The organism is Acinetobacter sp. WCHAc060025 (genome assembly GCF_004209355.1).
Classification (GTDB): Bacteria; Pseudomonadota; Gammaproteobacteria; order Pseudomonadales; family Moraxellaceae; genus Acinetobacter; species Acinetobacter wuhouensis.
Genome location: NZ_SGSX01000007.1, coordinates 57,672 through 173,014 on the forward strand (window position 1 = coordinate 57,672; position 115,343 = coordinate 173,014).

General features: G+C 38.6%; 114 protein-coding genes and 1 riboswitch (2 of these 115 cut by a window edge). Of the genes, 52 read left to right on the top strand and 62 right to left on the bottom strand.

Annotation, left to right across the window (positions count from 1 at the left end; translation table 11 throughout):
* Together EXE09_RS07445 and EXE09_RS07450 are read right to left on the bottom strand one after the other, a co-directional pair.
* On the bottom strand, positions 1 to 91 hold the beginning of the coding sequence (locus tag EXE09_RS07445; RefSeq protein ID WP_130116855.1) for a pirin family protein. It extends 857 nt beyond the left edge of the window; the window shows 91 of its 948 coding nt (coding positions 1-91); it begins with the start codon at positions 89 to 91; its stop codon lies beyond the left edge, outside the window.
* A gap of 229 nt (positions 92 to 320) precedes the next feature.
* Positions 321 to 932, bottom strand: a complete 612-nt coding sequence (locus EXE09_RS07450) for a TetR/AcrR family transcriptional regulator (RefSeq protein ID WP_228257184.1) — start codon at positions 930 to 932, stop codon at positions 321 to 323.
* A gap of 95 nt (positions 933 to 1,027) precedes the next feature.
* On the opposite strand from EXE09_RS07450, the gene EXE09_RS07455 reads away from it, so the two are divergent.
* Both EXE09_RS07455 and EXE09_RS07460 read left to right on the top strand, forming a co-directional pair.
* Positions 1,028 to 2,494, top strand: coding sequence for a carotenoid oxygenase family protein (locus tag EXE09_RS07455; protein ID WP_130116857.1), 1,467 nt, complete (start codon positions 1,028 to 1,030; stop codon positions 2,492 to 2,494).
* Positions 2,495 to 2,508: 14 nt separating this feature from the next.
* Complete coding sequence (locus EXE09_RS07460) at positions 2,509 to 2,991, top strand: GFA family protein (protein ID WP_130116858.1); 483 nt, start codon at positions 2,509 to 2,511, stop codon at positions 2,989 to 2,991.
* Positions 2,992 to 3,219: 228 nt separating this feature from the next.
* Here EXE09_RS07460 and EXE09_RS07465 read toward each other — a convergent pair whose 3' ends face one another.
* The 14 genes from EXE09_RS07465 to EXE09_RS07530 all read right to left on the bottom strand — a co-directional run bounded on the left by EXE09_RS07465 (position 3,220) and on the right by EXE09_RS07530 (position 18,823).
* Positions 3,220 to 3,498 carry a DUF2798 domain-containing protein gene (locus EXE09_RS07465; RefSeq protein ID WP_130116859.1) on the bottom strand — a complete coding sequence of 93 codons (279 nt, stop codon included), beginning with the start codon at positions 3,496 to 3,498 and terminating at the stop codon, positions 3,220 to 3,222.
* A complete protein-coding gene (locus tag EXE09_RS07470) occupies positions 3,488 to 3,805 on the bottom strand; it encodes a DUF3861 domain-containing protein (RefSeq protein WP_130116860.1) in 318 nt (105 codons plus the stop codon). The genes EXE09_RS07465 and EXE09_RS07470 overlap by 11 nt, the downstream gene beginning before the upstream one ends.
* A gap of 18 nt (positions 3,806 to 3,823) precedes the next feature.
* Positions 3,824 to 4,219 carry a transcriptional repressor gene (locus EXE09_RS07475; protein WP_130116861.1) on the bottom strand — a complete coding sequence of 132 codons (396 nt, stop codon included), beginning with the start codon at positions 4,217 to 4,219 and terminating at the stop codon, positions 3,824 to 3,826.
* Between the two features lie 40 nt (positions 4,220 to 4,259).
* A complete protein-coding gene (locus EXE09_RS07480; protein ID WP_130116862.1) occupies positions 4,260 to 4,793 on the bottom strand; it encodes a PadR family transcriptional regulator in 534 nt (177 codons plus the stop codon).
* 202 nt (positions 4,794 to 4,995) lie between these two features.
* Positions 4,996 to 6,699, bottom strand: coding sequence for a single-stranded-DNA-specific exonuclease RecJ (recJ, locus tag EXE09_RS07485; protein ID WP_130116863.1), 1,704 nt, complete (start codon positions 6,697 to 6,699; stop codon positions 4,996 to 4,998).
* Between the two features lie 25 nt (positions 6,700 to 6,724).
* Entirely contained in the window at positions 6,725 to 7,381 is a 657-nt protein-coding gene (gene pdxH, locus EXE09_RS07490) for a pyridoxamine 5'-phosphate oxidase (RefSeq protein WP_087552598.1), read from the bottom strand.
* Between the two features lie 139 nt (positions 7,382 to 7,520).
* On the bottom strand, positions 7,521 to 8,852 hold the full coding sequence (gene glmM / locus EXE09_RS07495; RefSeq protein WP_130116864.1) for a phosphoglucosamine mutase: 1,332 nt from the start codon (positions 8,850 to 8,852) through the stop codon (positions 7,521 to 7,523).
* 172 nt (positions 8,853 to 9,024) lie between these two features.
* Positions 9,025 to 10,491, bottom strand: coding sequence for an IMP dehydrogenase (gene guaB, locus EXE09_RS07500; protein WP_130116865.1), 1,467 nt, complete (start codon positions 10,489 to 10,491; stop codon positions 9,025 to 9,027).
* A 253-nt stretch (positions 10,492 to 10,744) separates the two neighbouring features.
* A complete protein-coding gene (locus tag EXE09_RS07505) occupies positions 10,745 to 11,110 on the bottom strand; it encodes a YkgJ family cysteine cluster protein (protein ID WP_130116866.1) in 366 nt (121 codons plus the stop codon).
* A gap of 138 nt (positions 11,111 to 11,248) precedes the next feature.
* Entirely contained in the window at positions 11,249 to 12,046 is a 798-nt protein-coding gene (locus EXE09_RS07510) for an MBL fold metallo-hydrolase (protein WP_068972999.1), read from the bottom strand.
* Between the two features lie 188 nt (positions 12,047 to 12,234).
* On the bottom strand, positions 12,235 to 12,813 hold the full coding sequence (locus EXE09_RS07515; protein WP_068973000.1) for a TMEM165/GDT1 family protein: 579 nt from the start codon (positions 12,811 to 12,813) through the stop codon (positions 12,235 to 12,237).
* Positions 12,814 to 12,949: 136 nt separating this feature from the next.
* Positions 12,950 to 13,058, bottom strand: a riboswitch (yybP-ykoY riboswitch).
* Between the two features lie 119 nt (positions 13,059 to 13,177).
* Positions 13,178 to 15,145, bottom strand: a complete 1,968-nt coding sequence (locus EXE09_RS07520) for a 2-oxo acid dehydrogenase subunit E2 (RefSeq protein WP_130116867.1) — start codon at positions 15,143 to 15,145, stop codon at positions 13,178 to 13,180.
* Positions 15,146 to 15,147: 2 nt separating this feature from the next.
* Positions 15,148 to 17,856 (bottom strand): pyruvate dehydrogenase (acetyl-transferring), homodimeric type, encoded by a 2,709-nt coding sequence (gene aceE / locus EXE09_RS07525; RefSeq protein ID WP_087552601.1) that lies wholly within the window; start codon positions 17,854 to 17,856, stop codon positions 15,148 to 15,150.
* A gap of 283 nt (positions 17,857 to 18,139) precedes the next feature.
* A complete protein-coding gene (locus EXE09_RS07530) occupies positions 18,140 to 18,823 on the bottom strand; it encodes a M23 family metallopeptidase (RefSeq protein ID WP_130112829.1) in 684 nt (227 codons plus the stop codon).
* Between the two features lie 104 nt (positions 18,824 to 18,927).
* Here EXE09_RS07530 and EXE09_RS07535 point away from each other — a divergent pair, with 104 nt between their 5' ends.
* Positions 18,928 to 19,377 carry a DUF721 domain-containing protein gene (locus EXE09_RS07535; protein ID WP_068973004.1) on the top strand — a complete coding sequence of 150 codons (450 nt, stop codon included), beginning with the start codon at positions 18,928 to 18,930 and terminating at the stop codon, positions 19,375 to 19,377.
* 97 nt (positions 19,378 to 19,474) lie between these two features.
* On the opposite strand, the gene lpxC is transcribed toward EXE09_RS07535, so the two are convergent.
* The 8 genes from lpxC to gshB all read right to left on the bottom strand — a co-directional run bounded on the left by lpxC (position 19,475) and on the right by gshB (position 28,859).
* Entirely contained in the window at positions 19,475 to 20,377 is a 903-nt protein-coding gene (gene lpxC / locus EXE09_RS07540; RefSeq protein ID WP_130116868.1) for a UDP-3-O-acyl-N-acetylglucosamine deacetylase, read from the bottom strand.
* A 125-nt stretch (positions 20,378 to 20,502) separates the two neighbouring features.
* Positions 20,503 to 21,693 carry a cell division protein FtsZ gene (ftsZ, locus tag EXE09_RS07545; protein WP_068973006.1) on the bottom strand — a complete coding sequence of 397 codons (1,191 nt, stop codon included), beginning with the start codon at positions 21,691 to 21,693 and terminating at the stop codon, positions 20,503 to 20,505.
* Positions 21,694 to 21,855: 162 nt separating this feature from the next.
* Positions 21,856 to 23,118, bottom strand: a complete 1,263-nt coding sequence (gene ftsA, locus EXE09_RS07550; RefSeq protein ID WP_068973007.1) for a cell division protein FtsA — start codon at positions 23,116 to 23,118, stop codon at positions 21,856 to 21,858.
* 63 nt (positions 23,119 to 23,181) lie between these two features.
* Positions 23,182 to 24,036, bottom strand: coding sequence for a cell division protein FtsQ/DivIB (locus tag EXE09_RS07555; RefSeq protein WP_130116869.1), 855 nt, complete (start codon positions 24,034 to 24,036; stop codon positions 23,182 to 23,184).
* Positions 24,037 to 24,039: 3 nt separating this feature from the next.
* Complete coding sequence (locus tag EXE09_RS07560; RefSeq protein ID WP_068973009.1) at positions 24,040 to 24,969, bottom strand: D-alanine--D-alanine ligase; 930 nt, start codon at positions 24,967 to 24,969, stop codon at positions 24,040 to 24,042.
* An 81-nt stretch (positions 24,970 to 25,050) separates the two neighbouring features.
* Positions 25,051 to 26,499, bottom strand: coding sequence for a UDP-N-acetylmuramate--L-alanine ligase (gene murC / locus EXE09_RS07565; protein WP_068973010.1), 1,449 nt, complete (start codon positions 26,497 to 26,499; stop codon positions 25,051 to 25,053).
* Between the two features lie 13 nt (positions 26,500 to 26,512).
* On the bottom strand, positions 26,513 to 27,610 hold the full coding sequence (gene murG / locus EXE09_RS07570; protein WP_130116870.1) for an undecaprenyldiphospho-muramoylpentapeptide beta-N-acetylglucosaminyltransferase: 1,098 nt from the start codon (positions 27,608 to 27,610) through the stop codon (positions 26,513 to 26,515).
* Between the two features lie 304 nt (positions 27,611 to 27,914).
* Complete coding sequence (gshB, locus tag EXE09_RS07575) at positions 27,915 to 28,859, bottom strand: glutathione synthase (RefSeq protein ID WP_087552604.1); 945 nt, start codon at positions 28,857 to 28,859, stop codon at positions 27,915 to 27,917.
* A gap of 111 nt (positions 28,860 to 28,970) precedes the next feature.
* Between gshB and EXE09_RS07580 the strand changes: the two genes are divergently transcribed.
* Both EXE09_RS07580 and EXE09_RS07585 read left to right on the top strand, forming a co-directional pair.
* Positions 28,971 to 29,174, top strand: a complete 204-nt coding sequence (locus EXE09_RS07580; RefSeq protein WP_087552605.1) for a DUF3565 domain-containing protein — start codon at positions 28,971 to 28,973, stop codon at positions 29,172 to 29,174.
* Positions 29,175 to 29,367: 193 nt separating this feature from the next.
* Complete coding sequence (locus EXE09_RS07585) at positions 29,368 to 29,883, top strand: SMI1/KNR4 family protein (RefSeq protein ID WP_087552606.1); 516 nt, start codon at positions 29,368 to 29,370, stop codon at positions 29,881 to 29,883.
* Positions 29,884 to 29,996: 113 nt separating this feature from the next.
* On the opposite strand, the gene EXE09_RS07590 is transcribed toward EXE09_RS07585, so the two are convergent.
* Both EXE09_RS07590 and pyrE read right to left on the bottom strand, forming a co-directional pair.
* Positions 29,997 to 30,527, bottom strand: a complete 531-nt coding sequence (locus EXE09_RS07590; RefSeq protein ID WP_130112835.1) for a hypothetical protein — start codon at positions 30,525 to 30,527, stop codon at positions 29,997 to 29,999.
* An 81-nt stretch (positions 30,528 to 30,608) separates the two neighbouring features.
* Positions 30,609 to 31,259, bottom strand: a complete 651-nt coding sequence (gene pyrE, locus EXE09_RS07595) for an orotate phosphoribosyltransferase (RefSeq protein WP_068973016.1) — start codon at positions 31,257 to 31,259, stop codon at positions 30,609 to 30,611.
* Positions 31,260 to 31,299: 40 nt separating this feature from the next.
* Between pyrE and EXE09_RS07600 the strand changes: the two genes are divergently transcribed.
* Both EXE09_RS07600 and EXE09_RS07605 read left to right on the top strand, forming a co-directional pair.
* Positions 31,300 to 32,118 (top strand): exodeoxyribonuclease III, encoded by an 819-nt coding sequence (locus EXE09_RS07600; protein WP_087552608.1) that lies wholly within the window; start codon positions 31,300 to 31,302, stop codon positions 32,116 to 32,118.
* Positions 32,119 to 32,703: 585 nt separating this feature from the next.
* Positions 32,704 to 33,051, top strand: coding sequence for a Spx/MgsR family RNA polymerase-binding regulatory protein (locus EXE09_RS07605; protein WP_087552609.1), 348 nt, complete (start codon positions 32,704 to 32,706; stop codon positions 33,049 to 33,051).
* A 60-nt stretch (positions 33,052 to 33,111) separates the two neighbouring features.
* On the opposite strand, the gene EXE09_RS07610 is transcribed toward EXE09_RS07605, so the two are convergent.
* Positions 33,112 to 33,543 (bottom strand): DUF2147 domain-containing protein, encoded by a 432-nt coding sequence (locus EXE09_RS07610; RefSeq protein ID WP_068973019.1) that lies wholly within the window; start codon positions 33,541 to 33,543, stop codon positions 33,112 to 33,114.
* Positions 33,544 to 33,696: 153 nt separating this feature from the next.
* Here EXE09_RS07610 and EXE09_RS07615 point away from each other — a divergent pair, with 153 nt between their 5' ends.
* The 3 genes from EXE09_RS07615 to EXE09_RS19045 all read left to right on the top strand — a co-directional run bounded on the left by EXE09_RS07615 (position 33,697) and on the right by EXE09_RS19045 (position 36,851).
* Entirely contained in the window at positions 33,697 to 34,611 is a 915-nt protein-coding gene (locus EXE09_RS07615) for an alpha/beta hydrolase (protein ID WP_068973020.1), read from the top strand.
* Positions 34,612 to 34,966: 355 nt separating this feature from the next.
* Positions 34,967 to 35,569 carry a GGDEF domain-containing protein gene (locus EXE09_RS07620; protein WP_087552655.1) on the top strand — a complete coding sequence of 201 codons (603 nt, stop codon included), beginning with the start codon at positions 34,967 to 34,969 and terminating at the stop codon, positions 35,567 to 35,569.
* Positions 35,570 to 36,257: 688 nt separating this feature from the next.
* Positions 36,258 to 36,851: a GGDEF domain-containing protein gene (locus EXE09_RS19045; RefSeq protein WP_228257185.1), complete on the top strand. Its 594-nt coding sequence runs from the start codon at positions 36,258 to 36,260 to the stop codon at positions 36,849 to 36,851.
* Between the two features lie 38 nt (positions 36,852 to 36,889).
* Here EXE09_RS19045 and EXE09_RS07630 read toward each other — a convergent pair whose 3' ends face one another.
* The 4 genes from EXE09_RS07630 to EXE09_RS07645 form a co-directional block, all read right to left on the bottom strand.
* Complete coding sequence (locus tag EXE09_RS07630) at positions 36,890 to 37,567, bottom strand: glutathione S-transferase family protein (protein WP_130116872.1); 678 nt, start codon at positions 37,565 to 37,567, stop codon at positions 36,890 to 36,892.
* Between the two features lie 111 nt (positions 37,568 to 37,678).
* The gene (locus tag EXE09_RS07635) at positions 37,679 to 38,446 is read right to left on the bottom strand and encodes a transporter (RefSeq protein WP_130116873.1); all 768 of its coding nucleotides are present in this window, start codon (positions 38,444 to 38,446) and stop codon (positions 37,679 to 37,681) included.
* Positions 38,447 to 38,466: 20 nt separating this feature from the next.
* Positions 38,467 to 39,003: an ankyrin repeat domain-containing protein gene (locus EXE09_RS07640; protein WP_130116874.1), complete on the bottom strand. Its 537-nt coding sequence runs from the start codon at positions 39,001 to 39,003 to the stop codon at positions 38,467 to 38,469.
* A gap of 175 nt (positions 39,004 to 39,178) precedes the next feature.
* Positions 39,179 to 39,532 (bottom strand): HPF/RaiA family ribosome-associated protein, encoded by a 354-nt coding sequence (locus tag EXE09_RS07645; protein ID WP_068973025.1) that lies wholly within the window; start codon positions 39,530 to 39,532, stop codon positions 39,179 to 39,181.
* Positions 39,533 to 40,033: 501 nt separating this feature from the next.
* Between EXE09_RS07645 and EXE09_RS07650 the strand changes: the two genes are divergently transcribed.
* The 3 genes from EXE09_RS07650 to EXE09_RS07660 all read left to right on the top strand — a co-directional run bounded on the left by EXE09_RS07650 (position 40,034) and on the right by EXE09_RS07660 (position 41,985).
* Positions 40,034 to 40,774: an outer membrane protein OmpK gene (locus EXE09_RS07650; protein ID WP_068973026.1), complete on the top strand. Its 741-nt coding sequence runs from the start codon at positions 40,034 to 40,036 to the stop codon at positions 40,772 to 40,774.
* A gap of 125 nt (positions 40,775 to 40,899) precedes the next feature.
* Positions 40,900 to 41,403: a GNAT family N-acetyltransferase gene (locus EXE09_RS07655; protein ID WP_130116875.1), complete on the top strand. Its 504-nt coding sequence runs from the start codon at positions 40,900 to 40,902 to the stop codon at positions 41,401 to 41,403.
* Positions 41,404 to 41,562: 159 nt separating this feature from the next.
* Positions 41,563 to 41,985: a hypothetical protein gene (locus tag EXE09_RS07660; RefSeq protein WP_228257186.1), complete on the top strand. Its 423-nt coding sequence runs from the start codon at positions 41,563 to 41,565 to the stop codon at positions 41,983 to 41,985.
* A gap of 184 nt (positions 41,986 to 42,169) precedes the next feature.
* On the opposite strand, the gene parE is transcribed toward EXE09_RS07660, so the two are convergent.
* Positions 42,170 to 44,047 carry a DNA topoisomerase IV subunit B gene (parE, locus tag EXE09_RS07665; protein ID WP_068973028.1) on the bottom strand — a complete coding sequence of 626 codons (1,878 nt, stop codon included), beginning with the start codon at positions 44,045 to 44,047 and terminating at the stop codon, positions 42,170 to 42,172.
* A 16-nt stretch (positions 44,048 to 44,063) separates the two neighbouring features.
* Positions 44,064 to 44,648: a YqiA/YcfP family alpha/beta fold hydrolase gene (locus EXE09_RS07670; RefSeq protein ID WP_130116876.1), complete on the bottom strand. Its 585-nt coding sequence runs from the start codon at positions 44,646 to 44,648 to the stop codon at positions 44,064 to 44,066.
* Between the two features lie 243 nt (positions 44,649 to 44,891).
* Between EXE09_RS07670 and EXE09_RS07675 the strand changes: the two genes are divergently transcribed.
* Positions 44,892 to 46,223, top strand: a complete 1,332-nt coding sequence (locus tag EXE09_RS07675; RefSeq protein WP_068973030.1) for an alpha/beta hydrolase — start codon at positions 44,892 to 44,894, stop codon at positions 46,221 to 46,223.
* Positions 46,224 to 46,269: 46 nt separating this feature from the next.
* On the opposite strand, the gene EXE09_RS07680 is transcribed toward EXE09_RS07675, so the two are convergent.
* From EXE09_RS07680 to gshA, 3 genes are all read right to left on the bottom strand, one after another.
* On the bottom strand, positions 46,270 to 47,001 hold the full coding sequence (locus EXE09_RS07680) for an SH3 domain-containing protein (RefSeq protein ID WP_130116877.1): 732 nt from the start codon (positions 46,999 to 47,001) through the stop codon (positions 46,270 to 46,272).
* A 70-nt stretch (positions 47,002 to 47,071) separates the two neighbouring features.
* The gene (locus tag EXE09_RS07685; RefSeq protein ID WP_130116878.1) at positions 47,072 to 47,566 is read right to left on the bottom strand and encodes a disulfide bond formation protein B; all 495 of its coding nucleotides are present in this window, start codon (positions 47,564 to 47,566) and stop codon (positions 47,072 to 47,074) included.
* 51 nt (positions 47,567 to 47,617) lie between these two features.
* Complete coding sequence (gshA, locus tag EXE09_RS07690; RefSeq protein ID WP_130116879.1) at positions 47,618 to 49,195, bottom strand: glutamate--cysteine ligase; 1,578 nt, start codon at positions 49,193 to 49,195, stop codon at positions 47,618 to 47,620.
* A 239-nt stretch (positions 49,196 to 49,434) separates the two neighbouring features.
* On the opposite strand from gshA, the gene EXE09_RS07695 reads away from it, so the two are divergent.
* Entirely contained in the window at positions 49,435 to 49,974 is a 540-nt protein-coding gene (locus tag EXE09_RS07695; protein ID WP_130116880.1) for a DUF924 family protein, read from the top strand.
* Between the two features lies 1 nt (position 49,975).
* Here the strand turns inward: EXE09_RS07695 and EXE09_RS07700 are convergent, their stop codons facing one another.
* Positions 49,976 to 50,662 (bottom strand): HAD family hydrolase, encoded by a 687-nt coding sequence (locus EXE09_RS07700; protein WP_130116881.1) that lies wholly within the window; start codon positions 50,660 to 50,662, stop codon positions 49,976 to 49,978.
* A gap of 47 nt (positions 50,663 to 50,709) precedes the next feature.
* Entirely contained in the window at positions 50,710 to 51,237 is a 528-nt protein-coding gene (locus EXE09_RS07705; RefSeq protein ID WP_130116882.1) for a dihydrofolate reductase family protein, read from the bottom strand.
* 260 nt (positions 51,238 to 51,497) lie between these two features.
* On the opposite strand from EXE09_RS07705, the gene EXE09_RS07710 reads away from it, so the two are divergent.
* The 5 genes from EXE09_RS07710 (at position 51,498) to EXE09_RS07730 (ending at position 55,571) form a co-directional block, all read left to right on the top strand.
* Positions 51,498 to 52,064 carry a CC0125/CC1285 family lipoprotein gene (locus EXE09_RS07710; protein ID WP_068973037.1) on the top strand — a complete coding sequence of 189 codons (567 nt, stop codon included), beginning with the start codon at positions 51,498 to 51,500 and terminating at the stop codon, positions 52,062 to 52,064.
* 18 nt (positions 52,065 to 52,082) lie between these two features.
* Positions 52,083 to 53,402: a DUF445 domain-containing protein gene (locus tag EXE09_RS07715; RefSeq protein WP_087552624.1), complete on the top strand. Its 1,320-nt coding sequence runs from the start codon at positions 52,083 to 52,085 to the stop codon at positions 53,400 to 53,402.
* Positions 53,403 to 53,550: 148 nt separating this feature from the next.
* Positions 53,551 to 53,928, top strand: a complete 378-nt coding sequence (locus EXE09_RS07720; protein ID WP_130116883.1) for a rod shape-determining protein — start codon at positions 53,551 to 53,553, stop codon at positions 53,926 to 53,928.
* 230 nt (positions 53,929 to 54,158) lie between these two features.
* Entirely contained in the window at positions 54,159 to 54,542 is a 384-nt protein-coding gene (locus tag EXE09_RS07725; protein WP_130116884.1) for a hypothetical protein, read from the top strand.
* Between the two features lie 597 nt (positions 54,543 to 55,139).
* A complete protein-coding gene (locus EXE09_RS07730) occupies positions 55,140 to 55,571 on the top strand; it encodes a hypothetical protein (protein ID WP_130116885.1) in 432 nt (143 codons plus the stop codon).
* 115 nt (positions 55,572 to 55,686) lie between these two features.
* Here EXE09_RS07730 and EXE09_RS07735 read toward each other — a convergent pair whose 3' ends face one another.
* Together EXE09_RS07735 and EXE09_RS07740 are read right to left on the bottom strand one after the other, a co-directional pair.
* Positions 55,687 to 56,058, bottom strand: a complete 372-nt coding sequence (locus tag EXE09_RS07735; RefSeq protein WP_130116886.1) for a HEPN domain-containing protein — start codon at positions 56,056 to 56,058, stop codon at positions 55,687 to 55,689.
* Positions 56,059 to 56,069: 11 nt separating this feature from the next.
* A complete protein-coding gene (locus tag EXE09_RS07740) occupies positions 56,070 to 56,846 on the bottom strand; it encodes a tetratricopeptide repeat protein (RefSeq protein ID WP_130116887.1) in 777 nt (258 codons plus the stop codon).
* A gap of 436 nt (positions 56,847 to 57,282) precedes the next feature.
* Here EXE09_RS07740 and EXE09_RS07745 point away from each other — a divergent pair, with 436 nt between their 5' ends.
* Together EXE09_RS07745 and EXE09_RS07750 are read left to right on the top strand one after the other, a co-directional pair.
* Positions 57,283 to 58,437, top strand: a complete 1,155-nt coding sequence (locus EXE09_RS07745; RefSeq protein WP_130116888.1) for a methionine aminotransferase — start codon at positions 57,283 to 57,285, stop codon at positions 58,435 to 58,437.
* Positions 58,438 to 58,593: 156 nt separating this feature from the next.
* Positions 58,594 to 59,961 (top strand): MATE family efflux transporter, encoded by a 1,368-nt coding sequence (locus EXE09_RS07750; RefSeq protein WP_068973403.1) that lies wholly within the window; start codon positions 58,594 to 58,596, stop codon positions 59,959 to 59,961.
* A gap of 36 nt (positions 59,962 to 59,997) precedes the next feature.
* Here the strand turns inward: EXE09_RS07750 and EXE09_RS07755 are convergent, their stop codons facing one another.
* Positions 59,998 to 62,274, bottom strand: a complete 2,277-nt coding sequence (locus tag EXE09_RS07755) for a YncE family protein (RefSeq protein ID WP_130116889.1) — start codon at positions 62,272 to 62,274, stop codon at positions 59,998 to 60,000.
* Positions 62,275 to 62,469: 195 nt separating this feature from the next.
* A complete protein-coding gene (locus EXE09_RS07760) occupies positions 62,470 to 63,315 on the bottom strand; it encodes an SDR family NAD(P)-dependent oxidoreductase (RefSeq protein WP_068973401.1) in 846 nt (281 codons plus the stop codon).
* Between the two features lie 212 nt (positions 63,316 to 63,527).
* Between EXE09_RS07760 and EXE09_RS07765 the strand changes: the two genes are divergently transcribed.
* From EXE09_RS07765 to phoR, 3 genes are all read left to right on the top strand, one after another.
* Positions 63,528 to 64,199 carry a TetR/AcrR family transcriptional regulator gene (locus tag EXE09_RS07765; protein ID WP_068973400.1) on the top strand — a complete coding sequence of 224 codons (672 nt, stop codon included), beginning with the start codon at positions 63,528 to 63,530 and terminating at the stop codon, positions 64,197 to 64,199.
* 276 nt (positions 64,200 to 64,475) lie between these two features.
* Entirely contained in the window at positions 64,476 to 65,186 is a 711-nt protein-coding gene (gene phoB / locus EXE09_RS07770) for a phosphate regulon transcriptional regulator PhoB (RefSeq protein WP_068973399.1), read from the top strand.
* Positions 65,187 to 65,226: 40 nt separating this feature from the next.
* On the top strand, positions 65,227 to 66,585 hold the full coding sequence (gene phoR, locus EXE09_RS07775) for a phosphate regulon sensor histidine kinase PhoR (RefSeq protein ID WP_087552631.1): 1,359 nt from the start codon (positions 65,227 to 65,229) through the stop codon (positions 66,583 to 66,585).
* 158 nt (positions 66,586 to 66,743) lie between these two features.
* On the opposite strand, the gene asd is transcribed toward phoR, so the two are convergent.
* The 3 genes from asd to pncB form a co-directional block, all read right to left on the bottom strand.
* On the bottom strand, positions 66,744 to 67,595 hold the full coding sequence (gene asd, locus EXE09_RS07780; RefSeq protein ID WP_087552632.1) for an archaetidylserine decarboxylase: 852 nt from the start codon (positions 67,593 to 67,595) through the stop codon (positions 66,744 to 66,746).
* Complete coding sequence (locus EXE09_RS07785) at positions 67,592 to 68,440, bottom strand: sulfurtransferase (RefSeq protein ID WP_130116890.1); 849 nt, start codon at positions 68,438 to 68,440, stop codon at positions 67,592 to 67,594. Before EXE09_RS07785 ends, asd begins: the two co-directional genes overlap by 4 nt.
* A 111-nt stretch (positions 68,441 to 68,551) precedes the next feature.
* Positions 68,552 to 69,760 carry a nicotinate phosphoribosyltransferase gene (pncB, locus tag EXE09_RS07790; protein ID WP_068973395.1) on the bottom strand — a complete coding sequence of 403 codons (1,209 nt, stop codon included), beginning with the start codon at positions 69,758 to 69,760 and terminating at the stop codon, positions 68,552 to 68,554.
* Between the two features lie 326 nt (positions 69,761 to 70,086).
* Between pncB and EXE09_RS07795 the strand changes: the two genes are divergently transcribed.
* Positions 70,087 to 70,443, top strand: coding sequence for a hypothetical protein (locus EXE09_RS07795; RefSeq protein ID WP_068973394.1), 357 nt, complete (start codon positions 70,087 to 70,089; stop codon positions 70,441 to 70,443).
* A 101-nt stretch (positions 70,444 to 70,544) separates the two neighbouring features.
* Here the strand turns inward: EXE09_RS07795 and EXE09_RS07800 are convergent, their stop codons facing one another.
* Entirely contained in the window at positions 70,545 to 70,736 is a 192-nt protein-coding gene (locus EXE09_RS07800; protein ID WP_130113388.1) for a ribbon-helix-helix domain-containing protein, read from the bottom strand.
* Between the two features lie 354 nt (positions 70,737 to 71,090).
* On the opposite strand from EXE09_RS07800, the gene dtd reads away from it, so the two are divergent.
* Positions 71,091 to 71,531 carry a D-aminoacyl-tRNA deacylase gene (gene dtd / locus EXE09_RS07805; protein WP_130113389.1) on the top strand — a complete coding sequence of 147 codons (441 nt, stop codon included), beginning with the start codon at positions 71,091 to 71,093 and terminating at the stop codon, positions 71,529 to 71,531.
* 263 nt (positions 71,532 to 71,794) lie between these two features.
* On the opposite strand, the gene EXE09_RS07810 is transcribed toward dtd, so the two are convergent.
* The 3 genes from EXE09_RS07810 to serB form a co-directional block, all read right to left on the bottom strand.
* Positions 71,795 to 72,280: an SCP2 sterol-binding domain-containing protein gene (locus tag EXE09_RS07810; RefSeq protein WP_068973391.1), complete on the bottom strand. Its 486-nt coding sequence runs from the start codon at positions 72,278 to 72,280 to the stop codon at positions 71,795 to 71,797.
* Positions 72,281 to 72,490: 210 nt separating this feature from the next.
* Complete coding sequence (gene aciT / locus EXE09_RS07815; protein ID WP_068973390.1) at positions 72,491 to 72,805, bottom strand: ciprofloxacin tolerance protein AciT; 315 nt, start codon at positions 72,803 to 72,805, stop codon at positions 72,491 to 72,493.
* 424 nt (positions 72,806 to 73,229) lie between these two features.
* Complete coding sequence (gene serB / locus EXE09_RS07820) at positions 73,230 to 74,450, bottom strand: phosphoserine phosphatase SerB (RefSeq protein WP_068973389.1); 1,221 nt, start codon at positions 74,448 to 74,450, stop codon at positions 73,230 to 73,232.
* A gap of 77 nt (positions 74,451 to 74,527) precedes the next feature.
* On the opposite strand from serB, the gene EXE09_RS07825 reads away from it, so the two are divergent.
* The 8 genes from EXE09_RS07825 to glmS all read left to right on the top strand — a co-directional run bounded on the left by EXE09_RS07825 (position 74,528) and on the right by glmS (position 82,906).
* Positions 74,528 to 75,808, top strand: a complete 1,281-nt coding sequence (locus EXE09_RS07825; RefSeq protein WP_087552635.1) for a hypothetical protein — start codon at positions 74,528 to 74,530, stop codon at positions 75,806 to 75,808.
* A gap of 306 nt (positions 75,809 to 76,114) precedes the next feature.
* Positions 76,115 to 77,236 (top strand): bifunctional 3,4-dihydroxy-2-butanone-4-phosphate synthase/GTP cyclohydrolase II, encoded by a 1,122-nt coding sequence (gene ribBA, locus EXE09_RS07830; RefSeq protein WP_130116891.1) that lies wholly within the window; start codon positions 76,115 to 76,117, stop codon positions 77,234 to 77,236.
* 81 nt (positions 77,237 to 77,317) lie between these two features.
* Positions 77,318 to 77,788 carry a 6,7-dimethyl-8-ribityllumazine synthase gene (ribE, locus tag EXE09_RS07835; protein WP_004718750.1) on the top strand — a complete coding sequence of 157 codons (471 nt, stop codon included), beginning with the start codon at positions 77,318 to 77,320 and terminating at the stop codon, positions 77,786 to 77,788.
* A 3-nt stretch (positions 77,789 to 77,791) separates the two neighbouring features.
* Positions 77,792 to 78,241 carry a transcription antitermination factor NusB gene (gene nusB, locus EXE09_RS07840; RefSeq protein WP_068973386.1) on the top strand — a complete coding sequence of 150 codons (450 nt, stop codon included), beginning with the start codon at positions 77,792 to 77,794 and terminating at the stop codon, positions 78,239 to 78,241.
* An 11-nt stretch (positions 78,242 to 78,252) separates the two neighbouring features.
* Entirely contained in the window at positions 78,253 to 79,170 is a 918-nt protein-coding gene (thiL, locus tag EXE09_RS07845) for a thiamine-phosphate kinase (RefSeq protein ID WP_130116892.1), read from the top strand.
* Positions 79,148 to 79,669, top strand: a complete 522-nt coding sequence (locus EXE09_RS07850) for a phosphatidylglycerophosphatase A (protein WP_130116893.1) — start codon at positions 79,148 to 79,150, stop codon at positions 79,667 to 79,669. The genes thiL and EXE09_RS07850 overlap by 23 nt, the downstream gene beginning before the upstream one ends.
* A 21-nt stretch (positions 79,670 to 79,690) precedes the next feature.
* Positions 79,691 to 81,055 carry a bifunctional UDP-N-acetylglucosamine diphosphorylase/glucosamine-1-phosphate N-acetyltransferase GlmU gene (gene glmU, locus EXE09_RS07855; RefSeq protein WP_130116894.1) on the top strand — a complete coding sequence of 455 codons (1,365 nt, stop codon included), beginning with the start codon at positions 79,691 to 79,693 and terminating at the stop codon, positions 81,053 to 81,055.
* Positions 81,056 to 81,067: 12 nt separating this feature from the next.
* A complete protein-coding gene (glmS, locus tag EXE09_RS07860) occupies positions 81,068 to 82,906 on the top strand; it encodes a glutamine--fructose-6-phosphate transaminase (isomerizing) (protein WP_130116895.1) in 1,839 nt (612 codons plus the stop codon).
* A gap of 92 nt (positions 82,907 to 82,998) precedes the next feature.
* Here the strand turns inward: glmS and EXE09_RS07865 are convergent, their stop codons facing one another.
* The 4 genes from EXE09_RS07865 to EXE09_RS07880 all read right to left on the bottom strand — a co-directional run bounded on the left by EXE09_RS07865 (position 82,999) and on the right by EXE09_RS07880 (position 88,389).
* A complete protein-coding gene (locus tag EXE09_RS07865; protein ID WP_130116925.1) occupies positions 82,999 to 85,347 on the bottom strand; it encodes a glycerophosphodiester phosphodiesterase family protein in 2,349 nt (782 codons plus the stop codon).
* 172 nt (positions 85,348 to 85,519) lie between these two features.
* Positions 85,520 to 86,794, bottom strand: coding sequence for a replication-associated recombination protein A (locus EXE09_RS07870; protein ID WP_130116896.1), 1,275 nt, complete (start codon positions 86,792 to 86,794; stop codon positions 85,520 to 85,522).
* A gap of 122 nt (positions 86,795 to 86,916) precedes the next feature.
* The gene (locus tag EXE09_RS07875; protein ID WP_130116897.1) at positions 86,917 to 87,846 is read right to left on the bottom strand and encodes an alpha/beta hydrolase; all 930 of its coding nucleotides are present in this window, start codon (positions 87,844 to 87,846) and stop codon (positions 86,917 to 86,919) included.
* Positions 87,847 to 87,936: 90 nt separating this feature from the next.
* Positions 87,937 to 88,389 (bottom strand): YcgN family cysteine cluster protein, encoded by a 453-nt coding sequence (locus tag EXE09_RS07880; protein ID WP_087553371.1) that lies wholly within the window; start codon positions 88,387 to 88,389, stop codon positions 87,937 to 87,939.
* A gap of 187 nt (positions 88,390 to 88,576) precedes the next feature.
* Between EXE09_RS07880 and EXE09_RS07885 the strand changes: the two genes are divergently transcribed.
* From EXE09_RS07885 to ahr, 9 genes are all read left to right on the top strand, one after another.
* Positions 88,577 to 88,735: a DUF1328 domain-containing protein gene (locus EXE09_RS07885; protein WP_068973377.1), complete on the top strand. Its 159-nt coding sequence runs from the start codon at positions 88,577 to 88,579 to the stop codon at positions 88,733 to 88,735.
* Positions 88,736 to 88,942: 207 nt separating this feature from the next.
* Entirely contained in the window at positions 88,943 to 89,101 is a 159-nt protein-coding gene (locus tag EXE09_RS07890) for a DUF1328 domain-containing protein (RefSeq protein WP_068973376.1), read from the top strand.
* A 188-nt stretch (positions 89,102 to 89,289) separates the two neighbouring features.
* Positions 89,290 to 90,027, top strand: a complete 738-nt coding sequence (locus EXE09_RS07895; protein ID WP_130116898.1) for a dienelactone hydrolase family protein — start codon at positions 89,290 to 89,292, stop codon at positions 90,025 to 90,027.
* Between the two features lie 48 nt (positions 90,028 to 90,075).
* Positions 90,076 to 90,444, top strand: coding sequence for an HIT family protein (locus tag EXE09_RS07900; RefSeq protein WP_068973374.1), 369 nt, complete (start codon positions 90,076 to 90,078; stop codon positions 90,442 to 90,444).
* A 149-nt stretch (positions 90,445 to 90,593) separates the two neighbouring features.
* Positions 90,594 to 91,628: an A/G-specific adenine glycosylase gene (gene mutY, locus EXE09_RS07905; protein ID WP_130116899.1), complete on the top strand. Its 1,035-nt coding sequence runs from the start codon at positions 90,594 to 90,596 to the stop codon at positions 91,626 to 91,628.
* Between the two features lie 398 nt (positions 91,629 to 92,026).
* A complete protein-coding gene (locus EXE09_RS07910; RefSeq protein ID WP_068973372.1) occupies positions 92,027 to 92,575 on the top strand; it encodes a M23 family metallopeptidase in 549 nt (182 codons plus the stop codon).
* Positions 92,576 to 92,619: 44 nt separating this feature from the next.
* A complete protein-coding gene (locus tag EXE09_RS07915; RefSeq protein WP_130116900.1) occupies positions 92,620 to 92,865 on the top strand; it encodes a hypothetical protein in 246 nt (81 codons plus the stop codon).
* A gap of 59 nt (positions 92,866 to 92,924) precedes the next feature.
* The gene (locus EXE09_RS07920; protein ID WP_130116901.1) at positions 92,925 to 93,479 is read left to right on the top strand and encodes a DNA-3-methyladenine glycosylase I; all 555 of its coding nucleotides are present in this window, start codon (positions 92,925 to 92,927) and stop codon (positions 93,477 to 93,479) included.
* Between the two features lie 33 nt (positions 93,480 to 93,512).
* The gene (ahr, locus tag EXE09_RS07925; protein ID WP_130116902.1) at positions 93,513 to 94,535 is read left to right on the top strand and encodes an NADPH-dependent aldehyde reductase Ahr; all 1,023 of its coding nucleotides are present in this window, start codon (positions 93,513 to 93,515) and stop codon (positions 94,533 to 94,535) included.
* Positions 94,536 to 94,992: 457 nt separating this feature from the next.
* On the opposite strand, the gene EXE09_RS07930 is transcribed toward ahr, so the two are convergent.
* Entirely contained in the window at positions 94,993 to 96,429 is a 1,437-nt protein-coding gene (locus EXE09_RS07930) for a PLP-dependent aminotransferase family protein (protein ID WP_130116903.1), read from the bottom strand.
* Positions 96,430 to 96,539: 110 nt separating this feature from the next.
* Here EXE09_RS07930 and EXE09_RS07935 point away from each other — a divergent pair, with 110 nt between their 5' ends.
* Complete coding sequence (locus tag EXE09_RS07935) at positions 96,540 to 96,947, top strand: hypothetical protein (protein WP_111860488.1); 408 nt, start codon at positions 96,540 to 96,542, stop codon at positions 96,945 to 96,947.
* Here the strand turns inward: EXE09_RS07935 and EXE09_RS07940 are convergent.
* Entirely contained in the window at positions 96,907 to 97,800 is an 894-nt protein-coding gene (locus tag EXE09_RS07940) for a LysR family transcriptional regulator (protein WP_130116904.1), read from the bottom strand. The two genes, EXE09_RS07935 and EXE09_RS07940, sit on opposite strands and share 41 nt — an antisense overlap.
* A gap of 369 nt (positions 97,801 to 98,169) precedes the next feature.
* On the opposite strand from EXE09_RS07940, the gene dkgB reads away from it, so the two are divergent.
* Positions 98,170 to 98,979, top strand: a complete 810-nt coding sequence (gene dkgB, locus EXE09_RS07945; RefSeq protein ID WP_130116905.1) for a 2,5-didehydrogluconate reductase DkgB — start codon at positions 98,170 to 98,172, stop codon at positions 98,977 to 98,979.
* A 12-nt stretch (positions 98,980 to 98,991) separates the two neighbouring features.
* Positions 98,992 to 100,161: an MFS transporter gene (locus tag EXE09_RS07950; protein WP_130116906.1), complete on the top strand. Its 1,170-nt coding sequence runs from the start codon at positions 98,992 to 98,994 to the stop codon at positions 100,159 to 100,161.
* 113 nt (positions 100,162 to 100,274) lie between these two features.
* Here EXE09_RS07950 and EXE09_RS07955 read toward each other — a convergent pair whose 3' ends face one another.
* Positions 100,275 to 100,925: an START domain-containing protein gene (locus EXE09_RS07955; protein ID WP_130116907.1), complete on the bottom strand. Its 651-nt coding sequence runs from the start codon at positions 100,923 to 100,925 to the stop codon at positions 100,275 to 100,277.
* A gap of 48 nt (positions 100,926 to 100,973) precedes the next feature.
* A complete protein-coding gene (gene dapB, locus EXE09_RS07960; RefSeq protein ID WP_087553360.1) occupies positions 100,974 to 101,795 on the bottom strand; it encodes a 4-hydroxy-tetrahydrodipicolinate reductase in 822 nt (273 codons plus the stop codon).
* Positions 101,796 to 102,077: 282 nt separating this feature from the next.
* Between dapB and EXE09_RS07965 the strand changes: the two genes are divergently transcribed.
* Positions 102,078 to 102,260, top strand: coding sequence for a hypothetical protein (locus EXE09_RS07965; RefSeq protein WP_130116908.1), 183 nt, complete (start codon positions 102,078 to 102,080; stop codon positions 102,258 to 102,260).
* 500 nt (positions 102,261 to 102,760) lie between these two features.
* Positions 102,761 to 102,964, top strand: a complete 204-nt coding sequence (locus EXE09_RS07970; RefSeq protein WP_068973360.1) for a hypothetical protein — start codon at positions 102,761 to 102,763, stop codon at positions 102,962 to 102,964.
* Positions 102,965 to 103,045: 81 nt separating this feature from the next.
* Here the strand turns inward: EXE09_RS07970 and dnaJ are convergent, their stop codons facing one another.
* From dnaJ to EXE09_RS07990, 4 genes are all read right to left on the bottom strand, one after another.
* Positions 103,046 to 104,158: a molecular chaperone DnaJ gene (dnaJ, locus tag EXE09_RS07975; protein ID WP_068973359.1), complete on the bottom strand. Its 1,113-nt coding sequence runs from the start codon at positions 104,156 to 104,158 to the stop codon at positions 103,046 to 103,048.
* Between the two features lie 92 nt (positions 104,159 to 104,250).
* Complete coding sequence (locus tag EXE09_RS07980; RefSeq protein WP_068973358.1) at positions 104,251 to 104,628, bottom strand: hypothetical protein; 378 nt, start codon at positions 104,626 to 104,628, stop codon at positions 104,251 to 104,253.
* A gap of 147 nt (positions 104,629 to 104,775) precedes the next feature.
* Entirely contained in the window at positions 104,776 to 107,922 is a 3,147-nt protein-coding gene (locus EXE09_RS07985; protein ID WP_130116909.1) for an efflux RND transporter permease subunit, read from the bottom strand.
* Positions 107,923 to 107,924: 2 nt separating this feature from the next.
* Positions 107,925 to 109,025: an efflux RND transporter periplasmic adaptor subunit gene (locus tag EXE09_RS07990; RefSeq protein ID WP_130116910.1), complete on the bottom strand. Its 1,101-nt coding sequence runs from the start codon at positions 109,023 to 109,025 to the stop codon at positions 107,925 to 107,927.
* Between the two features lie 188 nt (positions 109,026 to 109,213).
* Between EXE09_RS07990 and EXE09_RS07995 the strand changes: the two genes are divergently transcribed.
* The 3 genes from EXE09_RS07995 (at position 109,214) to EXE09_RS08005 (ending at position 114,426) form a co-directional block, all read left to right on the top strand.
* Positions 109,214 to 109,831, top strand: coding sequence for a TetR/AcrR family transcriptional regulator (locus tag EXE09_RS07995; protein ID WP_130116911.1), 618 nt, complete (start codon positions 109,214 to 109,216; stop codon positions 109,829 to 109,831).
* Positions 109,832 to 110,092: 261 nt separating this feature from the next.
* Entirely contained in the window at positions 110,093 to 112,783 is a 2,691-nt protein-coding gene (ppc, locus tag EXE09_RS08000) for a phosphoenolpyruvate carboxylase (protein ID WP_068973354.1), read from the top strand.
* A 338-nt stretch (positions 112,784 to 113,121) separates the two neighbouring features.
* Positions 113,122 to 114,426: a solute carrier family 23 protein gene (locus EXE09_RS08005; protein WP_130116912.1), complete on the top strand. Its 1,305-nt coding sequence runs from the start codon at positions 113,122 to 113,124 to the stop codon at positions 114,424 to 114,426.
* A gap of 229 nt (positions 114,427 to 114,655) precedes the next feature.
* Here the strand turns inward: EXE09_RS08005 and EXE09_RS08010 are convergent, their stop codons facing one another.
* Positions 114,656 to 115,343, bottom strand: partial view of a TDT family transporter gene (locus tag EXE09_RS08010; RefSeq protein ID WP_130116913.1) — the 3' portion only. Its footprint extends 449 nt past the window's final position; only the last 688 of its 1,137 coding nucleotides appear in the window; the start codon falls outside the window, past its right edge — the gene reads right to left on this strand; the stop codon is at positions 114,656 to 114,658.

The following is a 115,343-nucleotide window of genomic DNA, read 5'->3' on the forward strand; positions in this document are numbered from 1 at the left end:
CAGCGCGAATAGGAAAATCTTGAATAAATTGATTCACATATTTTTCGCAATCATCTGAATGGGAAAGTTCGGTAAAATTGGTATTGGTCATTTTATTATCCTAAAGTTGTTCATCAGTCTAGGATGTCTATTCAACATCTTTTGTACTTTAATTACTTGAATTGATCATAAAGAATCAATTTGCGTCGAACCATCACTATCTTAATACGCTGAATACCATCTATAGGACAATGATAATTTTGCTTTTTGTTGTAAATCATCAGATAACATTCTGTCAGTACCAGAATAAAGCCATTTCTAAAACCATCAAGTCAAGAGCATCACTCAGTTTTTAAAGTCTCCAAAACCTGATCAATCATATTGTCACGTTCAAGATCAGACAGATCATCAAACTGACCATCCACCAATAAATGGCTTAAACCATGCACCACACTCCATGATTTAACCGCAAGCACTTTGGCTTTGGCGTCATCTACAGACACATTTAAAGTATTGGCAATCGCATATAACATTCCTGTATAAGCCAAATTTGCCATCGCTTTTAAGTTTTCATCGGCTTGGCTCACAGTAAAACGCCCGTACATTAAACGAAACAGTGCAGGATACTGCATGGTAAAAGCAATATATTGTTTACCTGACAAAATAAAACCTTGCCTACTGTCCTCCGAGTTTTGAATCGCCTGACCTTGAAGCGTTAATAATTGTTCAAAGCCATGAATCGCCATGGCAATTAATAATTCTTCTTTATTGGCAAAATGCCGATAAACGGAATTTGCCGACACGCCAATAATTCGGGTCAATTCACGCATACTGAACTCAGTGCCCTGCGAAGACTCCAATAAAATCAAGCCCTGCGTCAATAAAGTTTCACGCAGATTGCCATGATGATAAGTCGTGACCGAATCGTGGATTTTTTTATTCAATGTTGACACCGTAAACATTAATATTATAAATTAAATGTGACTACTGTACACATTGCACAAATTATACGAAACAAGCAATAAAAACTCAAAAAGGATGCAGAATTATGTCAAGTTTCATGAATAACTTAGCCAATAACCGCTTGGCTATGGGAACACTGAATTTCTTTGCCGAACTTGCAAAAAAGCGCATCCCCTATGTGGATGATAACCCCTTTCTCAAAGGTCCTTTTGCACCTGTCGCTGAATCATTTCATCACGATTTCAATGTCATTGGCACGATTCCAAAACAGCTTGATGGTCTCTTTTTACGCATGGGACCGAACCCATTAGAAGTGAAAAATCCTACACTTTATAATTGGTTTATTGGCGATGGTATGGTGCATGGACTACGCCTCAAAGATGGACAAACCTTATGGTGTAAAAGTCGCTATGTCGGCACACATCAGGTTCATGACAAATTAAAACGTCCTCGCATCGAAGGCAATCCACGTGGTGTGGCAGACATTACCAATACCAATATTATTGGTCATGCAGGAAAAATTTGGACCATTGTAGAAGCAGGACCACTTCCTGTTGAAATGGATGCCGAGCTGAACAGTGTCCGTTATCGTTTATTTAATGATGATGAAAAATTTGCATTTTCAGCACATCCACACAAAGACCATGAAACAGGTGAATTACATGCGATTTGCTACGATGCTTTGGTGATGAATCAAATTCATTATCACGTGATTAATCAAGATGGAAAACTGATAAACCGTGTCAGCATTCCTGTACAGCATGGTCCAATGATGCATGACTGTAATATGACCGCAAGTAAAATGGTAATTTTTGATTTGCCGATTACATTCTCAATTTCCAATATCATGCGTGGTGCCGATTTCCCTTATCAGTGGAATGAAAAACATCAAGCAAGAATTGGTTTATTACCTAAAAATGGCAATGCCAAAGACATTCGTTGGTTCAAAGTCGATCCATGCTTTATTTTCCATAGTTGTAATGCTTATGATTTGGAAAATGGTGATGTGATTTTAGATGCTGCGGTGCATGACGAAACCTTTAAAAACACCATTCAAGGTCCATCAGATGGTCAGGTGGTACGTTTTGAACGTTGGCATCTGCAATATGCAACAGGTGAAATTAAGCGTACAGTCATTTCTGCAACACCTCAGGAATTCCCTCGTTTTGATGAGCGTTTGGCAGGTAAATCTTATCGTTATGCTTATACGATTACTTTAGGCGAAGAAGGTATACCGGGCAATCCAACCGATATTCAAGCAAATTATTTGTTAAAACATGATTTAGAATCGAATGAAACCACACAACATTTTTATGGTGAGGGTTATGTGACAGGTGAAGTGATTTTTATTCCAAATTCTGATGCTCATGGCGAAGATGAAGGTTGGTTAATCTCTTATGTACATTCAATCGAATGCAAAAACAGTAAAGTGGTGATTTTGGATGCCAAAGATATTACAAAGGAGCCTGTGGCGATCATTGAACTGCCGACACATATTCCTTTAGGTTTTCATTCCAATTGGGTGAATCAAGCGGACTTAGATGTAAAGTAGGAGAATAAAAAAATATGGAAAATACACTAATCATTCAACAGGGGCGTTGTACATGTGGGCAATCCTCTTTTAGTGTCGATGGTACGCCACTGATTCGATTTATTTGCCACTGTCGTATTTGCCAAGACCTTTATCAAAAGCCTTTTGCCGATGTTGTGATTTTCCCTGAAAATGCGGTCAAATTGCAAACCACTGAATCGGTTGAATTTAAGAAGTTTCGTGCACCACCTGCGGTCAATCGTGGCATTTGTAAGTCCTGTGCAAAACCTGTGTTCGGTGTGATGTGGGTTGCGCCATTTACACGATTTGCATTTGTTCCTGCGATGAATTTAGCAGATTCTTCTCAACTGCCTGAACCTGTAGGACATGTGTTTTATCATCGCCATGTTGAGGAAATGTATGATGGTATGCCGAAAATCAGTGGCTATGTGGCGAGTCAATTGTTTTTATCGCAGAAGATTTGTATGAGCATGGTATTACAGAAATTTTCATCATAATGATCAATAAAAAAGCCTGACATCCTGTCAGGCTTTTTTACGTATTTGATGCTTTGGTCTGACTCCTGTCGAACCTGCACTTCCTTTGCTGTCTTTTATTATTTTTTCTGGAGCATCCTGCTCTCTATGTCCCCATGATAAGAAATTGATGTTGATCTGTATATGCGACAAATCCCTAAATCTTTGTACGCTTAAGCTTACACCGACATGACTCATTGCATCATAAAATTATTTCGTTGGAAGTGATAAATCAACCACCAAAGCAGTAAAACGACGTACTAAAGGTAAGAAAATCATCACGGTGGGAAATGCAACCAACCATGAAAATAGCCAGATTCCCAACCATTGACTAAAAAAGCCATCAAACCAACCGATATTTTTCCATAAATTAAGCATGGAAATTGTGCCACTCATCAGCCCAGAAAGGAGCAATGGCATAATGATACCTGCATACTTGGCAGGAAGTTTTGGGATTCGCCTGATCATCATTGCAGATTTATCTCGCATTCAACTCAGCTCTTTGCTTTACCTGTTGCTTCATATTTTTCATAAACTGTAAAATGGCAGGCTCTAGGTCTTTGAATAGAATATGATCTCTATGCATAAGCATTACTTCTAAAAACAATTTCAAACCAATCGCAAAAGCTTTGGTGGTTTCCTCATCAAAAAAATCAGCTGCAGTTAAACGTTCTACAATTTTAAAAATATCATCATGATTGCCAACATTAAATTCAATGTTTTCATCATAAGTTGATGGATTGCCTTTAGCATCGGCAAGATGCTGAACGGTCACATGGTATTGATGTTGCTTCATATTTATACTCTTTTCATTTCAATGGGATGTATGACCAAATTCAATATCAACCACATCGACATTGAATGACTGAAATACATGTACGAGAGATTCAATCAACGATTCTTTATTCACTTCTGCTAAGGCAGAACATTGAATATTCAAAGCACCCATATCTGACAATTCTGGAACTGCATATTTGGTATCACTTCGACCCTGCTGTTTTTGAATGATTAATCCTGATTTTTCTAAGTCGCACACCACACGGTAAATTGTTGAAAGACTCACTTTTTGCTGTGTTAAATAAAGTTGCTGATAGATTTGCTTTGCTGTTAGCTGTTCATTTCTGTCTAAAAGTACTTTTAAAACAGCAACCCGTGCTTGAGTGACTTTTAAATGTACCTGATGCAATTTCTGTTGGATCTGAATACTCATATTCACCTCAGTTCGTTAAAACATCGTGCTCAACACTATGTTATAAACGCCCGATTTCCACCGCAGCTTGATCTATTTTTTCCGCGATTTGTCGCACCTGTTCAGAGTCAAAATCATTATTTTTCAGCTTTAATCGTAATGCTGTTTTTAAATTTTCCATTGCTCGGTGAATATCAAGAAGTTGATCATTTTCATGAATTTCACGACGTGTTTCTAAGCGCTCTAATAAATGATTAACTTGATCATTTTGTAATTGAAGATGTGTGTTTCCTGCTTCTGTAATGTGATATTGCTTACGATCACCCTCCGTCATCTGTGCTTGAACAAAGCCCATATCTTCTAACCAACTTAATGTTGGATAAATTGTGCCCGCACTTGGGCTATAACCACCACCGACTAAATCACTAATCTCTTTAATAATTTCATAACCATGTTTCGGCTGCTGTGCAATCAAATGAAGAACTAAAAGTTTCATTTTTCCAGACTCAAATAATCGACCACGACGTCCGCCATGTCCTCGTTCTGCATGTTCATGACGTTCAAAGTCATGCGATGAAAACTGGTCTGATTTCATAAGAACTCCACAGCAATGTGATTAATTAATGACAACTAAGACATATCTTAATATATCTTTGAGCAATAAATATTTTACATAATAAGTTTAATATCATGATAAATAATGAATTTTTAATTCAATACTACGATATATCTTAATTCATAAAGATATAAAAAAAGGACGCTTAACGTCCTCATTATTCAACATCAACTTGTTTGAATTATGAATCTAAATACAACATTTTAAGTTGCAAACTCACTCTGCCATTAAATTGATTCTTATCCAATTCATAAACAATATGCACCGTACTTTGAGTTGGATCAAAATTAAATTTATTCAAAGCATTAAAGGCAATTGCATCGACCATTTGACCATTGCCCAAAGCCAACCGTAACTTCAAATGCACATCTTTCAGCCAACGATGTTCAGCAACTTTAAATCGCCCTTCAAACACAGGCGCAGGGAATTTTTGTCCCCAAGGACCCAATGCCTCAAGTGTATCTACCGTTTCAATCTGAAAAGCTTCAGTCGGTAATTCACCATCTGTCCATAAAGTCGCTTGAAACAATTCATCATCCGACTGCGCAATTAGTTCAGTGAACAAGGCTTTAAATTCTTCAAAATGCTGTTTTTGAATGGTTAAACCTGCCGCTGCTACGTGACCACCAAAATGACTGATCAAATGCGGATGTTGTTCGGCAACTTTTTCAATACTGTCACGGATGTGAATCCCATCAATTGAACGTGCTGAACCTTTGATATGAATCCCATCATCATCAGCGGCAAAGACGATACTCGGACGATGAAACTGTTCTTTTAAACGCCCAGCGACAATTCCAATCACGCCTTGATGCCAATGTTGTTCAAACATTACCAAAGCAGCAGGTAGGTTTTCTTGATCAAGCTGTAGGTTTTCCAACTCGGTCAATGCTTCCTGTTTAATTTGGGTTTCAACCTGACGGCGTTCTAAATTCAAATCATTGAGTTGACGTGCAAAAGCATGAGCAGTCTGCATATCAGAAGCCAATAGACATTCAATCCCGATGTCCATGGTATCCATACGCCCTGCGGCATTGATTCGAGGCCCTAAGACAAAACCCAAATCAGAGGCTTTCAACTCTGTAGGATCACGTCCTGCAATATCGAGTAATGCACTGATGCCTGCACGACATTGATTTTGCTGAATCCGTTTTACCCCTGCATCCACAAGGATACGATTGTTATAATCCAAACTTGCGACATCGGCATAGGTACCTAAAGCCACCAAGTCTAAATACTGCGGCATTTTGGCAGTAGATTTACCCAATTTGGCACGATAACTACTTAAATTCGCCAAGAGATAAAATGCAACGCCCACCCCTGCCAAAGCCTTACTCGGAAACTCACAACCCAATTGATTGGGATTCACTACAGCTTCTGCTTTAGGCGTTTCTTTGGTGGTTAAATGGTGATCTGTAATAATGACTTGCATACCATGCGACTGCGCCTGTTCCACACCTGCATGACTGGAAATCCCATTATCCACCGTGATCAATAAATCAGGCTGATACGTTTCAAAGGCTAAGTCTGCAATTTTAGGCGTTAAACCATAACCATATTTAAAACGATCAGGAACGAGATATTGAACATTTGCGCCCATTTCACGCAATGCGAGTATCATCAAAGCGGTACTGGTTGCCCCATCAGCATCATAATCACCGACAATAACGATTTTTTGTTGCTGATCAATCGCTTGATCAATAATATGAATCGCTTGATCTAAGCCTTTCATTTTTGGTGCAAGTAGATATTTTAGCTTTAAATCGAGCTCTTGTTCAGACTGTACACCGCGTCGCGCCAATATTTCGGCAATAAAGGATGACACACCCTGAAAGGTTTCAGGGCGTGATAATAATGGGCGCTGTTTAATTTGAAGTTTTGACATTTTAAATGAATGCTTGGGAATATTTTTAAGGCATTAAACGCTGTAACTTCCAAAAACCATCTGTTTTTTCATAAGTTAAACGATCATGCAAACGGTTTGGACGACCTTGCCAAAACTCATAATAATCAGGCTCTAGACGATAGCCACCCCAGAATTCAGGTTTCGCTAATTCAGCTTTTTCAGCAACTCGGTCATGTAATTCTTGGAAACGTTGTTGTAATAACTCACGACTTTCAATCACACCACTTTGCGGAGTACTAATATGTGCAGCAATTTGGCTATCACGTGGGCGTTTGTGATAATAGTCTGTCGATTCTTCTAAAGAAATTTTCGTCACTTGCCCACTGACACGCACTTGTCGTTCTAATTCTGGCCAATAAAATAAGAGTTCAGCATAAGGATTAGCGGCTAAATCCAAACCTTTTTGACTGTCATAATTGGTATAAAAGTCATAACCTGCTTCTGTCGCACCACGCAGTAATACAGTACGAACATGCGGACGTCCTTGTGCATTGGCAGTCGCCAAAGACATCGCATAGGGTTCATGAAGTTTTGCTTCTAAAGCCAAATTAAACCAATTCAGAAACTGCTCATGTGGTTGCGTATCCACCTGTTCCTCATGTAGTTCACCTTTTTGATAAGTCAGACGAAGCTCACTTAAATCTTTAATCACATCACTCATGAACCTAAACCTTGCATTCTGCTCTTTCATCCAAAGAGGCTAAGGAAAATTGATCAAACAACTTATAAATTAAAAAGATTAGGGTCTGATAACAGACCCTAATTTTATTCTTTATTGAAAATAATAAAGGTCAAAATCATCAAACTGCATTTTTACGTACAGCATCTGCTAAATGATTTGCTAAATCAGTTACTTCTTGCAAATCATCGCCTTCTACCATAACACGGATAATCGGTTCAGTCCCTGATTTACGAATCAAAATTCGTCCACGACCTTTCAGTTGTGCTTCGACTTGATCAAATTCAGCGACCAATGCAGGAATCGAATAAGGGTCAAACATTTCTTCCAAACGGACATTCACCAAGACATTCGGTAGTACTTTAAAGTCTGCAACCAACTCGTCTAAAGCTTTATTTTGCTCAACCATCACTGTCAGTACTTGCAATGCTGCAATAATGGCGTCACCTGTGGTGCTCTTGTCTAAAGTCAAAATATGCCCTGATGGTTCGCCACCCGTCACCCAGTTGTTGTCTTCAAGATTCTGTAATACATAGCGGTCACCCACTTTGGCACGGACAAAAGGCACACCAGCTTTTTCAAGTGCCAATTCGAGTGCCATATTACTCATCACTGTACCGACAATCCCTGCTGGCTTTTGAGAAGCTTGAGTCGCAAGAATATAGAGAATATGGTCACCATCGACCAACTTACCATGACGATCAACTAAAACAACACGATCTGCATCACCATCAAAAGCCACACCAAGGTCAGCCTGATGTTCAATCACTGCTTTTTGTAAATTCTCAGGATGGGTTGAACCACAATCTTTATTGATATTTAAACCATCTGGCTCATTATAAAGTGCAATCACTTTTGCACCCAACTCACGGAATACAGCAGGACCGACGCTATAAGCCGCACCATTGGCACAATCCACCACAATTTTTAAATGGCGTAAATTGAAATGGTATGGGAAAGTTGATTTACAAAATTCGATATAACGACCATTGGCATCTTTAACGCGAACACTTTTACCCAAGTTCGCGGTGTCTTCGATTACGATGTCATTTTCAAGCTCTTTGTTAATGGCTTCTTGAATCGAGTCTGGCAGTTTTTTACCTTCATCTGAGAAGAATTTAATTCCATTATCAAAATATGGATTATGTGAAGCTGAAATCACGATACCTAAGTTGGCATGCAATGCACGGGTCAAATGTGCAATCGCAGGCGTTGGCAATGGACCAAGCAAATGTACATAAACACCTGCAGCATTTAAACCTGCTTGTAATGCTGCTTCTAAAATATACCCTGATAAACGTGTATCTTTACCTAAAACCACAATCGGTTTAGATTTTGGACTAATTTGTTTTAAAACTTTCCCTGCTGCAAACCCTAACTTAAGTGCAAATTCTGGGGTAATTGGGAGTTCACCAAATTTTCCACGAATCCCGTCTGTTCCAAAATAACTCATCTTTTACCCACTTATTATGTGTTACATAACGATTAATTTTTCAATTCAATTACTTTACACCAAAATAAAAAAGCCGTCATAAACTGACGGCTTTTTTCAATAAAAACACTACAAAAGGCTAAGCCATTCGATCATTTAACTAAACACTAAATGAAGCGAAAAGCGTGTAATATTAGCCTACACGGTAGTTTGGCGCTTCTTTGGTAATCGTTACATCATGCACATGTGATTCTTGCATACCCGCAGAGGTAATTTTCACAAATTTCGCATTTTGACGAAGATCTTCGATCGTAGAAGAACCTGTATAACCCATAGATGAACGTAAACCACCCATCATTTGATGCACAATATTGCCCATTGGACCTTTATAAGGCACACGACCTTCAATTCCTTCTGGAACAAGTTTCTCAGCACCCGCTTTAGAGTCTTGGAAATAACGATCCGCAGAACCTGTTGCACCTGCCATCGCACCCAAAGAACCCATACCACGGTAAGCTTTATAGTAACGACCTTGGAAGAATTCAACTTCACCAGGTGCTTCTTCAGTACCCGCCATCAATGAACCGACCATAATCGTACTTGCGCCAGCACCAATCGCTTTCGCCATATCGCCAGAGAAACGAATACCACCATCCGCGATTAAAGGAATTTGATCTTTTAATGCATTGGCAACACTATCAATCGCAGAGATTTGTGGCATACCAATACCAGCTACAATACGTGTTGTACAGATCGAACCAGGACCGATACCTACTTTAACCGCATCTGCACCTGCATCTAATAATGCTAAAGCAGCATCACCAGTTGCAATATTACCGCCGATCACTTGTACTTGTGGGAAGTTTGCTTTTACCCAACGTACACGTTCAATCACACCAGCAGAATGACCATGTGCTGTATCAACAACAATCGCATCTACACCAGCTTCAACCAATGCTTCCACACGGCTTGGAGTTTCCGCACCAGTACCGACTGCAGCACCAACACGTAAACGACCTAATTCATCTTTACAGCTATTTGGATAAAGTTCCGCTTTACGGAAATCCGTTACTGTAATTAAGCCTTTTAGTTCATTATTCGCACCAACAACAATCACTTTTTCAATGCGATTTTTTTGAAGTAATGCTTGGATATTTTCTTTAGATTCATTTTCACGAACAGTCACAAGACGATCTTGCCCTGTCATGATATTGCTGACAGGTTGTTCAAGATTGGTTTCAAAACGTGTATCACGTCCTGTCACAATACCGACAACTTTGCCATCTTTAACAACAGGTACACCACTGATATTGTTTGCTTGAGTAATTGCAATCAATTCACGTACAGTGGTTTCAGGGGTTACAGTGATTGGATCTTTCACCATGCCCGCTTCGAATTTTTTAACACGGCGTACTTCTGCAGCTTGAGCAGCAATATCCATGTTTTTATGTAGAATACCGATACCACCATTTTGCGCCATCGCAATCGCCATACGTGACTCAGTCACAGTATCCATTGCTGCTGAAACCATAGGAATATTCAGTTGAATGCCGCGGGTAAGGCGTGTCTTTAGAGAGACATCTTTTGGAAGGACTGTTGAATAGGCAGGGAGTAATAAGACATCATCAAAGGTTAGGGCTTCTTGAACGATGGTCAACATAACAGGCTCGCTGGTAATTTCCGTGAGCTATTATATACAAATTTCAGTTTAAATTTCATTTTTTATTATCAGGAATTCTTTGATTCTTTATTTTACTTAAATTTTCAGGCGCTTATTCAAAATAATAAATGAATTATAAATGAGTTTTGATAGTACCAAGCCAGATTTATAATTCATCTGAGAACCTAAATACATCAACATTTCTTGGCAATAACCCGAAAAAGAGCATGTTGATGAGGCTCATCTATTCAAATCAACAGACTTGATCAAAATCTTCATCATTACTCGGCAATACAGGTTCAATTTCAATTAATGGAATTAAACCATGTGCAGCACGCGCTTTATTACACTGCGCATCGCCAGCTTGGACTTCTTTACATGAAGAACTACGTTGTTCATACATGGTGCAACTGACCTGTTGCCCGATCTCACCAGATAGCATGACACAACGGGGATTTTTTTGATTGGTTCCTTTCATACATGAATAAACTGGAGTTAATTCTTCGACGACTTCATCAGGCATGATCTCTCCTTCTGCCCAATAAAAAGACACTCGAAAAAAGGCGCAACACGCCCCACAGCTTAAGCACGCATCCTGTGCAGGGATTTGAGACAACATATTTTTAAAATTCTCGTGGTCAAAAAAACCTCTTTCACTTTAATTCAGTAAAAGAGGTTTAAAATAGATTTTGGCGACTTAAATCCTAAAAAAAAATATTCCCAAACACAATATTTTTTAGTGAACTTTTTGTATATTTTATCGCGGATAAGTAAATACGGATTCGTCCATTAAATCTACGCCACATTGTAAATTTTCAATCCAGTCGAGAAATTGATTGATCATATCTTTGCCCACAAATGGCTTACCATGTTGTGGCACAATCATTTCAATATCCATTTGACGAACCATTTTCACCCAAAGGCGAATTACACGGTTAGTACACATATAACGTTGATGGAAACCACGCATCGTCGGAATGTGGGCATTAAAATCATCAATAGGCGTTGAAGCGTCATCTACAATTGATGCCCCCATATCCCCAGAGAATAAAATTTTAGAAATTGGGTCATAAAATTGGAAATTACCCACTGAATGTAAGAAATGCGCAGGAATCACTTTAATTTCAGTTTTCCCCAATGGAATAGAACCACCTTGGTCTGGAAGCTCAATCAAACGCTCCAACCAACCACCTTTCATACGATCACTCATAAATGCTGAGTTTAAATGCGGTAAGAAACGTGCCCACAACTTAGATGCAACCACTTTAGCATCAGTATAGACCAACCAACGTGGCATAGAAGTGATAATGTCAGGATCTTGGTGAGATGCCATCACATAATCTAGGTTTTGTAGACGAGTATATTTATTCAGTTCCATGGTTAAAGGAACATAAGTTAAATCACCACCTGGATCTAAAACAGCAGCACGCTCATTATTTAAGATCAAAAACTGGTTGGCTTGTACGCCTTCTCCTTTAACCAAACTGGTAAAACTGATGCATTTATGTATGCCATCATCATACAAAACCTGCGACGTGGTGCGATCTAAAGCCATTGTGAAAACCCCAAAACCTTTTTTAAAATAAATCTTTACTTATCACTTACAACATATAAGGTTTTCTTTAAAGTTACAATAAATATACAACAGAAGTTGAATAATAATTTGTGTGATTATTCTCAAAAAATAAAAAAACCTTACATTAGGTAAGGTTTTTTAAAGACAATGAAAGGATGGAATAAGTTTTAGAAAAAATAATGTTGTACCAGTGCAGCTACACCAATGATCAAGAAAATCGCAGCGCCAATTTTATGAATCAGGGAAATCGGTAGCTTATCTGCCAATTTATTGCCAATGAATACCGCTGGAGCATTCACCAACATGATCCCAAGCGTAGTTCCTAAAGTCACCCAACCGATACTGTCAAAGCGTGCAGCTAAAGCAACAGTGGCAATTTGGGTTTTATCACCAATTTCCGCAAGGAAAAACAGTACAAAAGTTGCGCCAAAAACTCCATATTTTTGCCATTTATTGATACTTTCGGATTCATCATCTAATTCATCTGGAATCAACATCCATCCAGCCATAGCAATAAAACCAAGCGATACAATCCATAACAAAATAGTAGGGCTCAACACCGTGGTAATCCACTGCCCAAGTACAGCAGAAACACCATGATTGACAACTGTTGCTAAAAAAATAGCAATGAGAATAGGAACAGGTTTACGAAAACGTGCGGCAAGAAGTAATGCGAGTAATTGTGTTTTATCGCCCATTTCGGATAAAGCAACAACCACTAAAGAGATGAGGAAGGCATGTAACATGTCGGAGTCTCTGGCTAGCAATATTTACCGATGACTTATCCCTCCTGCTAGCCAATATGAATAGTCACCTATCCAACGCGGAGTGATAAATCAAAGGTCTTGCCAACAAAACTTTGCCGAAATATTTGAAAAATTCAGCAAAATTGGTTCTTTGCTATGATGACCATGTTCTGTTGAACAATTATGTTGATCATCACCTATTCATTTTTAAAAATGAATAGCGGCTACTCCCCAATGAAGTGTGAGTTTATTTTAAAGAGCATTTGACTTATTTTCAATGACATTTATCCAAAGCACATCAATAAATTCCTGACTACAAAAAAACCCCGCCGTAGCGAGGTTTCATTTCAAACTCAATTTTAACTTAGAGCAAAATATTACGAATATCGGCTAATAGCTTAGTTAATTTATTGGTAAAACGTGCTGCATCCGCACCATTGATCACACGGTGATCGTATGACAATGACAATGGCAACATCAGCTTCGGATCAAAGCCTTCACCATTCCAGACAGGTTGCATGGTTGCAGGTGAAATACCCAAAATCGCTACTTGTGGCCAATTCACTAATGGTGTGAATGCAGTTCCACCAATTGAACCCAAACTGGTAATGGTAAAGTTTGCACCTTGTAAGTCTTTCGGAGAAAGTTTCTTATCACGGGCTTTTTTACTCAGCTCACCGAGTTCAATCGCAATTTGCTTAATTGATTTTTGATCAGGGTTACGTAATACAGGTACGGTCAAACCATCTGGTGTTGCTACTGCAATCCCCATATGGATTTCATTACGCAACAATACTGACTTTTGATCATCCGCCAAGTGCCCTGCAAAATATGGCTCTTCTTTCAGTAGGAAAGCCACTGCTTTAGCAATGAACGCAAGAATCGTTAAGCTAATACCATCTTGTTTAAATTTACCTTTGAGTTCACCACGCCAAGCTTCAAGCTCGGTAATGTCTGCCAAATCAAACTGTGTCACTTGCGGAATGAAATTATTCAATGACAATTGCGGTACAGACACTTGCTGTAAGCGTGTCATTGGCGCAATTTCACTACCACCAAATGCACTAAAGTCTGGTAATGCTGGTAAACCTGCTGCCACTGGTGCAGCTGCTGTTTGTACAGGTTGCGGTGCAGTTAAGCGTTGTTTGACATAAGCAAAAACATCTTCTTTCATCACACGATCATGCGGACCTGAAGACTCAACTTGTGCCAATAATACGCCGAGTTCACGAGCGAGTTTACGTACCGCAGGGCCTGCATAGACTTTGGCATTTTCAGCTTGTTGCGCTTTGCTGAGTTTATCCGAACCATCCGCTACAGACGCGTGTGGCTCAACGGCTTTTTCAGCTTTAGGTGCCGTTTTCGTTTCAGCAACTGGTACTGCTACTTTTTCTTGAGCAACTTCCGATGGCTGTACATCAGCAACACCTTCAATCGTGACCAAAGGCATACCTTGTTTGACGCTTTGATTTTCGCTGACATGAATCGCTTTAATTGTACCAGAGACTGTACTTGGCACTTCAACTGAAGCCTTATCAGACTCAACCACAACAAGGCTTTGATCTTTTTCAACACGATCGCCAACACTGACCAAAATTTCAGACACTGAAGCCTTGTCCACACCTAGATCAGGTACAGCAATGTCTACAGGTCCTGATTGTGCAGGCTTCACTTCAGCTTTTGGCACTTCAGCAGGTGCAGAAGTAACAGGTGCTTGTTTGGTTTCGGCAACAGGTGCTGTGGTTTGAGTAGAAGTTGTTTTAACCGCGATTAAAACTACACCTTCTTTGACGCTATCGCCTTCTTTGACGATCACGCTTTCCACTGTACCTGCCACTGTACTTGGAACTTCTACAGTAGCTTTGTCAGACTCAACCACCACGATGCTATCGTCTTCTGCAATTTCATCGCCAGCTTTAACAAGGATTTCACCCACAAGGGCTTTTTCCACGCCAATATCAGGGACTTTCACTTCAACTGTCTGTGATATTGTTGCTGTAGGTGCAGTCGCAGCTTTAGGCTGTTCTGTCACTGTCTCAGTTTGTGCAGGGACTGCTTCAGCTTTTTCTTCAACTTGTGCAGGCTCTGATTGTGTTGTTTCCGCTTCAGCAGATTCAACTTCGATCAGCACTTCGCCTTCTGAAACTTGATCACCTTCTGAAACCGCAATGCTTTTCACTACACCTGCCGAAGTGCTTGGCACTTCAACAGAGGCTTTATCTGACTCAAGTAACACAATGCTATCGTCGACTGCAATGGTGTCACCCACTTTCACTAAAATTTCAGCGACAGTGGCTTTATCTACACCAATATCAGGAGTTTTAATTTGCATTATTATTTCTCCTCAGTTGGTTCAGCATAGGCTGCAACTTCTTGTACAGACGGATGAGCTTGCGGTAACCAAGCGACTGGACGATCCACATCCAACTCAAATGAAGAAATTGCATCTTTTACTAAGCGTGCATCCACTTCACCTTCATCCGCTAATTTTTTCAATGTCGCAACAACGATATGTGCAGCATCTACACCAAAATAGCTACGTAAATTACCACGCGTATCAGAACGACCATAACCATCAGTACCTAATGCGACAAATGGACGACCATCTGGAAGATAAGCACGGATTTGTTCGCTATATGCGCGCATATGATCTGTTGCAGAAACCACAATACCGTCAGTATCACGCAACTGCTTAGACACCCAAGATTCCTGACCATCTTCAAGTGGATGTAAGCGGTTATATTCTTCAACAGCCATACCATCACGTGCCAATTCGTTAAAGCTGGTCACGCTCCACACGTTAGAATGAATTTGATATTCATCACGTAGGATTTTCGCGGCTTTGATCACTTCACGCAGAATCACACCAGAACCGAGTAATTGAACAGTGGCTTTTTCATCTTTTTCAAACTGATACATACCACGTTTAATCCCCTCTTCCACGCCTTCAGGCATTTCTGGGTGTTCGTAGTTTTCATTCATCACCGTTAAGTAATAGAACACACGTTCTTGATTGACATACATGCGTTTTAAACCATCATGCACAATCACAGCCAACTCATAACCAAAACAAGGATCATAAGACACACAGTTTGGAATGGTATTTGCCAAGATATGAGAGTGACCATCTTGGTGCTGTAAACCTTCACCGTTCAAGGTTGTACGACCTGCTGTCGCACCGAGTAAGAAACCTTGAGCCTGTGAATCACCAGCTGCCCATGCAATATCACCAATACGTTGGAAACCGAACATCGAGTAATACATATACATCGGAATCATTGGCAAGTTATTGGTTGAATAACTAGTACCCAATGCAGACCAAGCACTCATCGCACCGGCTTCATTGATCCCTTCTTGAAGCATATGACCATCTTTAGCTTCACGGTAGTTCATCAACTGTTCTTGGTCTTCAGGGGTATATTTTTGACCATGAGCAGCGTAGATCCCTAACTGGCGGAACATCCCTTCTAAACCAAAAGTACGTGCTTCATCAGGTACAATTGGCACAACACGATCTTTAATCGCCTTGTCTTTCAACAATGCAGCAATCAAACGCACCATTAACATCGTAGTCGATTGTTCTTTATCACCACTGCCTTTCAATACACCATCAAATGCTGAAAGTTCAGGAATTTGTAATACTTCACTTTCTTTACGACGTGCAGGTAAATAACCACCTAAACTTTCACGGCGCGCTTTCATGTATTTTATTTCAGGTGAATTTTCACTTGGACGATATAGTGGAACGTCTTGAAGTTGATCATCGGTAAATGGCAAGTTGAAACGATCACGCACATACTTCAAAGAATCAATTTGCATTTTCTTGATTTGATGCGTTTTATTGACTGCTTCAATCTCATCCGACAAGCCATAACCTTTCACCGTTTTCGCAAGAATTACGGTAGGTTGACCATTACTGGTCATTGCTGCCGCATAGGCCGCATAAACTTTGTATGGGTCATGTCCACCACGATTTAGATTATCAATATCTTCATCGCTGAGGTTTTTAACTAATTCAGCAGCTTCTGGATATTTACCGAAGAATTTCTCACGTGTATATGCACCACCTTTTACTTGATAACGTTGATAATCACCATCGACAGCTTCTTCCATACGTGCTTTTAATGCACCAGAAGTATCTTTATCAAGTAAGGAGTCCCAATGACGACCCCAAACAACTTTTATCACGCGCCAGCCAGCACCACGGAAAACCGACTCAAGTTCTTGAATGATTTTACCATTACCACGCACAGGGCCATCTAAGCGCTGTAAATTACAGTTCACCACCCAAATCAAGTTATCTAGCTTCTCACGACCAGCCAGCGAAATTGCACCTAGGCTTTCTGGCTCATCCATTTCACCATCACCGAGATAAGCCCACACTTTACGATCTTCTTCTTTGATCAAACCACGGTTCATCAAATACTTTTGAATGTGTGCTTGATAGATCGACATAATCGGACCTAGACCCATCGATACCGTTGGGAACTGCCAATAATCAGGCATCAAATATGGATGTGGATAGCTTGAAAGACCTTGACCACCGACTTCACGACGGAAATTATTTAATTGATCTTCAGTTAAACGACCTTCTAAAAAAGAACGTGCATAAATCCCTGGCGCACAATGACCTTGGTAATAAATCATGTCACCGCCAAAGCTATCACTATTGGCACGGAAGAAATGGTTAAAACCCACATCATAAAGCGTTGCAGAAGATGCAAAGCTTGCCAAGTGACCACCAAGATCATCACCTGTTTTATTGGCACGTAGTACCATCGCCAATGCATTCCAACGAATCAATGCACGAATACGACGTTCCATATCTGGATCGCCAGGCATAGCTGGAGATTCCGCAACTGGAATGGTATTTAAATAGGGAGTATTTAAACGTTGAATAGGAACATGCTTAGAAATTGCTTGTTGATATAATTTTTCTAATAAGAAAGCAGCACGTTCTGTACCCATATGTTGTAACACAGAATCAAAGGCATCTTGCCATTCTTGAGTTTCCTGCGCGTCAGTATCACCGTAATACGCCATTTCTCGCCTACTCCTTGAATAATTTTCTATATGTTATATGTATCATGTTTTAGGCTTGTTAAGTTATCGTTACAGATGAATGCAGATTGTTGCTATTATTTAGGAACTAAATAGTCATTGACCAAATAACACTTAAAATAACAAAAAACCGCCAATATAGGCGGTTTTTTATACAAACTAAATTTTATTCAGTGATAGTCTGAATACTCGACGCTTCAACGCGACTTTATCAATCAAGGACTCAGCAAAATATCACTTTATGTTTGCAAATAGACTGAATGAATTATGGCAACATTGCTAAGTAAGTAGATGGATTTTTACGTTGACCATCTTTTACTACTTCATAATGTAAATGCGGACCCGTACAACGACCTGTACAACCCACATTGGCAATATGTTCACCAGCCTTCACTTGATCACCGACACGAGCAATGAGACGTGAAGCATGCGCATAACGCGTGATATAACCATTGCCATGGTTAATTTCAACATATTGACCATAGCCTGTACCCCAACCTGATTTGGTTACGATTCCAGGACCTGTTGCATAAATCGGTGTACCGCTTGGCGCAGACATATCTAAACCAGAATGGTTTTCTGCACGCCCACCCATCGTACGACCACCAAAGTCAGAGCTGACACGTTTCAAATCTGGTAATGGATGCGTGACTAACCAAGAATATGGAGAATTTGCAGAATAGCGAGAAGAAGAGCTTGTTGTAGAACTTGAACCGTATTTTTTAGCAATACTGGCATTGTTTAATTCGATTGGTTTGTCTTGACTGCGTAAAGATACATTCATTTTTGCTGAAGCAGGTAAATCCAAATCATCTGGATTGTAAGCACCTTGAGCTAAAGTTCTTGATAAATGTTCTAAACGATCTGTAGATTGAACCATATCTGCTGATGCAGAAGTCACGGCAGCAGTTGCCAAAGTGAATGCTAAAAGAATACGTCGCGTGTACATAAAAACCTCTTGAACTGTTCTTCGTCCATTTCTTGTGTGATCTCATCCTTGATATCCGCTGAAATGAGCGCTTAAGATAGGACATCACTATGTAGGAATAATGTATGTCTGAACCAAAAAACGTCTTTCAACCAACAAGACAACACGTAAAAACAGGAAACTTATCGTTTCTTACAAAGCAAGTTGCCGAATGGCAAAAACTTACTAAATTAATTCAACCGCACTTACCTCAGCCTGAGGATTGGCAAGTTGTATGTTATCAATACGGTATTTTGACTATTACCGGTGAAAATCAAGCCATGATTAGTCAACTCGGTTACCTTCAAAAACAGTATATTTCTCAATTATCACAAATCAATGAATTACATGATTTACAAAAATTACAAGTCCGCTTGCGTATTCAAAATAACAATACTGAAACAAACCCGCAACTCACAAAAATGGTTCGTAACATTCCACCTGAAACATCAGAAATGTTAGAAAATGCTGCTAGTTTTGTGAGCGACCCTAAGCTTAGCCAAGCTTTACTACGTTTGGCAAGCAAAAAAAAGTAAACAGAATAGATAAAAAACCGAATTTGAATGGATAAAATGTGATCTATATCTCTTTAAATTTCGTTATACTATAACACAGACCACTAAAGACAATGACTTATGTCACATTGACAAAATGAATTGGACACAACTTCTCGTCATCAAATGTTACAATTTCGTAGCTAGTTGGATCACTTTTCACATTGCGTAAAAGTTGATTATTCAGTGCATGTCCAGATTTATAACCATCAAATTTGGCAATAATCTGATGCCCTAACAAATATAAGTCGCCAACAGCATCTAAAATTTTATGTCGTACAAACTCATCAGCAAAGCGTAAGCCCTCCTCATTGACGACACCTGTATCATCCAAGCCAACCGCATTGTCCAAACTTGCACCCAATGCCAAATTATTGGCTTTTAGATAGTCCAAGTCTTTCATAAAACCGAAAGTACGTGCACCACTCACTTCATAGACAAAGGTTTCGGTTGAAAAGTCGATAGTTGCAGACTGATATTCTTTGGCAAAGGCAGGATGATCAAAATCAATGGTGAAGTTGATCTGGAATCCATCATGTGGTGTGAACACGGCACGTTTATCATCGATCAAAGCTTCTACTGGCTTTAAAATACGAATGAATTTCTTAGGTGCATCCTGTTCAACCAAGTCCCCTTGCATTAACAAGTAAATAAACGGACCCGCACTACCATCCATAATAGGCAGTTCTGAAGCAGAAACTTCAATGATCAGATTATCAATCCCTAAACCAGCAATCGCACTGGTGACATGTTCAATCGTACCCACTTTAGTGTCGTGATTGACCAAGTTTGAGCACATGAATGCTTCTTGAATCAGCATCGCATCTGCTGGAATATCCACAGGAGGATCTAAATCAATTCGACGAAATACAATACCCCCATCCGCCACATGTGGCAAAAAGTTAATCATGACTTTTTGTCCGCTATGTAGACCGATGCCACTCGCTTTAACGACTCGCTTCAGGGTACGTTGTTTCAACATGCTTACTCGATATTCATTCTCAAATCCGCTATACGTTAGCACATTTAGCCATTGATAAAAAACAAAAAAGGTAATGAATCTCACTACCTTTTTCGATGATCTTAATGATTTTTAAGAATAATCAATTATTTACGCTGTTGATTCTTCAAATAATCTTGAATGCTCATTGGTGTAGAACGACCACTTGGACTCGGTGCAACCACAGGCGCGCCTTCTTCTTGACGCTTACTGATCGCAGGAACATCATCTTCATCAACAACCGCATTGTGTTGAGTTTGTTGCGCATAGGTATTTGCAACATTTACATGTGTTCTACGTTTTGCTTCAGTCGCATCACTGGCATTACGCGTTAATCCTGTCGCAATCACAGTGACACGGATTTCATCACGTGCATCTGGGTCAAATACTGTACCAAAGAATACTTCACCTTCTTCAAGGTCGACGATTTGGTTAACCACATCTGTAATCACTTCAGTTTCACGTAATGTCACATCAGCACCACCAGTGATGTTAATTAACACACCCTTGGCATTCATGATATTTACATTATCAAGTAAAGGACTACGGATCGCCAAACGTGCAGCTTCTTCCGCACGATCTGGACCACTACTCTTCCCTTCACCCATCATTGCATAACCACGGGTACTCATCGCGGTTTTTAAATCGGCAAAGTCAAGGTTGATATGACCAGGACGAACTACAAGATCAAAGATACTACGCACCGCATTTAACAATACATCATCTGCTTTACGGTAAGCATCTTGCATAGAGATGTCACCATAAACACTGAGTAAGCGTTGGTTTGGGATAATAATTAAAGAATCTACATGTTGCTCTAAAGCTTCAATGCCTTTTTCCGCTGAACGTTGACGGCGACGACCTTCAAAATTGAATGGTGTAGTCACCACACCAACTGTCAAAATACCCATTTCTTGTGCAATTTCAGCAACAACAGGGGCAGCGCCCGTACCCGTACCACCACCCATGCCTGCGGTTACAAACACCATGTCTGCACCTTCAAGGTGTTGACGAATTTGTTCACGGCTTTCTTCAGCAGCAATTTGACCTACATCAGGGTTTGCACCTGCACCCAAACCACGTGTACTTTGTTCACCTAACTGCATTTTGAAAGGTGCATTCATACGATCTAGTGCTTGTTTATCTGTATTTGCACAAACAAATTTCACACCTTTGATGTCAGATTGCACCATGTGTTGTACAGCATTACCACCGCCGCCACCAACACCAAACACAGTAAAACGGGCTTGACCGTTGTTATCGGTTTGTTCATCGTCTAAAAATTCAAATGAGGCCATGACCTTTAAATTTCCTAATATATTTGGCAGTCACTTAAGCCCGTATACTGCCTTGATCTTCAATAATAAAAATTGTTTTTAGGATGCTGTTCATTAAAGAGCTTGTCAAGTATTGGTTCGCTTACTTACAACTTCCTAACAATATTCCCCAGAAAATTACACCTAAAAAATACCCTTTAATTTGTTATTTAAAGCATTCCATCCATTCACAACTCGGTCAAAAAACGGACGGCTGCCTTGAACTTCTGGCTCTTCAATCGCTTCTTGCATATCACTTTGGCTAAATAAGAGCAGTCCAGCTGCTGTAGCATACATTGAACGACGTAGTGATGGTAAGTGCTGATCATCCGTTACAACTTGTAATGGTGGATTACCTAAATGCGCTGAGACACCTAACATGCGACGCGCTAAATTCACCATACCTTCAATTTGACAAACATCACCTGTCAAAACCACGCCATGATATAAGCTTTGTAAAGCACCACGTTGTTCTAATTCATAACGCACTTTACTGAGGATATCCTCATAACGCGCGATAATGATTTCAGCCAATTCAATACGACTAATGGTTTGTGGTCCATCGATCGCTTCAAACTGAATCATATGGTCTGGCTTTACTTGGTGAATGTCCACACAACCATGTAATAGCTTGATACGTTCAGCTTCTTCAGTGGTGGTTTGTAAAACGGTTGCAATATCACGTGTCACATTTTCACCACCACACTGAATGGTATGAGCAAGAACCAAGTGTCCTTCTATATAAACTGCAATATTGGTCGTTCCCGCACCAATATCCAGTAAACACACACCATATTCTTTTTCGTCTTTCAACAAACTACCTTCTGCTGTTGCCAAGCAAGAGACCACCATTTTTTCTACAGAAATATTGGCACCTTTCATGGCACGATCTAAATTCTGCATGGTGCTAATTGGCATCATCATCAGTTGATAATGTGCAGTCATACTATTTGCTGATAAGTTGATCGGGTTTTGTACCCACTCACTTGAATCATCTAACTCAAAACCAAGTGGCACAGCACTTGCCAAGTAATGATCCGCAGTCATATGGCTCGCTTTTGCCAATTCCAAAGCACGCACCATTTCAGTTGTGGTAATGGTGTGTTCAGCATTCGAAATTGGTGTACGCCCAATTGCATAATGGCTTTGTAATTCAGTACTTGGGATAGAGACCCATGCTGAATGTATGCGACATTCAGCCATATCTTCAGCTTCTTGAACGGCTTGTTTAATTGCATTTGTGACTTTATCAAGGCTAACGATTTTGCCTTTATTCATTCCCTTATTGCGTGCGCTCGCCATACCAATAACCTGAATATTATCAGGGGCATGTACTTTTCCAATCAGTACTGAAACTTTATGTGTCCCAATGTCAATTGCAACAACTGAGGGAACAGCTTCATTCATCACTTTGCTACCATTATCTTCATTGTTTATCTTTGGCGTTACGCCTCTTTTTCAAGCCACGTATTATGGCTGTGCAACGACCCCACCTGCAACGGCTGTGTCATTACTGGTTACAACAAACTGACCATTCATAATTTTGGGTACAACTGAATTACGCCATTGAATCGACAATCCATTTCGATAGCGCAAATCAATAGCAGCAATATTTGGCCAAACTTGCTTAAGGTCTGTTTGTGCTAAATGACTCAAACGTTGCAGTTTACTCATGGTTTGATCTTGATCAACAATAATGCGCAGACCTGAATCAAACTGCATAAACCAAGTCATACGTTCAGTCAGATAAAGCTCTTTTAAACGTAAATTGACTGGGTGAAATAATTGATTAATTTCATTATAACGACGCATCATCACTTTGGATTGGCTGAGTGGCCCATGAAGCAATGGCAGATTTGAATGGTTTTTCGCCACAGCCTCTGTATAAACATCTCCAGCATCGCTCAACAACCGCCCCGTTCCCCAACGTGCGATTGCATGACGTGGCATAACACGCACTCGAATACCATTTGGCCATGCACGAGAGACCACAACGCGATCTACCCAAGACACTTCAAGCGCCTTATCTCGAATTTGCTCCAAATCCGAAGTGAAATAATTATTTTTAACCACAGGTGCCAAATGCTGAGTCATCGCAGCAGATTCTACAGATGAAGTTGTACCTACAACTTCTAAGGTGGCAACACGTGCATCAGTCACCACCTTATATAAACCATATATTCCTGCAAGTAATACAACAATTGCAACAAACATCAACACCCAACTACCGAGGTCTAAGAGCTTATCCTGACGTGTCGGTGGTTTGTCATGTATTGATGTAATTGCTGCCTTTTTACGGCGCATCGAAGCAGGAAGTTGAGCCATAAATTAGTGTGCTTGTTCCGTTAGCGTTTGCGCTAAAATTTCAACACATAATTCATCAAAACTATACCCTACAGCTTTGGCCGCTTTAGGCACAAGCGAATGACTCGTCATCCCTGGTACAGTATTCACCTCCAATAACCAGAAGTTACCTTGCTCATCCAACATCGCATCAATACGCCCCCAGCCACTTGCACCCACAGCTTGAAAGGCACGTAGACAAAGCGCTTGTAGGTTTTTCTCTTCAGTTTCACTCAAACCACATGGAATACCATATTCCACATCATTACGGTTGTATTTTGCTTCATAGTCATAGAAAGCAACATCCGCAGGTGGTTGTAAGCGAATTACTGGCAAAGGCTGACCATTAAGGAATGAAATCGTATATTCACGACCCGTAATCCATTTTTCAGCCATCACAATCGCGTCATGCTTTGTTGCTTTTTCAATTGCAGCAATCAAATCTTCAGCCTTTTCAACCTTACTCATTCCTACACTTGAACCTTCATGTACAGGTTTGATAATGAGTGGTAAGCCAAGATTTTCAATCACTTCTTTTAAATCAGAATCTTTTGAAATAATACGATACGGTGCAGTTGGTAAGTCAGAACCTTGCCAAATTTGCTTGGTTTTAACCTTATCCATGCCAATCGCAGAACCCTGAACGCCTGTACCTGTATAAGGTACATTCATCCATTCTAAAGCGCCTTGGATTTGACCATCTTCACCACCACGACCATGCAAGACGATGAATGCACGATCATAGTTTACAAGTTCCGTCACGCTACGTTCTTGTGGATCGAAGCCTTCAGCATTCACACCTGAACGTAATAATGCTTCTAAAACAGCTTTACCACTATCTAATGACACCTCACGCTCAGCAGATTTACCACCAAGCAATACCGCTACTTTGCCGAATTTAGAAGCATTTGACACGTTTAAATCCTTAAACTTATAAGTTAGTCAATTTTAAAATTTCAGAGCTTTATTCAACTTTTCTGAATAAAGCTTACTCAATTATTTTAAATAAAGTTGGTTTTGAGCCAATTCTACCGAAATTGCTCCCACGTTACCCGCACCTTGTGTTAATAACAAGTCATTTGCTTGTAACACTTTTTGTATCGCGTTCTGCAAATTACCTTCCACTGGGTCAATTAAGATCGGCTCAACTTCACCACGTAAACGAATACTACGTGCCAAAGAACGACTATCCGCCCCCACAATTGGCTTTTCACCAGCAGGATATACCTCTAATAGCAACAATTGATCAACTTGTGACAACACGTCAACAAAATCATCAAAACAGTCACGCGTACGACTAAAACGGTGTGGTTGGAACATCATCACCAAGCGTCGATCAGGGTGACTCGCACGTGCAGCTTTAATTGTAGCTTCAACTTCTTTCGGATGGTGACCATAGTCATCCACCAACTTCACAGTTCCTTCACCCAGCTCATATTCACCTTGAACTTGGAAGCGACGACCTACACCACTGAAGCTCTCTAAAGCACGTGCAATCGCAGCATCAGAAACACCCTCATCCGTTGCAATACCAATTGCAGCGAGTGCGTTTAAAATATTGTGCAAACCAGGTAAGTTAATGGTTAAACGTAATGGCTCACGACCTTTACGCAATACCGTGAAGCTTGATTGCATACCCGTTTGTTCAATATCAATCGCACGAATATCGTTGTCTTCGTTAAAACCATAAGTCACTACTGGACGACCGATACGCGGCATGATTTCACGAATATTGGCGTCATCACCACACACCACCGCCAAACCATAGAACGGCATTTTTTGTAGGAATTTGACAAAGGTATCTTTCAATACATCAAAACTACCACCATACGTGTCCATATGATCTGCATCGATATTGGTCACAATCGCAGCCATTGGTTCTAAGTGTAAGAATGATGCATCAGACTCATCCGCTTCTGCCACAATAAAACGGCTCGCACCGAGTGCAGCATTCACCCCCGTACGGTTCAGTAAACCACCGATCACATAGGTTGGATCCATGTTTTCTTCTGCCAACATACACGTCACTAGGCTTGTTGTTGTAGTTTTACCATGTGTACCTGCAACAGCAATCCCATGACGGTAACGCATCAACTCACCGAGCATTTCAGCACGACGCACTACAGGAGTACGTGTTTCTATCGCAGCTTTCACTTCTAAATTTTCAGGATCAATCGCTGTAGATACAACGATGACATTGGCGCCTTTAATATTTTCAGCACTATGTCCGATATAAACTTTGATTCCATTTTCTTCAAGTTGAGCAGTGGTTTTCGATGCTTTAATGTCAGAACCAGAAACCTTGTAGCCTTGGTTTTTCAACACTTCTGCAATACCGCACATTCCAGCGCCACCGATCCCCACAAAGTGGATATGTTTGATACGGCGCATCTCTGGAACTTTAATCAGGTTTTTTGCTTTATCAGCTGGGCTTGTTGGAGACATAATCAACTCTAACTTACAAATCTTGAATTAAACCAACCACACGTAGTGTTGCATCTGGTTGAGCTTGTTGACGAGCTTTCACCGCCATTTCCATTAACAATTGGCGGTTCATCAACGGAGTCAGTAAATCCTTTAACGAATCTGGAGTCATGGTACTTTGCGGACAAATCTTCGCAGCACCCGTTTTCTCCAAAAATTTTGCATTGGCAGTCTGATGATCATCAACTGCACTTGGCAATGGTACAAAAACAGCTGCTACACCCGCTGTTGCCACCTCTGTTACAGTCAACGCACCTGCACGGCAGATGATTAAATCAGCATTACTATAAGCTTGCGCCATATCTTCAATAAACTGCTGTACTTCAACCTGCATATTTTCAGGCGCATCTGCATACAATGCTTGAGTGGACTCTTGCTTATTTTGACCGCACTGATGAAATACTTTTAATGGCACATTGAGCTGTTTTAAAGCCTGTGGTACACATTCATTCAACGCTTGCGCACCCAAAGAACCACCGACGATGAGAATATGTAAAGGCTCAGCATTGGTTTCACGTTCTTTATAGCGAAATGATGGATTATAAATCGCTGTAATTTCTGCACGCACAGGATTGCCTGTGGTGACAATTTTTTCGCTTTGAGGAAATGTATTTGGAAATGCTTCGCAGACTGTTTTGGCAATACGTGACAATTGCGTATTGGTAAAACCTGCCACCGCATTTTGCTCATGAATAATTACAGGAATACCCAATAAGCGAGCAGCAAGCCCACCAGGACCTGCAACATAACCACCAAAACCTGCAACAGCATCGACTTTAAGCTGTTTCATATAGCGCATTGCGCTCAGTGTCGCTTTTAAAATTTTAAAAGGTGCTACAACTTTGCGGACAATCCCATTACCACGTACACCCTGAATATCAACTTGATAAATAGGAATATTATGTTGTTTTAATAATCGATTTTCCATACCTGTCGGTGTTGCGAGCCAAGATACTTGACTGCCTTGTTGTTGCATCTCTTTTGCAACTGCCAATGCAGGAAATACATGTCCACCCGTACCCGCCGCCATCATCATGACGTGTTTTGGTGTGCTTTGCTGAGGTTTGGTCACGGTCTAATTCTTCAATACAAAAAAATAAAAGTTTAACGAATATTTTAAACAACCAATTGTAATCACAATCCGCTATGGGGAAAAGTTTATTTACTTTTTTTCACCAAGCATTTCATTGTTTTTTTCTACTGATTTGAAAGTTTAAACTACTTTTATCATTAATCAGCAAGAATTTGTTGAATTAATCGTTATTTTTAATATGTATCGTGTTTATCTTTATTTTCAGCGCAAAAAAATAGAGCCGTTTTAGACTCTATTTTAGTTAAAATTTAAAATTAGTTAATCATTCAAACTCAGCTTAAAGTTATACCTGCTGACCTGCTTCCAATACCGCAAATAAATCATCAGCAATTGACGTTCCAAATTGTGTATCAATTTCACGAATACAGGTTGGACTGGTCACATTAATTTCAGTGACATAATTCCCAATCACATCCAATCCAACAAAAACTAAACCTTTTTCTTTTAAGAATGGACCGACTTTTGCTGCGATCGCTTTATCATTTTCAGTCAATGGGCGCGCTTCACCTAAACCACCTGCTGCCAAGTTTCCACGCACTTCACCATTTTGTGGAATACGTGCCAAGCAATAAGGTACAGGCTCACCATTGATCATGAGAATACGTTTATCCCCATCGACAATTTCAGGGATATAACGCTGTGCCATGATCGGTTGTGTGCCATTTTCAGTGAGAATTTCAATGGTTGAACCAATATTTACACCATCTTGATATAAACGGAAAATCCCCATACCCCCCATACCATCGAGCGGTTTCACAATCACATCACCATGTTCTTTCAAGAACTCACGAATCAGGCTCTGCTGTGAGGTCACTAAAGTCGGCACTTGCAATTCTGGAAACTGTGTTGCAAATAGCTTTTCATTACAATCACGTAAGCTTTGTGGTTTGTTAATAATCCACGCGCCTTCACGTTCTGCTTGCTCTAAAATATACGTCGTATAAACAAAGTTCATGTCAAATGGTGGATCTTTACGCATCAACACCACATCATAATCTGCAAGTGATTCTTTTTTCTTTTCACCGAGTTCGTAATAGTGGTTGTAATCTTCAAATACTTTTAATGGTGAAATCAGACCAAATGCCTTGCCTTGATCGATATATAAATCTTGCTGTAATGCATAGCCAAGTTCGTGTCCACGACGTGATGCAGCCCATAGCATTGCCATAGTTGAATCTTTTTTCAGGTTTACATTTTCGATGGGATCCATCACAACAAGTACGCGCATAGTTTCACTCTTATCAAATTTTGGATTGCATGCAGTATAGCGGAGAAAGATATGTTCTTTTTCTAAATTTCGCTAAACTCTATGCAATTATTGTGAATAGACTTTTAGGATATGTTGCAAAAGATTATTGGTTTTCATTTGGATGAAGAACAGCATTGGGTGGCTGATCTTGAGTGTGGTCATACTCAACATGTGCGTCATACACCACCTTGGCAAAACCGCCCTTGGGTGATGACTGAGCAAGGACGTCAGGAAAAGTTAGGGGTAGCGTTAAATTGTAAAAAATGTGAGGAAAATAATCAGCCTAGCTTTTAAACAACACCTCTTGGATTAAAGTTACAAGTCACAGTGCGGTGTTACCCACATATTTCTTGATCGAAATTTAAATGCCTTTAACGAATACAATAACCATAAATAAACTCAACAATTCCAAAACAGAAAATTATAAAGAAAACGTTAACTATCCTGTTGCTCAATTTTAATAATACTTTTTAACAAAGGATAAAAAATGCAACAATTATGGCAACGCTTAGAGACTATTTTAAAAGATTCTCACCCATCTCTATTAGCAGACCTTGCTCCACCTGCTACAGATAGCGAAATTGCAGATTTAGAAAACCAAATTGGAGCTAAACTTCCTGATGATTTTATCGCTTGCTTAAAAATACACAACGGACAACATGGTAAAGCGGACGGATTATTTGATGGCTCAGAGTTTTTATCCATTTCACGCATTCTACAAGAATGGTCTACTCTAAAAAGTGTACTTGATAGTGGTATATTTGATGAACTTGGTATAGATGAAGATGCTTCAAATAATGGAATTAAAAGTTCTATGTGGAATTTAAAATGGATTCCATTTATTAGTTATGGCAATGGTGACAATTGGTGTTTAGACCTTGACCCTGCTGAAGATGGAGAATTTGGGCAAATATTTCAATATTGGCATGAAGATTGTGAAACCACTAAAGAAGCCAATAATTTTACAGAATGGTTTTCCAATTTTATTGATCAATTAAAATAAAAACTATCAAAATAAGGAGCTCTTGCTCCTTATTGATCATTCTAATATTTTCAAAAAACACACCTAATCATTATTTATTATCAATTTTATTATTATTTATTATTTATCTATCCTTAATTCTGATGCTCAGGCTTTACACTCTCCACCAAATACTTATCTGCCGACCGTGGATCACGCGGTAAATTTAATTTCACACGACAACCAAACTCCACATCATCCTTTTCAAACACAATAATTTCTGCATTTAACTCAATCGGACGACCTGTTTCAAAATCTGTCTGTTGTAAAGTTTCGCCAAATAATTCTGCATATTTCTTTTCAAGATGAGCGATGCTCAAATCATTGATCATTACCTTGATTGCGTATTTTTGATGGGCACACTCTGGCTCACGCTGAATCCGTGATTTGCGAATATAGCTCATTTCTGACGGTCGAAGCATCAGTTCATTGATTAGCTTTTTTTGCGCATTGGCATTGATATTTAGAACCAGATCAAACTGCTCTAAATCTTTCCACTGAAATGGGTTCTGTCTAAAAAACATATCCCGTTCAAACTGGTAACGCTGCCAACGTCGCTGGTCTACTTTTTTTGCAAAGATAATACCAAGTACCAGTACAACGACAATGATTAGTAAAATCAACATTGAAGACGCTATCCGACCCTATTCATAGATTATAAAAATAAGGAGCTTCCGCTCCTTACTTATCTTATCGATTTTTTTAACTTATACACCATATTTAACGCGATAAGCTTCCATTTTTGCTAAAGCGTCTTTTTCACCTTTAGCATCCAAATAATCCATCAAATCTTTCATGGTAATCAACGCATGTACAGGAATCTCTAATTCCTTTTGCACTTCTTGAATTGCAGACAATTGACCTTGACCTTTTTCTTGACGATCTAGGGCAACCAATACACCTGCAATAGTTGCACCTGCATTTTTCAGAATAGTCACCACTTCACGAATCGCTGTGCCCGCAGTAATTACATCATCAATAATCCAAACTTTTTTACCCTCAACAGAAGCACCGACCAACACACCACCTTCACCATGATCTTTGGCTTCTTTACGGTTAAATCCCCATGGCACACTTACACTGTGTACTTGAGACAAAGCCACAGCTGTAGCAGCAACAAAAGGAATCCCTTTATACGCAGGGCCAAAAATCACTTCCACATTGTTACATTGTGTTAATTTATCAGCATAGCCTTGAGCTAAAAGTGATAATGCTTCACCATCGTTGAGTAAACCTGCATTAAAAAAATAAGGGCTCACACGACCTGATTTTAAAGTAAACTCACCAAATTTAAGCACACCGCGTGATAATGCAAGTTCGATAAAAGCTTGAGGGTTAAACTGAGCTGGCGTTGACATGAGGTGCTCCAAAATTCATACATTGAGGTTATGACTGCGCATGATACCAAAGAGTAGCTATCCAAGTGATCAAAAAATTTTAAGAGTTGTTTCAATTAACGTAAATGGCTTACGTTCTTCCGTCACAAAAGGTCTACTTGAATGGATGGAAAAATCAGATGCAGATGTCATCTGTATGCAAGAAAGTCGTATTACCCATGAACAATGGACGGATAAATTTAAACCCGAAGGTTGGCATACCCATTTATTTCCTGCTGAAAAATCAGGCTATGCAGGCACGGCGATCTACAGTCGCTTACCATTCAAATCCGTACAGAATGGTTTAGGTTTTGAACTTGCTGATAGTCAAGGGCGCTTTATCACTGCTGAGTTTGACTTGGGTTTAGACAAACCTGTTCATATTTGCTCTTTATATTTACCTTCAGGTTCATCAGGTGATGAAGCACAAGCGCGTAAAGATCACTTTCTCGATGAATATACAAAAATCCTCAAACAATGGCGTGATGAAGATAAATCCATCATTGTTTGTGGCGACTACAACATCGTCCATAAACGCATTGATATTAAAAACTGGTCAGGTAACCAAAAATCTTCTGGCTGCTTACCGCATGAACGCGCATGGCTTGATCACATTTATGATGACTTAGGTTATGTCGATACTTTCCGCGAAGTACGTAAAGAAGCCGAAGTATATTCTTGGTGGTCGAATCGTGGACAAGCACGTGCTAAAAACGTCGGTTGGCGGATTGATTACCAAGCTTGTTCACCAGACTGGAAACAACGCACACTCAATGCTTGGGTCTATAAAGATGAATGGTATAGCGACCACGCCCCTGTCATTATTGATTATCAAATTTAATCAAATTCTTAGCGGAGTTTTCAGTTTTAAAAACAATATATTCAGTGAACAATTGTTCGCTGAATATAAGTTAAAAACCTACAAATTTTGTCGCGTTATCGTATGTTTTCCTCACCCGAAAAGGCGCATTATATTTCCACGGCACAGGGACATGTCAGGATGACAGCAAAAGGATTGGACGCCGTAGGATGAAAAGGAAATAAATATTTTATATTTATTTTTCAGGGATGTGACAATGGACGTTGTATTGAGACCCGCATAATCAGGATGATTAGATGCGGGTTTTCTCTTATTCTAGAGCGCCATTTTAGAATCTAAACTTTTAGAATTAAAATAAAAATTGATCGCCTTATTTTTCATATTCGCAAACCTTTTTATCTTCCATTACAATAAGCAGATTCTAAATTTCAACCCAGCCCATCATTCATATTGCTGATTTAAATTTAGCGCTCAAATGTTAAATTTTTATGACATACATCACATATTTAAAATTATTCTACCGTTTCTGATACGGTTTACATTGACAATTTTGCTAATCTTTATGGGCAAATCAGACAATTTTTAAGTTACTTATTAGGACAACACATGCTAAAAGTTTACGGAATCAAAAACTGTAATTCAATGAAAAAGGCTTTTGATTTACTCACCGACCTTGGGCTGAACTATGAATTTCATGACTATAAAAAACAAGGGATTGATGCTGATACTGTAAAAGTATGGCTCGACAACATTGGACAAGATATTGTTTTAAATAAAAAAGGGACGACTTGGAAAAAATTGACTGAGCAAGAACAGCAACTTGCTTTATCGAGTGAAGCTGAATTGATCAAAGCATTGACTACGCATACCAGTTTAATCAAACGCCCTGTCATTAATTTAGATGGAAAATATATTGTCGGTTTTAATGAAGATGAAATTCGAGCATTGAAATAAGCATTCTCTTCAAACAATAAAAAACCGATCAATTGATCGGTTTTTTTGTAGTTGATGCTCTTAGTTCGCACGAACCCAAACTTGGTTACGACCAAGTGCTGAAATACCAACGTAACCACGTAATTTCAACTGATTACCAGCTAACTCAGCTTTTAGCTTATAGGTCTTACCATTTTTAGGATCTAAAATAGAACCATTGTCATAGTTTTTGCCACCTACATTTTTTAACCCATGTACAATCGTTACGCCCTTTAACGATTTGTTATGGTATGCCCCATCACATTTAGTACAGGCATTTTCTTCACCAGGTGTCAAAATGCTTTGAATCGTTGCACTCAAAGTTCCATTTTTTTGTTCAGTGAATTTTACGACAGCTTTGGGTTTCTTCGTCGCATCATCAATCGTCGTCCACGTTGTCCCGTTCAGTGGATCTGCGGCATGTGCAAAGATGGCTGTTGATAATAAACCTAATGCAAGTACAATTTTTTTCATTGTTTTGTTTTCCCTAGTCTAATTGACACTATATAGTATCGAAAACTCACATCGAATTAGCAATTTTTCTCTGTGACTATATAGTGTAGCCTTGTAACAATTGTTGGTAAACCCACAAAAATAATGTCTAAAGATGAATAATATGGAACAAACATGAAGATCAATCCTGCGTTGAAACAATATTTTACAGAATCAATTCTTAAATCAAGCTTCAAATTCCCGAGTCGTTTTAACCTCCCCCCAGCAACCGCACGTTTTGGTATCGAACAACTCTCTCGTTTTATTCCACAACGAAAAGATGTTCACATTCGTTCATTACGCGTTGCAGGTATCCGCGCTGAAGAAATCAAACCTCAAGCACATTCAACTCAGTTAATTTTCCATATTCATGGTGGTGCTTTTTTTGTTGGTTCATTAAAAACTCATCGTGCTTTTTTATCTGAAGTTGCTGCACGAACCCAAATGCAAGTGTTTCATTTAGACTACCCTTTAGCACCAGAGAATAAGTTTCCAGAAGCTGGCGATGCAATTTATGATGTTTATCAACAACTTTTAGATCAAGGCATATTACCTAAAGATATTATTATTTCAGGGGACTCGTGTGGTGCGAACTTAGCATTGGCTTTAGCGCTGCGCCTAAAAGAAGAAGACCCGAAACAGCTTCCAAGTGCATTAATCCTCATGTGTCCATTCTTGGATTTAACCCTGACTGGAGAATCTTTGCGTTATAACCAAAATTTGGATGCCTTGCTCTCTATTGAAGCACTCGAAGCAGGAATTGACTTTTATGTACCTAAACATTTAGATCCATCACTTCCACCGCTATCACCTATTTTTGGAGATTTGGAAGGGCTTCCACCAACATTGGTACAAATTGGATCAAAGGAAATTTTACTGTCAGATGCACAACGCTTTGAACAAAAAGCAACTGAGGCAGGAGTTAAAGTCACTTATAAGCTTTATACAGGTATGTGGCATAACTTCCAAATGTTTAGCCCTTGGTTTGATGAAGCGAAGAGGTCATTAGCAGATATTGCTGAGTTTGCACATCGTATTGATCGCAGCTAAAGATTAATCGTCGCAAAATATAATAATTGAGTGGAAAATAGTCCAAAACAATGAGCAACAATTTAAAAGACAAGCATTGTTGTTCATTCTATAAATAAAAAGTCAATGGATTCTCTTTTAATACTCATAAATTCATTTTGAATCTATAAATACGTTTCAATCATTAAAACTAGTCAAATAATACTATTAAATTTAGTTTCATTATTAAGTTTAACTGCAAAATAAATCACATTATTATAAATATAAATAGACTCCCATCATCTTTAATTTTATTTTTTTATTTGAATTCAATCAAATAAACTGCTACATTTGTCGAATGAAACAATAAAAAAATCAAATGCGGATGGGCAAAGAAATGCGTAATAAAATTTATTCTGAAAGACGACGTAAAATACATTCACTCTTCAATCAAATATTGAAGCGTACTTTTATTGCCAAAATCATGCAGAAAAACCAGATCAGCAATAACATTGAAATCGACCCAGATACAGGTATTTATAACCAATTTGCAATTAACTCATATTTGAAAGAATTACACCCTCAAGTTGAATCAAACTTTGGAATTATTTTATTAAGCATCGATAATTTAAACAAAATAAAAGAAAATTTCAGCTCCCAGATAGCCCGTAAAGTTTTAGCATCCATTGCCCAAGCTCTATTAAAAAATCTTCGCGATACAGATCTTGTTGGCCGCTACAGCGAATCAGAATTCATTTTAATTCTCAGTGATGTCAATCTAGAACAAGCCAATCATATTGCTGAACGTCTGACTAACTTAATCAATCAAAGCCCGTTAAAAATCATCGGAAAAATAATTCCGATTCAGGCAAGTCATGGAGTTTCAATTTCTCAATATAACAGCTTAAGCAATACTGTATTGGCACAAGCAGATCTTGCATTGCATAACACAAAAATTAACCACGAACAGTTTTATACCAGTACTGGACTAAATTCATAAATATTTAACTTTATAAAAAGTGCAATCATTAGCCCTGAAAGTTAAATATTTTTAATATTTTCATAGATTTAATTTTTAATAGTTAAACGTGGGGTAAAAATGAAGGCATCTTTCATAGATGATTAGTTACTATATAAAGTCATTAAAAAACCAATTTAATTCAGATATTATTATGAATTGGAATAATATTCATAAAAGTATTCTAGTATTAGTCTTGGCTTTTGGAATCCAATTATTGTGGATTTTTTGGAAATTATGGATCATCAACACACCAAGTATTTGGCCATGGGTTAATCTACCCCTTATTCATACTCAAATTTACATCAATAGCATTTCAGCCTTTTTTTTCATTGGTTTAGTTTGTATTTGTTATAAATTCCAAAAAAAACATTGGGCACATCTTTTTTTCCCCCACTTAGTGATTAGCATTTTTACGCTCATGTTTATTAGTGATGGTTTTTTGGTCGGCATATATAGCCCTGCAACCATCTTTGCCTTTGTATCTATTTCAGGTATCGGAATTATTTTATTTAACCGAAAATTTATTTATATCCATTTATTTAATGCTTTTAGCATTGCAATCATACTCATGTATTGCACTTACAAAAATTTAGTGCCCTACGCTCCCATATTTAGTCAAACATTATTAGAACATGACCCCCAGAAAAATCTATTCTGGGTTTTAAGTATGGCGTACTTTATTATCCCTATCCTGATTGCATGTCTAGTTTTATGTGAAGTATTGCTCTCTCAATGGCGCCATCGTGAATCATTAATTCAAATTTTGAGCCAAACTGACCCCTTAACCAATCTATATAATCGTCGATCTTTTAATGAAAAATTAAGCCTAATTCAGAATACTCGCACACAATATGCAATTATTCTCATTGATATTGATCATTTTAAAATGATCAACGATGATTTTGGTCATCATATTGGCGATGAAGCACTTAAAGCTGTTGCCCAACTTCTGTCGACCCTCGTACGAAGTTCAGATATTGTAGCCCGCTATGGCGGCGAAGAATTTATCATTGCCATGCCTGAAACATCACTTACAATCGCACGTGAAGTTGCAGAGCGTTGTCGCCTTGCCATCCAAAATCAGACATTAGAGACACTTACTCAGAAAAAAATCAATCTAACAGCAAGTTTTGGAGTCGCAACCTCAGAGGATGAAACGCAAATCAATAAAATCATTCATCATGCTGATCAAGCACTATATCGTGCCAAAGCCTATGGACGAAACCAAGTTCATTTTCATGGTGAAACAAACCACGGTTAAATCAATTTAACTGGAAAATAATCACTATCACACTGCATTTATTCAGTTCGATAAGGCTCTTCACATTCTACAAATCTAAATTCAGCTTTTGCTTCCTGAATCCATTGCTGCACTGCTGGAACTGCCAAGATTTTCTGTACATATTGCTGACTGAATGATGATATTGGAATACCATAGCCTACGAATCGCATCACAACTGGCGCATAGAATGCATCGACAATACTAAATTGATCGCCACACAAAAAACTGTCTGTGCTTGGTCGTTCTGACCATAATTGCTCAATACGTTGCACATCTTGCTGTAGTTTTAGATTATCTTGCCAAAGTTTTGCACCAATGTTTGTTAAATCTGCATCGATATTCATTCCACATAAACTGCGTAAAGCCATAAAGCTACCATGCATCTCTGCACACATTGAACGAGCGCGTGCTCTTTGTCGGAAGTCATTTGGCCATAGATATTTTTCAGGAAACCTTTCAGCCAAATATTCACAAATCGCCAAAGTATCCCAGATTAAAAATCCATCATCGACTAACGCAGGGACTTTTCCTGTCGGGTTTATTTTTAAAATACTGTATTTGAATTGACTGTCTAATTCAAAGTGATCAAAAGGAATCAGATGCTCTTTGAATGGAATAGCAAAGTGCTGCAATACTAACCATGGACGCATTGACCATGTCGAATAATTTTTATCACCAATAAATAATTCTAACATGCGACCATCCTCCTAATTTTTTCTTATCATTGATCTTTGATGTGTATTTTCTTCAATTTATAGATAAAAAAAGAGTAGATCAACTACTCTTTTTTAGTTCTTCAATGCAACTTAGAATAGGAATGAAATGCCTAAACCAGCAGTATAACTACGATTCTGACCACTTAAATCCACACCAATGCTTCCATCGATCTGTGTACGATCATTCAGTGCATAAATCAAACCTGAACCTAAACCGTATTCATAATCTTGGCTTTCTGTTTTGGAATAAATAAATTCAGAAAAACCAGAAAGATTACCTGCGATTTTATAACCTACAGTCGGTACAGCAGTAACTGACCAGTGACCATCTTGTACCGCATAGTTCATGGTAATACCTGTATTGACCAAATCATTATATGCGTAGTCAAGTGAAGTCCCAATACTATAAATATCATCTTCCTCAGTGAAGCCTTCATTGCCTGTTGCAATAACAGCTTGTGCAAGGACTACCATAGATAATTTATCATCTTTTAAATCAATGGCTTTTTTAATCCCGATAGATACATCACCCAAACCTGAGTCGTCATGTTTCTCACCCTTGTATTTGGTCTGTGTCCAAGCAGGACCCGCCCAACCCAATTGCAATTCCATACTAGAAGTTAAACCTGTACGGAAAAGCATGTCTCCATTGAGCGTAACTGTTTTTTCTTTCGCACCATCGACGGTGGTTTCAGTATAGCTTGCACTTGGTAAGCCTTGTTCCCAAGCCAATTGACCTACAGGAGTGATACCCGTCCCAAAACCTGCTCCAGGACGATCGAAGGAAAATTCTGCTGCCATTGCGCTTATACTTAGACTAGAAGCCAGAACCAAAGTGATTTTATTTAATATTGCCATATCAGGACTCAAACTTACATTTATTCGTTGGACATTTTCGCACCGCGACTACGTAGTAACTCTAAAGTTTCTTTCTCTTCAGGTAAAGCCTGTGACCAATCTATTTGATCAAATTCACAATCAAAAAATAGATCACTAATCGAAGACAAGATGGTTTTTCCTTCTTCATCACGGGTATTGGGGTCAACTTTATGATCTAACAATTTTTGTACCGCAGGTACGCATGCCGCACTCGCTGCATCCCAAAGAGGACCATAACACTCTTCTGCATCCCATAGATAAAAGTTTGCTTTGGCTTGAATCAGTGCATCTAAAATATCTAAATGTGGTTGTAAATCCTGATTTTTTTGCTCAGCACTCAAAGGTTTTCCTGCTTCATAAGCATCACAGATTTTTTCCCACCATTTAAATAATCCATCTGACCAGATCGAAACAGCAGGACCTTTTTCAGGTTCCATAAAGTTGGGATCAAATCCATCTGCAAGCAAACGCTGAATTTGGGCAAGGTCTAAATCTTCTAAAGCCTGTACAAAGACTTGTTGTTGTGCTGATAACATATTGATCTCACAATTATATTCTTATATTCATTATGACTATTTTTTTTTAAATAGCTCATAAAATTTTAAATACTTCTCATTTTTAAATCCGTACAGCATTTATTGTTAGTTTCTGACAAAGTACATAACATTTATTTTACAGCCACAAAAAAAGCCCCGAAGGGCTTTTTATCATTTATGCTTCATCAGCATCTGCAAGTTCTAACTTCCCACCACGTGGGTTTTCTGTTTTCTCTAGGGTGTGTTCTAGACTACGTTTCACTCGCTCAATCGCACCATGTAGTGATAGATCAATATTTTTTGCTCTATGCTTAACAACGACTGGCTTTAAGCCTGCTGCTTTTAATTCGATCATGCATTGAATATCATCATCCCCACCTTTATCTCCATTTTCATCGCTGATATGCACTGAAAATTGAGTAATTCGCTCACTATGGCGTTGAAATTCTTGATTTAGCTCATCTCGCACGTAGGTAATTAAGCGATCACTATTTTTAATATTTTTGTCTGTACGGATTTCAATATTCATAAAAAAACTTCCTCTTTCTAATCTAAAACTGAGTGCAAAATAATATTTTTGGCACACTTAAAGCTCATTGTATAAGTCGCTTTTTCACCTTCAATAAACTGGAACCGTAACTCCTCTATTACCAAGATGAACACTTTTGATGATCTGCAGATTGGTGTTCTTATACATTCAATATCAGGCTATATTGAAAAATATGCAAGTAGATTTTTAACTTTTTTATGAAAACAATATGAAAAATGACAACTTGTTACGTATTTTTATAATTTAATGATTTATTTAAATTTTTATTCGACAATTCCATGTGAATGACTCGACATTATTCAATTCCAAATATTTTTTTGCGATTCAAAATTTCTTTTCTCGTCCGTCATCCATTTTCACGTTTTAAAACATTTTACGACTTGATGTTTACATATTTATTTACATTTTATCTGGTTTTGGCTTTATTTTTGCTAAAGAATCTGTATCCTTGTAGCGCTTTCTTGGGGGAGAGATTTTTTCATGAAATTTACACAAATTGCTGCTCTTTGCGCAATCGCTTCAACTGCAACTTTGGCTCAAGCTGCTCCTGTTTGGCAGGATTTTAGTTTAACAGGACTTTATGGTGAAAATTATGAAGTTGTTGATGAAAAGCAAACTACACTGACAGTTGAGTATGCTGCCAAAGTAAAATACGCAGATGTATTCTTCTTTATGGATCGTATGCGTGGTAGTGATGATCACAAAAGCACATATTTCGAATTAGCTCCTCGCCTAAGCCTTGGTGAAGTTACTGGGAAAAAGCTTGCTGTTGGCCCAATCAAAGACGTTTTGATTTCGACAACGTGGGAAAGTAGTAGTGATGACTTCAACAATAGTTTTGACAATTTCTTGTATGGTGTTGGTTTTGATTTAGCCATTCCTTATACAAGTTTTGCTAGCATCAATTTTTATCGTGCGAACAACGAAAAGCAAAGTGATGACTATCAAATGACGCTTACTTACGGCGTTCCTGTAAAATTAGGTTCAGAAGACTTTTTGGTTGATGGTTTCTTAGATTGGTCAACTGCTGAAAAAGATTCAGGCGCTGCGCATGCAAGCGAATTAAACTGGACCACTCAATATAAATGGAATGCGGGTAAACATATTTCTCCAAATACACGTTTATATCTTGGTATTGAACATTCTGTATGGAATAACAAATACGGGATCAAAGGTAAAGATGAAAACAATGTCAGTGCTTTAGTGAAGTATCATTTCTAAGTGATCGCTAAGACATGATTTGAAAGGCAAGACTGCGGTCTTGCTTTTTTATTGGTGTGATAGATTGCATCGCCAAATGATAATTTCTACAATAAAAACTCAATTACTTTAAATCGACCTCGTCCATGAATTTTCAAATTCGCCCCGCTCAAAGTTCTGACATTCCTCATATCATGCGGATTTATAATCGTGAAATTGAAAATGGTTTGGCGACATGGAATAACATCCCAAAAAGTTTAGACGAATATCAACAATGGTTTACCGATTTAGAAGAGAGTAATTTTCCACTTTTTGTCGCTGAAGATATTGAAAGTAAAAGCATTGCTGGTTATTCAGAATATTCGAGTTTTCGTAATTTTAATGGTTATAACCATACTGTTGAGCATGCGGTTTATATTGACCCACAGTTTGCACGTCAAGGTTTAGGCAAGGCATTAATGGTGAAACTGATTGAGCATGCGAAACAGCATGATATTCATGTTATGGTCGCTGCGATTGATCATGAAAATACTGGTTCGATTCATTTACATGAACAACTGGGTTTTAAGCAAACTGGTTATATGCCTCAAGTCGGTCAAAAATTTGGTATCTGGCGAGATTTGGTATTGATGCAGTTAAATTTTGGGTAGATTCAAGACAAGGGGCGTCATATTTTAATTATGAAGTAGAATCTAAAATTCTGTTTAAAAATGACAGCCTGAAAAAATATCATCGTGTTATTTTAGAATGAATATTTCTACTAATGGATAGCATTAGAAAATTGGACAAGATTTTTTAGGGAAAATATTTTGAATAAATCTGAACTAATTGCATTTGCTAGTTTAATAATCAGCTTTTTAACACTACTAATAGCCTTTTTCGCCTTACACTCATGGAAAAAACAGTTTAATAAAAGCTTACTACGTGATTTTGTTTTAAATTTATATGATTCAATTCATGAAATTGAACAATCAAATTGGGAAATCGTAGATTATTTAAACCAATATACTGAAAATAATATTGAATTAATTAGAGATTCAGCTTTTTTCCTAAATCCTATCCATATTCATAAACCAGAACTGTTAGAAAATGCAAAAATAGTTCTTTCTAAACTTAATCATGCCATTAATAGGCTTTCAGGGATTTATCCTGATAAAAACTTAAGAATGTTATGTGAACGATATTTAGAATGTATCTCTGAAATTAATACATTTTTATTGAAACAGAGCTAGTAGGCTACAATAATGATTTTTCTAATAAAAATCTTGAAAAATGGACATTTTCTTGGTTAGACAAAGCTTGTGATCAAGAGATGTTTTTGCAAATGCAAATTGAAGAAAAATTATTAGGGCTATTAAAAATTTAAATTTACCCTTGATCAATATATAGTTGATCAAGAGTAATTCTTTATTAAGATCAAACACCCAAATCTGCTAAATTACCCTTCTGCTCTAACCACTCTTTACGGTCACCAGAACGTTTTTTAGCCAATAATTTATCCAACAAATTCGCAGTCAATTGCGTATCGTCCAAATCCAACTGTACCAAACGACGTGTGTTAGGGTCTAAAGTCGTTTCACGCAACTGACTTGCATTCATCTCGCCTAAACCTTTAAATCGAGTAATTTGAGGATTTTTGGTTTTTACTTTCTTTAAGATAGCTTCTAACTCTTGCTCATCCAACGCATAATGAACATCTTTGGCATCATCAATACGGAATAACGGTGGCATAGCAACATAAAGATGCCCTGCATCCACCATCGCTGGGAAATGCTTTACGAATAAAGCACAGAGCAAGGTCGCGATATGCAAACCATCCGAATCCGCATCGGCAAGGATACAAATTTTGCCATAACGCAATTCTGATAAATCATCACTACCAGGGTCAACACCGATCGCAATCGCAATATTATGAACTTCCTGAGAAGCCAAAACTTCATCCGAAGACACTTCCCAAGTATTTAAAATTTTCCCACGAATCGGCATGATTGCTTGGAAGTTTTTATCACGAGCTTGTTTCGCAGAACCACCTGCGGAGTCACCTTCCACGATAAATAATTCAGATTCTTCTAATGTATGCCCTACACAGTCTGACAATTTACCCGGTAAAGTTGGACCAGCAACGATTTTCTTACGTTCAACTTTTTTCGCAGCTTTTAAACGACGACCCGCTTTAGCAATCACCATTTCTGCAAGTTGCATCGCCACTTCAGAATTCTGATTGAGCCATAAAGCAAATGCATCTTTGGCAATATTCAACACAATATTCGAGGCTTCACGACTCGATAAACGCTCTTTGGTCTGCCCTGAAAACTGAGGTTCTTGGAATTTTAAAGACAGAATGTAATTCACCCCATCCCAGACATCTTCCGCTGACAATTTCATGTTACGTGGCAATAAGTTACGTAATTCACAAAACTCACGCATCGCATCCGTCACACCTGAGCGCAAGCCGTTTACATGCGTACCGCCTTGCGCGGTAGGAATCAAATTAACATAGCTTTCTTGAATTTGCTCACCACCTTCAACATTCCAGCAAATCGCAAATTCAGCACTGGCTCGCTCAGCCTCACCTGTCGCAACAAAAGCTGGTTCGGGAACAATTTCACGGTCTTGCAATTCATCCATCAAATAGTCGACCAGACCATTTTCAAATTGCCACTCTATTTTTTCATCATTAATTTGGTCGATATAAATAATTTGTAAACCCGCAGCAAGCACAGCTTTGGCTTTTAAATTATGTTTTAACGCTTTTAAAGCAAATTTAGGCGAATCAAAATACTTGGCTTCTGGCCAAAAATGGACGCTTGTTCCTGAAGCTCTTTTTGGTGCTTTGCCTTCTAATACTTCTAATGGTGCAACAGGCTCACCACGTTCGAACGCCATTTTATACAGATTACCCTGACGTTGAACTTCAACCTCTACACGGTCAGATAAAGCATTGACGACAGAAATACCTACACCATGCAAACCACCTGAAAATTGGTAATTGTCTGTGCTAAATTTACCACCTGCATGTAGTTTGGTGAGGATAATTTCAATCCCGCTTTGTCCATATTCAGGATGAATATCAACAGGCATGCCACGGCCATTGTCTTCAACGGATAATGAGCCATCCTTGTACACGGTAACCGTGATTTTATTGGCATGTCCTGCCAGTGCCTCATCCACAGCATTATCAATAACTTCTTGCGCCAAATGGTTTGGACGAGTGGTATCGGTGTACATGCCTGGACGACGACGTACAGGATCTAAACCAGATAAAACCTCAAGAGATTGGGCTGTATATGACACGTTAATGTTTTTCCTTTTATTTTACGGAGTAGGATAAAAATTCCAAAATCATCGGGATTTTATCTGCAAAATTTTCCATCGCATGATTACCATGCATTTCAGTCATAATCAATGATGAATGTGGTGCTGCACTATAATAGCGTTCCGCTTCACGATAATCCAAAATTTCATCGCCTTGTTGCAGTAAAACCATGATTTTGTCTGCATCTTGCACAAATGACACAGCAATCGCTTCTAAGTGATCAAGTTGTGCATGGTCTAATGTCCATTGTTCAGTCACTTTGAGTGGAATATGCTCCATTCCAAATAGTTCGCGAAACAAAGCCCATGGTCGCATAGCTGGATTAATTAAAACAGCAGGCACACCGTATTTGGCGACCAATTGTGTCGCATAAAAACCACCAAGACTACTCCCCACTAGACCAACATCTGGTAGTTCTTCAATCAATTGAGAGATTTGATCTAAAACCATTTGAGGATGTTGATTTAAATCGGGTAAATAAACATTATTCGATGAATGGTTTCGACAATATTCATCTAATTGTTGCCCTTTGATCGATAAAGGGCTACTTTTAAAACCATGTAAATAGATAATATTCATTGGAAATAAATTGCTTTTTCATCGCTCATGTTTTAGTTTTTAATGTGATATTCATCACAATATGTTTTAATTTGTATATGGTCGTGTTTTGTCCGACAAAAAATTAAAACAAAATTGCAAACATCTGTATTTTAATTAAATGTTCAGGATGAACAAGATAAGATGATTGCTTAGGAATTTATACATTGATCTTTGACAAAAATAAAGTCTTTGTTATGGGTCAATTAGGATGAGGAAATAACAATGCCAAGTTTAACCCCTTTACACGAAACATATTGTAAGTGGGATCGTTCGCCTCCAAGTCAGGCAGACGTACTTGAAGGTTTAGCACAATTGGTGAGTACACCATTGAGCGGTGTTGTTCAGGACTTTATCCAGTCGATTCAACGTGAAATGTTACTGAGTATTTTTGGTTTAAGTAAAACCAAAGCCAAACGCTTTCAGTCACGTCCAATTGTCGATAAATTCTATCAATTCGGCTATAACGCACTACAAAATTACGGTAGCCATTTACTTGCCCCTGTTTTACGAAAAACCATTGAACGCTTTCCAAATTTGCATGAAAAGTCACTCACATCATATATGACCTTTTTAGTCAGTGCTTTGAATGGGGTACTTGGCGATTACTTATTGGCAACCCATAATCCACTTGCACTTTCTCCAGTACTCTATGATCGCTATGGCGCATTACAACAAGGTGATTTAGCGGGGCGTGTGGTGATTTTTTCACATGGTTTATGCATGAATTATCAAGATTGGAGTAATCGTGGTAATGGCGGAATCGGTGAAAAACTACTGGCTCAGCGTGATAACAACACCATGTTGTATTTGCACTACAACACAGGTCGTCGTATTTCAGCCAATGGACGTTCACTTGCCAATATCTTAGAAGATTTAGTCAAACGTAATCCACGTATTACCAGTATTGACCTGATTGGTCATAGCATGGGTGGTTTGGTTTCTCGCAGTGCTTTGTTTTATGGTAAACAGAATATGCATCAATGGTTGCATATGGTTGAAAATCTTGTTTGTATTGGCTCACCGCATCACGGTGCAGTATTGGAACGTTTCGGTTTCGCAATCCAAGATAAAATTGGCAACTTTCCAATTGTTAAAATCATCAGTCATGTAGTCAACATTCGCAGTAACGGTATTTTAGACCTGCGTTTTGGTAGTGTCCGTGATGATGACTGGGAACATAATAATGCACGTATTGGCTTAATGGACGATAACCGTAAGCCAGCACCACTCCCGTCACACATCAATACCTTTTTAATCGCAGGAACTTTAGAGTTTGAAAATCGTAAGAACCGTACTTTAAAAGTGATTGGCGACTATCTCGTCAGTGTAAAAAGTGCTTTGGGTGAACATCCAAATCCACGTTTTCAGCTCAAACTACCTGAATCACATAAGGCTGTTTTCTATGGCTTAAACCATTTTGATATTCAGTACCATCCATTGGTTGCTGAACAAATTGCCAAATGGTTCTATCCACATCATGATGAGCTTGCAGAAGAACAAATCCGTAAGTATTTAATTAAATTAGAAAGTATGCAAGGTATTGTAGAAACCTAATCGAGAATCTACTGATCACAAATGCCAACTTCGAGTTGGCTTTTTATTATTCAGACCATGCTTGAATGGGTTTTACTAGACCATTTTGAATATGGATCACCATATTATATTGAGCTGCACCACCTATAGTTAAAGTATTAATTACATATAAATCATTACCTTTGCTATAAACCTCAGCTTGTTCAAAATCGTACAGATTTCCGTAGCGATCTAATGGAAAGAAATACTGCTCCAATTTTTGTGCAGGAATAACAATATTTTCACCATTAAAATTAATAAGAATTTGCTTAAACTGCCCCATTCCTTTTTCAGGAATATCTCCATCAGTTCCAAAAAAATCTTTATTTTTATAATATGTATAAAATGCCATTTTTAAGCCTTTAGGAATTGTTTTTTTAAAATCTTTTTCAGTGAATTGTGCTATTTTTACCTGTAGTTCAACAAAATTATCTGCAAATTGATAAATTGCTTTATCTGAGTAATGATCTTTAAGCTTCCAACGTTGATAGCCACCGAATGGATTGATACGGCTTTTATGAATAAAACCTTCTTCATTTAGACCATCTGCTTTAATCAAATAAAAAGCCGTTGAATTACCTCCTGAATCAAGCGATACAACTGTTTGATTATTTAAACGCCCAATTACTTTAGCTTTTAGAGATGCTTGATCTCGAACATTGACATAACCATCTTTATCCTGAATCAAACCGAAATTATTCGACTGCGCAAAGCTAAAGGATGGTATAAAAAGGCTAACAATTAAAAGGATTCTTTTCATTTTAAGATACTGATTATTTTTGGATTTAAATATAAAAAGAGCCAGTTTTTCACCAGCTCCATTATGCATTTTAATATCTGCGGAATAACTGCCACAAGCTGATCAAAGCCAATACACTAAAGAACAACAAAGACCATGTCGGTAAAGACTGTCCTAAGAATGTCCAATCCACCATGGCACACTCACCAGAGCCTTTGAGGACATTTTCAAACACAGATTTGAGCGGTAATGTGTCTACCCAATAATCCAAGCCTGGACCACAACTCGGCACTTGGTCTTTTGGTAAATGTTGCAACCACACATGACGTGCAGCAACACCGGCTGACCATGAAATCGCAACTAAACCTAAGAAACTATAAATACGCTTAAACACATTGGTTTTTGGGTTATGCAAAAATGCAATGAGGGAAATGAATCCTAAACCAATCAGACCAATCCGTTGAAATACGCAAAGCGGGCAAGGATCAAGTCCTTGCACGTGCTCTAAAAACAACGCAAATGACATTCCAATGACACTTGCCAAAAACAAAAAACCACTTACGAAGCGATAACTACGCCATTGCATGGAATTTCCCCATTATTGCATGAGTATATGAATCAATACTTTATTCAAAATTTATCTAAATTTACTCAGGTAATCTTCAAAACTTATACTTGTATCTTGTTCAAGTTGCTGTTGTTCTGCGAGAGAACTTTGAGTAAGTTCCTCAAAATACGCTAAAGTTTCTGGACTTAATACATGTTGTTCGTAACTTTCAATATGTTGGTTTGCCATATAGCTACCGAAGCCCCAAGTGCCACCTTGTTTCATGGTATCTTCAATCACATGCGCAGATAGAGTTTGATCCACATCATCAACACGGGTTTGCATTACAGCTAAGGCTTGACGATACAAATCCGTTGCATAGCTTTGATTTAGGACATCGGCAAGTGGTTGCATTGCAGTGATATGTTGTTGAATCCATGCTAATAATGGAATTTCTTGATCAACCTCAATAATTTTGGCATTTGGCGCACGACCACGATTGACCACTTCCGCTTGATTCAGCTCAATAATGTCTTGTTCAGCATCTAACAAATCTGGACTGTCTTTGAGTAAGCAATAGAGTGCCACAACTTCCAAGAAACTTGCGGTATCTTCATCGATCCCGATTGCACTATACGGGTTCACGTCAACTGCACGAAGTTCTACATAGCCAATGCCACGATTTGCCAAAGCTTGAGATGGTGTTTCACCTGCTTTTGGCACTTGTTTCGGACGAACTAAACTATAGTATTCATTTTCGATTTGGAGTACGTGATCATTGATTTGATTTGGTTCACCATTGGCATCATTCAAACCTAAACGGCTGAATTGAGCATACGGTGTATTCACCGCTTTTTGTAACTCTGCGACATAACATTCTAAATTGTTGTAATGAATGCCCAATTGTTTTTGCGCAGAATTTTGATAACCAAAACGCCCCATTCGCAATGCTGTTGCATAAGGTAAGAATAGCGTTCCTTTGATCAACGGTAATAAATGATGCTCACGTCCTGTCATAAAACATTTACATACTGACGGACTTGCGCCAACAAGGTACATGACCAATGGTGTAAGGCGAATAAAATTACGAATTAAGCCCAAATAACGATGACTGCGGTAATCTTGCAGGCTCAAGGCTTTGAGTGCTTCATCGCTTTCATGCTGTTGTAATTGTTCAAATAACGCATCAGGGAAAGAGACGTTGTAATGCACACCTGAAATGGTCTGCATACGGCGACCATAACGAATGCCTAAACCATGACGATATAAAGTTTTAAATTTACCAATATTTGAAGTGCCATATTGTGCCAAACGAATATTTTCTTCTTGATCGTCCAACATACATGGCATGGACAATGTCCATAATTTTTCATCATTTTCTAAATGACGATTCACCACTGCATGCACATCTGCCAAAAATGACAATGCTTCAGGAATGCTTTCTTTCGGTGGAGTAATAAACTCCATCAAGGCTTCAGAATAATCTGTGGTGATATGCGGATGCGTCAGCGCAGAACCGAGTGATTTGGGATGATCTGCTTGTGATAAAAAGCCGTTGCTTTGCATACGCAAACTTTCACGCTCAATCCCACGTAACATCCCTTTGAATAAGGCAGAATCCACCCAACTTGGTAAAATAGATTGGGAAATCGCTTCGGGTTGACTCATACTGACTCACTTATCTTAAAGGCTTCTCTTAAGAATTTATTCAAATAAAATGTTTTGGATGCTCGCAGTATAACGTGATTTATCGATATACACGTATATTCATCGATTTTTGCATTCAATATTCATTTTATTTTCGGCAATTTTTTATCACAAATGAAGACTACAAGATATCTAAAATATATGTTTTTATGACTAAATACTTACTAACAATCTGTAAAAATTAAGGTTTTATAAAAGTTATGAATTATCAAACTGTTCTCGATTTTTGGTTTAGCGCTGAAACTCAACCGTATTGGTTTGCAAAGAGTGATGCATTCGATCAACAACTTCGCAATCAATTTTTAGACACTCTAGAGCAAGCACGCCAAGCTGAACTTTGGTCATGGCGAGAAAATGCCGAAGGTCGTTTGGCTGAAATTATTGTTTTGGATCAATTTTCACGAAATTTATATCGTGATCGCCCTGCTTCTTTTGCGCAAGACCCAATGGCTTTGGCTTTAGCACAGGAAACGATCCAACTGGGATTGGATCAAAATTTAAGACCTGAGCAATGTTCATTTTTATATATGCCTTTTATGCACAGTGAATCCAAGATCATTCATGAACAAGCTTTAAAATTATTTGAAGATTTAGGCAATCCAATCAATTTAGATTTTGAGAAAAAACATAAAATTATTATTGATCGTTTTGGACGCTATCCACATCGCAATGAAATCTTAGGACGTGAATCAACTGTGGAAGAAATTGAGTTTTTAACACAGCCGAATAGCAGTTTTTGATTCAGATTTTACCTGAATCAGAACCGTGCACTATTTTCAAAATAGCTGACTCTAACTCATCATAATGATGAATACTTTGGTCAGCATTTTGCGAGTCCAAAGATAACGTGGGATGGAAGAAAATTGTTTTCATCCCTACATTTTTCGCCCCTTGTATATCGGCAACGGGATTATCCCCAATAAAAATACAGTCACTTGGCTTGCATTGTAATTGCCTACATGCATATTCAAAAATCAAAGGATCTGGTTTCCGTAGTCCAACCTCATCTGAGACCACAACAATTGAAAAATATTCTGTTAAACCCAGTGCATAAAAATTATGTTGTTGAAATGGCGTTTTTCCATTGGAAATTAAACCTAGTTGATAACCTTGTTGAAACAACTTTCGAATCACATCTTCAACATTTTCAAATGCAGTGGAAAATTTATTAAAATCGAGCACATAAGAGTCTAGAAGTTGATCTACATGATATTGCTCAATTTTAAATTCTTCTTTTAATTGTGCGTAAACGATATCTTTCCAAACACTGCCATTATCATCTAGTTCAATAAATCTTTGGATAAATGCTGACTTTTTCTTGGCATCTACCAATTGAAAAAAATTGATCTGCCAATTTAGAAATTTGATTAACGAATTATTCCGATCTAACAAAGTCTGATCTAAATCAAATAGAAGGACTTTTGGCATTGGATTCACCTGATCTAAAATTAAAGAATATTATTTTTAAGCGATCATTAGAAAATATAAGTTGTTTTAATGATCGTATTTTCAATCATTTCAGCCTGTATAGATTTCAACGGTTGAACATTGGATTTAAAACTTGGAAACAGCGGAATGCCCTCACCAAGTAGCACAGGCATCACAAAAATTTCCAGACTATTCAGCAAATTGTGCTCAAGAAAATAGTTCTGTAACTGTGTTCCCCCAACAATCCAAACATTCCCTTCAAAGTTCTGACTAAGATGATCAACCAATTCATGAACACCTTGATTCCATAGAGAAAGTGATGAATGTATTAAATCCAATGAAGGATCAGAAGTGACGATAAATCCTTTTTGATTTGGGTATGGCCATTCTCCACCAAATGAACAAATCACCTCATAAGTTTTACGCCCCATAACGACAATATCAATCTCTTGAATAAAGTCGTTATAACCACAGTCAATTGCTTGATAAGGTGTTAAAAATTCAACTGAGCCCTCTTTTGTTGCAATATAGCCATCTGCACTTGTCGCAATATAACCTTTTATTTCAATACTCATTCAGGTCTCTATCAACCATCCCATTTGCCTCAAGTATATCAAATTCTTTTAGTGTTGATATTCACTACAATCGCTTGGCTACTTCTATTTAGCTCATCAATAGTGAAGTCATATTTTGAAAAAAGATGGCTATGCAAACTCATCATCTCTACCGATCAAGTAACAAAATTCTGCTTGAAATTCATGCTTAATCCATCAATTTATAACAATATAATGGGCATATAAATGAATTTCAGAATCTGCTGAAAAAGGAGCGTTAAATGAAAAAACAACTCATCGGTCTGTCTATGGTTGTCGCGCTCGCAATCTCGGGTTGTGCGACCACACCGAGCAAACCACGCACTTTTGACCAACTTGGGCAATACACCACAGTTCCGCTGAATGAACATAGCTATCGCATTAGTTTTCAAGGCAATAGCAACATGAGTTTTGGTACGGCTGAAGAAATTACACTGGTCAAAGCAGCGCAAACAACCTTATTGAATGGTTTTACTTATTTTAAAGTCTTAGATGATCCAAGTAATCGCACCCAACAACCGCCTCGTAAAGCTGTCGTTTATCCGTCACAGAGTTACTATCCGTATGGTTGGGGCTACAGACGTCATCCAGGGTTCTGGAATGATCCATTCTATGATATGCCACAAGTGGTGACACTTGACCCTGTTCAAGTTTCCTATACGATTGAATGTTATAAGGATAAAAAATCATCGCCAAATGATGCCTTTGACGCTCGTCTGATTTTGCAATCTTTAGGGCAGAAATATGGCGTTAGTCCGACAGGACAGGTACTGCAACCACAACCTGTTACTGTACCATCAGCTAAATAATTATTTTTAGGACAATGCATGAGTGGAATTGAACAACGTGAATCAACCCATGAGGTTCCAAGCCTAGATCGCAGTAAACGCTTTGCAACAATTGCCTTAGTTGTCGCTGTGGTGGCTTGGTTTGCATTGATTATTTCCGCAAAACTATTACCTGAATATGCATGGTTTATTCATATACTCATGCTCGGTGCGGAAGCTGGTGTGGTCGGTGGTTTGGCGGATTGGTATGCCATCACGGTACTGTTTCGCAATCCCTTTGGAAAAATTCCGATTCCCAAGTTTTTACGTGATCACACTGAAATTATTCCTCGTAATAAAGCCCGTATTGCCGAGTCGATGGGTAAATTTGTTCAGGAAAATTTTCTTTCTCCTCAAGTGGTTGAAAATAGTTTACAGAAAACTGACCTCAGTTTAGCAATCGGACAATGGCTTGCAAATCCAAAGAATAATGGTCAAGTGGTTGAAGTGATTCAGCAAACTGTGCCGAAGATTTTTGAGTTTGTAGGGCAGGAACAAATTGGTCGCTTTATTCAAAATAACAGTGTGCAATGGGTTCGCAATACCCGTATGAATCACCTTGCCAGTGAAATGCTCCGCGCTGTGTTGGAAAATGATTTCCATCAAGATGTATTACAACGTGGTTTGGATTTGGCACATGAATGGATGATGAATCATCCTGAAAAAACCCGTGAATTGACTCAACGTTTATTTAAGGAACTTGGGGTTTCTCGTCTTGCCAAAGGTGCGAGTTGGATTGGGATTGATGTTGAGAAGCGCACGATTGATTCAATTATTGAAAAAGTAGAATCGATGTTGGCGGATGAAGATCATCCGATTCGTCAAAAAATTGAGGAGGGTGCAAATCAGCTGATGCTTCAATTGGCGGATAATAACAGCAATGCAAGTCTCCGTTTAAACGAAACCAAAAATGCCCTACTCGATAGTGAACCTGTACTGAATTTTATCAGTGGTGCGGTGGTGATTTTATGTGATGCGGTGAAGTCTGATTTGATGAAGCCTGATTCAGGTATTGCGATGAATTTACGTGTTGCGATTCAACAAGTCGGTGAAAATTTAATTCAGAATCAGTCTGTTCGTGATCTGTTAAATGATCGTATCAGTGGGATCGCTGTAAATTTGAGTGATCAATACAGCGAGAAAGTGATTAAGTTTATTAGTCAGCGTATTCATGAATGGGATTCAACGGAGATGATCGCCAAGATTGAAAATGAAGTCGGTGGCGATTTACATATGATCCGCGTCAATGGTGTTGTCGTTGGTGCTTTTATTGGTCTGACTTTAGGTGTGATTCGGGCGGTGATTGATTTTGTGATTTGATGGTTAAATTATGCTTATAGAAAGAGCATTTATTGATACAGCCTAGCTTAAATACGCTAGGCTTTTTTATGGATTTTAATTATTGATAAATTTGAAAATTTATAAAAAGTATCTCTATAATCAAATAAATTTTTAGCTCAGAATTAAAATGCTAGACGATGATTTAAAAAAATATCCAAAAGCCATCTGGGTACATTTTTATAAAAACCGTATGATGTTGATGGCAATAGACGGTACGACCAAAGCAATAGAAATTCCACAAATACCCTATCATCATCCAAGAATGATTTTGGCAGATTTTGAAAGCGCGACAGCAACATTGAAAGCTTTGATGAAACACCATACTCAAGGTTCATCTTTTTTCAAACTGACTGCACCGATTGCGATTGTACAAATCATGGAACCTATCCCTGATCATTTAACCAAGATTGAAATACGTGCATTTCAAGAATTGTTTTGGAATACTGGCGCAAGAAAAATAAAACTTTATGACATTGATGGAAATCCCATCGGAAATGAAGAGTGATTAATTTTCAAACTCTTATAGCCAGCGATATTGTTATTTGATGGTTTAATTGATCTTACTTATTTTGTGAAACAATGCTTAAATACTAGGCGTGGAACATGAATAGTTATGTAAAAAGCCTAGATTGAACAAACTAGGCTTTTTATTGAATTGCAACCAATTGAAATAAATCAATTAATACATTGCATTTCGCATAAAGTGTATTATGTTAATTTTAGAAAAATTTAAGTATGTGGAAAATATATAAAGAAGAAAGTTCTGATCTTGGATTTGCTATTGGGTGTCTATTTTCAGAAGCAATTAATTTAAATGAGTTTAGGCAATGGGTTGAGCTTTGTATTAACGATTTAAATCAAGATGAAATACCACTTTATATGTTTGATCTTATAGATTTCGAAGACTCATTAGCGAAGATTCATTTAGTTATTGGATTTGTGCCAAGCTCTGGACTATCAAAAACAGAAAAAATAGCGTTAGAAGGCATTTCTTATCTAAGGGGAATAGATATTTTTGACCCTATTTCTACGCAAGAACAATCCATTGAATACCTAAAGAACAACCCACATGTCTCAGAGAAATTTAAGCTCACTTTTCCTTTTATAAATTTTATTTAACATAATGGTCGTTATGCGAAATCAAATTTAAATTGTTTTTATTTTTCAATATTTTAATTAATTTAAAAACCGCCACTCATCCTCAAAAAAGCGACTTAGAAACAAATCGATTTCTTTTTGAACAGGTTTGGTACTTCTTGTCAATAAAATTGATTAAAAAGCGATCAATTCATGACTTTTTGCTGAAACATCAAGGGTCACATTTCTGAAATAATCCCCAATTCCTGCGGACAACGCTTGGGATAAAACTTATTCAAGTTTGTACGCCAAAACGTACAACAATTGATGGACTTTGCGAATAGGCAGATCCACCACAATTTCATATCATGGACACATAGAGAGCAGGATGCTCCAGACAATAACAAGAAATGCTGCAATGGAAAGTGCACAAGTACGACAGGAGTTATACTTGAGACGCAAATACGAAAAAGCCCAACAGGATGTTGGGCTTTTTTATTGTCTAAAATTGAGTTTTATAGCGTTGTTTTAATTGTGCTAATTAAAAAAATGAATTTTTTAATCGGTAAAAGTTTCTTTTTTAAAATTCTGATAGCCTCTATTTAACAATATAAATGTAGAATCGTTTTGGAGATCTAAATGTTCAAGAATAGTTTTATTAAACATTTAAAAAAATATGTAATAGCTTTATCTATTACTATGATTTTATTAAGCTTACAACTTGTTTTTCCAAAGCATCAATTTGTCGAAACATATTTTATTGAATTAACTTTATCAGACGTGATGGTCATCATCGCAGGCATCGCTCTCGTTGGAAAGTTTTTATCAAATATGTTCAAAATTAGATTGCCTAATTCCGTCCAAAAAGTTCTAAATTTCTTTATAGATCAAATTTCAGGTTGCTTCATAGCCATTTTTGGATTCTGTACATCAATGATTATTATAAATATTATTTATGGTAATTATGAAGTAATAGCTCTTTATTCGATTTTGGGACTTTTCGGAATAATCTATGGATCTGCCACAATATTCCTAAATGTGAAACTAGAAATTCGTGGTTATTTAACATAATGGTTTACACAAAACGAGGACTATAGATCCTCGTTTTTTAAGTTTCGCATAAGAGATTTTATGTTAAATAAATTAAAAGCTCTATCATAGAGCTTTTAAAGTGGTACATATGTGCTTAATTAACTAGCTTAAGTTCATCTAAAATCTTTTGGCATGTAGCAATAGATTCATTAGCTGACTTCTCTGTCACAGTATCTTCTAGCTTATAGTCTGCAGTTACTCGTAAGAGATGAAATCCTGCTAATCTAAAAGCTATTCCTTTAAGTTTAGGATTGGCTGGTCTTAGTTCTATCAAAGTCTGTCTTAGGGATGAATGAGTCCCGCCTTTGTAAGCATTTACAGGAATTCCCAATGAATTTGCTTTTTCACTGACTTGATGGAAAGCACAGTAGTAGCTACGACTTATGACTTGCCGATAATCAATTTCAGACTTAGAGGTATTTGAAATTATTTTTTTGGCAAAATTTAAAAATTCTATACTATCCACACTATCCACAATTATCCTAATTCGACATTCTTGAAGTTTTCAGCCGTAAATATTATAGGATATTTGATTAGATCTTCATACTCATAACTATCTAATAAATTTATCAATTCTTCATTAAGACCATCATTAAGCAACATAACTGTGTCTAAATCTAGATCAGTATTAAATAGTATAGTTGAGACTTGTTGGTCTTGAACCTCAACAAATCTATGAACATGATTCGTGCAGTATTTAAAAAAAACAGAAAAAGCACTTTTCAAGATTTCTCTATATAAGTCTAAATTTAAATTATTATTTTCAATAATTTCTTGACGTGTTTCTTGGAGCTTCAAAAATTCAGCTTCAAAAAAACTTCTTTTATCTTTATCTAAGGACTTCATATTTTTAAGCCTTTGATCATCTAAATAGTAAATTCTGCATAATTTAAAAAATGAGGAAAAATAAGAAGGATCATTGGTTAGCTCAAATGCTTTCCAGTAAGAATCAACAGCTCCTAAATAATTTCCCATATGCCCTAATACATTACCTATATTTCCATATGTCATAGCGTGATAGCTTGTATCTGTGGTCAATTGTAATATTGAACGATAAAGTCTTAATGCTTCATCATTTTTGTTTTCATATGCTGCTATCGTGCCCAAAATGGTTTTATATTTTAGAATATCAACACTACGAATTTTTTCAGCATCTCTTTTCCATGACTCAATTTTAAAGACACTAGATGTTTTTACTACATTCGTAAACATCGCATCAATAATTTTTGTATCAATAGTTTGTGGAGATATCATAGCTTGGTTTGTAGTCCATATTTTGTGCGCGCGTATAGTACCTTAGTTTTCTGAAATTTGATAATTTTCAGCAAACTAGTTAGTACATATAGTTATTATTTAAAATAGAGTATTAAATAATAAATTACTATTTTTTTACTAAATTTATTAAAAATTTATACCAAAAGTCCTGCTATTTAACTAAAAATCAAGAGTCTTGTGATCTTATCAATCCTTTAAATATTTCTAAAATTAACATAATACACCTTATGCGAAGTCATTATCCATACTATACAACTCATAATATATAAGAAAAATTAGACTTTAAAATAGCAAAAGTGCCTCCAAAACTAAATGTTACAAAATTCCCCCCTGAGAACATAAAACCAAAATCAATTCACCCTACTTCAATCACCTGCTACACTTTCTCCAACACATAAACAATATCAGACGAGTCATGATCGAAATCCACTCAAAACTCCCTGCTCAAGGTGTCACTATTTTCAGCATCATGACCGCGATGGCACAACGCCTTAACGCACTGAATTTATCACAGGGCTTTCCTGACTTTCCTGCACCGCCAGATCTACTCCAAGCACTCAGCCAAGCAACCCTAGATGGCTATAACCAATACGCAGCTGGAGATGGCTTACACCCACTCAGAGAACAAGTCGCACAACTCTTTCTAAATCGAGATCAATTACAACTCAATCCTGTCACAGAAATCACGATCACGCCGGGTGCAACGATTGGGCTGTTTAGTGCTATTCAAGCTATCGTCCATGCAGGCGATGAAGTCATTATTTTCGATCCAAGCTATGACAGCTATGCACCTAGCATACAGTTGGTTGGCGCAAAACCAGTTCATATTGCCCTAAATGCACCTGACTTTTCTGTGGATTGGAATCAAGTCAAAACAGCAATTACAAACAAAACCCGCATGGTCATTGTCAATACACCACACAATCCAACAGGGGCGATTTGGTCAAAGCAAGATTGGCTTAATTTAATTGAATTGATTCAAGATAAAAATATCGTGGTGCTGTCAGATGAAGTCTATGAACACCTTATTTATGATGGTGAACAACACTATTCAGCGCTGTCATTTCCTGAGTTAAGAGAGCGTAGTTTTGTGGTTGGCTCTTTTGGTAAAACCTTTCATGTGACAGGCTGGAAAACAGGTTATTGTGTGGCTACGCCTGAGCTGATGAAAGTCTTCCGCCAAATTTATCAATTTGCCAATTTCTGTGGTGTCACACCTGTACAAATGGCACTTGCCAATTATATGCAACAACATCCTGAACATATTTCAGGGCTTTCTAGCTTCTATCAGCAAAAACGCGATCTATTTAATTCAGGCATTGCGGACTCAAAATTCAGCCTCATTCCATCAAAAGGGACATTTTTCCAAAATGTCGATTACAGCAATATTCGCCCCGATTTAAATGATGTTGAGATGTGCAAATTCCTCGCGGAAGAACATAAAATCGTGGCAATTCCTGTATCGGTTTTCTATCAGCAAGCACCTAAAAACTTACGTTTGATCCGTTTTTGTTTTGCCAAAAAAGATGAGACCTTAGTTCAAGCCTGTAAAATTTTAAATCAGGTTTAACTTTAGAAACAGACTAAAAACCAGAATAAATTATCAAAATAAGATATTTATGAATAATTTATGGAGCCTGAGTTACTCAAATACTTAGGCTTTTTTACGCATGTTGTTATATGATCAAGGAGATAAAGACAGACGAAATTGACAGTAGAATAAAAGATGCCAGCTCGCCCCGACATGCTTCACCAGCCCAAGTTTTGGAAGGTTTTTTTAATCTTTCTAGGTCCACTCATTCTGACCAATATTTTGCAAAATTTGTCGGGCACGATTAATACCATTTTTGTCGGGCAAATGCTTGGTGTTGATGCGATTGCCGCCATCGCTGTCTTTTTTCCTATTTTATTTTTACTACTTGCCTTTGTGATCGGTTTATCGACAGGCGCAACTGTTTTAGTGGGTCAGGCGTGGGGCGCCAAAAACACTGAAAAAGTCCGTACCATTGTCGGTACTCTGCTCTTTATGACCATCATTGGGGGAACGATCATTGCAATTTTGGGTGTGGTTTTTGCCAAACAGATTCTGATGCTGTTAGGTATTGATCAAAGCATCATGCATCTTGCCTTGCCCTATGTGCAATGGATGCTAATGAGTAGCCCATTTCTGTTTATTTATATTACCTATACCTCGATTCTCCGTGGTGTGGGTGATAGTACGACACCTTTACTCGCTTCGGGTTTAACCATTTTAATCGGCGTGATTATCACGCCATTGCTGATCGGTGGCTATTTCGGTTTTCCAAAACTCGGCATCATCGCTCCTGCGATCGCCAGTGGTTTAGGATTTCTTGGAACATTGGTTTTTCTTTATATTTATTTAAATAAAAAAGATCATGTGCTTAAACCTGATTTTGCAATGATTCAACACCTACGTTTTCACCCTGAATTGAGTAAAACCATTTTAAAACTAGGAATCCCGACAGGTATTCAGATGATTACCAATTCTGTCGCAGGATTGGTTGTGATTGGTTTGGTCAATAAACACGGCGCACATGCAACCGCAGCTTATGGCGCAGTCAATCAGGTATTGAATTATATTCAATTCCCTGCGCTATCTATTGCTATCGCGGGTTCTATTTTTGCAGCGCAAGCCATTGGTGCAGGGAAATCAGAACTGTTATCTAAAGTCACCAAAACAGCATTAGTCAGCAATATTGTGATCACTGGTTCATTGGTAATTTTGGCTTATATCTGTTCAAAATATTTGATGGCACTGTTTATTACCGATCCTTCTGTGATTGAACTGGGGCAACAGCTTTTATTTATTGTATTGTGGTCAATTTTATTCTTCGGTGCGAGTGCCATTTTTGCCTCAATCATGCGCGCGAGTGGTACAGTCACTGTCCCGATGATTTTCAATATCTTGGCAATCGTCTTAATCGAAGTCCCATGTGCTTACTTATTTAGCCAGTGGTTCGGTTTAAAAGGCATTTGGTATGCGCTTGCACTGACTTTCTTTAGTTTGTGTCTCATGCAAGGTTTGTATTATCAATTTGTATGGAAGAAAAAGACAATTAAGGCTTTGATCTAAATGTGGATTCACATACATTTAGATCAATAAATAGCATTATTCTTTTGAATAAAGATCAATGACATCAAGTTTAGAATGACTTAAAAGCTTGCTTTTATTGCTTTCCAAGATTTGTTGCGTATTTGATTCTTTTGGATCAATTATCATCACTTGAGCAGGAACAGATGCGTCATCGATATACCCTCTCTCCAAGAGAATCAGAATTTTTCCATTTTCAAGTAATTCAACTTTTGCAGGTTTGCTTGGTAATTTGAGTGTTACTTTCTCGCTATCTTGTTGTCTTTGATCGACAAGATTGAGCAGATAAAGATCCAAATTTGCCGCTTTAAAAGCAGTGTTTAGGTCATCAAATCGGCTAAAGTTAGCCTGTTCAACATAATATAAATAATCATCTCCCAAATATCCCATCAGTACTGGTTGAGTCTTAGACGCAAGATCCTGATAACGATGATAAACATATGTATCTGAATCAGGATCTTTTTCTTTAAATGCATCTTCCTCAACCAGAATTAAATTGACCGCCTGAGCCACACGGATGTCATAAATTCCGATCTGTATTGTGGAATCATGATAAAACTCGACCACAGAACGATAGGGATCGACTTGATATAGCACTTTTTCAGGAATGTCATAATTGAGTTCGTAAAAGCTAAAATCATCCGTATTCATATAAATATAAGGATGATCTGACCAATCGCCCAAAATACGAATCGCTTTCTGATCAGACTCAAAACTCATGCCGATTTCACGGCAAAAATGCTCTTGATAATTATCAGGCAATGCCACTGTTTTGATGTTGCCTGATTTTAATTGAATGCGTGAAATACTATTACCCACACCGTTGTATACATATAAATTTGACCCTTTCGCATCCAATAAAATTTTTCGTGGATAACGTCCAACTGCAAACTTTTGTACGACTTGTTGAGTTGCCAAATCGATTGCAAAAACTTGGTCATAATCTAAAGAAGTTACATAAGCGGTTTTTCCATCATGACTTAATACTAGATCTGTCGCACCAACGCCACGACACATATTGTGATCACAACCATCTTCCTCTCGTGGCAGTCGATGCTCATAAATCAATTCTTCTTTTAAAGACTTCAGATTGAAACGGTAGACCGCATTTTTCTCCGTTTCGGTATAGTACAGATCATCACCATAACGCTTAAAATCTGCCATCGAATTCATATTTTGAATCGGTGCAATTTGTGAGGGAACTGGCGCGACAAAAACATGCTGATCATAAAATTTTCTTACCTCTGTTTTACGTTCAGCACATTCATTTAAAAATTGTTGTTTTGGTTTTTCGACATAATAAGCAATTTCACTAAAGTCATCACCTCTCCAAAGATAAGAACAATAAGAAGTCGCTCCTTTTAATTGATCCATCTCTTGCTCTAATGCCGAAGATTTTTGCTGCGCTTCTTGTTCAGAAGGAATTACCGCCAATAATGCTTTTACTTTCTTTATATTTGCTTCAGTCTGAGCTACTCGTTGGTATTGTTTTGCATAGCTTGGAGCATGTTCAGCATCATAATTATCTAGTTCATGATAAGTTGCGATGAAAGCATCATAGGCTTTTATGTTGGCAGTTAAATAATGCCCAATCGCCAATGCCTGTTGATTTAAATAATTAATATTTTCTTGATGTTGCTTTCTTACCCGCTTCGACACAATTGAACCAAATTCATCCAATTTTTCTTGGTACTGATCAATGTGTTTGGTTAACTGCAACAATTTTTCCTGTTGTTTCTCTTGCACTTCTTTCATATCGTTTAATGCATAACGATAATTACTTCCCTGCTCATCATTAAACAATGGATATGGCTGATCAATCTGAATGTTATTTAAAATCACCTGATTGAATTCAACATAAGGGCTAAGTGCCTTTTGAATCTGTGCAAATTCAAGATTAATTTGAGTTAAATCTGAATACAACATCGCATCCAGTTTAGATAAACTTGGATCAATTTTACGTGCTTGCGTGTTCGACAATGTCGTTTTGTATAAATCTAAATATTGTGCCGATCGGGTAAAATATTTCGTCCAAAATTGTCTATTTTTATAGTCTTCTACAAATCCTGAATATAGTGAATCATCCGCATCTATTTTAAAATATTGCGGATATAAGCGTTCTACATCAGCTCTAAATGATTCCCTAGATTCCTCAGCGTCTGGTTCTGAATGTACATGCTCGCCCATACTTGCAGCAGCATAAGCAGATGCCGATACATCTTCTGATGCTGCATAACTAAACTGACCAATAGATAAAATAATGCCTAAACTGAGGGCTAAATATGTTTTTTTCATGTCTTACTCGATTCAAATTATCTTTCTAATAAAAATAAATATTTAATTTTTCGAGCACATCCTAACAAACTATTTTATGAATCCCAAATTTTAACCACAGATCAAAAAAATTAATTTTTGCTGCTATTTAAAAAAAAAAGTGAATTTTAAGCAAAAAAAAATCGCCCAAATATGGCGATTTTTTCTAAAATTTAATTATTTTGGTTCAAAACGCTTGGTTAATTTAGTTAAACCAGTCGCCAGTTTTTGATAACCTGTTGGTAATAAACGCTGCGCTAAATCAACAATAACCGCATCACCACCAATCAATAAACGACGTTTATCTGCAATCACGGCATCCAAGATTTCTTGAGCCGCTTCAACTGCTGGCTTACGCAATAATTTATTAAATGCTTTTGCAGATTTATCAGGATTCATGCCCAAGGATTTTAAACTGTCATTCATACGAGCATCATTGGCGATGTTGGTACGAATACCACCTGGATGGACACAAAGCGCACTCACACCGCACTTCTCAATATCAAGCTCTTGGCGTAATGATTCCGTAAAACCACGTACCGCAAACTTCGTTGCATTATAACCAGACTGCGTTGGTTGCGCGGTTAAGCCAAAAATACTTGAGGTATTAATGATATGACCATCACCTGTTTTCTTGATATAAGGTAAAAATTCTTTGGTACCGTAAACCACGCCCCAGAAGTTGATCCCAACGATCCACTCAAGTTCTTCATAGCTTTCGCCTTCAACGGTTGCACCCAGAGCGACACCTGCATTGTTGAAGATCATATTAACAGAACCATGATTTTGAACAGTTTCTTCTGCCCAAGCTTTCATTTCTTCTTGTTTTGCAACGTTTACTTTTTTCGTTGTTACACGAACATTATAAGGCTTTACCAACTCAACAGTTTCAGCCAAGCCCTTTTCATTCACATCACTAATCGATAAATGACAACCTGCTTTTGCAAGTAAAACAGCAAGTTGTTGTCCCATACCAGAGCCAGCACCAGTAATTGCAGCGACTTTGTTTTTAAAATTTTTCATTGTCTATCCTTTTTTAAATTCCGCACACAAAAATACAAATATGTGCAGCTCTCATGCACAATATAATTTTGACAATTCATATTGTCAATATTATATTATCAATTATCCGATGTTTTTTTATACAAAAATAACAGAATAGGTTTCAATGGCTTTTATTGCTAAAATAGCCGCTTCTTTGTGACAATCGATCATGACACGAGTATTTTTTTAAGATGACTGAGCAAACTTTAACTGAAAAGAAAACCATAAAAACAACAAAAGAACGTCAATTTAAAGGCATGTCTCTGTCTGAGCGTAAACTTGCACGTCGAGAAAAATTAATCGAAGCAGGGATTGAAGCCTATGGAAATCATGGTTTTTTTTCTGTGACGGTCAAAGACATTTGTAATGAAGCAAAACTGACTGAACGTTATTTCTATGAGTCATTCAAGAAAAGCGAAGATCTTTTTCAAACCATTTTTTTACAACTCATTGAACAATTACAACAAACTGTCATGACAGGTGTTATGCAAGCTGCACCTGATCCAAAAAATATGATTCGAAGTGGTCTCACTGCAATTTTTACCATGTTAAAAGATGATCCACGCGTTGCTCGTATTATTTATGTGGATGCCATGTTGGTTCAAGAACTGCATAATCACGCCACCATCCATGAAACCATGGGACGTTTTGATCGTTTAATCCATTCCTTTGTCACGTTGATGTTGCCTCATATTGAGCGCAGTGAACAAGAAATCTCCCTTGTTGCGACTGGACTGAATGGTTATGTTACTCAAATCGCCATTCGTTGGGTGATGGGTGGCTTTAAACAATCCCTCGATGAAATTGTTTCAGCCTGTGAAACCGTATTTGTCTCATTAATAGATTCATTTTCCACAAAATAGTTTTTAATTTTAATCATTTGAGTTAAATTAACTTTGTCATAAAACTGTCAAATTTTAATTATTTTCAAATCATTAAAGACACTTTTACTGAAAAATAAAAGTGACTTATTGTTCAAATGTCATAGTTCATTCATCAGAATGGCATTTTTTTGTCACATTTTTTTGCAAAAAAGCACCAACATCTCCTTTTTGCAATGATACTGTCACAATTAATCTTTGTAATAAGCCTGTCATAAATAAAAAACGGTACACCGTTCATACATAGGATATTGCGTTGTGAAAGATGACTATATATTAATCGTCGATGACGAACTTCCGATTCGAGAAATGATTCACACTTCATTGGATATGGCTGGTTTCCAATGTTTACAAGCTGAAGATGCAAAACAAGCCCATCAAATGATCGTTGACCAACGACCAGCTTTGATTCTACTCGACTGGATGATGCCTGGTGGTGTCAGTGGTGTAGACTTATGTCGTCGCTTAAAACGTGATGAAAATTTATCTGAAATTCCTGTCATCATGTTGACTGCCCGTGGTGAAGAAGACCATAAAGTTCAAGGTCTAGATGCGGGTGCAGATGACTATATGACCAAACCATTCTCAACACGTGAATTGGTTTCTCGTATTAAAGCAGTATTACGTCGTGCCAATGCACTCAGTGGTGAAAAAACCATTGATGCCAATGGCTTAGTCCTAGATCCTGTTAGCCAACGTGTTAGTTTTGGCAACAGCATTTTAGATATGGGGCCAACAGAATATCGCTTATTGGCATTCTTCATGACCCATCCAGAACGTGCTTATACGCGTGCTCAATTACTGGATCAAGTTTGGGGTGGCAATGTCTATATAGAAGACCGTACCATTGATGTACACATCCGTCGTTTGCGCAAAGTACTTGAACCTTATGGTGCTGACCGCTATGTACAAACTGTCCGCGGAACAGGCTATCGCTTCTCTACACGTGCAGATGTTGCTTTAGGCTAAATATTTTCAAAGCAATGATTCTCTAGGTAAAAAATTTTCTATGTATGAACCCTACCCCGTCCCAGACCTTGCACGTGAACATAAAAAATTCCGCTATAGCAGTCTGTGGGAGTTTGCTAAACAAGATTTACGTCTACTGGCTTTCTTAATCGTTATCGGTGGATTTATTGGTTTAGGGATCGGGTACTTTTGGATTTGCATCTCCATTGCCTTTGCTGTTTTTTTTATGTTTCAGTTGCGCTCTTTATACCTTGTGAACGAGTGGATTTCTAATCGACCTTACGATTCACCACCCAACTTAGAGGGGATTTGGGGCGCACTGCTTTTCAATGTTTATCGTGCTCAACGCCAAGAACGTGTTGTTCAAGCTGAAATGGTTGGGCTCATTGATCGCGCACAATCTTCACTGGTTGCCTTAGCTGAAGCCGTTATTCTTACGGATGAATTACACCAAATTGAATGGTGGAATCCTGCGGCAGAAAGGCTACTCGGGATCCAACCTTTGGATCGTGGACGCAATATTCTCACGATTATTCGTCAACCCAGTTTTATTGAATATTTTAATAATATTGACCAATCACCTGATGGAATCAAAATCAAATCATCCGTTTATGAAGAGCACTATGTTCAAATTAAATTGACCAGATTTGGTAGTGAGAGTCGTTTACTCGTCGCTTATGACGTTACACGTGTGCATAACTTAGAACAAATGCGTAAAGATTTCGTCGATAATATTTCACATGAATTACGTACACCGCTGACTGTACTCAGCGGTTATATTGAAACCTTTACCGATCAAGAAGATTTAAATCCGCGTTGGAAACGTGCATTTGAGCAGATGCAATCGCAAACCCGTCGCATGAATGCTTTGGTGAATGATTTATTGCTATTGTCACGTTTGGAAGGCAATAAGCAAATTGCGAAGAATCAAATCATTGATATGCCAAATTTAATGAATCAATTATTTGATGATGCACAAGCCTACAATGTCGATTATGGACATACTTTAAACCTCGATATTGACAGTCATTGTGACTTGATTGGTTCAGATGCAGAACTTGCCAGTGCGTTTAGTAATCTAATTACTAACGCCATTAAGTACACCCCAAAAGGCGGGACAGTAACCATCGGATGGCATGATGATGCTGAGCATGGTTATTTCACTGTTGAAGATACGGGCATCGGCATTGATCCGAAACATATCCCTCGTTTAACCGAGCGTTTTTACCGTGTGGATAGTGCGCGTAGCCGTCAAACGGGTGGAACAGGCTTAGGACTGGCGATTGTAAAACACGTACTTATGCAACACGGCGCTTACTTAGAAATTGATTCTAAAGAAAATCAGGGGTCAATATTTAGAGTGGTTTTCCCGAAAGAACGCCTTGATTTTGCAGGGTAATTCAATCGAAAATCACGTAATTTATAGAAAATTCGCACAACACTTTTAAATCACGCCAATTTAAAATAAAAAACACCTTCTAAATTAGAAGGTGTTTTTTAATCAGCATAGTAAAGCAAATAGTTATGCTTAAATGATGATACTTAAACAGATAACAATTAAAGCGTATGACCTAAAGCTTCGCCCATCACCACTTCCGAATTTGCCTTAAATTGTGCATCCCAATTCATTTTATCTTGTTCAAATAAAACAATTGCCGTTGAACCTAAATAGAAACGACCGAGTTCAGCACCTTTTTCTAACTTTAATTCGTGATGATTGAGTTCAACTCGACCTGTAGGTTTAACCTTACCTGTCGCGACTGTTTCAATCCCAGCAACAATCATAGCACCCACTAAAACCACCGCCATACGACCAAGTTCAGTGTCAAACAAACACACCATACGTTCATTACGTGCAAATAATCCTGGAATATTTTCCGCAGTGGTTTGATTCACTGAGAATAACTCACCCGGAATATACAAAGTTTCTGTCAAAGTCCCTGCAAAAGGTACATGCACACGATGGTAATCACGTGGTGATAAATAGACTGTCGCAAACTCACCATTGATAAATGGTGCAGCCAATTGTGGATCACCAATTAACTTATCAACTGAAAAGCTTTGACCCTTGGCTTGAAACACATCACCGTTTTCAATTTTACCAAGTTGTGAAATTGCGCCATCTGCGGGTGATACGATACTGGTTGGATCAGCATCAATTTCACGAGTCCCATCTTTTAAAGCTCGGGTAAAAAATTCATTAAATGATTTATATTTTAAAGCATCGGTTTGCTCTGCAATCGAAAGATCAATGCCATATTGAGCTTTAAATGCTTGAATTACGACATTTTTAATGATTGGGTTTTCACTGGCTGCAACTTTACCGACAACACGGCTCAATTGCTGTTGTGGAACGACTTTTTGCGCTTGAATAAAAATTTGTTTTTTTAACTTAGATGTAAGACTCACGCAGGTGATTCTCCAGTAATAATTGGACTGTCAAGGCGATTGCCCCATTCGCTCCACGCACCATCGTAGGCTTGAATTTTCCAATTCAATAAACGACCTAGAATATAAGCTAAACCTGAACGATGATGTGATTGACAATATACCACCACAGGTTGATCAAATCGAAAGCCCAATTGTTCTAAACGTTGTTGCGTGCGTTCTAATGGATGCAATTTTAAATGATTTTGACGATTAATTGCAGTACTCCACTCAAAATGTCGTGCACTTGGAATGTGACCGCCGCGTCTAGCTGCCAAGCGTTGCCCTGTATATTCTTCTGAAGTCCGACAATCCCAAACTTGAATCGCCTGTTGCTCAACTTTTTCGAGTAATTGATTATATTCAATACGATACTGTTCAATATCGGTTAAATTTACCTGTACCAATGGGGTTACTTTCTCAAAAGTTTCTGTGTCTGATGAGGTCGGATAAGCTTCTGCCAACCATGCGTGAATGCCACCATTTAATAGACTTGTATTGTAAAAACCTAAACTATGCAGGTTCCAAATGAGACGCCCAGCCCAAGCACCACCTTCATCATCATAGACCACCACATGATGATCTGGGGTGATATTTAGATATTCAACTAAAGCCTTTAAGCCCTCTTCATCAGGCAACAAACCCGAAGCTTGTTCTTCTTGTCGAACCAATAACTGCGGTTTTACATGCAATGCATGCGGAATATGTAACTGTTCATAAACTGAAGTTCGACTTAAATCGACAATACGGATTTTGTCGTGCCCTAAAAACGGCACAAGTTGTTCTGCTTCAATGAGTAATCCGAAGTTAAAGCTTGTAGTTGTCATACAATTTTTCTATTTTAAGACCTTGGACAGTCATGATCTTAGCACAGTGTATTTCAGCAATATGCTGATTTTTCGCATTCTTTTAGCAAAAAATCAGCTATCAATTTTCCATTATTCAACAACTTCTGGTATTTCAAACACCTGACGTAGATATGCCAAGAAAGTGTCATTATCGGTCATGGTTTTACCAGGACTATCTGAAATTTTGGCCACAGACTGTCCATTACATTCTACTAATTTCAACACAATATTAAGCGGTTTTTGCCCCATATCATTGGTGAGATTTGTTCCAATACCAAAACTGACTTGAAAACGATCTTTGAAATATTGATATAACGCCCAAGCTCGTTCGATATCCAAACCATCACTAAAGGTCAGCATTTTAGTTTTTGTATCAATTTTAAGCTTACGATAGTGCTGATACGCTTTATCGCCCCATTCAAATGGGTCACCACTATCATGACGTAAACCATCAAATAACTTGGCAAAATATAAGTCAAAATCACGTAAGAATGCATCCATACCGACCACGTCAGTCAATGCAATGCCTAAATCGCCACGGTATTCTTGTACCCAAGTTTCAAGTGCAGATTTTTGGAAATCTCGTAAGCGCACATCTAGCGCTTGAAAAGCTTGAAGAAATTCATGCGCCATGGTTCCAATCGGGAAAATATTCAACTCTTTGGCGATCAAAACATTACTGGTACCACGAAATACGTTGGGCACAGCTTTATGGAAAGTCTCAATCACATGACGTTGCCAATCTAAGCTATAACGACGACGCGTCCCAAAATCAGAAACCAAAAGTGGCGGATCATTCGGATTTTGTTCTTTTTCATATTGCTTGAGCAAAGCCACTTTTGCCTGCAGTCGGCATTCACCTTCTGCCAGAACTTCATCAGAACGAATGCGTTGGAAATATAGTTCATTCACAATAGCGAGAACAAAAATTTCAAACATCATCGCTTGAACCATCGGGCCTTCAACCCAAATATCCAGACGACCTTCGCTGTCGACCCCAGCTTTAATAAAGCGGCGTTTTAGTTGGAATAATTCTAAATAATCAACAAAATCACTTTTGATAAAACGCAAACTGCGCAAATAGACCAATTCATCTTCTTTGAATTTTAAGGTACAGAGCAAGTCTAATTGTTCGTTCAAATCATCCAAAATATCCGTCAATGGATATACCGTGTCATCTAAATTTCGACAACGAAAGTGATACACACTATGCGTTTGAGGGAATTTGTGTAAAACCACTTGTAGCATGGTGAATTTATATAAGTCCGTGTCCAACAAAGACTGAATTATTGGTTGCATAGCAAACTCTTTAGATAATCTTGTTCCACTATAAAAAGTAAATCCTTTCTTGCAAATCTAAAATTACGATTTTCAGAAATATTTCACACATTGTTCCATATTTCTATCAATAACGTTTAATTTTCTACTGTTCAAGATAAATAACAGAAAAGAGATTGTTACTAAAACAAAAACATTAACATACTATTATCATATAATATTATTCAATATTTTTTTATTCACTGTGATTGTAATCACATTAGTTTTTAATTATGATTCATCTTAACAAAAATTGTACTTTAATGTTCATAAAAACTATTTACTACCTCGCCTAAAAGGAAACTCAAATGGCAAAATTTAGTTTAAATGCGTTAGTTGATATTGATGGGTTTATTGCTGCTGCATTAGTTGACAGTTCAAGTGGTTTAGCACTTGCAACTGCAGGTTCTGGACTTGATTTGGAGCTTGCTGCTGCTGGTAATACCGAAGTGATTCGGGCAAAGCGCAAAGTTGCTAATGCATTAAATCTACAAGATAAAATCGAAGATGTTTTAATCACTTTGGGCAAGCAATATCACATCTTGCGCCCACTCGATAACAACGATGAATTATTTTTATATTTGGTTTTAGATCGTCAAAAATCAAATCTTGCAATGGCACGCCATGAATTAAAAGCGTTTGAAAAAGGTTTGGATTTCTCTTAATTCATTTATTTGCTTACATAAAATAGCCCTATTCATTAGGGCTACTTTATTTTCACAATCACATGATTTTTTAAACCTAATTTATGTTCATTTGACATTATTTATCTTGTATTGTCATTCTGAATATTTTGTACTTTCGTTGCATACTCAATCCCATGAGTATTGAGATAATCACGAATTAATTGACGCACAACCTGTGACGGTGTCAAATCCTGACGATGACATAATTCTTCAAATGCTTGCTTTTTAATAGGATCGATTAAGATCGTCAACCTTGCTGTTTTATTTTCCATGTCTTAATCCAATTTTAATTACAATCAAATGATAATATGATTATCATCTTATTTTTTCAAGCAATACCCTTGACCGCAAAGTATCTGAACAAAATTAAAACATTACTAGCGTAGCTGAAACTGATTTAAATAACCATATTTTTATTATGGTTTTATTTGTAAATTATCTAATATTCTTAAAAATCCTTTTTAATATTTTAAACCTCTAATTTTTATAAAATTAATCGCTAAGTATCTAAACTATTCAAACTCGGTTATTTGTAATATCTCTTGATTTTAATTTTATAGAAAATACAAAATGAATGGGATTTGTTAAACTTTAAAAATATATCAACTTTTAACTGTATTTACGAAATGCGCGCATTATTACAAAGAGTTCTTGAAGCCAAAGTGGTTGTCGATGGTGAAACAACGGGTGAAATTCAAAAGGGAATTTTAGTTTTTTTAGGATTGGGCAAAGAAGACAATCTTGAAAAGGGCAAAAAGCTAATTGATAAAATCTTAAAATATCGTTTTTTTGATGATGACCAAGGCAAAATGGGCTGGAATGTCAGCCAAGCCAATGGTGGCTTATTATTGGTTTCTCAATTTACCCTAATGGCACAAACACAGAAAGGCTTACGTCCAGATTTTGGTCCAGCAATGCCTCCTGCTGAAGCGAAAGCATTGTATGAACAACTAGTTGAGTATGCGCAATCACAATTTGAACATGTACAAACTGGTATTTTTGCCGCAGATATGAAAGTGCACTTGGTCAATGATGGGCCTGTGACCTTTAATTTAGAAGTGGAATAAACTCATTACTTTATAAAGAGTCGTAAACAAAAAAAGCCCTTATGAGATAGTACTGATCAATAAGAAAAATGATTGGATAAATTCTTAAAATCTCCCCTAACCCCTCTTTGAAAAAGAGGGGGACTTCTTGTTACTAAAATAATTTTTAGTATTGAAAAGCTCCCTCCTTTGGAAAAGGAGGGTTGGGGTGGATTCAAGAATTCTTAATTGACTGACATTACGTATGAAAGGCTTTTTTTAGAACTAAACTCTAAATCAAATTATTAAAACGATTTACCCGTCTTTTCTTTTAAGAACTGACGTGCCAATTTAATTTTATCTTTGACTGGCTTTGGCACTTTAGGTGGAATCAATTTCGCCACTTGGTTAAACCATACCAATAAGCTGAAGTCACCTTCCATCTTGATCGTGCCATTCTGCATACCCGTCATAAATGCAGTTGGATCACCTTTAACCAAAGTTTTTACACCTTGCTCACTATCAGCAAACTGCAAAACAAAATCTGCTTTTTCTTCAGCACCAGAAACTGTTTCAATCTGACCATTGTTGACAATAATCTGGCGAGCCACCCCCAAGTCTGTACCAATTTGAATACGGAACTGACGGTCATGGGTTAATTCAATAAATTTTGGACTAGTACGTGCCAATTGCTTCATACGAAGAGATAAACCCAATACAAGTAAATCCAGCGGATCTGTACTTGCATCAACGATAGGTAACTTCACAACTGGAATTGCAGAGAGTTTCATGACATTAAAGCCTGTTGTATTTTAAATTAGATTTGAATTTGTTCATCCTAGCATAACTTGTCATTTATTCGACATGGCTTTTGGAACAAAGTATAAGCTGAAAAAAAGGTATACCATTTTGATATACCTTTAAATGTCTAAATTGAATTTTTTCGTGTAATTAAAGTCATTGTGATTGTTTATAGATTCTCAGAAAACTTACAACACAACTCATTCATCATCATACACTGGAGTATGTTCAATATATTGGCGATTTGCCAATGCTTTTTGCGCGCGATTATCTTCACGTAACAACAACACAATCAAAGCAGACATCGCTAACATGATCGCAGTTAAATAACTATATGCCATCGAAATGTCGAAAACATTTTGTACGCTATAACGAATCGCTTCGAGCGTCGCCCAAAACAGCATCCCAGCAAACATAAAACCTAACCAATGACGGTAAGGGGAAAAGAAAACAGTAGCCAACGCTGCAGCAATCAGACCGAATCCAATAAGAGTTGCAAATGTCGCTGATACCATAAGAACCTCCGTCACAATAATGTCTTTCAAATACCGTCTAAATGGTGTTTCACAACACAACAAGCTTTATAATTTTTCTTTAATCATCTTAGAAAGCTTATGCTTTGCATTATGTCGTGTTTTTAACAGAAGAAAAGCGCTGTTTTCACTCCAAACGACATACTTTGTCGCAACATTCATTTGTCATTACATTTTTTAAGAATCCTGTTTTTCGTAGAATCTAATCACCATCAATCTTGGCGTGTCATTACAAAAAAATACACACAGTTTTTAAACATAAAAAAACTTTTTTAAGTTCGAAATGAATATTTTTACTGGTCTGTTTAAAAGTGATACAACCACCATGATGTGTTTAATTTACATACAAAAATAGCGGCTAATTCGCCGCTATTTTGTCATCGTTTTGCAATATATCGTTTACAGATTATGCACGACTTAAATCTTTATCATGTACACCGAGCAGATACAAAACACCATCTAAACCGACGCTCGAAATCGCTTGATTGGCATTTTGACGAACCAAAGGTTTAGCACGGAAAGCAACACCTAAACCTGCGATCGAAAGCATAGGTAAATCGTTTGCACCATCCCCTACTGCAATCGCTTGTTCAGGTGAAATACCCATTTTTTCAGCCAATTGAGTCAATAGGAACGCTTTACGCGCACCATCCACAATATGACCTTGAACTTCACCCGTCACCACACCATTTTCAACATCGAGAATATTGGCATGCACTTCGTCAATGCCCAATTTCTCTTGCAGATACTCAGCGAAGTATTGGAAGCCACCAGATAATATTGCAGTTTTATAACCCAAAGATTTCAGTGTTGAAATTAAACGTTCAGCACCTTCAGTAATGGTTAAGCGTTCTGCAATTTTCGGTAATACCGCTGCATCTAAGCCTTTTAACAATGCAACACGGGCACGGAAGCTTTGTTGGAAGTCCAACTCACCTTGCATGGCACGTTCAGTAATTTCAGCAACTTGATCACCAACGCCAGCTTCTTTAGCGAGCTCGTCAATCACTTCTTGCTCAATCAATGTGGAATCCATATCAAAGCAAACAAGGCGACGGTTACGACGGTACGCATTGTCTTCTTGTACAGCAACATCGATGCTAGATTCGGCAGAAAGACGTAAACACGCTGCTCGCATGGCTTGTGCATCGAGCATTTGCCCTTTTAAGCCAAACTGAACACAAGAACGCTTTGGTCCTTCATTTTGTCCATCACGTTCTGGACGACCAGATAATCGAGTAACAGTTTCGATATTGAAACCTTGGCTCGATACAATATTGGTCACAGCTTGTAAATGCGCAGCGGTTAATTCGGGTGCTAAAGCCGTCACGATATAACGGGTTTGCCCACCTTCACTCACCCACTGGTCATATTCTGCCCCTGAAATCGGTTTAAAACGAACTGTTAAACCAATATCATGTGCTAAAATAAGGATGTCTTTCATTGCTAAAGCTGTTGCAGTTTGATCGTTTGACGAAACTACAATACCTAAAGTCAATTGATTATGGATAACCGCCTGCCCTACATCTAATATTTGCAAAGAATGTACGGACAACACTTGCATTAATCGAGTAAACTGATTGGGTTGGTCAGGTCCTAAAAATGAAATAAGAATGATTTCTCGCATGAATTGACTCGGGTCTGAGCTACAACAATTGTTAGAATCATAATCGAAATCGAAAATTTTTGCTTTGGAAGTTTACGTTGAATGCGCCAAGACAAGGGCTATTTGCTAGCCTACTCATTGTAAGTTTTGCATTTCATACCTTTTTATTGGTAGTTGCAACAACACATCAGTTAAATGAAAACCGTGCCAGTCAGGGTCAGCTCATGACCAGTCAGCTGGTCACAGACAGCTTATCTGAACTTGAGCCTGCCAATACTGTTTCATTGGCACTGCTTGCCAATCGCTATGCGACCAATCCAAGCGTGGCGTCAATTCGTATTCTTGATTCAAAAAAACAGGTACTTGCAACCAGTGGCATGGCTAAAACTCGCCAAGGTGAGATCTTTGTTCGTGATGCTTTGCAGAATGAAAAAAATGTCGGTACTGTTGAAATCACACTGATCAAACCGAGTATTGGGGAAATTCTACGTACCCAATGGCTCGCAATTTTGGTGTCATTCCTGATTCATGCTTTCTTATGGTTAGCTTATCGTGCCATTGCTCGTCCGACACGGAGTGAGTTTTTAGCGCGTATGAATCATGAAGCTCGTTTAAAACATGAGATTCAGCAACTCACTGAAGCATTGGAAGCTGAAAAAGCCAATCACACCATTGCGATGTCGCAAGTTCAACAACAGGCTCAAATTAAAGCAAAACCAGAACCTAAAGTATTGCCAAGCACAACACTTGAAAATGATCGTGAAGTGATTGCACTGAACATTCAATATTACGATCCAAAACAATTGATGAATACAGTCAATCAATCTGTGTCATTGCCCTATTTTAATTTATGTCAGATTTTTCTCAATAAAAGCATTGAGCTGTGCGCACAGCATTTCAAATTAAATTCTAAAGATTTCACTGTGCACCAAGAATTTAATCAAAATGGTGCTTTGGTTAGCATCGACGCTGAAAAACCCAATGCAGCTCAATCCATTTTAATGATTGGCTCGGTCTTTCAACTGTTATCTGAAGTGCTTTATAAACGTTATCGTGAAGATAAGCGTTTCGTTCTTCAAACCCGTTGTGCTGTGACCAATTCAGTTGAAGCGATGCAATTGGATGCTTTAGAAGCTGCAGATCGTTTGGTGAATCATCTGATTGCCAAAGAAATGGCATTGTATTTAAGCAACGATCAACTCAAACATATCGATGAATGTTATCAATTGGTTGCATTACCAAATCCAACCAATGTACTGACACGTCATTCATTTATGATCAATGGGATGAACAATGATTGCGCTGAACTTGCACAGTCTATTCGTACTGAGATTTTAAAAGGTAAAAAGAATTCAACAGCTTCTGAATCTACCTCATAAAATAAATCGATCGTGCCAAAGCCCTCAACATTTTAATTGCTTGAGGGCTTTTTTATTGTGAGAAATATCTATTACGAGAAATTTCTCATAAGTTAATCTTAAATTTATCGCTATGAATGTTGAAACTTTATACAAAATTAACTCAAATCAATTTTTCTTCTCTTTTCATACCCCTACAAGCTTGTGTATAACTATGTAGCGCAAAGGAAGATGATTAACATAGGCAAAATACGTAAAAACACGTAAACTATGTGCCGAATCAATTAAACGAAAATGTCATACGACAGAACAAAAAGGTGAAGGTTGATGCCGCTCAATACCGTTGAAGAGCTTGTAGCAGACATCCGTGCAGGGAAAATGGTTATCCTGATGGATGATGAAGATCGTGAAAATGAAGGCGATTTAGTCATTGCTGCAACACACGTACATCCTGAAGACATCAACTTTATGATCACCCATGCTCGTGGTCTAGTCTGTTTAACTTTAAGCCGTGAACGCTGTAAACAACTCGATTTGCCATTAATGGTAGATAGCAATGGTGCTCAACACGGTACAAATTTCACGCTTTCAATTGAAGCAGCAAACGGTATTTCTACGGGTATTTCACCGGCAGAACGCGCACATACCATTCAAACAGCAGTCGCTGCGCATGCCAAACCTGCTGACATCGTGCAACCCGGTCATATTTTCCCATTGATGGCTCAACCTGGTGGTGTATTACATCGCGCAGGTCATACTGAAGCTGGCTGTGACCTATCACGTTTGGCTGGTTTAGAACCTGCTTCTGTCATTTGCGAAATTATCAATGAAGATGGTTCGATGGCACGTCGTCCAGACCTTGAAGTATTTGCAGAAAAGCATGGTTTAAAAATTGGTACGATTGCAGATCTAATTCATTATCGTATGACCAATGAGCAAACTGTTGAACGCATTGATCAACAAAGCATCGACACAGAATACGGTACTTTTGAACTATACCGTTATCGCGAAATTGGTAATCCAGATATTCATTTGGCTTTAGTTAAAGGTGAGCCTAAAGAAGGCGTAACCACTGTTCGTGTACATGGTTTTAATCCTGCACGTGACTTGCTCAAATTGAATAAGCAAGATGGTGAAGCCGCATGGAACTTGGACAAAGCACTTAAGACGGTTGCTGAAAGTGATCGTGGTGTTTTAGTCTGGATTGGTCAACGTCATCTGACTGACCTCGGTCCTGCACTTGAAAACCTAGGCAAGCCAAAACCAACCAAATCAAATGCTGCACTTTCACAACAGTATCAAACCATTGGTGTGGGTGCACAAATTTTACGTGATCTTGGTGTAGAGAAAATGAAGCTTCTCAGCTCACCATTACGTTTTAATGCATTATCAGGCTTTAATTTAGAAGTGGTGGAATACATCACTGCTGACAACAAAACAGCGCAATAATTTTTTGATCGTCACTACTACTTCTTATGGAGAAAGTAGCGACGAATAAATAACTTCACTATTAAATACATCGAGGTTGCTATGGCGATTCGCCGAATTGAAGGTTTATTACATCTCGCAAGCGAAGACCGTTACGCGATTTTAGTTGGTCGTTTTAACAGCTTTGTTGTTGAACATTTATTAGAAGGTGCAATTGATACATTGCATCGCCATGGTGTAAGCGACGATAATATCACTGTCGTTCATGCACCAGGTGCATGGGAACTACCTGTAGTTGCTAAAAAATTAGCTGCTTCTGGTAAATTCGATGCAGTCATCGCACTTGGCGCAGTGATTCGTGGTAGTACACCACATTTCGACTTCGTTGCAGGTGAATGTGCTAAAGGTTTAGGTGTAGTTGGTTTAGACACTGGCTTACCTGTAATCAATGGCGTATTGACGACTGACAGTATTGAACAGGCGATTGAACGCTCTGGTACAAAAGCAGGTAATAAAGGTGGCGAAGCTGCCCTTACTGCAATTGAAATGGTTAACCTGTTAAAGGCAATTTAAAGCATGTCGCAAACACTCCAAGCTACTTATGCAGCAAAACGTAAAGCTCGTCGTTTTGCTGTACAAGGGATTTATGAATGGCAAATGAGCCACAACCCAGTGCATGAAATCGAAGCACGTACACGTGCTGACAATGCGATGCATAAAGTGGATCTCGGCTATTATCATGAGTTGCTCACTGCTGTGATTGCAAATCATGAAGCATTGGATGCTTTACTGATTCCAGTTCTAGATCGTGAGATCGAAGCATTGGATGGTGTCGAACTTGCTACATTACGTTTAGGCGCGTATGAATTGAAAGATCATCTTGAAATTCCATACCGTGTCGTACTTGATGAAGCCATTGAACTGGCAAAACACTTCGGTGGTGCAGACAGTCACAAATACATCAATGGTGTATTAGACCGTTTGGCAACTAGCCTCCGTGATGCAGAAAAGCAACAAGCGAAATAAGTTGTTTTTACATGGCTGAGTTTTCAATTATTGAAACCTATTTCAATCGTCGAAATAATACTGACGTAGATTTGGGGGTCGGCGATGACTCAGCCCTGCTCACCCCTCCGCGAAATCATCAGCTGGTGATTTGTGCAGATACTTTGGTCGCTGGACGACATTTCCCGCTCGATACATCCCCACATGCGATTGGTTGGAAATCTGTTGCTGTCAATTTATCTGACATTGCTGCAATGGGAGCCAAACCACACAGTATTCTTCTGGCATTGAGCCTACCCCAAATTGATCATGACTGGCTGAAAGATTTTAGTCAGGGTTTATATGATTGTTGCGATCAATTTGGGGTACGTTTAATTGGTGGTGATACCACGCAAAGTCCACATTTGACCCTCAGTGTGACAGCACTCGGTTGGATTGAAACAGGCAAAGCTGTGACACGTTCAGGTGCACAAGTTGGTGATCTGATTGTGGTCAGTGGTTCAGTTGGCGATGCAGCTTTTGCTTTACAACATTTAGGTCATCCATTACAACAACGCTTAGACTACCCAACTCCACGCTGTGAATTAGGTGACATGTTGAAGGGTTTAGCCTCAAGTATGATTGACGTTTCAGATGGTTTAGCTCAAGATTTAGGCCATATATTAAATGCATCTGATGTCGGTGCAAAAATTCAGCTAGATCAACTCCCTATTAATAATGCTTTAAGGGATTTAGATAACAATCAGCGATGGAAATATGCCTTAGCGGGTGGTGATGATTATGAGTTATGCTTTACAATAACAATGCAAAACTACCAAAAACTTTTGCAATTACAGCCGAATGTAAAAACTACAATCATCGGTGAAATTACTCAACAACGCGGATTAGTCTTTGAAAAAGATGGCTTAGATCATCCTCTTCATTTAAATGGATATCAACATTTTGCATAAACCTCCAATCATCTTTAAAAATATGACTTGGGCTGAACGTTGCATCGTCTTTTGTGGTGTAGGTTTTGGTTCTGGTTTAGCACCTAAAGCGCCAGGTACGTTTGGTTCAGCATTCGCCTTATTATTCGTTCCCATTTGGCTTGCAATTGGTTTTTATGCCTCCATTTTAGCGATATTGATCATGTCACTGGTCGGAATTTGGATTTGTGGCAAAACAGCTGACATCATCCATGTACATGATGATGGGCGTATTGTTTGGGATGAATTTGCAGGACAATCAATCACCTTTCTTCCTCTCATTTATTTTGGTCAAATGAATTGGATTTGGGTATTGGTCGGTTTTGCATTGTTCCGTTTATTTGATGTTTGGAAACCTTGGCCAATCCGTGTCATTGATCAAAAAGTCGATGGTGGCTTTGGCATTATGTTTGATGACATCATTGCTGGTTTCTGGGCAGCAATTTGTATTGTAATTTATTTATATTTTAAAATGGCTTAAGCCAAATCAGTTAGGTGTGATATGTCAACAACTGTGATCATTCTTGCTGCAGGTAAAGGTACGCGTATGCGTTCTAGTTTGCCCAAGGTACTTCAACCTTTAGCAGGTCGTCCTTTACTTGGTCATGTGATTGAAACAGCAAAACAATTACAAGCAAAAAATATTATAACAATCTTTGGTCACGGCGGTGATCTGGTTCAAAATGCCTTTGCCAATGAAAATGTAGAATGGGTTGAACAAACAGAACAACTCGGTACTGGTCATGCCGTTAAAGTCACTTTGCCTGTATTACCACAAGATGGAATTTCACTGATTCTGTCGGGTGATGTGCCTTGTGTACAGCAAAGTACCCTGCAAAAATTAGTCGATGCCTCTACTACAACAGGTATTGGTCTGGTGACTTTAACCTTGGATGATTCAACAGGTTACGGTCGTATTGTACGCAAAGATGGTAAAATTCAAGCCATTGTTGAACATAAAGATGCTTCAGAAGAACAGCGTCAAATCAAAGAAATTAACACAGGAATCTACTGTGTCAGCAATGCCAAATTGCATGAATGGTTGCCTAAACTCAGCAATGATAATGCGCAAGGTGAATATTACCTGACCGATATCGTGGCAATGGCTTTGGCAGATGGGATGGAAATCGCTTCGATTCAACCCGAATTGGCTTTTGAAGTTGAAGGTGTCAATGACCGCGTACAACTTGCTGCTTTAGAACGTGAATTTCAAAATTATCAAGCAAAGAAATTAATGCAACAAGGTGTTCATTTAATAGACCCTTCTCGTTTTGATTTACGTGGTCAACTCAATGTCGGGCAAGATGTACGAATCGACATCAATGTCATCATCGAAGGTGTTTGTGAGTTTGGTGACAATGTCGAAATTGGTGCAGGCTGTGTGATTAAAAATACCAAAATTGCTGCAGGTACTAAAGTTCAACCGTATAGCGTGTTTGACAATGCTGTTGTCGGTAAAAATGTACAAATTGGTCCATTTGCCCGCTTACGTCCTGGTGCAAAACTGGCGAATGAAGTACATATCGGTAACTTTGTAGAAGTGAAAAATACTTCGATTGGTCATGCATCGAAAGCCAACCATTTTGCCTACTTAGGTGATGCAGAAATCGGTGCTGAATCGAATATTGGTGCAGGTACCATTACCTGTAACTATGATGGTGCCAATAAACACAAAACGATCATTGGCGACAATGCCTTTGTCGGTACCAATAACTCATTGGTTGCCCCTGTAAAAATTGGCAATGGTGCAACAACAGGTGCAGGCTCAGTGATTACGCATGATGTTGCTGACAATAGCCTTGCATTTGAACGTGCAAAACAAATTTCTAAAGAAAATTATCAACGTCCCCAAAAGACTACGAAATAAGAGGATATAACGATGTGCGGAATTGTTGGTGGCGTTGCTGAACGTAGCATTACAAATATTTTAATCGAAGGCTTAAAACGCCTTGAATACCGTGGTTATGACTCTGCTGGTGTTGCATTGGTCGATCATGGTCAAATTTTACGTGAACGTCGTGTCGGTAAAGTTGCAAACCTTGAACAAGCGGTTTCTGAGTCTAATATTTTAGGTTCTTTGGGGATCGCACATACCCGTTGGGCGACCCATGGTAAACCAACTGAAAATAATGCGCACCCGCATATTTCAAGTAATGTAGCTGTAGTTCATAATGGTATTATCGAAAATTATCAAGAGCTTAAAGACGATCTCGAAGCCCTTGGTTATGTGTTTACCTCACAGACTGATACAGAAGTGGTTGCACATTTAGTGCATGAAGCTTTGAAATCTACACCTGATCTACTCAAAGCAGTTGAACAAGTGGTTCCACAGCTCAAAGGTGCGTATGCCCTAGGTATCGTACATACAGATCATCCAAATGAATTGATCGCGGTGCGTGAAGGATCGCCATTGGTCATTGGTTTGGGCATTGGTGAAAACTTCATCAGTTCTGATCAACTCGCACTATTACCTGTGACGAATCGCTTTATGTACCTTGAAGAAGGCGATATTGCACGTTTAACCCGTAGTTCAATTGAAGTATTTGTAAATGGTCAAGCTGTAGAACGCCCAGTCAAAGAGCTAGATGCAACTATAAGTAATGCGTCTAAAGGCGAATATAAGCACTACATGCTTAAAGAAATTTACGAGCAACCTGAAGCCATTCAGCAAACCATTTCTCAAGCTTTAAATGGCAATGCTTTACGTGATGACTTCTTAAAAAATGCAGAGTTAGATTTTAAAAATATTCAGCAAGTACAAGTTCTTGCATGTGGTACCAGTTACCATGCTGGGATGATTGCGAAATATTGGTTAGAGCAGCTGATCGACTTACCTTGCCAAGTCGAAATTGCTAGCGAGTTCCGTTATCGCTCACCTGTGATTGTTGGTAATACACTTTACGTTTGTATTTCACAATCTGGGGAAACTGCGGATACTTTAGCTGCACTACGTGATACTCAAAAGCGTGCTAAAGCAAAAGGCTTAAATATCAGTACGATGACCATTTGTAATGTTGCAACATCATCAATGGTACGTGAAACTAATCACCATTTATTGACGCTTGCAGGTCCTGAAATTGGTGTGGCTTCTACTAAAGCATTTACCACCCAACTTGCAGCATTAATGTTGCTGACTCTAAAATTAGGTCAAGTCAAACAAACAATTTCTGAAGAACGAATTACAGAAATCACCTCAGCTTTATGGCACTTGCCAAAAGTCATTTTGGATACCTTGCAAGGTGATAAAGCTATTTTACGTCTTTCTGAACTGTTTAAAGAAAAACAACATTGCCTATTCTTAGGTCGTGGCACAGAGTTCCCAATTGCACTTGAAGGCGCATTGAAATTAAAAGAGATTTCATATATCCATGCAGAAGGTTATGCTGCGGGTGAACTGAAGCATGGTCCACTTGCATTAGTAGACAATGACATGCCTGTAGTAATTCTTGCACCGAAAGATGACATGTTAGATAAACTCAAATCAAACATGGAAGAAGTACAAGCACGTGGTGGCGAATTATTTGTTTTCGCGGATGAAAACAGTGGAATCAAAAACCAAGACCGTCAACATGTCGTGCATGTACCGACTGTAAATACTTGGTTAGCACCAATTGTTTATAGTGTTCCAGTTCAGTTGCTTTCTTATCATGTTGCAGTACTTCGTGGTACAGATGTTGACCAACCACGAAATCTCGCAAAATCCGTAACTGTAGAATAATCAATAACTTACATCAATGTATTTGTATGGGAGAGCACTTTTAAGTGCTCTCCTTGCTATTTTAAATCACATACAAACCAACTGTATCTCTTCTATTTCACCGTAACTTTCACAGGTGTAGAAAAAATTTGATAATAGTTCTGTGCATCCATTTGATATTTATAACCCGCCAAAATATAAGCAGTTCCTTTCTCTAGAAAATACAACTGACCATTTTTAAACTCATATTGTGGCGAACCCGCTAAAACAACAAAATGATCCGTCACTTCATTAAATTCTTGACCATCCTGTTGTTTTAATTCTACATTCATAGATACAGGGTTCCCCCTTTGAACTTGAGCACTTTTCGGTGCTTGAATATCAACGATGTATTTAGAATAAAGCTGTGATGAATTAGTGGTAATCCCATAAGTCCCTGCAATATAGAGTTTCTTAAAGGTTTCCGCATCTAAAGCCCAAGGCCAAAAACTAATACCACGATGTTTGGTATTTTCCAAAAGAGCAATTAAATCCGCACGATACGCTGGATTATAGGTCGAATTATATTTTTGAACATCTGCATTAATCTGTTTGACATTGGCTAAAACACTGCGGCTATTTGGCATATTTCCCACCAATAAACCTCGAGAAATCTCTGGAATTTGAGACTGAGCTCGCGCAACTTGAGCCGTATTAAATGAAGTCGTTACCACCTGATTTTCAACTTGGTATTTTTTAATTTCTTCCTGCATTTTAGGAACTAAAGCAGGGTTAGCACTTTTCATTTCAATCATTAATACAAAGTTAGGATTTTTTTTAAATGCTGAAAAATATTCGGCTAAGGTTGGGATTTGATAGCCTTTATTTTTGGTTTTTAGTTGTTTTACTTGAGCAAGTGTCATCTCCTCAATCTTGCCCGTTGCAGTTGTCGTACGATCAACCGTCGCATCATGCATCACTACAAGTTGTTGATCTTTAGTCAAATAAATATCATTTTCAACAATATCAGCTCCCAATACTACCGCATGTTTGGCACTTTCTAAGGTATTTTCATCTTCTAAATCAGGAACCCCACGATGCCCAATAATAAAAGGTTTGCGTAATAACGTATTTTTTGGAAATTGCTGTAAAACTTGCGTGAACAAAGGACTCTGCGTCGTGATCACACCATTCACGCCAGACGTTAAAATATAAGCTACATCCTGTACTTGGCTGGTGGAAGACTTCATCCATACGGTCATCAAATGCCGTTGAATAAAACTGATACTGGATTTATTGGCGAGGTTTTCTGGCAATATCACAATTCGTGCATAAGCTTGATTGGTACGTCGTACCATGTCAGACAATACTTTCTGATTATCTTTTAATTTTTCTGCACTTAGATCTAAAGCAGTACGGACTTGAGGGACCAGTTGATGAGCCGATTTCAAAATCTCTTCATTCTTTGACAATAAAGTAATGTCGCTAATGTCTTGTGTTTTTGAGAATAATTTTAAAGCCTCTAGAACCTGAATATCTTTGACTTCTAATACAGCAATAGTTTGACGTTTTGGATTGCTGAGATAGTGTTGCAAATGTTCTACAAGCTGTCCCGCTTGATCAATTAAGTTTAAATTGGCATCAAGTTGATAATACTGTTGATTGGCAATATTCATTGCACTATTTGCACTAACAATCGTCTGAATAATGGTCGGGGCTAAACCGACATTGCTTGGAATGTCTTGAACTTGTATTACTTTATTCTTTAATTCTGGCAAGGTACTTACTTGTTCAAAAACGTGTAGTTTTTTAATTTTAAGAATTAAGCCCGTCACTGAAAAACCGATTCCACCTTTGGCAGATAATTTCTCAATTTCAGTGTCTTGCATGAGTTGATTATTTAAATAATGTTGTACACGTTGTCCAGAAACCACAATACTTGCTTTATACCACTGATTTGGATGTATATTTTCAGAATAGCCTTTGGTTTCAATCACATCCCATGAACCATTACTTTTACGGCGACCAAATTCAGTCCCATTTTTTGCAGACGTATCAGCACGTAGTGTAAATTGATAATAACTGTTCGGAATCACACCCTGCGTTTCTGTCACATCATAGATCACACTGCCCCAACGTGAACGATTCACAGGCTGGTCTAAAGTGAATTCAAAATCAATGCGATAATTTTGTTGTTTTTCTAAATTTTGTGGCAATAGAATTGTGGTTGGTGCTGAGGCATTGGCACGACCATCGATGTTTAATGTGCCATTTTCCACATGAACAGTGCCTGGATTATTACCAGGAATCCGCCAACCCGTCGGAATGGATTGTTGCTGTGCAAAGTTTTGTTGATATAACGTTTTGAACGGTGCTGTGGTTTGACTCGTTTGAACGCGTGAAGTTATGTTTGTAGATACTTCAGCATGGCTGATCATCGGTAGCGTAAATAATACAGCCAAAATTAAAGCAGATAATTTCATAACATGTCTATTCATTTAAATCATTTAAAACATCCATTAATCCCAATGAATTGCTTTTTAAATGAAATCAGCCTAATTCAAATTTTAGCCATATTTTAAACCTTTCTGTGACCTTCGACAAAGAATCCTGCTTAGAAATTTTAGAATATACCTCAGCAGTAACAAAACAAAATTACTGTTGTTGCTGTTCCTGTTGCCAACGACGTTGCTGTAAACGCTCACCCTCAACCTCACGTTTATTACGTGCAGATTCGTACAATTTTGTGCCCTTTAACTCTGGCGGCAAATATTCCTGACGGACAAAATGTTCTGGATAATTATGTGGATAGAGATAATCCACGCCATAACCTTGTTCTTTCATTAACTTGGTCGGTGCATTTCTTAAATGTAATGGTACAGGTAAATTTGACGTACGCTCTGCCAATTCTAAAGCTTTATTAATGGCTAAATAGGTACTATTACTCTTAGCACTGGTTGCTAAATACACCGCACATTGTCCAAGAATAATTCGGCATTCTGGCATTCCAACCGCCTGTACCGAACGGAAACATTCTCCAGCCAATAACAGTGCATTTGGATTCGAGTTTCCAATATCTTCTGAAGCAGCAATCAGCATACGACGCGCAATAAATACGGGATCTTCACCACCTTTCAACATGCGCGCCATCCAATACAAAGTCGCATCTGGATCACTACCCCGAATTGATTTGATAAATGCAGAAACAAGGTCGTAATGTTGCTCGCCTGATTTGTCATAACGTGCAATATTTTGCTGTGCGACTTTGACTACAATCGCATTGGTGACAATATTTTCAATTTCAGGTTCAAAGGTACTGGCAACCAAATCGATCAAATTTAAAGCCTTACGTGCATCACCCGCAGCGAACTGAACCAGTGCATCAAACTCTTCAATTTGAATATGACGTTCTTGCAAAAATTGATCTTGTTGAATAGCACGACGAATCAATTCTTCAATCGCTTCATTGTCCAATGCTTTTAAGGTGTAAACCTGACAACGTGACAATAATGCGCTATTCACTTCAAAAGATGGGTTTTCAGTGGTCGCACCAATTAAAGTAATTTTGCCCTTTTCGACAGCATTCAATAAAGCATCTTGTTGCGACTTATTAAAACGATGAATTTCATCAATAAAAACCACAGGTGTCAGCAAATCACCACTTTCAGCAATCACTTCACGGAGTTCCTTAACCCCTGTATTCAGTGCAGACAAACTCACAAATGGACGATCGACTGCTTGTGCAAGCAATAGCGCAATCGTGGTTTTTCCTACACCTGGCGGACCCCAAAAAATAATTGAAGGTAAATGTCCTTGATCAATCATTTGACGCAAAGGCGCATCTGTACCAAGCAAATGATCTTGCCCAATAATTTCAGACAAATCACGAGGGCGTAGGCGTTCAGGAAGTGGAATATTAGTGTCTGACATGCTGCTTTTTTAATTGGTGAATGCTTTCCCTAGTCTACTATGGAAAGCATTAAATAGGATATTTTCAAAGTTAAAATTCAGTGATTAAAGTGAATCAACACAAACTAAGTAATAGCGATAAATTAAAATAAACGATTGTTTAAAACATCCATCAATGATGCTTGGAATACCTGTCCATGACTTAAATGTGGGTACAGCATCAATCTTGCATCAACGCCTTTATCAGCCAGATCGCGCACCGCCTGACGATTATTTTCAATCATTGAACTGTCTGCATTTGGACTCTTCTGTTCACCTACGGACTGAACCAAATCCCCTTCCATCACCAACAATTTTTGCCCTTTTTTCCAATCAATTTGAGCATTTTGAATTGCTTTTAACATTCGAGAGTCAGCCCATGATAATGATGGACTCGCGGCAAAATAATGAGAGAACCTTTGCTCATTTTGGTGTGCATTCAAGACTGTATCTAAAACAAATAACCCGCCATACGAATGTCCCCAGAGTGCCGTACGTTGTACATCCAATTTCACTTGAGTATTCACCCAAGGCATGATCTGCTCAAAAATGACCTGCCTAAACGGATGACTTCCGCCCGCCATCCGTTCAGGATTGCGTGGATCAGGCGTGATTTTTCCTGATTCATCAGGCGGAGTGTAATCCACTGAACGTGAGGCCGATTCAAAAGGTAAATTACTTTGATAACCAATGGCAATAAGTGCTGGACGATCATGCTCAGATAGATTTTTCAGCAGTTGCTCATCTAAACGTGACATGACTGAATTACCATCCAGCAGATAGAGTGCTGGTAATGATTGATTTTTATTGTGATGCTTAGGGATCGCTAACCATACTTTATAATTGCGTAAACGATCAGCTGATTGGAAATTCTGAACTTTAAATTGGTAATACTGCGAACCTTGATCAGCGATATTTTCACCCAATGGCTTTAAGTCAGGCTTTGCAGACACATTCAAAGCAGCACTAAAACAAAGGCTTATTATCAATAGATGAAAGCCAAATTTTTTCCACAACACGTTTACAACAATCATTTTCGATTATAGCTAAAATTTGAAATTGATTGATCATATTATCATTTGATAATGATTATCAATTATTATTTTAAATATTGTATAACCAATTTAACGTACCCAACGTACAATATATTCATCAATTTCGTCTTCATCGACATCTGTTTCCGAAATACAACGCCCTGCGACTGACTTTCTTGCCTTAATCACGTTATGTCGAGAACCTGTGATTAAATGATGCCAATTGGGTAGGTTCTTGGCTTCATACACACGTCGATAAGCACACGTAGAAGGTAACCAATGAATGTGTTCTAATTTTTCAGGTGTCAGTTGTACACAGTCTGGTACATGCTGGAAACGGTTTGCATAATCTGAACAATGCCCTGTTTGGCAATCCAATAACTTACACGCCACTTTGGTATAGGCAATTTCATGCGTTTCATCATCTTCAAGTTTGATTAAACAACACAAACCACAACCATCACACAATGCTTCCCACTCAGCTTGATTTAACTCGGTGAGAGTATATTTTTTCCAAAATTGCGGACGAATTTCGAGTGTCATAAAGCCATTCAATTACATGAAATAATGGATATATTATACTGCTATAACAATATAAACGAGAAAATATAAAACATCACAAATGGATTACATATCAAGACATTCATCACATTTTTTACACAGAACGCAACAACAGCGAGATCGAAGAAAATTTATACTCAACTTGTCAATCAGAGATGGAGGTAAAACAATGTTTCGATGGGCAATTTTTGCAATGATCCTTGCTTTAATCATCAGTTTATTAGGGTTCTACGATCTTGCGGGTATCTCTAAAAAATTTGGAATTTTATTTTTAATTCTCGCTGCCATTTTAGCCGCTTTTGGGTTTATTTTTAGAGGTAGAGCTTAATTTTTAAGTTATCATCTCTCGATCATTGAGCCTTTATTTTAGTTGAATTAACACATAATAAAATCAGTAAAAATTTCATAAATAAGCTCTATCTCATCATGTGTAGATATCAAATGTTTTTTCACATGAATTAAACACAACATCACAAACCCAGTTGCCATTTATACCTATAGTAAAACGACATAAAAACAAAACGGAGATTAGAATATGTTTCGTTGGGCTATTATCTTTGCTGTAATCGCCTTAGTTGCAAGTTTATTTGGTTTCGGTGGTGTCGCAGGATTATCAAAAGAATTTGCAATTATTCTACTGGTGATTGCAGTGATTCTTGCAATTGTTGGATTTCTATCCAGAGGGAAAGTTTAACAAGCTTCTAATTCTCACTAAATAAAAAAGAAGGTTTAAAACACCTTCTTTTTTTATGCCTTTTCTACTTTTATAAGATTCATAATTTCTCACATTTCTATCGTAAGTATTCGTAAATTAGTCATTTGAATTCTTATTATTTATGCTTTAATCAAGATCATTCTCACTGATATACAAGGATTTAACAGATGGCTCATGCAATAACAACCCGTGAAATTCAATATCAAGCAAAAGATGGCACAACGCTCATCGGTTATTTTGCTGCACCTGAATCTACACAAGCTGTTGCAGGTGTCATTGTTTCACCCGAATGGTGGGGACGTAACGAATATACAGAACAACGTGCTCGTGAACTTGCTGAACATGGTTTTGCTGCATTGGCAATTGATATGTATGGCAATAAAAACGTGACTACAACTGCATCACAAGCCAATGAATGGATGATGCAAACCTTTCAAACAGCTGGAACCATTATAGATCGTGCATCCGCAGGTTTAGCCACACTTGCTGCACAACCTGAAGTAGATGCAACACGCCTTGCTGCGATTGGTTTTTGTTATGGCGGTAAAGTCATTTTAGATTTAGCACGCTCAGGCGCAGATTTAAAAGCTGTGGTCACGTTCCATGCCAATTTATCTGCCCAACAAGCTGCTGAACAAGATACTTTTAAAGCTGAAGTCTTGGTTCTACATGGTGAAAAAGACAGTATGGTGTCTTTAGCAGATGTTGAATCATTTAAACAAGAAATGAGCAATGCTCAAGTTAAATCTGAAGTCATCGTACTCAAAGATGCAAAACATGGCTTTAGTAACCCACAAGCCGATGAACGTGCCAAAGCCAATGGTGTCGATTTAGGTTATAACCAAGAGGCTGAAAAAACTGGATTGGCTGCAATGTACAGCCTTTTAGATCGTACATTGGCATAATAAAAATGCTGAATGTGTCGATTTAAAATAGACAAAGAGGACTTAAAAATGACTGAAAAAAAATGCCCTTATTGTGAATTTGATGAATTCGATATCATTGATAAAAATGAATTTGGTGTCATTCTTCCAGAACTGAATCCTTTAACCAAGGGACATTCTGTCATTATCCCTTTACGTCATGTTGAATCATTTTTTGATGTCACTGAAAAAGAGCGTAAGAGTTTATCGACACTTTTAGAATTGGCGCGTAATGAATTAAAACTTCGTTATCAACCTGAAGGTTTTCATATCGCATTTAATGATGGTAATGTTTTTGGTGAAGAACAAGCGGAACATTTCCATATTCACATTATTCCACGTTATCCGAATCAAGCTTTGAAATTGGATAAACGTTGGGGTGTAGTGGCTGAAAATTAATCTTTTCTCTAGATAAATCAATTCAGATACTCAAAGGAAAACGCATTGCCGTCTTTCTTTACTTTTAGCTTTAAAATAAATCCATCTCATCCAACAGTACATTTCGCTATACTAAAGCTCAAGTTTTTCCTCCCTCGTTCATGATCAATATGTCGCAATTTTCATTTTCAGATGCACTTCTTACGTGGTTCGATCAACATGGTCGTCATGATCTGCCGTGGCAAGTCACGGATGATCCGTACAAAGTTTGGGTTTCTGAAATCATGTTGCAACAGACACAAGTGAAAACCGTTCTGCAATATTTTGATCGTTTTATAGAACGCTTTCCAACAGTGGATGACTTAGGCAAAGCCTCATGGGATGAAGTTGCACCCTATTGGGCAGGCTTGGGCTATTACGCACGGGCACGTAATCTGCATAAAGCTGCGGGTGTGGTCAGCCAACAAGGACATTTCCCTGAAAACCTAGAACAATGGATGGAACTTTCGGGAATTGGACGCTCTACAGGCGGCGCACTGATGTCACTTGGTTTACGTCAATACGGCGTGATTATGGATGGCAACGTGAAACGAGTTTTGGCACGTTTTTTTGCCATTGAAGATGATCTTAGTAAACCGATTCATGAACGAGAAATGTGGCAACGTGCAGAAGACTTATGCCCGACTGAACGCAACCATGACTATACCCAAGCGATTATGGACTTAGGCGCAACTATTTGCACCCCGAAAAAACCACTGTGCCTATACTGCCCGATGCAACAACATTGCCAAGCACATGCGCAAGGTTTAGAAACTGAACTGCCCTATAAAAAACCCAAAAAAGCTGTCCCTGTAAAAACAGCAAAAGTACTGTTAATCGAATCTGAGGGACAATGGCTGTGGCAACAACGTCCTCACTCAGGTCTATGGGGTGGTTTATGGAGTCTGCCGATTATTGAAAATGACATTGAATTTGATCAGCTTTGTCAGCGTTTAAAATTAGTTTCCAAAACTGAAGTTGTGCAAATTTCACATAGCTTTACCCATTTTACTTGGATTCTAAATGCGCACATTTTCCATGTTGAAAATGATCAAAAAGAGTATCTCTTGGCTGAACTTGGCGGTGAATGGCTTTCGCCACAAAAAGCTACACAAATGGGCATTCCTACAGCCATGAAAAAATTGATCTCAGCAAGCAATCTATGACATAGTCAGACACGGGTTTTCGCTTTAAATCTTCAATTTTTAAGCTGTGTTTTAGACTTGAAAAATTAATAACTAATGTTACTCAGTGACATAAAAACCATACTTTGAATCTTGAAGAATATGGATACACGAAAACGTCATCCGCAACTGTTTGAGGCAAGACTAAATATACAAGTTAATGTTTCTGTGATGTATTGAAAGATTTGACAGAAGGTGACGAGTTTTGCGGATGACAATGGTTTTGCTTACTTTTCCCAAAAGAAAAGTAAGTCCAGCGGAAAGCTACCCCCTAAATCAAAACTTTTGATGTAAGACTCCGTCAAGTAAGCTTTAAAATTGTTTTAAAAAGATACCTTTATTTTAAAGTATGTAACATCCGTTAATAATAAGGATTTCTCGTGTCTCGTAGCATTCAACTTTGCATTCTTGCTTTTATTGCCATTCTTTTAAGTGCATGTACCACAGCCCCTAAAAAAACAACACCAAGCAAACCACAGTTACCGATTGAACAAATCAATCGCTTAAAAGCCATGCCGATGCCCAATCGCTTACCCATACCCGTTGATGGTGTAAAACCCCAAAAACTAACAGATACTTGGTATGCATCACGTAGCTCAGGGCGAGTTCATGAGGGAATTGACATCATGGCTTCACGTGGAACAAAAGTGTACAGTAGTACCGAAGGTGTGATCATGAGCCTAAGAAATAATAACTTGGGTGGTAAAGTGATTTGGTTACTCGGTCCAAGCGGTGCCTATCACTACTATGCGCATTTAAATGACCATCGACGTGGTTTAAAAGAAGGCGACTATGTCAAACGTGGCGAATTAATTGGCTACGTTGGCAATACAGGAAATGCACGACACACTGCCCCTCACTTGCACTATGGATTATACTTAAATGGTAAAGGACGTGGCGCAGTCAATCCTTACCCGTATTTGCGTTAATATATTGTAAAGTTTTTAGTTGAAAATAGACTTAGGAAAATTTCATGTCAGAAGCGTTGATTGAACGTTTGGTTAAATTTGCAGAATCAGGCAATCAGCAAAAAATTGTCTTAAATGGACTAAGCCATCAAGGTTGGATCATGGAAATTACCGAAGAAGCCTTATTGATCAGTACAGGTTTTGCTGATAAAACAGGCAAAGATATTTGGGTAAAATTCACAGATTTACCACAGGCAAAACTGTCATATTGGGATAATAAAAATGACCAATGGACGAGCTTTAGCTTATAGCATACACTTTCAATTTATCTCTTTGATTCAAATAAAATACAGTAGCAGGAGCAACAACGATGACAATTAAACGCTGTGGTTGGTGCTCCGATGACCCACTTTATATCGACTACCATGATCATGAGTGGGGCAAAGTCAATCGAGATGAACAGCATCTTTTTGAAATGCTCTGCCTCGAAGGACAGCAAGCAGGGCTATCATGGATTACTGTGTTAAAAAAACGTGAATCTTATCGAGAACATTTCTTCCAACACTCCATCGAACACATTGCCAATCTGACCGATCAACATCTCGAATATAAATTACAAGATGCGGGAATCATTCGTCATATTGGTAAACTCAAGGCCATTCGTGACAATGCAATTGCATGGCAAAACATGAAAGCACAAGGTGTCGACATGGTGCAATGGTTGTGGGATTTTGTAGAACAACAACCGCAAATCAATGATGTACCTGATTATAAACAAGCCCCTGCACAAACTGACATCAGCCAAAAAATGTCAAAAAGCTTAAAGAAAAATGGTTTTAAATTTGTAGGACCGACCACCATGTATGCCTTTATGCAGGCAGTCGGTATGGTTAATGATCACGAAAATGATTGTATATCACGCTAATTTTCAACATTAAAAAAAATAGGAAGGATTCAAATGACAGACAATACCATTCACGCTTATGCAGCCTTGGAAGCAGGTGCGGCACTTGTACCCTATGACTTTGATGCAGGTGAGTTACAAGCGCATCAAGTCGAAGTGAAAGTTGAATATTGCGGGCTGTGCCACTCTGATGTTTCAGTGATTAATAATGAATGGCGCAATGCAGTTTATCCTGTGGTGGCAGGTCATGAAATTATTGGAACAATCACCCAACTTGGTTCTGAAGCCAAAGGCTTAAAAGTCGGTCAACGTGTCGGAATTGGTTGGACTGCGGAAAGCTGTCAACACTGTGACCCGTGTGTCAGTGGTCAACAAGTGCTATGTACAGGTGACAAAACAGCGACGATTGTCGGTCATGCAGGCGGATTTGCAGATAAAGTTCGTGCAGGTTGGCAATGGATTATTCCACTTCCTGAAGACTTAGACCCTGAAAGTGCAGGTCCGCTGCTTTGTGGTGGGATTACCGTTTTTGACCCGATTTTAAAACATCAAATCCAAGCGATTCACCATGTCGGTGTGATTGGCATCGGTGGTTTAGGACACATGGCAATCAAACTGCTCAAAGCATGGGGCTGCGAAATTACTGCATTTACCTCAAGTTTGGACAAGACTGACGAACTCAAAGCGATGGGTGCAGATCATGTGGTGAATAGCCGTGACGCGGATGCACTGAAAAGCCAACGTGGTAAATTTGATTTATTGCTATGCACGGTCAATGTCAGTTTGGATTGGAAATCTTATCTGAATACCCTCGCCCCAAATGGCACGATTCACATGCTTGGTATGGTACTTGAGCCGATGCCAATTCCTGCGGGTACACTGATCAGTGGTGCAAAATCGGTGACAGGCTCTCCGACAGGTTCACCTTTTGCTTTACGTCAATTGTTGCAATTCGCAGCACGTAAAAACATTGCCCCACAGATTGAATTGTATCCAATGTCACAAATTAACGAGGCTTTGGAGCGACTACATTCAGGTCAGGCACGTTATCGGATTGTATTGAAAGCGGATTTTTAGTCTATTTCCCTTTTTCAAAATATAGGTTAGCCGAATATCATCAGTTAACCTCAAAAAACAATTGCCAATAATGAATTCAAACTAGCGGCGCTATCGCGTTAGGCGACATGGATGTCGCCGTTGGGCGGGGATATAGGATGTATCCCTCGCCCAACAAAGGATTTTTGTCCCTTTTGATCCTTCAAAAGGGAGGCTTCGCCTACGCAAATTAATCTAAACTCTGTAAAGCAAATAGGGCTGTGCTAGCTCAAAAATAGTAAACTTCTTACGAAAGTTGATTCCAAATTAATTCAGCTCAATATTGAAAGTTTTCATCCTTATGGGATGAGAATCGAGTTTTGTAAGAGGGAGAGGTTTGCTATTTAAAAGCCCCTCATCCTAACCTTCTCCCTGAGCCATATATGGCGCAAGAGAAGGAACTTTCATTACTTATTTTATGCATTGAAAAATTCCAATGCTAAGCCACTTTATTCTCAGACAATTGCGCTCTGACCCAATCTGCCAATAGCACAATCGCATCCTGAATCTCTTGCGATAACTCATGCCCTGCATTTAAACGAATACAATTGTTATAGCGCTTATCCTCACCAAAAATTAAGCCGGGGACGATATTGATACTGTGCTGCTGCGCATAATAATACATGGCTAAACTGTCGATCTGTTTTGGCAATTGCAACCACAACGCATAACTGCCATGTGGCTGATTCAGTCGAATATCAACCCCATAAAAAGCCTGAGAAATAAACTGTCGATATTGCTCAACCTGCGCCATGAGTTTTGGACGCAATTCACTTAAATGCTGACGATATGCCCGACTGAAAATCAAATCGGCAAGCCCTAACTGTAAGGGCATATTGACCGAGTCATTTTGCAAAATCAGCATGGCATGTAAATGTTTCAAACGCTGAGGCAGACAAAACCACCCTACCCGATAAGACGGTGATAAAGACTTAGAAATCGAACTGCAATAAATCACATAACCTGCCCGATCCCAATATTTAATCGGTAAAGGACGTTTAGCATCAAAACTACATTCCGCATAAATATCATCTTCGATCACATAACATTGATATTTTTCAGCCAATTGAGCAATTTTTTCTTTCTCTTCATTGCTTAAACAAAAACCCAAAGGATTTTGAAAATTAGCCGTCAGCAAACATACTTTTGCCCCTGAGTTTTGCATCACCTGTTCAAGACGCTCGATATCAAAACCTTCAGTATTTGCAGGAATTTCGATGATTTTTCTTTTTAATAATGCCAACAATTGCAACTGACCATTATAGTTAGGTGTTGGAACAATGATGCTATCTCCTTCATTACTAAAGCTTTGTATCATCACTGACAATGCAGGCATACAGCCATTGCTGATGTAAATATCATCCTTGTCGATATAAAAACCATCCTCTGCCCAATGCGCTGACAACGCTTCACGCAAACGTGGATGACCTTGTCGATTGTTATATAAAAAATCCTCAGGCTTACAATGCTTTAATGCACGTTGAATCGAACGTCGAAGTGCCTCAATCGGAATAAAATTCGGGGATAATTGAATTGATCCGAGATGAATCAAGCGATTATTGGCCGATGCTTCATGAATTTGAATTTGCAACTCTAAGTTAGAAACTTCACGGGATTTGGACTTAAAATCAGGATGATCAGGCAGTGCAATATTCGGTGTTTTTTGCTGTGTTTGGACAAAATAGCCTGACTTTTCTTTGACATAAATCAAGCCTTGCGCTTCAAGCAATTCATAACAACTTTTTGCCGTATTCAAGCTAATGTTTTGTAAAGTTGCAAATTGGCGCAATGAACTTAAACGCTGCCCCGTTGCCAATTCACCACTATAAATTTTCTGTGCAATCTGTTGCGCTAAAGCCTGATATTGAAAAGCCATATCTGTACCCAAATTTTAATATTTGTTGTATCTGTACCTATAAACTTAACAGATTTATGCTTCTTTCACAGCCAATTTTTATCACTAGATACATTTGAAAGGAGAAAATAATGAAAATAATCACCCTCATCGGTACAGCCTTGATTTTGAGTGCATGCCAACCACAGCAAGTCAACCAAGCTGCTCAGCAACAACATTTTATTTGTAAATCTTTGATCGAAGGCTTTTTAAAAACACAGCGTTTGGGTGAATATCAACTTGATCATTTACAACCGACTTTGCATCACACAGCGGCAAACAGAGCCTACAGCTATCGTGTGAGCAGTGATGTGAACATGCGGATTAACATGCCAATACAGCAGAATTTGGACTTTGAATGTCAGCAAAATTCAGCACAACATTTTGAGATCAAACTGCTGAACAAAGCGCAAGGAAACAGCCAAAGCTTGCTCAGTTTGGACTTACCTGCACAAAAAACTATCGATACTTTGACAGCTTTTGCACTAAAAACTCAATAAATAAACGGACACGTTTCGGCAAGTGTTCTTGCTGATAATACACCGCATGGATGCGCTGTTCATACAGCTCAATTTGATCTTCAAAGAGCGCGATCAAATGACCTTGTTTTAAATCTTTCGAAATTTCAAACTCAGATAATCGTGCGATTCCATGCCCACGCAAACACAATTGGCGCACCGTCTCTCCACTTGAAGCTTTAATTTTAGGTCTCACAACAAGCTTTTCACCCGTATTGACACGAATCGGCCATGTATTCAGATGACCGCCTTTACTAAAACCAATTTGTGCATGCTTTAAAATGTCTAAAGGCTTTTCGGGATAACCCTTTCGTTCTAAATATTCAGGGCTTGCAACAATATATAAGCGACTTTTACATAATAATCTGGCATGTAAACTTGAATCATTCAATTCACCAAAACGAATTGCCACATCAGTTTTATGCTCTAATAAATCAATAATTTGCTCATTGGTATTTAACTCAATTTCAATATCTGGATAAAGTTGAACAAACTCAGACATCAATGGTGCAACCACGTGTAACACAAAAGGAGTGGCTGAATCCACTCGGATCAAACCCGATGTATCACTATCTGATTTGAGTAAAGCATCTTCTGCTTCATTCAGATCATGGAGAATTTTGCGGGCTTTTTCTAAAAATAACTGCCCTTCTTGGGTCAATTTTAACTTACGTGTAGTACGCTCTAATAAAGTCACATTGAGTTTAGATTCAAGGCGTTGTAAAGCTCGACTGACACCTGATGTGGTTTGTTGCAAATGCTCAGCTGCACCGACAATCGAACCACTATCGACAATGTGAATAAATGCCTGTAATTCTTCTAAGGTGGATTTCATTAGCTTCATCCTTATGTGATATGCAAATTTCTAAGCTCTCTATCGTCTGTAAAAATTTATTGGACGTCCCTTCTCCCTTTGGGAGAAGGTTAGGATGAGGGAGGTTTTTAGTTAAATTTTTCCCCTATTGTAAAACCATATTCCTTATACTTTCAAACGGAAAGCAACTTCTAAATAAATTAAAATCATTTATAAATTAGTACCATAAATCACAACCAATACAAGTTTAGGCTGTTCAAAAAAGTTTAATCAATATTGTAACACACCAATTATTATTGATTAATAGTCAACAATATTTTGCATATTCACCTATTTTTTAGCAACAATAAAAACTACAAAATAGCCGTATCTAAAAATGAAGCATATCCCATGAATAAAATCGTCCCCCAATTTGGTGTTGGTACATTTCGCCTGACAGGACAAACTGTGATTGATTCTGTCAAAACAGCACTTGAGGTTGGCTATCGTGCGATTGATACTGCACAAATCTATGGCAATGAAGCCGAAGTCGGACAAGCCATTGCTGAAAGCTCTGTGAATCGAAATGACTTATTTATCACCACGAAAATTTGGACAGATAACTACGCAGCCGACAAACTTATTCCAAGTTTAAAAGACAGCTTACAAAAGCTCAGAACGGATGCAGTCAATCTCACTCTAATTCATTGGCCTGCACCGAGTTTAGGAATTTCTGTCGTAGAAATGATGCACAATCTGCTGGAAGCTAAACAACAAGGTTTAACTGAACATATCGGTATTTCAAATTTCAATATTGATTTAACTCAACAAGCCATTGATGCTGTGAGCATTGAAAATATTGCCACCAATCAAATTGAACTCAGTCCATATTTGCAGAATCATCAATTGGTGAATTTTTTACAATCACAAAATATTGATGTGACTTCATATATGACTTTGGCGTATGGCAAAGTGTTAAACGACCCTGTGTTGAATGAGATCGCCAAAAACCATCAGACATCAACTGCACAAATTGCCTTAGCTTGGGCATTACAACGTGGTTTTTCTGTGATTCCCTCATCAACCAAACGTGAAAATTTGATTGCAAATTTAAAAGCTCAAGACATTCAATTGAGCCTTGAAGAAATGCAGATGGTTGAAGCCTTAGAGCGAAATGGGCGTGAAGTAAATCCCGAAAATCTAGCGCCTGCATGGGATTAAGAGAATCAATTCATGAAAATTAACTTTCCTCTCCTCGCCCTAGCCATCGGTGCATTTGCGATTGGTACTACAGAATTTTCACCAATGGGCTTTTTGCCACAAATCGCTGAAAATCTGAATATTTCCATTCCTACCGCAGGCATGCTGATCACTGCATACGCTTTGGGTGTCATGATTGGCGCACCGATCATGACCTTATGGTTTGGACACTTTTCACGGCGTAAAGCACTGATGATTGCCATGAGTATTTTTACGATTGGCAATATTTTAGCCGCGATTGCACCAAGCTATTGGGGCTTGATGGGCGCACGGATTCTCACCAGTTTAAATCATGGCGTATTCTTTGGTATCGGTTCAATTGTCGCGACCAGTGTCGTGCCGAAAGATAAACAAGCCAGTGCAGTTGCAATGATGTTTATGGGCTTAACCATTGCCAATATTGGCGGTGTACCTTTGGCAACATGGGTGGGACAAAACATCGGTTGGCGTATGGCATTTGCCGCAATTGCGGGATTAGGTGTCATCACCATGTTGGCATTGTGGAAAGCATTACCTGAGGGTGCAGTTGGACAACGTCCCAATGTCAAAGCTGAACTACAAGTGTTAACCCGTAAACCTGTCGTCCTTGCCTTGCTCACCACTGTCATGAGCGCAGGTGCGATGTTTACCCTGTATACCTATATCGCCCCAACACTGCAAAATATTACCCATGCCAGTCCAAGTTTTATCACCATGATGTTGGTTCTGATTGGGGTTGGTTTCTCGATCGGTAATCATTTCGGGGGCAAATTTGCAGACTTGTCTTTGACCAAAACACTTACAGGCTTCTTATTGTTGTTAATGACAACGATGTTGCTATTTCCGATTCTTGCACAAACCAAGATGGGTGCGGCATTGGCATTGGTTGTATGGGGTGCAGCAGCCTTTGCGGTTGTCCCTCCTTTACAAATGCGCGTTATGGCTGTGGCACATGAAGCACCAGGTTTGGCATCTTCAGTAAATATCGGAGCGTTTAACTTGGGCAATGCGGTTGGTGCTGCCGCAGGTGGTGCAGTTCTCAGTATGGGAATGAGTTATGCGGCTGTGTCTATTACAGGCGCTGTCCTCACAGCATTGGCATTGGTTTTGGTTTTGATCCAAATGAAAATGTCGAGACCAGCTATGACTGAAACTGTTTGCTAATGAACATAAAAATCCCACAATCATTGCTATTGTGGGATTTTTTATTGCGCTTTTTAGGCTATGCCTTGTAATCCAAATTTTTTGATTTGTCTTAGAAATTCTGGCTTAGAACATTATTTTAAAACAGCAGGTAAAGCAGGCAATGCTTTATTTTTTGCCAATTCTGCTTTCATCTTTTGCAACATCTGATAAGGCTGTTGTTCAACCAACATATTAGTCACGCTTTGTGGAATCGAACCTTCGGGATCAGCAAAGCCTGTGGTACTGACTTTGACTTTATTAGCCGAAACTTTTTGAAAAGTCCAATCACCTTCATAATTTTTTAAACGGATAAAATTGGCATCAATCGCTTTGCCTTGTGTAACCGCTTTATTTTTAATGCTAATCACACCATTACTGTCTTTGGCAATTTTGCCTTTGACGACCATATCTCGATCTTTAAGTGGAAATGGAAAATCCAAAACCATATATAAAGTGAACTCACCTTTGGCATCATCACGACTCAGCACTTCGGCTTTTGCCACATTCGGCACCCATTTTGGTGCGTTATTGACATCTAAAACCAATGCGACAGCACGTTCAATCGGCACATCAAAAGTCGTTTCTGCCTTATAAGACATCACCGTATTTTTCGGATCTTTAAAAGTCCATACTTTGATATTGTTTTTGTCGAGGCTAAGTTTTGCATCACTTGGCGCAGCAGCTTGTGCAGTCAGGCACATGGCGCTGACTACACTTACAAGAAACATCACTGTTTTTTTCATTTTTTATTCAAATTGCTGTCATTGTTTTAAATCATAGCGGATTGTGTTTTAGGCTTGAATATCATTTAAGCCTAAAACATCCTTCATATCGTATTTTTTTGCATCTTTGCCCACAACCCAAGCTGCAGCACGCACTGCACCAGAAGCAAAGTTCATACGACTAGTTGCTTTATGCGTCACTTCTACACGCTCACCTTCGCCAATAAACATCACCGTATGTTCACCCACGATGTCACCACCACGAATGGTTTCAAAACCAATAGTTTCACGCTCACGTGGACCTGTATGCCCTTCACGACCATAAACAGCCACTTTTTTCAAATCACGACCTAGCGTATCAGCAACAGCTTCACCCATCATCAATGCTGTACCTGATGGCGCATCTACTTTATGACGATGATGTGCTTCAATGATTTCAATATCCACCGTATCACCAAACACTTTTGCAGCCAGCTCAAGTAATTTGATCGAAACATTCACACCCACCGAATAATTTGCAGCATAGACCACAGGTGTTTGCGTCGCAGATTCATTTAAAACTTGTTTTTGCTCGTCTGAAAAACCAGTCGTACCAATCACCATGGCTACGCCCGCTTCACGACATAACTTTAAGTTATTTTCAGTTGCCGCAGGTGCAGTAAAATCAATCACTACATCCACATCTTTGAGCACTTCTTCTAAACTGCCAACAACCTTAATCCCCACTGCGCCAATCCCTGCAAGCTCACCTGCATCTGCACCAATGAGCGAACTTTCTGGGCGTTCAACAGCTGCTGCCAATTGATAACCTGCTTGTTGTACCGCTTGGATCAATGTACGACCCATACGACCGCCTGCACCCAAAATACCAATGCGTGGAGTTGCTGACATGTTGATCTTCCTAAATCTAAATTTAAACATTGTGCCTACTATAGCAAAACTCTGAACCGAGGCTAAGTTAGATCGTTAAAAATACTATGAAGTTTTTTCAGCCCCTTGAAAATTTGGAGTAAAAAATTACTGATCTACAATCAAAGTAATTGATTTAAAAACAAGCATTGATAAAAGGCTAAAAATTTAAGACATGATTAAGCCATTTTCATCAAAGTGCAAAAATCACACAGCAGACTACATGCCACGAATGAAAATAAAATGATTTATAAGGAGATCTATATGCATTCGAATAAAATCGCTTTCGCACTTATCATGGGAATGATGGCTACAACAACTTGGGCAGCATCTGCACCTGAAGTACAACCGACCACGGTGACTCAACCCGCAGCAACGCCGACATCGACATCTGAACCACAACCTGAAGTCCGCGTTGAAGACATTGATGCACCGATTTTAGAATAATGACATTTTAAGCAGCATCTTTAGAGGATATACCCGTATCCTCTTACTTTTTAAATCACAGAATGACTTATTGACTGATGTTACGCAGTAACATAAAAATATTCCTGCTTCTCGATAAAATAGGATACGCGATAACGTCATCCGCAACGTGTCTGAGGCAAGACTACTTTTAATCAGATATGTTTCTGCGATCTATTCAATATCTTGACGGAAGTGGACGAGTTTTGCGGATGACAATGGTTTTGCCCACTTTTGCCGAAACAAAAGTGTGGTCGAGCCGAAGGCTAACCCCTAAATCAAAACTTTTGATGTAAGACTCCGCCAAGTAAACTTGAAAACAATGTTGTTCTTTTGAAATGCGTAACATCAGTTATTGAGCTATAAATTCAAATAAAAAATCACCACGATTTATTTACATCAAAAATATAAAATATTTTAAAAATTTAATTAGAATAAGCCTTGTTTGAAAACACTGAAAATTGAGTATTAAGGATAATGTAATGCAACTTAAAAAAATAATACTAGGTCTAATTTTATCAATAAGTTATGTACATGTATGGGCAGATGACACCACAACACCCGATTCGCAAAATACTGAAACACAAACCACCACGACAAAACCTGCTGTTATCCTCCCTCAAGATGAAGATGAAATTGATGCAGCCCCCGATGATCATGAATTTGAAGTTACACCTGAAAAATAGTTTTAGACATTTACAATCAAAAATAAACCATAAAAAAACGGAGCAATTTAAGCTCCGTTTTTATTTCATCGAATATTGAAATTAATCAAATAAACGATCGAAGAATGATTTTTTCTTCGGTGAAGATTTATTGTCATCACTTTCCATCGTCGCTTGAAGCTCTTTCAATAACTCACGTTGACGACTGGTTAAGTTCACTGGCGTTTCAACCACGATACGGCAAAGTAAATCACCTTGCATACTGGTACGAACAGGTTTCACACCTTTACCACGTAGACGGAACATTTTACCTGTTTGAGTACCCTCAGGTACTTTCAAACTGACACGACCATCTAAAGTTGGAATTTCAAGCTCTTTACCCAAAGCAGCATCGGCAATGCTGACAGGTACATCCATATAGAGATCTGCGCCATCACGTTGGAAAATCTCATGTTCACGAACAACCACTTCAACGTATAAGTCACCTGACTGACCATCACGAATCGCTTCACCTTTGCCAGATAAACGAACGCGATCGCCATTGTCCACACCCGCAGGAATGGTCACTTCTAAAGTTTGTTGACGGTCTTTTACACCTGAACCATGACAAGTATTACAAGGGTTCTTAATGATTTTACCTTGACCACGGCATGTACTACAGGTTTGTTGTACTGAGAAGAAGCCTTGTTGCATACGCACTTGACCAGCGCCATGACAAGTCTTACACGTTTCAACATCATTTGGATTTTTAGAACCTTTACCATCACACACATCACACGGTGCTGGTGCAGTAAAAGTAATGGTTTTCTTCACGCCTTTAACCGCTTCTTCTAGCGTCAATTCCATCACATAGCGTAAATCTGAACCACGGCGCGCACGTTGCTGACCACGGCCACCACCACCAAAAGCGCCACCGAAAATGTCACCAAACTGGCTGAAAATATCTTCGGCACTGAATCCACCGCCAAAACCACCACCGCCCATACCGCCTTCAAAGGCACTATGTCCCATACGGTCATAAGCACTGCGTTTATCGCTATCCGAAAGAATTTCATATGCTTCTGCACATTCTTTGAATTTTTCTTCAGCTTCAGCGTTGTCTGGATTACGGTCTGGATGATACTTCATCGCCATCTTACGGTAGGCTTTTTTAATTTCATCATCACTAGCGGTTTTAGCAACACCTAAAACCTCATAATAATCACGTTTAGCCATGATTGGCGATGCTCCACAAAATTTGATAATACTTCTATGCAGAGTAAATTGGGGGCGATGTTATTTTTTACAAGTTTGAATATTGAATTTTTTTAAAAAACAGCTTTTTTCTGCATATATTTGCTAAATCCCTGAAACCAAACATTCAGTAAAAATAACCATGCAATTGCGCTAAAGACTACACCTGCAACGGTACAGGCTTTCACCCAAATCATACTATCCCAATAAAAGAAGATGAGCGGAATAAACCACAGTCCAGCAAAAGCAGCAAGGATCAAAAAAATGACAGCATTACGCATAATCCACAATGCTTGTGCATGAATCCAAACCTCTGCATCATCCACCACCGCTACTTTACGTGCCAACCAGTAGGCGAGCACCGCTGTAATTACCGTAAATAATGCGAGGAACATCAACAAATAAGCACTCGTGATATATCTACGATGCTGTTCTAAATTTGTTTGCCCCATGTGCGCTTTTGACCTCAAACTCATTGCATAGCGACTCTTGTTATATAGCGTTATTATGCAACGAAATTTCCTGTGTTATTTTCTATAAAAGATTAAGTGCTACTATATTGAAATTTTCAATATTTCGCACCTAATATTCACAAAAATTTATGTATTTTCGACAGGTTTTTTCACTTTAAACCATGTTGCATAAAGCGCAGGTAAGAAAAATAACGTTAAAAGCGTCGCAATAATTAAGCCCCCCATAATTGCAACCGCCATCGGTCCAAAGAAAATACTCCGAGAAAGTGGAATCATTGCCAGTACAGCTGCCAAAGCAGTAAGAATAATCGGGCGTGCTCGACGTACAGTTGCATCTAAAATCGCATCCCATTGATTGTGCCCTGCGCGAATATCTTGCTCAATCTGATCAATCAGAATTAAAGAGTTACGCATGATCATCCCTGACAGTGCAATCGTGCCCAGCATCGCCACAAAGCCAAATGGTTTGTTAAATAAGAGTAGAAATAACACCACACCGATTAAACCTAAAGGTGCTGTTAAAAACACAATAAATGAACGTGAAATACTTTTCAGCTGAATCATTAACAAGGTAAAGACCACAGCAAGGAATAACGGCATCCCTGCATTGACAGACGTTTGCCCTTTGGCAGATTCCTCAACGGTTCCTCCGACTTCAACCAAATAACCACTTGGTAAGGTTGCACGGAGTTGATCTATTTTTTCAGTCAACTCATTCACCACCGTTGCAGGCTGTAACTTGGTTCGAATATCTGCACGCACCGTAATGGTTGGTAAGCGGTTACGATGCCAAATCAGACCATCTTCGAACTTGTATTCAAGTTTGGCGATCTGCGCCAAAGGCACTGTTGTTCCTAGACTGGTCGGTACAGCTAGGCTTGCCAAGGCCTCTACACTAACTCGTTCAGCTTGATCACCACGCAGACGCACATCAATCAATTCACGTTTTTCACGATATTGGTTAATGATCGCCCCTGAAATTGAACTATTTAAGAAATTGGCTAAGTCCTCGGAAGTGACTCCCATTTGACGTGCACGATCTTGATCAATATTCAGTGAGATAATCTTGCTTTGCTCACCCCAATCCAGATGCACATTGGTGGTATTTGGATTTTCACTGATCAATTTCGCAACTTTTTGTGCTTCTTGGCGCACGGTTGGAATATCTTCACCAGACACACGGAACTGCAATGGATAACCCACAGGTGGGCCATTTTCCAACAAAGACACACGAGTACGCACTTGCGGCAGTAATTGACGAATTTGCGTATCTAAGGATTTACGGATTTCATCACGATCATCCAAAGAAGATGCCAAGACCACAAACTGTGCAAAACTGGCTTGTGGCATTTGCTGATCTAATGGCAAATAGAAACGTGGTGAACCTGTCCCCACATAAGCCACATAATTATCAATGCCTTTTTGCTTGGCTAAGAATGCTTCCACTTTTTTCACAGCATTTTCAGTTGCTGTCAGAGATGCACCTTCTTCCAACTTTAAATCCACCAAGATTTCAGCACGATTCGAGGGTGGGAAAAACTGCTGCGGTACAAATTTAAACATGACAACTGACAGTACAAAGATACCTACAGTAATTGCAATCACTGTTTTACGGTAGCTCACACACCAATTCACCACCTTTCTAAAACCTTGATAAAAATTCGACTGGTATGGATCGAAATGCTCACCTGTATGATGAATTACAGGTTGGGGTTCAGGCTGTTTGCGTAAGCGTGCCAAGAGGCGCTGATACCACGGCACTTTTTGTGCCTCTTTAGTAAAATCCGGCAGTAATTTATCACCTAAATACGGGACAAAAATCACCGCTGCAAACCATGAAACAACCAGTGCAATAGTCACCACTTGGAAAATCGAACGAGTATATTCCCCTGTACTTGATGCTGCTGTGGCTATCGGTAAAAAGCCTGCTGCGGTAATTAGAGTTCCTGTCAGCATTGGAAATGCAGTACTGGTCCATGCAAATCCTGCCGCTTTCATTCGACTATAACCTTGCTCCATTTTAATCGCCATCATTTCAACGGCGATAATGGCGTCATCGACCAATAGTCCTAAAGCGAGGATCAAAGCACCTAAGGAGATTTTATGGAGTCCAACATCAAACAGATTCATACCCGCAAAGGTCATTGCCAAGACCAATGGAATAGAAAATGCCACCACCAGACCTGTTCTAAAGCCTAGGGAAAAGAAACTCACCAGAAGAACAATAATGACAGCTTCGGCTAAAACTTTGACGAATTCATGAATACTACGTTGCACAGCAACAGGCTGATCAGAGACTTTTTTCAGTTCCATCCCAAGCGGTAAAGTCTTTTGTAAAGTTTGGAATTCTGTTTCTAAGTTTTTCCCTAAGGCAATGATGTCACCACCTTTACGCATCGACACGGCGAGCCCGATACCATTTTCACCATTAAAGCGCATACGCGGTTGTGCAGGATCACTAAAACCACGATAGACCTCTGCGACATCACCCAATTGAATGGTTTTATCACCAACCAATAACGGCATCTTTTTCAGATCATCAACGCTATGTAAGGCACCACTGACACGGACTTGAATACGATCAGTTCCCGTTTCAAAAAAGCCTGCATTATTGACGCTATTTTGTTTTGCCAAAGCAGCTTGAATCGTCGTAACAGGAATGCCCATTTGTGCAGCTTTGGTATTGGACAATTCAATCCAAATTTTTTGATCTTGCAAACCAACTAAATTCACTTTGCTGACATCTTTGACCCGTTGTAAACGAAGCTGTAAGCGGTCTGCATATTCTTTCAAAGTGGCATAATCATAATCTTTGCCTGTGAGTACATAGATATTGCCGAATGTGTCACCAAATTCGTCATTAAAAAATGGACCTTGAACGCCTGAAGGAAGCTGAGTTTTGATGTCACCAACTTTTTTACGGACTTGATACCAAACGTCAGGAATCTGACTCGATTTTAATGAATCTTTTGCCATAAACATGACCATCGACTCACCTGGACGTGAGTACGCCATGATCTTGTCGTACATGCCTGTACTCATCAATTCTTTTTCAATCTTATCGGTGACTTGTAAAGACACTTCTTGCGCTGTCGCACCTGGCCAATAGGTCTGTACCACCATCACTTTAAAGGTAAACGGTGGATCTTCACTTTGCGAAAGTTTTGAATAGGAAAATAGCCCGACGATACCGAGCAAGATCATAAAATAAAGTACTAAACCTTTATTTTTGAGTGCCCATTCAGACAAATTAAAGGAGTGAAATAGACTCATGATCATGCTCCTTTTTGAATGGTAACAGCACGATTTTCACGATCTATCGGTTTAATTTTTTGCTTTTCACGTAGTAAATGCACGCCACCAACAACCACCCATTGCCCTGCATTTAAACCGCTCAAAACAGGAACACTGTCACGACCATACGCACCCAAGCTTACATTCACTTTATGAATAGTTTGATCTGAATTTACCACCCAAACATAAGGCTGATCAGTATTTGAAGATACACTTGAGAGTGGAACACTTAACACATTTTGAATATTTTGATTAAAGAATACCCGCGCACTTTGCCCCAATTGAATCGCTGACTGCCCTTCTTTCAAAGCCACTTTGACACTAAAGGTACGTGATTGATCTGCTGCAGGCGAAATTTCTCGAACATAGGCAGCAAACTTATCTTGCGGTTTAGACCACAAAGTAATCCATGCATTTTGCCCCACTTTAATCTCTGAAATCGCTTGCTCAGGTACACCGATGACCACTTCACGGTCACCATCAATTGCCAATTGATACGCTGCTTGCCCTGCTGAAATCACTTGCCCTATTTCAATATTGCGTTGTGTAATTACCCCATTTTTATTGGCGACTAATTGGTTATAGCCAGTTTGATTGGCGGATACATCATAATTAGACTGTGCTTGCTTTAAACTTGCCTGAGCAGCATCGTATTGATTTTTGACTGAATCATATTGTGAACGACTCACGGCATTGATTGGAAGAAGCTGTTGAAAACGCTTAAATTCATCTGCAGCAACTTTGGCTGCCGATTGCGCACTTTCAAGCTGCGCTTTGGCTGAATTCAATTGTAGTTGTGCGTCTTTGACATCGAGTTTTGCCAAAACTTGCCCGACTTTGACACGATCACCCACATCGACATAGCGTTCAGTAATCTGCCCACCGACTCGGAATGCCAATGCCGTTTGTTGTCTTGCTTGCACCTCACCTGCATAACTTTTTTGATCTTCATGTGAAGTTGCAGGTTGAGCAACCATCACCAATGGAATTTGTTCTGCTTCAGGTGCAGGTTTGCTACACCCCACTATGGTGACACTACACAAAATCAACAAGCTTGTGACCATCAAATTTAGACTACGCATAGGCAAGGCTCTTATTCAAATGCATTTTTTAGGGCAAAATAGAATGACGAGTGAAGCTCGAATGGCATTTCATCTGTAAAATGCAACAAAACTTCAATTGTTCATTTTTTAATTAATATACTGCATGGTACAATAATTGTGAATACGGTATCTTGTAATTGACCACTTTTGTTTTTTTGGAAATTATTGTGCAAACAACTGTTGGACGTCCAAAGGACTTAGAAAAACGCAAACATATTGTAGAAGCAGCAAAAATGCTGTTTTTAAAATTGGGCTATCACGGTTCTAGTATGAATCGTATTGCTCAAGAAGCAGGCGTGACTAAACTTACGGTATATAACCATTTTCAAGACAAAGAGACTTTATTTACCTGCGCCATTGAACAAACCTGTGAAGAGTCGATCAGCGCTCGCCCTTTGCGTTTAACTGAAAATAGTGACTTTCGGGCATCGTTTTACCAAGCTTGTGAATTGGCAATGAATGTGATCAACTTGCCTGAAGCCATCAAACTTGAACATTTGCTTTTAGAATTGGCGAGTGAAAATAATCCCTTAGCCATGCGTTTTTATATTGCATCCCACAAAAGAATGTCCGATGTCTGGCTCGATTTTTTTGAACAAGCAACGACACTAAAATTTATCAAAGCAGATGTACTCGAAAAACAAATGAATTTAATGCTGTCCTTACTACTTGGTGTACGCCATCATGAAGTGCTACTCGGTATTCGCCCATCGCCAACACCCGAAGAAGCCCAGCAAATTATTCGTGAAAGTATTGATTTATTTATGTTGAAATATAAAGCCTGATCGAACTATTAAAAAACTAAATAATCTCTAATTCTTGTTTCAGGCATACTCGAAGCATATATCAATCTATTGACCTATGTTTAATGAAGAAAATCAATTTAAAAATAGGCAATTAAATACCTGTAATTTAGACATTAGCTCCGAGCTGAAATACACCACTGCTGACTTCTTATACAGTCCTTTACATACTTTTGTAGGGAGTCACTTGGAATGTGAACAAATCGAGTTATAGTCGAAAGAACAAGAACTGGAGAGTGACAGATGATTCAACAAATTGATGCTCCACTGCGTGAAGATGTACGCTTACTCGGAAACCTTTTAGGCGAAACATTAAAGGAACATGCAGGACAAGATTTGTTTAATCAAATTGAACAAATTCGTGCATTAGCCAAAGGCGCACGAGATGGTCAAATTGAGGCAGAAAAACAACTTGAACAACTGTTTCTCAATCTAAAAGATGATGAAATCTTGCCACTGACCCGTGCATTTTCACACTTCTTAAACTTTGCCAATATCGCAGAACAATATCATGTGGTACGTAGCCGTCGCCAAAGTGAGTTTGAAGAAGCTCAACCCTCGCCGAACGTGTTAATTCCACTGTTTGAACAATTTAAAAATAAGAACATCAGCACAACGCAGCTGTATCAACAAATTTGTGAACTTAAAATTGAACTGGTACTGACTGCGCATCCGACAGAAGTGAGTCGTCGTACCCTGATCCAAAAATATGATGGCATTAACAATTGTCTATCAACTTTTGATCAGCAAAAACTGACACCTAAACAACGTGTAGCGGTACTGGAAGATTTAAAACAGCTGATCGTTTCAGCATGGCAAACCGATGAAATCCGCCAACATCGCCCAACACCTGTCGATGAAGCAAAATGGGGCTTCACCACAATTGAGCAAACCCTGTGGAATGCAGTACCGAAATTCATTCGTGAGTTAGATGGTCTGGTACAAGACAATTGTGAAAAACCATTACCACTGGATATTTCTCCAATTCGTTTTGCTTCGTGGATGGGCGGTGACCGTGATGGTAACCCAAATGTAAAACATCACATCACCCAAGAGGTACTATGGTTATCACGTTGGAAAGCTGCTGACTTATATGTCCGTGATATTGAAGACTTACGTTGGGAATTGTCGATTGAAGCCTGTTCAAATGAACTCACTCAAGCTTTAGGTAAAACCCATCCTGAACCGTATCGTGAATATTTGCGCTCAACCCGCGAACGCTTAAAAGCAACACGTCAATGGCTCGCAGACAAATTGCGTGGACTGCATTCAGATGTGGATCGCAGTTTAATCATTCGTCATAAAGATGAATTATTACAACCACTTTTACTTTGCTATCGCTCATTAATGGCATGCAATTTACCTGAAATTGCCAATGGTAAATTGCTCGACTTTATCTACCGTGTAAATTGTTTCGGTATTGAATTGCTGAAATTGGATATTCGCCAAGAATCGGGGCGTCATCGTCAAGCCATTTCAGCAATTACTGAATATTTAGGCTTAGGGAATTTTGAAACGTGGACTGAACAAGCCCGTCAAAACTTCTTGATTCAAGAATTACAAAGCAAGCGTCCATTGTTACCAAAACATTTAAATGAACCTGCGGGTAGCTTGATTCAGCATCCTGATGTGCAAGAAGTTTTTGCCACCATGCGCACTTTGGCAGAACAGCCAAAAGAAAGTTTAGGTGCATACATCATTTCCATGGCGGAATATGCCAGTGATGTGTTGGCGGTTCTACTTCTACAAAAAGAAGCAGGCATCGAACATCCTTTACGTGTTGTACCATTATTTGAAACACTCAAAGACTTGGATGGTGCAGCCGACACCATGAATACCTTATTCAATATGCATTGGTACAAACAGCATATTCAAGGCAAACATGAAGTGATGATTGGTTACTCGGATTCTGCCAAAGATGCAGGCTTCATGTCAGCCAACTGGGCACAGTATCGCGCACAGGAAGAATTAACAGCTGTTGCCAAACAACACGGCGTTCAATTGACCTTATTCCATGGACGTGGTGGCTCAATCAGTCGTGGTGGTGCACCGACTCAGCAGGCTTTATTCTCGCAACCGCCGGGTTCAATTTCAGGGGCGATTCGTGTCACTGAACAAGGCGAGATGATCCGCTTTAAATTCGGTTTAGAAGAAATTGCCTTACAGAATTTAGAAATTTACGCAGCTGCGACACTTGAGGCGACATTATTACCACCGCCTGAACCAAAGCAAGAATGGCGAGATTTGATGCATACCATGACTGATTTATCAGTACAGGTCTATCGTCAAACGGTGCGTGAAAATCCACATTTTGTGAAATATCTCCGTACTGTCACACCCGAACTTGAACTACAAATGTTACCGCTTGGTTCACGCCCTGCAAAACGTAAAGTCAGTGGTGGGATTGAATCGCTACGTGCTATTCCTTGGGTATTTGCATGGACACAAATCCGTTTGATGCTGCCTGCATGGCTCGGTACAGGTGCAGCAATTAACCAAGTGATTGGTCAAGGTCAAAAAGCAGTTTTAGATGAAATGTTGGCTGAATGGCCGTATTTCCAAACCTTGATCGACATGTTGGAAATGGTACTGTCTAAAGCCGATTCTAATATTGCCTTATATTATGAAGCACATCTGACTGATGACGAAGACTTAAAAGTACTCGGTGCAGAATTACGCCAACGCTTACATGATGCAGTACAAACTTTATTGGCAATGAAAGGTGAATCTAAACTTCTCAGCTCAAATGAAGTTTTAGACCAAGCCATGCGTGTACGTAAACCGTATTTATTACCGTTACACTTATTGCAAGCTGAATTGATGAAACGTCGTCGTGCCTATTTGGCTGAAAAACAAGCTGAACACACCCCTGTTGATCATGCCTTGATGGTGAGTATTGCAGGGATCGCGGCAGGTCTGCGTAATACAGGTTGATCTGATTGTTCTAAATTTAAACGAGAAATATCCAGTATATTTCTCGTTTTTACTTATAAAGTTAAAAAAATGTCGACTGCATCAATAAAAATAAAATCACCAAACATTTGGATGAAAAAAAATTAAGCAATTGCAAAATATTCAATTCGAGTATGTTTTCACATTTACAATTTTTAATACTTTGATTTTACTTATTAACACATTTTAATTATTTGACCACTTGGTATAAAACACCAATTTTCCCTAATAAATGCAAGCCCTTAGTTTGACTAAAATGATTAAAACTAACTTCAAACAAGCGTATGATGTGTCCAATTTGTCTTTCGAGTGCTCATTTTATGTCCAACTGGTTTCCCAAATGGCGTCCTTATACTGGCAGCATCGATGCAAGACCTGTAGGAACCAATGAATATTTACCCCCTGCGCAAAGTGTCGTTTTGGGGATTCAACATGCATTTGCTATGTTTGGTGCCACTGTACTCGCACCATTTTTAATGGGTTTTGATCCGAACCTTGCGATTTTAATGTCAGGGATTTGTACCATCTTGTTCTTCATCATGACCGGTGGACGAGTTCCAAGTTATTTAGGGTCTAGTTTTGCCTTTATTGGTGTGGTGATTGCAGCAACAGGTTATGCAGCTTCTGGTACAGGCGCAGCCAATCTGAATATTGCCCATGCCGCAGGCGGGATCATGGCATGCGGTATTTTGTATGCGATTTTCGGCTTTATTGTCATGGCAACAGGAACCAAATGGATTGAAAAACTGATGCCGCCTGTGGTTACAGGTGCTGTGGTCATGATCATCGGTTTAAACCTTGCACCCGTCACCGTCAAAGGTGTTGCTGGCAACAACTTTAATATGTGGATGGCATTGGTCACCGTACTGTGTATGGGTTCAATTGCTGTTTTCACCAAAGGTTTATTACAACGTCTATTATTATTGGTCGGTTTATTATTGGCTTATCTGATCTATTTCATTGTGTCTAATGTCATGGGAAATGGTACACCGATTAACTTTGCACCGATTCAAGAAGCGGCTTGGTTTGGCATGCCAACTTTCCATTCGCCAGTTTTTGATGTCAATGCCATGTTGATTATTGCCCCAATTGCTTTAATTCTTGTTGCTGAAAACCTTGGTCACATCAAGGCTGTCAGTGCCATGACAGGTGAAAACCTAGATCCACACATTGGTAAAGCCTTTGTTGCAGATGGTATCGCAACAACGCTTTCTGGTGGTGTCGGTGCGCCTGGTATGACCACCTATGGTGAGAACATTGGTGTCATGGCGGTAACCCGTGTTTACTCAACCATTGTCTTTGTGATTGCTGGTGTTTTTGCTATTTTCTTAGGTTTTTCTCCAAAGTTTGGGGCGATCATTCATACTATTCCTACGGCAATTTTGACTGGTGCTTCCATCGTGGTCTTTGGTTTGATTACCATTGCGGGTGCGAAAATCTGGATCGAAAATAAAGTTGATTTTTCCAAGAATAAAAACTTGATGGTTGCAGCTGTAACGATCATTTTAGGTACAGGTGACTTTGCCCTTCAGTTCGGTGATTTCAACTTAGGTGGTATCGGTACTGCAACGTTTGCAGCCTTGATCTTGAACTGGTTCTTTAGCTTAAAAGACAAATCAGAATAATTTTAAAAATAATCAATTGAAAATTTTAGAGCAGTCGTAAGACTGCTTTTTTATTTCACAATTCATACTTAGATCAAAGAATTAAGAATTTAAAAATAAGAATAATTGCTTCAAACTCAAATGAATTACAATCAAAAAAGCCCTTAACATAAAATGACTAAGGGCTTTGATGTTTTTAAATCATCTAAATAACTTTTGGATTGCTTTTAAATAACTTGCTAATCAACCACTAAGCCTGCTCTCTCTCCAACAACGCCTTTAAACATGGAGAAAAGAATAAATGTCCTTGATACATGCCTTTCACGGTTTTCGCCATCACCATCACCCAAAGTAACATCAAGATTGCTGCAAATGCCAAGCCTGCATCGACAATAAAATTGACATGGATTTGATGACCCAAATTCAACACCGCCAAAGTAAATACACCCAATGGGAAAGTTAAGCCCCACCAACCGAGGTTAAATGGTAAATCTTTGGCAGCATGTTTGAGTGTGGTTAAAATCGCAATCGCAAACCACCAAATCCCAAAACCAAGTAAGATAAAGCTTGCTACGATGCCTGCATTTTGGAAAAACACACCCAGTTGCTGCATCTGAATAAAAGCTAAAACCTGTGGCGCTTGTGCCCCTAAAACCAACAATGCCAAAGCTCCTGTACCAATCGGTCCTAAAGCCAACCAACCTGTGATCGCCAATTCTTTACTTGGTAATTGATGCAATGCCAGACGCAACATCAAAATGCTCAAAATTCCAAAGGCAGGCAGTACAGACATGCCCCACAACACATAGCTGGCGAATAAAATCCCAACCGCTTCCTGTCCCTCAGGTAAATGTGCCAATAATAAACCACCTGAAGTTGCAGCAACCTCACATGCTACAATTGGCAATAACCACATCGCAGTCATGGTCTGCAATTCG

Bases quoted from the DNA above. Each gene is read 5' to 3' on its own strand.
- EXE09_RS07455 (WP_130116857.1), top strand. From the start codon at position 1,028: ATGTCAAGTTTCATGAATAACTTAGCCAATAACCGCTTGGCTATGGGA.
- EXE09_RS07460 (WP_130116858.1), top strand. From the start codon at position 2,509: ATGGAAAATACACTAATCATTCAACAGGGGCGTTGTACATGTGGGCAA.
- EXE09_RS07465 (WP_130116859.1), bottom strand. From the start codon at position 3,498: ATGCGAGATAAATCTGCAATGATGATCAGGCGAATCCCAAAACTTCCT.
- EXE09_RS07470 (WP_130116860.1), bottom strand. From the start codon at position 3,805: ATGAAGCAACATCAATACCATGTGACCGTTCAGCATCTTGCCGATGCT.
- EXE09_RS07475 (WP_130116861.1), bottom strand. From the start codon at position 4,219: ATGAGTATTCAGATCCAACAGAAATTGCATCAGGTACATTTAAAAGTC.
- EXE09_RS07480 (WP_130116862.1), bottom strand. From the start codon at position 4,793: ATGAAATCAGACCAGTTTTCATCGCATGACTTTGAACGTCATGAACAT.
- recJ (WP_130116863.1), bottom strand. From the start codon at position 6,699: ATGTCAAAACTTCAAATTAAACAGCGCCCATTATTATCACGCCCTGAA.
- pdxH (WP_087552598.1), bottom strand. From the start codon at position 7,381: ATGAGTGATGTGATTAAAGATTTAAGTGAGCTTCGTCTGACTTATCAA.
- glmM (WP_130116864.1), bottom strand. From the start codon at position 8,852: ATGAGTTATTTTGGAACAGACGGGATTCGTGGAAAATTTGGTGAACTC.
- guaB (WP_130116865.1), bottom strand. From the start codon at position 10,491: ATGTTGACCATCGTTCAAGAAGCCCTAACCTTTGATGATGTCTTATTA.
- EXE09_RS07505 (WP_130116866.1), bottom strand. From the start codon at position 11,110: ATGTTGTCTCAAATCCCTGCACAGGATGCGTGCTTAAGCTGTGGGGCG.
- EXE09_RS07510 (WP_068972999.1), bottom strand. From the start codon at position 12,046: ATGGCTTTAGATCGCACCACGTCGCAGGTTTTGTATGATGATGGCATA.
- EXE09_RS07515 (WP_068973000.1), bottom strand. From the start codon at position 12,813: ATGTTACATGCCTTCCTCATCTCTTTAGTGGTTGTTGCTTTATCCGAA.
- EXE09_RS07520 (WP_130116867.1), bottom strand. From the start codon at position 15,145: ATGCAAATTAAAACTCCTGATATTGGTGTAGATAAAGCCACTGTCGCT.
- aceE (WP_087552601.1), bottom strand. From the start codon at position 17,856: ATGGCGTATTACGGTGATACTGACGCGCAGGAAACTCAAGAATGGCAA.
- EXE09_RS07530 (WP_130112829.1), bottom strand. From the start codon at position 18,823: ATGTACACGCGACGTATTCTTTTAGCATTCACTTTGGCAACTGCTGCC.
- EXE09_RS07535 (WP_068973004.1), top strand. From the start codon at position 18,928: ATGTCTGAACCAAAAAACGTCTTTCAACCAACAAGACAACACGTAAAA.
- lpxC (WP_130116868.1), bottom strand. From the start codon at position 20,377: ATGTTGAAACAACGTACCCTGAAGCGAGTCGTTAAAGCGAGTGGCATC.
- ftsZ (WP_068973006.1), bottom strand. From the start codon at position 21,693: ATGGCCTCATTTGAATTTTTAGACGATGAACAAACCGATAACAACGGT.
- ftsA (WP_068973007.1), bottom strand. From the start codon at position 23,118: ATGAATGAAGCTGTTCCCTCAGTTGTTGCAATTGACATTGGGACACAT.
- EXE09_RS07555 (WP_130116869.1), bottom strand. From the start codon at position 24,036: ATGGCTCAACTTCCTGCTTCGATGCGCCGTAAAAAGGCAGCAATTACA.
- murC (WP_068973010.1), bottom strand. From the start codon at position 26,499: ATGTCTCCAACAAGCCCAGCTGATAAAGCAAAAAACCTGATTAAAGTT.
- gshB (WP_087552604.1), bottom strand. From the start codon at position 28,859: ATGCGCGTACTTGTTGTGATGGATCCCATCGAAAATGTAAACCTGAAA.
- EXE09_RS07580 (WP_087552605.1), top strand. From the start codon at position 28,971: ATGTTGCAAAAGATTATTGGTTTTCATTTGGATGAAGAACAGCATTGG.
- EXE09_RS07585 (WP_087552606.1), top strand. From the start codon at position 29,368: ATGCAACAATTATGGCAACGCTTAGAGACTATTTTAAAAGATTCTCAC.
- EXE09_RS07590 (WP_130112835.1), bottom strand. From the start codon at position 30,527: ATGTTGATTTTACTAATCATTGTCGTTGTACTGGTACTTGGTATTATC.
- pyrE (WP_068973016.1), bottom strand. From the start codon at position 31,259: ATGTCAACGCCAGCTCAGTTTAACCCTCAAGCTTTTATCGAACTTGCA.
- EXE09_RS07600 (WP_087552608.1), top strand. From the start codon at position 31,300: ATGATACCAAAGAGTAGCTATCCAAGTGATCAAAAAATTTTAAGAGTT.
- EXE09_RS07605 (WP_087552609.1), top strand. From the start codon at position 32,704: ATGCTAAAAGTTTACGGAATCAAAAACTGTAATTCAATGAAAAAGGCT.
- EXE09_RS07610 (WP_068973019.1), bottom strand. From the start codon at position 33,543: ATGAAAAAAATTGTACTTGCATTAGGTTTATTATCAACAGCCATCTTT.
- EXE09_RS07615 (WP_068973020.1), top strand. From the start codon at position 33,697: ATGAAGATCAATCCTGCGTTGAAACAATATTTTACAGAATCAATTCTT.
- EXE09_RS07620 (WP_087552655.1), top strand. From the start codon at position 34,967: ATGCGTAATAAAATTTATTCTGAAAGACGACGTAAAATACATTCACTC.
- EXE09_RS19045 (WP_228257185.1), top strand. From the start codon at position 36,258: ATGGCGTACTTTATTATCCCTATCCTGATTGCATGTCTAGTTTTATGT.
- EXE09_RS07630 (WP_130116872.1), bottom strand. From the start codon at position 37,567: ATGTTAGAATTATTTATTGGTGATAAAAATTATTCGACATGGTCAATG.
- EXE09_RS07635 (WP_130116873.1), bottom strand. From the start codon at position 38,446: ATGGCAATATTAAATAAAATCACTTTGGTTCTGGCTTCTAGTCTAAGT.
- EXE09_RS07640 (WP_130116874.1), bottom strand. From the start codon at position 39,003: ATGTTATCAGCACAACAACAAGTCTTTGTACAGGCTTTAGAAGATTTA.
- EXE09_RS07645 (WP_068973025.1), bottom strand. From the start codon at position 39,532: ATGAATATTGAAATCCGTACAGACAAAAATATTAAAAATAGTGATCGC.
- EXE09_RS07650 (WP_068973026.1), top strand. From the start codon at position 40,034: ATGAAATTTACACAAATTGCTGCTCTTTGCGCAATCGCTTCAACTGCA.
- EXE09_RS07655 (WP_130116875.1), top strand. From the start codon at position 40,900: ATGAATTTTCAAATTCGCCCCGCTCAAAGTTCTGACATTCCTCATATC.
- EXE09_RS07670 (WP_130116876.1), bottom strand. From the start codon at position 44,648: ATGAATATTATCTATTTACATGGTTTTAAAAGTAGCCCTTTATCGATC.
- EXE09_RS07675 (WP_068973030.1), top strand. From the start codon at position 44,892: ATGCCAAGTTTAACCCCTTTACACGAAACATATTGTAAGTGGGATCGT.
- EXE09_RS07680 (WP_130116877.1), bottom strand. From the start codon at position 47,001: ATGAAAAGAATCCTTTTAATTGTTAGCCTTTTTATACCATCCTTTAGC.
- EXE09_RS07685 (WP_130116878.1), bottom strand. From the start codon at position 47,566: ATGCAATGGCGTAGTTATCGCTTCGTAAGTGGTTTTTTGTTTTTGGCA.
- gshA (WP_130116879.1), bottom strand. From the start codon at position 49,195: ATGAGTCAACCCGAAGCGATTTCCCAATCTATTTTACCAAGTTGGGTG.
- EXE09_RS07695 (WP_130116880.1), top strand. From the start codon at position 49,435: ATGAATTATCAAACTGTTCTCGATTTTTGGTTTAGCGCTGAAACTCAA.
- EXE09_RS07700 (WP_130116881.1), bottom strand. From the start codon at position 50,662: ATGCCAAAAGTCCTTCTATTTGATTTAGATCAGACTTTGTTAGATCGG.
- EXE09_RS07705 (WP_130116882.1), bottom strand. From the start codon at position 51,237: ATGAGTATTGAAATAAAAGGTTATATTGCGACAAGTGCAGATGGCTAT.
- EXE09_RS07710 (WP_068973037.1), top strand. From the start codon at position 51,498: ATGAAAAAACAACTCATCGGTCTGTCTATGGTTGTCGCGCTCGCAATC.
- EXE09_RS07715 (WP_087552624.1), top strand. From the start codon at position 52,083: ATGAGTGGAATTGAACAACGTGAATCAACCCATGAGGTTCCAAGCCTA.
- EXE09_RS07720 (WP_130116883.1), top strand. From the start codon at position 53,551: ATGCTAGACGATGATTTAAAAAAATATCCAAAAGCCATCTGGGTACAT.
- EXE09_RS07725 (WP_130116884.1), top strand. From the start codon at position 54,159: ATGTGGAAAATATATAAAGAAGAAAGTTCTGATCTTGGATTTGCTATT.
- EXE09_RS07730 (WP_130116885.1), top strand. From the start codon at position 55,140: ATGTTCAAGAATAGTTTTATTAAACATTTAAAAAAATATGTAATAGCT.
- EXE09_RS07740 (WP_130116887.1), bottom strand. From the start codon at position 56,846: ATGATATCTCCACAAACTATTGATACAAAAATTATTGATGCGATGTTT.
- EXE09_RS07745 (WP_130116888.1), top strand. From the start codon at position 57,283: ATGATCGAAATCCACTCAAAACTCCCTGCTCAAGGTGTCACTATTTTC.
- EXE09_RS07750 (WP_068973403.1), top strand. From the start codon at position 58,594: ATGCCAGCTCGCCCCGACATGCTTCACCAGCCCAAGTTTTGGAAGGTT.
- EXE09_RS07755 (WP_130116889.1), bottom strand. From the start codon at position 62,274: ATGAAAAAAACATATTTAGCCCTCAGTTTAGGCATTATTTTATCTATT.
- EXE09_RS07760 (WP_068973401.1), bottom strand. From the start codon at position 63,315: ATGAAAAATTTTAAAAACAAAGTCGCTGCAATTACTGGTGCTGGCTCT.
- EXE09_RS07765 (WP_068973400.1), top strand. From the start codon at position 63,528: ATGACTGAGCAAACTTTAACTGAAAAGAAAACCATAAAAACAACAAAA.
- phoR (WP_087552631.1), top strand. From the start codon at position 65,227: ATGTATGAACCCTACCCCGTCCCAGACCTTGCACGTGAACATAAAAAA.
- EXE09_RS07785 (WP_130116890.1), bottom strand. From the start codon at position 68,440: ATGACAACTACAAGCTTTAACTTCGGATTACTCATTGAAGCAGAACAA.
- pncB (WP_068973395.1), bottom strand. From the start codon at position 69,760: ATGCAACCAATAATTCAGTCTTTGTTGGACACGGACTTATATAAATTC.
- EXE09_RS07795 (WP_068973394.1), top strand. From the start codon at position 70,087: ATGGCAAAATTTAGTTTAAATGCGTTAGTTGATATTGATGGGTTTATT.
- EXE09_RS07800 (WP_130113388.1), bottom strand. From the start codon at position 70,736: ATGGAAAATAAAACAGCAAGGTTGACGATCTTAATCGATCCTATTAAA.
- dtd (WP_130113389.1), top strand. From the start codon at position 71,091: ATGCGCGCATTATTACAAAGAGTTCTTGAAGCCAAAGTGGTTGTCGAT.
- EXE09_RS07810 (WP_068973391.1), bottom strand. From the start codon at position 72,280: ATGAAACTCTCTGCAATTCCAGTTGTGAAGTTACCTATCGTTGATGCA.
- aciT (WP_068973390.1), bottom strand. From the start codon at position 72,805: ATGGTATCAGCGACATTTGCAACTCTTATTGGATTCGGTCTGATTGCT.
- serB (WP_068973389.1), bottom strand. From the start codon at position 74,450: ATGCGAGAAATCATTCTTATTTCATTTTTAGGACCTGACCAACCCAAT.
- ribBA (WP_130116891.1), top strand. From the start codon at position 76,115: ATGCCGCTCAATACCGTTGAAGAGCTTGTAGCAGACATCCGTGCAGGG.
- ribE (WP_004718750.1), top strand. From the start codon at position 77,318: ATGGCGATTCGCCGAATTGAAGGTTTATTACATCTCGCAAGCGAAGAC.
- nusB (WP_068973386.1), top strand. From the start codon at position 77,792: ATGTCGCAAACACTCCAAGCTACTTATGCAGCAAAACGTAAAGCTCGT.
- thiL (WP_130116892.1), top strand. From the start codon at position 78,253: ATGGCTGAGTTTTCAATTATTGAAACCTATTTCAATCGTCGAAATAAT.
- EXE09_RS07850 (WP_130116893.1), top strand. From the start codon at position 79,148: ATGGATATCAACATTTTGCATAAACCTCCAATCATCTTTAAAAATATG.
- glmU (WP_130116894.1), top strand. From the start codon at position 79,691: ATGTCAACAACTGTGATCATTCTTGCTGCAGGTAAAGGTACGCGTATG.
- glmS (WP_130116895.1), top strand. From the start codon at position 81,068: ATGTGCGGAATTGTTGGTGGCGTTGCTGAACGTAGCATTACAAATATT.
- EXE09_RS07865 (WP_130116925.1), bottom strand. From the start codon at position 85,347: ATGAAATTATCTGCTTTAATTTTGGCTGTATTATTTACGCTACCGATG.
- EXE09_RS07870 (WP_130116896.1), bottom strand. From the start codon at position 86,794: ATGTCAGACACTAATATTCCACTTCCTGAACGCCTACGCCCTCGTGAT.
- EXE09_RS07875 (WP_130116897.1), bottom strand. From the start codon at position 87,846: ATGATTGTTGTAAACGTGTTGTGGAAAAAATTTGGCTTTCATCTATTG.
- EXE09_RS07880 (WP_087553371.1), bottom strand. From the start codon at position 88,389: ATGACACTCGAAATTCGTCCGCAATTTTGGAAAAAATATACTCTCACC.
- EXE09_RS07885 (WP_068973377.1), top strand. From the start codon at position 88,577: ATGTTTCGATGGGCAATTTTTGCAATGATCCTTGCTTTAATCATCAGT.
- EXE09_RS07890 (WP_068973376.1), top strand. From the start codon at position 88,943: ATGTTTCGTTGGGCTATTATCTTTGCTGTAATCGCCTTAGTTGCAAGT.
- EXE09_RS07895 (WP_130116898.1), top strand. From the start codon at position 89,290: ATGGCTCATGCAATAACAACCCGTGAAATTCAATATCAAGCAAAAGAT.
- EXE09_RS07900 (WP_068973374.1), top strand. From the start codon at position 90,076: ATGACTGAAAAAAAATGCCCTTATTGTGAATTTGATGAATTCGATATC.
- mutY (WP_130116899.1), top strand. From the start codon at position 90,594: ATGTCGCAATTTTCATTTTCAGATGCACTTCTTACGTGGTTCGATCAA.
- EXE09_RS07915 (WP_130116900.1), top strand. From the start codon at position 92,620: ATGTCAGAAGCGTTGATTGAACGTTTGGTTAAATTTGCAGAATCAGGC.
- EXE09_RS07920 (WP_130116901.1), top strand. From the start codon at position 92,925: ATGACAATTAAACGCTGTGGTTGGTGCTCCGATGACCCACTTTATATC.
- ahr (WP_130116902.1), top strand. From the start codon at position 93,513: ATGACAGACAATACCATTCACGCTTATGCAGCCTTGGAAGCAGGTGCG.
- EXE09_RS07930 (WP_130116903.1), bottom strand. From the start codon at position 96,429: ATGGCTTTTCAATATCAGGCTTTAGCGCAACAGATTGCACAGAAAATT.
- EXE09_RS07935 (WP_111860488.1), top strand. From the start codon at position 96,540: ATGAAAATAATCACCCTCATCGGTACAGCCTTGATTTTGAGTGCATGC.
- EXE09_RS07940 (WP_130116904.1), bottom strand. From the start codon at position 97,800: ATGAAATCCACCTTAGAAGAATTACAGGCATTTATTCACATTGTCGAT.
- dkgB (WP_130116905.1), top strand. From the start codon at position 98,170: ATGAATAAAATCGTCCCCCAATTTGGTGTTGGTACATTTCGCCTGACA.
- EXE09_RS07950 (WP_130116906.1), top strand. From the start codon at position 98,992: ATGAAAATTAACTTTCCTCTCCTCGCCCTAGCCATCGGTGCATTTGCG.
- EXE09_RS07955 (WP_130116907.1), bottom strand. From the start codon at position 100,925: ATGAAAAAAACAGTGATGTTTCTTGTAAGTGTAGTCAGCGCCATGTGC.
- dapB (WP_087553360.1), bottom strand. From the start codon at position 101,795: ATGTCAGCAACTCCACGCATTGGTATTTTGGGTGCAGGCGGTCGTATG.
- EXE09_RS07965 (WP_130116908.1), top strand. From the start codon at position 102,078: ATGCATTCGAATAAAATCGCTTTCGCACTTATCATGGGAATGATGGCT.
- EXE09_RS07970 (WP_068973360.1), top strand. From the start codon at position 102,761: ATGCAACTTAAAAAAATAATACTAGGTCTAATTTTATCAATAAGTTAT.
- dnaJ (WP_068973359.1), bottom strand. From the start codon at position 104,158: ATGGCTAAACGTGATTATTATGAGGTTTTAGGTGTTGCTAAAACCGCT.
- EXE09_RS07980 (WP_068973358.1), bottom strand. From the start codon at position 104,628: ATGGGGCAAACAAATTTAGAACAGCATCGTAGATATATCACGAGTGCT.
- EXE09_RS07985 (WP_130116909.1), bottom strand. From the start codon at position 107,922: ATGAGTCTATTTCACTCCTTTAATTTGTCTGAATGGGCACTCAAAAAT.
- EXE09_RS07990 (WP_130116910.1), bottom strand. From the start codon at position 109,025: ATGCGTAGTCTAAATTTGATGGTCACAAGCTTGTTGATTTTGTGTAGT.
- ppc (WP_068973354.1), top strand. From the start codon at position 110,093: ATGATTCAACAAATTGATGCTCCACTGCGTGAAGATGTACGCTTACTC.
- EXE09_RS08005 (WP_130116912.1), top strand. From the start codon at position 113,122: ATGTCCAACTGGTTTCCCAAATGGCGTCCTTATACTGGCAGCATCGAT.